This window comes from Nocardia sp. NPDC052254 (assembly GCF_040679495.1).
In the GTDB taxonomy this organism is placed as follows: domain Bacteria; phylum Actinomycetota; class Actinomycetes; order Mycobacteriales; family Mycobacteriaceae; genus Nocardia.
Window position 1 is genome coordinate 57,469 of sequence record NZ_JBFAUW010000008.1, and the last position, 114,837, is coordinate 172,305.

107 protein-coding genes and 1 riboswitch (2 of these 108 cut by a window edge) are annotated in these 114,837 nt (G+C 68.4%); of the genes, 46 read left to right on the forward strand and 61 right to left on the reverse strand.

Annotated features, from left to right (window positions below; all coding sequences use genetic code 11):
• Both AB0L57_RS20655 and AB0L57_RS20660 read left to right on the forward strand, forming a co-directional pair.
• Nucleotides 1–771, forward strand: partial view of a cytochrome P450 gene (locus AB0L57_RS20655; RefSeq protein WP_364964458.1) — the 3' portion only. 519 nt of this gene lie to the left of the window's left edge; 771 of the gene's 1,290 nt are visible here — the last part of the coding sequence; its start codon lies beyond the left edge, outside the window; the stop codon is at nt 769–771.
• A gap of 247 nt (nt 772–1,018) precedes the next feature.
• The gene (locus AB0L57_RS20660; protein ID WP_364964460.1) at nt 1,019–1,336 is read left to right on the forward strand and encodes a DUF222 domain-containing protein; all 318 of its coding nucleotides are present in this window, start codon (nt 1,019–1,021) and stop codon (nt 1,334–1,336) included.
• A 697-nt stretch (nt 1,337–2,033) separates the two neighbouring features.
• Here AB0L57_RS20660 and AB0L57_RS20665 read toward each other — a convergent pair.
• Together AB0L57_RS20665 and AB0L57_RS20670 are read right to left on the reverse strand one after the other, a co-directional pair.
• The gene (locus tag AB0L57_RS20665) at nt 2,034–3,155 is read right to left on the reverse strand and encodes an acyl-CoA dehydrogenase family protein (protein ID WP_364965038.1); all 1,122 of its coding nucleotides are present in this window, start codon (nt 3,153–3,155) and stop codon (nt 2,034–2,036) included.
• A 123-nt stretch (nt 3,156–3,278) separates the two neighbouring features.
• On the reverse strand, nt 3,279–4,286 hold the full coding sequence (locus tag AB0L57_RS20670) for an AraC family transcriptional regulator ligand-binding domain-containing protein (protein ID WP_364964463.1): 1,008 nt from the start codon (nt 4,284–4,286) through the stop codon (nt 3,279–3,281).
• 124 nt (nt 4,287–4,410) lie between these two features.
• On the opposite strand from AB0L57_RS20670, the gene AB0L57_RS20675 reads away from it, so the two are divergent.
• Nucleotides 4,411–5,418 carry a zinc-binding alcohol dehydrogenase family protein gene (locus AB0L57_RS20675; RefSeq protein ID WP_364965041.1) on the forward strand — a complete coding sequence of 336 codons (1,008 nt, stop codon included), beginning with the start codon at nt 4,411–4,413 and terminating at the stop codon, nt 5,416–5,418.
• Nucleotides 5,419–5,531: 113 nt separating this feature from the next.
• Complete coding sequence (locus tag AB0L57_RS20680; RefSeq protein ID WP_364964466.1) at nt 5,532–6,419, forward strand: alpha/beta hydrolase; 888 nt, start codon at nt 5,532–5,534, stop codon at nt 6,417–6,419.
• Nucleotides 6,420–6,423: 4 nt separating this feature from the next.
• Here the strand turns inward: AB0L57_RS20680 and AB0L57_RS20685 are convergent, their stop codons facing one another.
• The 4 genes from AB0L57_RS20685 to AB0L57_RS20700 all read right to left on the reverse strand — a co-directional run bounded on the left by AB0L57_RS20685 (nt 6,424) and on the right by AB0L57_RS20700 (nt 11,709).
• The gene (locus AB0L57_RS20685) at nt 6,424–7,848 is read right to left on the reverse strand and encodes a wax ester/triacylglycerol synthase family O-acyltransferase (RefSeq protein ID WP_364964468.1); all 1,425 of its coding nucleotides are present in this window, start codon (nt 7,846–7,848) and stop codon (nt 6,424–6,426) included.
• 56 nt (nt 7,849–7,904) lie between these two features.
• Entirely contained in the window at nt 7,905–8,621 is a 717-nt protein-coding gene (locus AB0L57_RS20690; protein WP_364964470.1) for a polysaccharide deacetylase family protein, read from the reverse strand.
• Between the two features lie 44 nt (nt 8,622–8,665).
• Nucleotides 8,666–10,690, reverse strand: a complete 2,025-nt coding sequence (locus AB0L57_RS20695) for an SDR family oxidoreductase (protein ID WP_364964473.1) — start codon at nt 10,688–10,690, stop codon at nt 8,666–8,668.
• Between the two features lie 338 nt (nt 10,691–11,028).
• The gene (locus AB0L57_RS20700) at nt 11,029–11,709 is read right to left on the reverse strand and encodes a biliverdin-producing heme oxygenase (protein WP_364964476.1); all 681 of its coding nucleotides are present in this window, start codon (nt 11,707–11,709) and stop codon (nt 11,029–11,031) included.
• Nucleotides 11,710–11,989: 280 nt separating this feature from the next.
• On the opposite strand from AB0L57_RS20700, the gene asnB reads away from it, so the two are divergent.
• From asnB to AB0L57_RS20715, 3 genes are all read left to right on the forward strand, one after another.
• On the forward strand, nt 11,990–13,834 hold the full coding sequence (gene asnB, locus AB0L57_RS20705; RefSeq protein ID WP_364964478.1) for an asparagine synthase (glutamine-hydrolyzing): 1,845 nt from the start codon (nt 11,990–11,992) through the stop codon (nt 13,832–13,834).
• 190 nt (nt 13,835–14,024) lie between these two features.
• Nucleotides 14,025–15,260 carry a cytochrome P450 gene (locus AB0L57_RS20710; protein WP_364964480.1) on the forward strand — a complete coding sequence of 412 codons (1,236 nt, stop codon included), beginning with the start codon at nt 14,025–14,027 and terminating at the stop codon, nt 15,258–15,260.
• A 124-nt stretch (nt 15,261–15,384) separates the two neighbouring features.
• Nucleotides 15,385–16,104 (forward strand): TetR/AcrR family transcriptional regulator, encoded by a 720-nt coding sequence (locus AB0L57_RS20715; protein ID WP_364964484.1) that lies wholly within the window; start codon nt 15,385–15,387, stop codon nt 16,102–16,104.
• 40 nt (nt 16,105–16,144) lie between these two features.
• Here AB0L57_RS20715 and AB0L57_RS20720 read toward each other — a convergent pair whose 3' ends face one another.
• Entirely contained in the window at nt 16,145–17,527 is a 1,383-nt protein-coding gene (locus AB0L57_RS20720) for a threonine/serine exporter family protein (protein WP_364965044.1), read from the reverse strand.
• Between the two features lie 190 nt (nt 17,528–17,717).
• Between AB0L57_RS20720 and AB0L57_RS20725 the strand changes: the two genes are divergently transcribed.
• Both AB0L57_RS20725 and AB0L57_RS20730 read left to right on the forward strand, forming a co-directional pair.
• A complete protein-coding gene (locus AB0L57_RS20725) occupies nt 17,718–19,646 on the forward strand; it encodes an acyl-CoA dehydrogenase (protein WP_364964486.1) in 1,929 nt (642 codons plus the stop codon).
• Nucleotides 19,647–19,738: 92 nt separating this feature from the next.
• A complete protein-coding gene (locus AB0L57_RS20730) occupies nt 19,739–20,398 on the forward strand; it encodes a phosphatase PAP2 family protein (protein ID WP_364964489.1) in 660 nt (219 codons plus the stop codon).
• On the opposite strand, the gene AB0L57_RS20735 is transcribed toward AB0L57_RS20730, so the two are convergent.
• Nucleotides 20,383–21,264: an NERD domain-containing protein gene (locus AB0L57_RS20735; protein WP_364964490.1), complete on the reverse strand. Its 882-nt coding sequence runs from the start codon at nt 21,262–21,264 to the stop codon at nt 20,383–20,385. The genes AB0L57_RS20730 and AB0L57_RS20735 overlap by 16 nt on opposite strands.
• 133 nt (nt 21,265–21,397) lie before the next feature.
• Nucleotides 21,398–23,092 (reverse strand): GMC family oxidoreductase, encoded by a 1,695-nt coding sequence (locus tag AB0L57_RS20740; RefSeq protein ID WP_364964492.1) that lies wholly within the window; start codon nt 23,090–23,092, stop codon nt 21,398–21,400.
• Between the two features lie 236 nt (nt 23,093–23,328).
• Here AB0L57_RS20740 and AB0L57_RS20745 point away from each other — a divergent pair, with 236 nt between their 5' ends.
• The 7 genes from AB0L57_RS20745 to gcvP all read left to right on the forward strand — a co-directional run bounded on the left by AB0L57_RS20745 (nt 23,329) and on the right by gcvP (nt 30,405).
• Nucleotides 23,329–23,919: a CDP-alcohol phosphatidyltransferase family protein gene (locus tag AB0L57_RS20745; RefSeq protein ID WP_364965046.1), complete on the forward strand. Its 591-nt coding sequence runs from the start codon at nt 23,329–23,331 to the stop codon at nt 23,917–23,919.
• 100 nt (nt 23,920–24,019) lie between these two features.
• Nucleotides 24,020–24,418 carry a glycine cleavage system protein GcvH gene (gcvH, locus tag AB0L57_RS20750; protein ID WP_364964494.1) on the forward strand — a complete coding sequence of 133 codons (399 nt, stop codon included), beginning with the start codon at nt 24,020–24,022 and terminating at the stop codon, nt 24,416–24,418.
• Between the two features lie 218 nt (nt 24,419–24,636).
• A complete protein-coding gene (locus AB0L57_RS20755; protein WP_364964496.1) occupies nt 24,637–25,107 on the forward strand; it encodes an FHA domain-containing protein in 471 nt (156 codons plus the stop codon).
• Nucleotides 25,108–25,162: 55 nt separating this feature from the next.
• Nucleotides 25,163–25,927, forward strand: a complete 765-nt coding sequence (locus AB0L57_RS20760) for a MerR family transcriptional regulator (protein ID WP_364964498.1) — start codon at nt 25,163–25,165, stop codon at nt 25,925–25,927.
• 79 nt (nt 25,928–26,006) lie between these two features.
• Entirely contained in the window at nt 26,007–26,480 is a 474-nt protein-coding gene (locus tag AB0L57_RS20765; RefSeq protein ID WP_364964500.1) for a bifunctional nuclease family protein, read from the forward strand.
• Nucleotides 26,481–26,644: 164 nt separating this feature from the next.
• Nucleotides 26,645–27,235 (forward strand): MerR family transcriptional regulator, encoded by a 591-nt coding sequence (locus AB0L57_RS20770; RefSeq protein ID WP_364964503.1) that lies wholly within the window; start codon nt 26,645–26,647, stop codon nt 27,233–27,235.
• A gap of 94 nt (nt 27,236–27,329) precedes the next feature.
• A riboswitch (glycine riboswitch) is annotated at nt 27,330–27,424 on the forward strand.
• A gap of 167 nt (nt 27,425–27,591) precedes the next feature.
• Entirely contained in the window at nt 27,592–30,405 is a 2,814-nt protein-coding gene (gcvP, locus tag AB0L57_RS20775) for an aminomethyl-transferring glycine dehydrogenase (protein WP_364964505.1), read from the forward strand.
• 226 nt (nt 30,406–30,631) lie between these two features.
• On the opposite strand, the gene AB0L57_RS20780 is transcribed toward gcvP, so the two are convergent.
• The 6 genes from AB0L57_RS20780 to AB0L57_RS20805 all read right to left on the reverse strand — a co-directional run bounded on the left by AB0L57_RS20780 (nt 30,632) and on the right by AB0L57_RS20805 (nt 36,776).
• Entirely contained in the window at nt 30,632–32,242 is a 1,611-nt protein-coding gene (locus AB0L57_RS20780) for a substrate-binding domain-containing protein (protein WP_364964507.1), read from the reverse strand.
• Between the two features lie 172 nt (nt 32,243–32,414).
• Complete coding sequence (locus AB0L57_RS20785) at nt 32,415–32,675, reverse strand: WhiB family transcriptional regulator (RefSeq protein WP_364964510.1); 261 nt, start codon at nt 32,673–32,675, stop codon at nt 32,415–32,417.
• A 30-nt stretch (nt 32,676–32,705) separates the two neighbouring features.
• Nucleotides 32,706–33,248, reverse strand: coding sequence for an HNH endonuclease (locus tag AB0L57_RS20790; protein WP_364964513.1), 543 nt, complete (start codon nt 33,246–33,248; stop codon nt 32,706–32,708).
• 55 nt (nt 33,249–33,303) lie between these two features.
• Nucleotides 33,304–33,435, reverse strand: a complete 132-nt coding sequence (locus AB0L57_RS20795; protein WP_364964516.1) for a hypothetical protein — start codon at nt 33,433–33,435, stop codon at nt 33,304–33,306.
• Nucleotides 33,436–33,798: 363 nt separating this feature from the next.
• The gene (locus tag AB0L57_RS20800; RefSeq protein ID WP_364964519.1) at nt 33,799–35,982 is read right to left on the reverse strand and encodes a malate synthase G; all 2,184 of its coding nucleotides are present in this window, start codon (nt 35,980–35,982) and stop codon (nt 33,799–33,801) included.
• A gap of 233 nt (nt 35,983–36,215) precedes the next feature.
• Nucleotides 36,216–36,776, reverse strand: coding sequence for a peptide deformylase (locus AB0L57_RS20805; RefSeq protein WP_364964522.1), 561 nt, complete (start codon nt 36,774–36,776; stop codon nt 36,216–36,218).
• Nucleotides 36,777–36,821: 45 nt separating this feature from the next.
• Between AB0L57_RS20805 and AB0L57_RS20810 the strand changes: the two genes are divergently transcribed.
• Nucleotides 36,822–37,367, forward strand: coding sequence for a PadR family transcriptional regulator (locus AB0L57_RS20810; RefSeq protein WP_364964525.1), 546 nt, complete (start codon nt 36,822–36,824; stop codon nt 37,365–37,367).
• A gap of 10 nt (nt 37,368–37,377) precedes the next feature.
• Here AB0L57_RS20810 and AB0L57_RS20815 read toward each other — a convergent pair whose 3' ends face one another.
• The 3 genes from AB0L57_RS20815 to AB0L57_RS20825 all read right to left on the reverse strand — a co-directional run bounded on the left by AB0L57_RS20815 (nt 37,378) and on the right by AB0L57_RS20825 (nt 40,368).
• A complete protein-coding gene (locus AB0L57_RS20815; RefSeq protein WP_364964526.1) occupies nt 37,378–38,091 on the reverse strand; it encodes a hotdog fold domain-containing protein in 714 nt (237 codons plus the stop codon).
• Nucleotides 38,092–38,181: 90 nt separating this feature from the next.
• Nucleotides 38,182–38,814, reverse strand: coding sequence for a DUF305 domain-containing protein (locus tag AB0L57_RS20820; RefSeq protein ID WP_364964529.1), 633 nt, complete (start codon nt 38,812–38,814; stop codon nt 38,182–38,184).
• Nucleotides 38,815–40,368 (reverse strand): hypothetical protein, encoded by a 1,554-nt coding sequence (locus AB0L57_RS20825; protein ID WP_364964532.1) that lies wholly within the window; start codon nt 40,366–40,368, stop codon nt 38,815–38,817.
• A 207-nt stretch (nt 40,369–40,575) separates the two neighbouring features.
• Here AB0L57_RS20825 and AB0L57_RS20830 point away from each other — a divergent pair, with 207 nt between their 5' ends.
• Complete coding sequence (locus AB0L57_RS20830; protein ID WP_364964534.1) at nt 40,576–41,010, forward strand: hypothetical protein; 435 nt, start codon at nt 40,576–40,578, stop codon at nt 41,008–41,010.
• Between the two features lie 20 nt (nt 41,011–41,030).
• Nucleotides 41,031–41,504: a nuclear transport factor 2 family protein gene (locus AB0L57_RS20835; RefSeq protein ID WP_364964537.1), complete on the forward strand. Its 474-nt coding sequence runs from the start codon at nt 41,031–41,033 to the stop codon at nt 41,502–41,504.
• 36 nt (nt 41,505–41,540) lie between these two features.
• Here the strand turns inward: AB0L57_RS20835 and AB0L57_RS20840 are convergent, their stop codons facing one another.
• The 4 genes from AB0L57_RS20840 to AB0L57_RS20855 all read right to left on the reverse strand — a co-directional run bounded on the left by AB0L57_RS20840 (nt 41,541) and on the right by AB0L57_RS20855 (nt 46,578).
• Nucleotides 41,541–42,437, reverse strand: coding sequence for a 3-methyladenine DNA glycosylase (locus AB0L57_RS20840; protein WP_364964539.1), 897 nt, complete (start codon nt 42,435–42,437; stop codon nt 41,541–41,543).
• Nucleotides 42,434–43,498 (reverse strand): hemolysin family protein, encoded by a 1,065-nt coding sequence (locus AB0L57_RS20845; protein WP_364964541.1) that lies wholly within the window; start codon nt 43,496–43,498, stop codon nt 42,434–42,436. Before AB0L57_RS20845 ends, AB0L57_RS20840 begins: the two co-directional genes overlap by 4 nt.
• Nucleotides 43,491–44,867 carry a hemolysin family protein gene (locus AB0L57_RS20850; protein ID WP_364964544.1) on the reverse strand — a complete coding sequence of 459 codons (1,377 nt, stop codon included), beginning with the start codon at nt 44,865–44,867 and terminating at the stop codon, nt 43,491–43,493. The genes AB0L57_RS20845 and AB0L57_RS20850 overlap by 8 nt, the downstream gene beginning before the upstream one ends.
• Before the next feature lie 271 nt (nt 44,868–45,138).
• Nucleotides 45,139–46,578 (reverse strand): GuaB1 family IMP dehydrogenase-related protein, encoded by a 1,440-nt coding sequence (locus AB0L57_RS20855; RefSeq protein ID WP_364964547.1) that lies wholly within the window; start codon nt 46,576–46,578, stop codon nt 45,139–45,141.
• Nucleotides 46,579–46,649: 71 nt separating this feature from the next.
• Here AB0L57_RS20855 and AB0L57_RS20860 point away from each other — a divergent pair, with 71 nt between their 5' ends.
• Entirely contained in the window at nt 46,650–47,111 is a 462-nt protein-coding gene (locus tag AB0L57_RS20860) for a PPOX class F420-dependent oxidoreductase (protein ID WP_364964550.1), read from the forward strand.
• A gap of 11 nt (nt 47,112–47,122) precedes the next feature.
• Here the strand turns inward: AB0L57_RS20860 and AB0L57_RS20865 are convergent, their stop codons facing one another.
• The 7 genes from AB0L57_RS20865 to AB0L57_RS20895 form a co-directional block, all read right to left on the reverse strand.
• Nucleotides 47,123–47,665 (reverse strand): DUF1992 domain-containing protein, encoded by a 543-nt coding sequence (locus tag AB0L57_RS20865; protein ID WP_364964552.1) that lies wholly within the window; start codon nt 47,663–47,665, stop codon nt 47,123–47,125.
• A 226-nt stretch (nt 47,666–47,891) separates the two neighbouring features.
• Nucleotides 47,892–49,283: a DEAD/DEAH box helicase gene (locus tag AB0L57_RS20870; RefSeq protein WP_364964554.1), complete on the reverse strand. Its 1,392-nt coding sequence runs from the start codon at nt 49,281–49,283 to the stop codon at nt 47,892–47,894.
• Entirely contained in the window at nt 49,276–50,250 is a 975-nt protein-coding gene (locus AB0L57_RS20875) for a M56 family metallopeptidase (RefSeq protein WP_364964557.1), read from the reverse strand. Before AB0L57_RS20875 ends, AB0L57_RS20870 begins: the two co-directional genes overlap by 8 nt.
• A 63-nt stretch (nt 50,251–50,313) precedes the next feature.
• Nucleotides 50,314–50,751, reverse strand: a complete 438-nt coding sequence (locus AB0L57_RS20880) for a BlaI/MecI/CopY family transcriptional regulator (protein ID WP_364964559.1) — start codon at nt 50,749–50,751, stop codon at nt 50,314–50,316.
• A 77-nt stretch (nt 50,752–50,828) separates the two neighbouring features.
• Nucleotides 50,829–51,653: an ABC transporter ATP-binding protein gene (locus AB0L57_RS20885; RefSeq protein ID WP_364965049.1), complete on the reverse strand. Its 825-nt coding sequence runs from the start codon at nt 51,651–51,653 to the stop codon at nt 50,829–50,831.
• An 80-nt stretch (nt 51,654–51,733) separates the two neighbouring features.
• Nucleotides 51,734–52,768: an iron chelate uptake ABC transporter family permease subunit gene (locus AB0L57_RS20890; protein ID WP_364965052.1), complete on the reverse strand. Its 1,035-nt coding sequence runs from the start codon at nt 52,766–52,768 to the stop codon at nt 51,734–51,736.
• 80 nt (nt 52,769–52,848) lie between these two features.
• On the reverse strand, nt 52,849–53,886 hold the full coding sequence (locus tag AB0L57_RS20895) for an iron ABC transporter permease (protein ID WP_364964561.1): 1,038 nt from the start codon (nt 53,884–53,886) through the stop codon (nt 52,849–52,851).
• Nucleotides 53,887–54,004: 118 nt separating this feature from the next.
• On the opposite strand from AB0L57_RS20895, the gene AB0L57_RS20900 reads away from it, so the two are divergent.
• Nucleotides 54,005–54,712: a hypothetical protein gene (locus AB0L57_RS20900; protein WP_364964564.1), complete on the forward strand. Its 708-nt coding sequence runs from the start codon at nt 54,005–54,007 to the stop codon at nt 54,710–54,712.
• A gap of 250 nt (nt 54,713–54,962) precedes the next feature.
• Here the strand turns inward: AB0L57_RS20900 and AB0L57_RS20905 are convergent, their stop codons facing one another.
• The gene (locus AB0L57_RS20905; protein ID WP_364964567.1) at nt 54,963–56,288 is read right to left on the reverse strand and encodes a bifunctional o-acetylhomoserine/o-acetylserine sulfhydrylase; all 1,326 of its coding nucleotides are present in this window, start codon (nt 56,286–56,288) and stop codon (nt 54,963–54,965) included.
• Between the two features lie 94 nt (nt 56,289–56,382).
• Nucleotides 56,383–56,925 carry an OsmC family protein gene (locus tag AB0L57_RS20910; protein ID WP_364964570.1) on the reverse strand — a complete coding sequence of 181 codons (543 nt, stop codon included), beginning with the start codon at nt 56,923–56,925 and terminating at the stop codon, nt 56,383–56,385.
• 306 nt (nt 56,926–57,231) lie between these two features.
• Here AB0L57_RS20910 and AB0L57_RS20915 point away from each other — a divergent pair, with 306 nt between their 5' ends.
• From AB0L57_RS20915 to AB0L57_RS20935, 5 genes are all read left to right on the forward strand, one after another.
• Nucleotides 57,232–57,633: a PaaI family thioesterase gene (locus tag AB0L57_RS20915; RefSeq protein ID WP_364965055.1), complete on the forward strand. Its 402-nt coding sequence runs from the start codon at nt 57,232–57,234 to the stop codon at nt 57,631–57,633.
• Nucleotides 57,634–57,729: 96 nt separating this feature from the next.
• Nucleotides 57,730–58,053, forward strand: a complete 324-nt coding sequence (locus tag AB0L57_RS20920) for an urease subunit gamma (protein ID WP_364964572.1) — start codon at nt 57,730–57,732, stop codon at nt 58,051–58,053.
• A complete protein-coding gene (locus tag AB0L57_RS20925; protein ID WP_364964575.1) occupies nt 58,046–58,432 on the forward strand; it encodes an urease subunit beta in 387 nt (128 codons plus the stop codon). The genes AB0L57_RS20920 and AB0L57_RS20925 overlap by 8 nt, the downstream gene beginning before the upstream one ends.
• The gene (locus AB0L57_RS20930; RefSeq protein WP_364964577.1) at nt 58,429–60,150 is read left to right on the forward strand and encodes an urease subunit alpha; all 1,722 of its coding nucleotides are present in this window, start codon (nt 58,429–58,431) and stop codon (nt 60,148–60,150) included. Before AB0L57_RS20925 ends, AB0L57_RS20930 begins: the two co-directional genes overlap by 4 nt.
• A gap of 91 nt (nt 60,151–60,241) precedes the next feature.
• Nucleotides 60,242–60,904 (forward strand): O-methyltransferase, encoded by a 663-nt coding sequence (locus AB0L57_RS20935; protein WP_364964580.1) that lies wholly within the window; start codon nt 60,242–60,244, stop codon nt 60,902–60,904.
• Nucleotides 60,905–60,948: 44 nt separating this feature from the next.
• On the opposite strand, the gene AB0L57_RS20940 is transcribed toward AB0L57_RS20935, so the two are convergent.
• The 3 genes from AB0L57_RS20940 to AB0L57_RS20950 all read right to left on the reverse strand — a co-directional run bounded on the left by AB0L57_RS20940 (nt 60,949) and on the right by AB0L57_RS20950 (nt 62,795).
• Nucleotides 60,949–61,341, reverse strand: a complete 393-nt coding sequence (locus tag AB0L57_RS20940) for a rhodanese-like domain-containing protein (RefSeq protein ID WP_364964582.1) — start codon at nt 61,339–61,341, stop codon at nt 60,949–60,951.
• Nucleotides 61,342–61,384: 43 nt separating this feature from the next.
• Nucleotides 61,385–61,909 carry a cysteine dioxygenase family protein gene (locus AB0L57_RS20945; RefSeq protein ID WP_364964584.1) on the reverse strand — a complete coding sequence of 175 codons (525 nt, stop codon included), beginning with the start codon at nt 61,907–61,909 and terminating at the stop codon, nt 61,385–61,387.
• 145 nt (nt 61,910–62,054) lie between these two features.
• The gene (locus tag AB0L57_RS20950; RefSeq protein WP_364964586.1) at nt 62,055–62,795 is read right to left on the reverse strand and encodes a TetR/AcrR family transcriptional regulator; all 741 of its coding nucleotides are present in this window, start codon (nt 62,793–62,795) and stop codon (nt 62,055–62,057) included.
• An 86-nt stretch (nt 62,796–62,881) separates the two neighbouring features.
• Between AB0L57_RS20950 and AB0L57_RS20955 the strand changes: the two genes are divergently transcribed.
• On the forward strand, nt 62,882–64,402 hold the full coding sequence (locus AB0L57_RS20955) for an MFS transporter (protein WP_364964589.1): 1,521 nt from the start codon (nt 62,882–62,884) through the stop codon (nt 64,400–64,402).
• 88 nt (nt 64,403–64,490) lie between these two features.
• Nucleotides 64,491–65,366 carry an SDR family NAD(P)-dependent oxidoreductase gene (locus tag AB0L57_RS20960; protein ID WP_364964592.1) on the forward strand — a complete coding sequence of 292 codons (876 nt, stop codon included), beginning with the start codon at nt 64,491–64,493 and terminating at the stop codon, nt 65,364–65,366.
• Between the two features lie 68 nt (nt 65,367–65,434).
• Here the strand turns inward: AB0L57_RS20960 and AB0L57_RS20965 are convergent, their stop codons facing one another.
• The 3 genes from AB0L57_RS20965 to AB0L57_RS20975 form a co-directional block, all read right to left on the reverse strand.
• On the reverse strand, nt 65,435–66,262 hold the full coding sequence (locus AB0L57_RS20965) for an alpha/beta hydrolase (protein ID WP_364964594.1): 828 nt from the start codon (nt 66,260–66,262) through the stop codon (nt 65,435–65,437).
• A gap of 136 nt (nt 66,263–66,398) precedes the next feature.
• Nucleotides 66,399–67,373: a zinc-binding dehydrogenase gene (locus AB0L57_RS20970; RefSeq protein WP_364964597.1), complete on the reverse strand. Its 975-nt coding sequence runs from the start codon at nt 67,371–67,373 to the stop codon at nt 66,399–66,401.
• Between the two features lie 33 nt (nt 67,374–67,406).
• Nucleotides 67,407–67,976 (reverse strand): TetR family transcriptional regulator, encoded by a 570-nt coding sequence (locus tag AB0L57_RS20975; protein WP_364964599.1) that lies wholly within the window; start codon nt 67,974–67,976, stop codon nt 67,407–67,409.
• Nucleotides 67,977–68,125: 149 nt separating this feature from the next.
• Between AB0L57_RS20975 and AB0L57_RS20980 the strand changes: the two genes are divergently transcribed.
• The 4 genes from AB0L57_RS20980 (at nt 68,126) to AB0L57_RS20995 (ending at nt 71,169) form a co-directional block, all read left to right on the forward strand.
• Nucleotides 68,126–68,965 carry an oxidoreductase gene (locus tag AB0L57_RS20980; RefSeq protein WP_364964602.1) on the forward strand — a complete coding sequence of 280 codons (840 nt, stop codon included), beginning with the start codon at nt 68,126–68,128 and terminating at the stop codon, nt 68,963–68,965.
• Nucleotides 68,966–69,013: 48 nt separating this feature from the next.
• Nucleotides 69,014–69,646, forward strand: a complete 633-nt coding sequence (locus tag AB0L57_RS20985) for an urease accessory UreF family protein (protein ID WP_364964605.1) — start codon at nt 69,014–69,016, stop codon at nt 69,644–69,646.
• A gap of 127 nt (nt 69,647–69,773) precedes the next feature.
• Nucleotides 69,774–70,493, forward strand: coding sequence for an urease accessory protein UreG (gene ureG / locus AB0L57_RS20990; RefSeq protein WP_364964608.1), 720 nt, complete (start codon nt 69,774–69,776; stop codon nt 70,491–70,493).
• Nucleotides 70,483–71,169 carry an urease accessory protein UreD gene (locus AB0L57_RS20995; protein ID WP_364964611.1) on the forward strand — a complete coding sequence of 229 codons (687 nt, stop codon included), beginning with the start codon at nt 70,483–70,485 and terminating at the stop codon, nt 71,167–71,169. Before ureG ends, AB0L57_RS20995 begins: the two co-directional genes overlap by 11 nt.
• Nucleotides 71,170–71,348: 179 nt before the next feature.
• On the opposite strand, the gene AB0L57_RS21000 is transcribed toward AB0L57_RS20995, so the two are convergent.
• Entirely contained in the window at nt 71,349–72,869 is a 1,521-nt protein-coding gene (locus tag AB0L57_RS21000) for an NAD(P)/FAD-dependent oxidoreductase (protein WP_364964613.1), read from the reverse strand.
• A gap of 112 nt (nt 72,870–72,981) precedes the next feature.
• A complete protein-coding gene (locus AB0L57_RS21005; RefSeq protein ID WP_364964615.1) occupies nt 72,982–73,662 on the reverse strand; it encodes a TetR/AcrR family transcriptional regulator in 681 nt (226 codons plus the stop codon).
• An 88-nt stretch (nt 73,663–73,750) separates the two neighbouring features.
• On the opposite strand from AB0L57_RS21005, the gene AB0L57_RS21010 reads away from it, so the two are divergent.
• On the forward strand, nt 73,751–75,247 hold the full coding sequence (locus tag AB0L57_RS21010) for a cytochrome P450 (protein WP_364964617.1): 1,497 nt from the start codon (nt 73,751–73,753) through the stop codon (nt 75,245–75,247).
• On the opposite strand, the gene AB0L57_RS21015 is transcribed toward AB0L57_RS21010, so the two are convergent.
• On the reverse strand, nt 75,248–76,135 hold the full coding sequence (locus AB0L57_RS21015) for a tat pathway signal sequence (RefSeq protein ID WP_364964619.1): 888 nt from the start codon (nt 76,133–76,135) through the stop codon (nt 75,248–75,250).
• A 125-nt stretch (nt 76,136–76,260) separates the two neighbouring features.
• Nucleotides 76,261–76,467: a hypothetical protein gene (locus tag AB0L57_RS21020; RefSeq protein ID WP_364964622.1), complete on the reverse strand. Its 207-nt coding sequence runs from the start codon at nt 76,465–76,467 to the stop codon at nt 76,261–76,263.
• A gap of 352 nt (nt 76,468–76,819) precedes the next feature.
• Between AB0L57_RS21020 and recC the strand changes: the two genes are divergently transcribed.
• The 3 genes from recC to recD all read left to right on the forward strand — a co-directional run bounded on the left by recC (nt 76,820) and on the right by recD (nt 85,502).
• Nucleotides 76,820–80,176, forward strand: coding sequence for an exodeoxyribonuclease V subunit gamma (recC, locus tag AB0L57_RS21025; protein ID WP_364964625.1), 3,357 nt, complete (start codon nt 76,820–76,822; stop codon nt 80,174–80,176).
• 113 nt (nt 80,177–80,289) lie between these two features.
• Nucleotides 80,290–83,628: a UvrD-helicase domain-containing protein gene (locus AB0L57_RS21030; RefSeq protein WP_364965057.1), complete on the forward strand. Its 3,339-nt coding sequence runs from the start codon at nt 80,290–80,292 to the stop codon at nt 83,626–83,628.
• Entirely contained in the window at nt 83,625–85,502 is a 1,878-nt protein-coding gene (recD, locus tag AB0L57_RS21035; RefSeq protein WP_364964628.1) for an exodeoxyribonuclease V subunit alpha, read from the forward strand. The genes AB0L57_RS21030 and recD overlap by 4 nt, the downstream gene beginning before the upstream one ends.
• Nucleotides 85,503–85,506: 4 nt before the next feature.
• Here recD and AB0L57_RS21040 read toward each other — a convergent pair whose 3' ends face one another.
• The gene (locus AB0L57_RS21040; RefSeq protein WP_364964630.1) at nt 85,507–86,208 is read right to left on the reverse strand and encodes a TetR/AcrR family transcriptional regulator; all 702 of its coding nucleotides are present in this window, start codon (nt 86,206–86,208) and stop codon (nt 85,507–85,509) included.
• A 131-nt stretch (nt 86,209–86,339) separates the two neighbouring features.
• Here AB0L57_RS21040 and AB0L57_RS21045 point away from each other — a divergent pair, with 131 nt between their 5' ends.
• Nucleotides 86,340–87,905, forward strand: coding sequence for a succinic semialdehyde dehydrogenase (locus AB0L57_RS21045; protein ID WP_364964632.1), 1,566 nt, complete (start codon nt 86,340–86,342; stop codon nt 87,903–87,905).
• Between the two features lie 37 nt (nt 87,906–87,942).
• Nucleotides 87,943–88,770 carry an SDR family NAD(P)-dependent oxidoreductase gene (locus AB0L57_RS21050; protein WP_364964634.1) on the forward strand — a complete coding sequence of 276 codons (828 nt, stop codon included), beginning with the start codon at nt 87,943–87,945 and terminating at the stop codon, nt 88,768–88,770.
• 16 nt (nt 88,771–88,786) lie between these two features.
• On the opposite strand, the gene AB0L57_RS21055 is transcribed toward AB0L57_RS21050, so the two are convergent.
• Nucleotides 88,787–89,281 (reverse strand): NUDIX domain-containing protein, encoded by a 495-nt coding sequence (locus AB0L57_RS21055; protein WP_364964637.1) that lies wholly within the window; start codon nt 89,279–89,281, stop codon nt 88,787–88,789.
• An 86-nt stretch (nt 89,282–89,367) separates the two neighbouring features.
• Between AB0L57_RS21055 and AB0L57_RS21060 the strand changes: the two genes are divergently transcribed.
• The 3 genes from AB0L57_RS21060 to AB0L57_RS21070 all read left to right on the forward strand — a co-directional run bounded on the left by AB0L57_RS21060 (nt 89,368) and on the right by AB0L57_RS21070 (nt 92,689).
• A complete protein-coding gene (locus AB0L57_RS21060; protein WP_364964640.1) occupies nt 89,368–90,588 on the forward strand; it encodes an SPFH domain-containing protein in 1,221 nt (406 codons plus the stop codon).
• Between the two features lie 369 nt (nt 90,589–90,957).
• A complete protein-coding gene (locus tag AB0L57_RS21065) occupies nt 90,958–92,181 on the forward strand; it encodes a hypothetical protein (protein WP_364964643.1) in 1,224 nt (407 codons plus the stop codon).
• 1 nt (nt 92,182) lies between these two features.
• Nucleotides 92,183–92,689 carry a hypothetical protein gene (locus AB0L57_RS21070; RefSeq protein ID WP_364964645.1) on the forward strand — a complete coding sequence of 169 codons (507 nt, stop codon included), beginning with the start codon at nt 92,183–92,185 and terminating at the stop codon, nt 92,687–92,689.
• A gap of 12 nt (nt 92,690–92,701) precedes the next feature.
• On the opposite strand, the gene AB0L57_RS21075 is transcribed toward AB0L57_RS21070, so the two are convergent.
• Together AB0L57_RS21075 and AB0L57_RS21080 are read right to left on the reverse strand one after the other, a co-directional pair.
• Entirely contained in the window at nt 92,702–93,523 is an 822-nt protein-coding gene (locus AB0L57_RS21075; protein ID WP_364964648.1) for a putative protein N(5)-glutamine methyltransferase, read from the reverse strand.
• A gap of 58 nt (nt 93,524–93,581) precedes the next feature.
• Complete coding sequence (locus AB0L57_RS21080) at nt 93,582–94,436, reverse strand: YdcF family protein (protein ID WP_364964650.1); 855 nt, start codon at nt 94,434–94,436, stop codon at nt 93,582–93,584.
• A gap of 206 nt (nt 94,437–94,642) precedes the next feature.
• Here AB0L57_RS21080 and AB0L57_RS21085 point away from each other — a divergent pair, with 206 nt between their 5' ends.
• Nucleotides 94,643–95,482 carry a bifunctional 5,10-methylenetetrahydrofolate dehydrogenase/5,10-methenyltetrahydrofolate cyclohydrolase gene (locus tag AB0L57_RS21085; RefSeq protein ID WP_364965059.1) on the forward strand — a complete coding sequence of 280 codons (840 nt, stop codon included), beginning with the start codon at nt 94,643–94,645 and terminating at the stop codon, nt 95,480–95,482.
• On the opposite strand, the gene AB0L57_RS21090 is transcribed toward AB0L57_RS21085, so the two are convergent.
• A complete protein-coding gene (locus AB0L57_RS21090) occupies nt 95,483–96,223 on the reverse strand; it encodes a L,D-transpeptidase (RefSeq protein WP_364964652.1) in 741 nt (246 codons plus the stop codon).
• Nucleotides 96,224–96,364: 141 nt separating this feature from the next.
• Nucleotides 96,365–97,021, reverse strand: coding sequence for a cyclodeaminase/cyclohydrolase family protein (locus AB0L57_RS21095; protein WP_364964653.1), 657 nt, complete (start codon nt 97,019–97,021; stop codon nt 96,365–96,367).
• Nucleotides 97,022–97,250: 229 nt separating this feature from the next.
• Between AB0L57_RS21095 and AB0L57_RS21100 the strand changes: the two genes are divergently transcribed.
• The gene (locus tag AB0L57_RS21100; protein WP_364964655.1) at nt 97,251–98,288 is read left to right on the forward strand and encodes an LLM class F420-dependent oxidoreductase; all 1,038 of its coding nucleotides are present in this window, start codon (nt 97,251–97,253) and stop codon (nt 98,286–98,288) included.
• Nucleotides 98,289–98,351: 63 nt separating this feature from the next.
• Here the strand turns inward: AB0L57_RS21100 and AB0L57_RS21105 are convergent, their stop codons facing one another.
• A complete protein-coding gene (locus AB0L57_RS21105; RefSeq protein ID WP_364965061.1) occupies nt 98,352–98,690 on the reverse strand; it encodes an STAS domain-containing protein in 339 nt (112 codons plus the stop codon).
• A 520-nt stretch (nt 98,691–99,210) separates the two neighbouring features.
• On the opposite strand from AB0L57_RS21105, the gene AB0L57_RS21110 reads away from it, so the two are divergent.
• Nucleotides 99,211–99,339 (forward strand): hypothetical protein, encoded by a 129-nt coding sequence (locus AB0L57_RS21110; RefSeq protein WP_364964657.1) that lies wholly within the window; start codon nt 99,211–99,213, stop codon nt 99,337–99,339.
• Nucleotides 99,340–99,580: 241 nt separating this feature from the next.
• Here AB0L57_RS21110 and AB0L57_RS21115 read toward each other — a convergent pair whose 3' ends face one another.
• Entirely contained in the window at nt 99,581–101,074 is a 1,494-nt protein-coding gene (locus AB0L57_RS21115) for a CoA-acylating methylmalonate-semialdehyde dehydrogenase (protein ID WP_364965062.1), read from the reverse strand.
• A gap of 166 nt (nt 101,075–101,240) precedes the next feature.
• Here AB0L57_RS21115 and AB0L57_RS21120 point away from each other — a divergent pair, with 166 nt between their 5' ends.
• On the forward strand, nt 101,241–102,137 hold the full coding sequence (locus AB0L57_RS21120; RefSeq protein ID WP_364964660.1) for a LysR family transcriptional regulator: 897 nt from the start codon (nt 101,241–101,243) through the stop codon (nt 102,135–102,137).
• Between the two features lie 66 nt (nt 102,138–102,203).
• On the opposite strand, the gene AB0L57_RS21125 is transcribed toward AB0L57_RS21120, so the two are convergent.
• From AB0L57_RS21125 to AB0L57_RS21155, 7 genes are all read right to left on the reverse strand, one after another.
• The gene (locus tag AB0L57_RS21125; protein ID WP_364964662.1) at nt 102,204–103,619 is read right to left on the reverse strand and encodes an amidase; all 1,416 of its coding nucleotides are present in this window, start codon (nt 103,617–103,619) and stop codon (nt 102,204–102,206) included.
• Nucleotides 103,620–103,654: 35 nt separating this feature from the next.
• Nucleotides 103,655–105,112, reverse strand: coding sequence for a cytosine permease (locus tag AB0L57_RS21130; RefSeq protein WP_364964665.1), 1,458 nt, complete (start codon nt 105,110–105,112; stop codon nt 103,655–103,657).
• Between the two features lie 180 nt (nt 105,113–105,292).
• Nucleotides 105,293–106,456 (reverse strand): iron-containing alcohol dehydrogenase, encoded by a 1,164-nt coding sequence (locus AB0L57_RS21135; protein WP_364964667.1) that lies wholly within the window; start codon nt 106,454–106,456, stop codon nt 105,293–105,295.
• Between the two features lie 153 nt (nt 106,457–106,609).
• Complete coding sequence (locus AB0L57_RS21140) at nt 106,610–107,308, reverse strand: hypothetical protein (RefSeq protein ID WP_364964669.1); 699 nt, start codon at nt 107,306–107,308, stop codon at nt 106,610–106,612.
• Nucleotides 107,309–107,669: 361 nt separating this feature from the next.
• Nucleotides 107,670–108,614, reverse strand: coding sequence for an alpha/beta hydrolase (locus AB0L57_RS21145; RefSeq protein WP_364964671.1), 945 nt, complete (start codon nt 108,612–108,614; stop codon nt 107,670–107,672).
• Between the two features lie 172 nt (nt 108,615–108,786).
• Nucleotides 108,787–109,110 (reverse strand): AzlD domain-containing protein, encoded by a 324-nt coding sequence (locus AB0L57_RS21150; protein WP_364964673.1) that lies wholly within the window; start codon nt 109,108–109,110, stop codon nt 108,787–108,789.
• Nucleotides 109,103–109,834, reverse strand: coding sequence for an AzlC family ABC transporter permease (locus AB0L57_RS21155; RefSeq protein WP_364964675.1), 732 nt, complete (start codon nt 109,832–109,834; stop codon nt 109,103–109,105). Before AB0L57_RS21155 ends, AB0L57_RS21150 begins: the two co-directional genes overlap by 8 nt.
• Before the next feature lie 80 nt (nt 109,835–109,914).
• Here AB0L57_RS21155 and AB0L57_RS21160 point away from each other — a divergent pair, with 80 nt between their 5' ends.
• Entirely contained in the window at nt 109,915–110,355 is a 441-nt protein-coding gene (locus AB0L57_RS21160; protein WP_364965064.1) for an Lrp/AsnC family transcriptional regulator, read from the forward strand.
• Nucleotides 110,356–110,376: 21 nt separating this feature from the next.
• On the opposite strand, the gene AB0L57_RS21165 is transcribed toward AB0L57_RS21160, so the two are convergent.
• The 5 genes from AB0L57_RS21165 to AB0L57_RS21185 form a co-directional block, all read right to left on the reverse strand.
• On the reverse strand, nt 110,377–111,165 hold the full coding sequence (locus AB0L57_RS21165) for an SDR family oxidoreductase (protein WP_364964677.1): 789 nt from the start codon (nt 111,163–111,165) through the stop codon (nt 110,377–110,379).
• 129 nt (nt 111,166–111,294) lie between these two features.
• Nucleotides 111,295–113,592 (reverse strand): SpoIIE family protein phosphatase, encoded by a 2,298-nt coding sequence (locus AB0L57_RS21170; protein WP_364964680.1) that lies wholly within the window; start codon nt 113,590–113,592, stop codon nt 111,295–111,297.
• A gap of 22 nt (nt 113,593–113,614) precedes the next feature.
• Nucleotides 113,615–114,247: a SpoIIE family protein phosphatase gene (locus tag AB0L57_RS21175; protein WP_364964682.1), complete on the reverse strand. Its 633-nt coding sequence runs from the start codon at nt 114,245–114,247 to the stop codon at nt 113,615–113,617.
• Nucleotides 114,240–114,653, reverse strand: a complete 414-nt coding sequence (locus tag AB0L57_RS21180) for an ATP-binding protein (protein WP_364965067.1) — start codon at nt 114,651–114,653, stop codon at nt 114,240–114,242. Before AB0L57_RS21180 ends, AB0L57_RS21175 begins: the two co-directional genes overlap by 8 nt.
• A gap of 2 nt (nt 114,654–114,655) precedes the next feature.
• A protein-coding gene (locus AB0L57_RS21185; RefSeq protein ID WP_364964685.1) for an STAS domain-containing protein crosses the window boundary here: on the reverse strand, nt 114,656–114,837 show its final stretch. 196 nt of this gene lie beyond the right edge of the window; only the last 182 of its 378 coding nucleotides appear in the window; the start codon falls outside the window, past its right edge; it ends in the stop codon at nt 114,656–114,658.

Below are 114,837 nucleotides of genomic sequence, written 5' to 3' on the forward strand. Positions count from 1 at the left end.
ACCTTCCACACCTGGATCCATGACTTCCTCTCGGGCGTGGACCTCGGGCCCGACGCCACCACCGAGGAAGGAAAAGCCCGCACCGAAAAAAGCCGGGCCGCGGGCACCGCCCTACGCAGCTACCTCGCCGAGCTGATCGGGCAGTACTTGCACCAGCCCGCCGACGGCCTGCTGTCGAAACTGGTCAACGACACCGACGGCCCCGACGGGCCGATGTCACCGCGCCAAGCGGTATCCAACGCGCAGTTGCTGCTGGTCGCCGGCCACGACTCCACGGTCAACACCATCGCCAACTGCGTGATGACCTTGCTGCGCAACCCTGGCTCGTTCGAACTGCTGCAACACCACCCGGAGCTGATCCCTCGCGCGATCGAAGAAGTCCAGCGACTGCAATCGGCCGTGCAGTTCTTCCCCAGCCGCAGCGCCACCGACGACATCGAGATCGCAGACACCGTAATCCCGAAAGGCGCGGCCGTGCACCTGATATACAGCGCCGCCAACCGCGACCCCGCCCGCTTCGCCGACCCCGACCACTTCGACCCGCAACGCCCCGACAACGAACACCTCGGCTGGGGCAGCGGCATTCACACCTGCATAGGTGGTCCGCTGGCCCGGCTGGAAGTCAACCTCACACTCGAAACATTCCTGCACCGCGTACGTGCCCCCCGCCTCGCCGAGGATCCGCCACCCTATCGCCGCAGCCACATCTTCCGCGGCCCCCGACATCTGATGATCGACATCGACGGCATCGCCACCCGTGAGGTCCAGTGACGTCGTTGTCAGCGGCACCCCCGGCCAGCGGCACGACACCGACCGAACTGGCCGGTGCGGCTGCATGGAAGATCAACTGGCAGAGGTCATCCGAGCCCGGCGACCACACTCATCGGTGCACGGTAATGCCGCCCGATCGAGCAGCTTTCAGCTGCTCGCCGCGGTGAAGGCCGAGATGGGTGAAGTTCGACGCGCTGGATCAGCCGATAATCGAACATAGGTTCGATCATGCGGTAGATTGCCTCGGGTGAACGTACATTCGACTGCGCTTGCACCCGGTGTTCCGGCCCGGAGTTGGTCGGAACTCGCCGATGTCGACTTGCTGCGCACCCTCGTGGAAACCGAACGCCGCCGGCGTCGACTGGGTGCGGCCATGGTCGCGGCCGTCGCGGAGGCCGAGCGCCGCGGTCTCGCCGCCGACACCGGGTACCGGGACACGGCGGAGCTGTTGAGCGATCTGCTGCGGATCAGTGCCTCCGAGGCGCGTCGGCGAATCGGATGCGCCGCTCCGAGGGCCTTGTCACGTTCCAGAAAGGCGTGGAGGGCGGTGACGGCGGCAGGCTGAGCCGCGTGCCACTGTGCATGTGCGGCGACGGTGTCGCTCGTCGGTACAGTTGCCGGTCATGGGGCTGGTTTCGTGGTGGCGCATTCGGCGGATGAGCGACCCTGTTTCCGGGTCGTTGCGAGTCGAGATCTGTGCCCAGCCGGATACCGCGGTGGAATCGGCGTACTACTCGGCACGTGTCAGCGGAGTGGTGAACATCGATGGGGTGACGTCCCGGCCGGTGACATTCGACTGCACGGTGCCGGCCAAACGGTGTCCACGGTCGGGGCAGACCGTGCCTGTGATCGTGGATCGAACCGATCCGTGCCGGATCGTCATCGTCTGGAAGCGCGTCCCCATCAGACCGGAGCGGCGGAGCTGACTGGTGGTTGAGGCCGGCGCCTGGATTGATCTTTGTGACAGCCCGCGCCATCCGCTACGCCGGACCGACTGTCAGACGGCAAAGGCTCGTAGCGGGGTTGCTGTCGGCCGCGGCGGCCGACGACATGGCGGCTCTCGGTATCTCCATGAGCCGCGGAGTGGTCAATTGTATTACGGCACAGGGAGATACCGCGCTGCACTATGCCTACTTCGGCGGCGGTTTCGAACGTGCGGTGCCGATGTGATGCGCGGTAGGCGTGAACGCGACACGACCGCCACACAGGTCTTTCGAACCAGATCGAGTCGTAGGTGAAGTCTGCGCCCCTCATCAACCGCTCTACAGACTCCGCCCGATGATCAGCTTCATGATCTCGTTGGTGCCGCCGTAGATCTTCTGGATCCGCGCGTCGGTGAACACCCGCGAGATCGGATACTCCGCCATGTACCCGTATCCGCCGAACAGCTGCAGGCATTCGTCGGCGACCTTGCACTGTTGTTCGGTGAGCCACCATTTGGCCTTGGCGGCGGTGGGGATGTCGAGTTCGCCGCGCAGATGTCTGGCGACGCAGTCGTCGAGGAACGCCCAGCCGACCGAGGCGATCGTGTCGCATTCGGCGAGGGTGAACTGGGTGTTCTGGAAATTGAAGACGGGCTTGCCGAAAGCTTGGCGCTCCTTGGTGTAGGTGACGGTCATCTGGACCGTCTTCTCCACGGCCGCGGCGGCGGCCACGGCCAGGATCAGCCGTTCCTGGGGCAGCTGCTGCATGAGCTGAATGAAGCCGGCGCCCTCGGTGGTGCCCAGGAGATTCGTCTTCGGTACCCGCACCCCGTCGAAGAACAGCTCGCAGGTGTCCTGGCCGTGCTGGCCGACCTTCTCCAGGTTGCGCCCGCGCCGGAAGCCGTCCCGGTCGGTCTCCACCGCGATCAGTGAAACCGATTCCGCGCCTTTACCTTCCGATGTCTTGGCGGCGACGATCACCAGATCGGCGAGCAGGCCGTTGGAGATGAAGGTCTTGGCGCCGTCGATGACGTAGTGGTCGCCGTCGGCCACCGCGCGGGTGCGGATGCCCTGCAGGTCCGATCCGGTGCCCGGTTCGGTCATCGCGATGGCGCCGACGATCTCGCCGGAGGCCATCTTCGGCAGCCACGCCTGCTTCTGTTCCTCGGAGCCGTAGGCGTTGATGTAGTGGGCGACGATGGTCGAGTGCACCGGGTTGCCGAGGCTCGGTGCCATGGCGCGGGTCTGCTCGATCGCGATGACCGCCTCGTGGGCGAAGGTGCCGCCACCACCGCCGTACTCCTCGGGGATCGAGATGCACAGCAGGCCCAATTCCCCTGCGCGGTTCCAGATCTCGCGATCGACGTGGTGCTGACGGCACCAGCGATCCTCGTTCGGTGCGCATTCCTTCTCGAAGAAGCGACGCGCCAGATCGGTGAGGGCGTCGAGATCTTCGTCCATCCACGGGGACCGGTGCACCGGCACGGGGAACTCCTCTGTTCGAATACAGTGCTCCCCGCCGACGGTAGGGCTCGCGTGGATCGTCGCCAATGACCGCAGCGCTCGATGTTGTGACCGGATCGCTCAGTGCCCGGGCCCACGGTAGGAGCCGGGTGAGCTACCGGTCCAGCGCCGGAAAGCGCGGGAGAACGCACTCGGTTCGGAGAATCCCAGCCGTCGCGACAGTGCGGAGACGGTCTCGCCGCGGACCAGGGCGGCGACGGCGGTGTCGCGCAGGATCTGCTCGCGGATCAGGCTGGGAGAGGTGTGTTCGTCGCGAAGCTTGCGGCGCAGCGTGGCGGGACTGATGGCGAGTTCGGCGGCGATCCGGTCCACACCGGGCCGGTCCCGCGGACCGCCGCGTTCGAGAATGCGCCGCACCCGGGCCGCGGTCGACACCGAGTCGGGGCCGCGCGCGATCACGGCCTCGGGAGCGTTGCGCAGGAAGCGGAGCAGATCGTCCTCGTCGCGCACCAGCGGCATGGTCAGGGCGGCGGTGTCGAGCACCAGTGCCGGATGCGGAGACGAAAACCGTACCGGCGCACCGAAGATCAGCTCGTAGTCGTCCAGTTCGTTGGCGGGATAGGGGACCTCGACGCGCACCAGCGGCAGCGATCCGCCCACCGCCCAGTTCAGGAAGCGGTAGGCCACCATGAGAAGCGTGTCGATGATCAGGCCGTCCGGATGCCGGATCCCCCTGAGGTCGAACGAGATTCGCGTCTCGTGACCGTGCACCACGGTGGACAGTGGGGGAAATCCCGGTAATGCCTTCTGACACAGCCGGAACCGATGCAGAGCCGCGGCGATGTCGCGAGCACCCAGGAGTGCGAAGCAGACCAGGCGGAACGTGCCGCGTGGCATCGGCCGCCGTCCCAGGCCGAGCAGTTCGTCGTCGGTGCTGCGCCACAGCCGCTGCACCATGTGCACGGCCTGCCCGACCGTGACCCGCGCCCGGCCGTGGGTCAGCAGTTCCGGCGCGATGGCCGCCTCGGTGAGCAGTGCCTCGGTATCCCAGCCGCGTCGGCGGGCCAGCTCGACGATGGCGTGCACGCGCCCGATCGGCAGGGTGAAGTCGGTCGATGTCGCGGGCACGCAGCGACGCTATCAACGCCGGTGCGGCGGCGAATCCGGTGGCCGTGCCATCGACGCGACTACCATCGACATTCCCGCCCGTGGCGCGGTATCCGGTGCCGGAAGGAGCGCGATGAACGCCACCATGACTGCCTGGCAGGTCCGACGACCGGGCCCGATCGACCTCTCACCTCCGGTGCGCACCAGGATGCCGATTCCCGAGCCGGGCCCCGGCGAGGTGCTGGTCCGGGTTCTCGCATGCGGGGTGTGCCGCACCGATCTGCACGTCGCCGAGGGTGATCTGCCGGTACACCGGGCCGGGGTCGTGCCCGGTCACGAGGTCGTCGGTGAGGTGGTGTCGGCCGGGCCCGATGCCGGGGCGGTGGCCGTCGGCGACCGGGTCGGCATCGCCTGGCTGCGGACGACCTGCGGCCGGTGCGCGTACTGCCGCCGCGGTGCGGAGAATCTGTGCCCGGCATCCCGCTACACCGGTTGGGACGCCGACGGCGGATATGCCGAATATGCCACCGCGCCGGTCGATTATGTCTATCGGATGCCCGACGGCTACGCCGATGCCGAGCTGGCCCCGTTGCTGTGCGCGGGCATCATCGGATTCCGGGCGCTGCGGCGGTCGGCGCTCCCGCCCGGCGGACGGCTGGGGATCTACGGATTCGGGGGAAGCGCCCATCTGGCCGCCCAGGTCGCGCTGGCACAGGGCTGTGAGGTGCATGTGATGACGCGCGATCCTGCCGCGCGCGAGCTGGCGTCGGAACTCGGTGCGGCCTCCGCGCAGGGTGCCGCCGATCCGCCGCCGGTGCCGCTGGATTCGGCGATCCTGTTCGCGCCGGTGGGTGATCTGGTCCCACCGGCACTGGCGGCCCTGGACCGGGGTGGGGTATTGGCCGTCGCGGGTATCCATCTCACCGATGTCCCGCCGCTGAACTATCAGCGGCATCTGTTCCAGGAGCGCGAGATTCGCTCGGTCACCGCCAATACCCGTTCCGACGGCCGCGAATTCCTGGACTTCTGCGCGCGGCACCGGATGCAGGTCCGGATCACGCCGTATCCGCTCGAATCGGCCGACCGCGCCCTGTCGGATCTGTCGCACGGCAGGTTCGCCGGTGCGGCGGTGCTGTTGCCCGGCGGCCGGTGACCGCACGGACTCGGTATCATCGGAACTGTAACGCGTTCTAATTCATGACCGTGGTGCGGAACCGGGAGGATGCGGTGCCAGCAGAGAACGGGCGGATTGCGGGCCGTCGGACAGTGAGCGGGCCGGCCGCGTGGGGTGGATCCCGGGTCGCGGCCACAACCTCGGTGCCCGCGGGCCGGATGGTGGAGCTGCCCGGACGCGGCCGGACCTATCTCGTGGACATACCGGGACCCCAGGGCGCGCCCACGGTCGTGTTGTTGCACGGTCTGGTGACCACCGGGATGCTCAACTGGTTCCCGGCGCTGGCGGAACTGTCCGAGCGCTATCGGGTGGTGCTGTTCGACCAGCGCTGGCACGGGCACGGAATCCGCTCTCCCCGTTTCGATCTCGACGATCTCGCCGATGATGTGGCCGCGGTCGCCGAGGTGCTCGGGCTGGACCGTCCCCTGCTCGCCGGATATTCGATGGGCGGGATCGTCGCGCAGGCGACCACCCACCGGCATCCGGATCTGGCCGGTGGGCTGGTGTTGTGCGCCACCACCTATCGATTCCGGGAGAAGTGGCGCGAACGCGTCTTCCACACCGGGATGTCGCTGCTGGCCGGGGCGACGATCGATACGGCCGGGCGGCGAGTGGCCGCGGCGGGGCGGAAGCTGCCGGTTCTGCCCGAAATATCTTGGGAGACAGGCCGGATGGATCGTTGGGCGCTGGGGGAGTTGCGCACCGCCGGTGGCTGGGCGATGGCCCAGGCGATCGCCGAACTCGGGCGATTCGACTCGTCGGGATGGTTGCCGGATCTGAATCTGCCGACGGCGGTGGTGATCACGACCCACGACCGGGCGCTACCGGTGTACCGGCAACTGGAGATGGCGAAAATGATTGCGGGAGCGGAGATCTTCCTCGTACCGGCCGGACATGCGGCCTGTGTACTCGAGGCGGACGCCTTTGTCCCGGTGCTCCTCGAGGCCTGCGCGGACGTTGCCGCTCGGCGGGAGAACTGACAGGTCAGTGCTGGGCCGGTTCACGGCTCTCGGTTCCGGCGTGCGCGGCCTTCAGCAGCGCCGCGATGCTGTCGTGAACGGCGGCGGCCATCCGGTCCAGATCGGGGACCAGTTCTCGGCAGGCGATGAAACCGATATCGAGGTCACCGTTGGCCGACAGCACGGTGACATTGAGCCCGGCGCCGTGGAAGACCGGCCCGAACGGGAACAGGGCATCGATGCGATGGCCGAGGAAGTACAGCGGTTGCTGGGGTCCTGGCACATTGGAGATCACCAGGTTGTGCACCACGGGATGGCGTTCGGCGAGCTTGAACGACGAGTAGGCCCGCATCGCCAGCCGGAAGGTGTTCGGCGGGGCGTACCGGGCCCAGTCCTGCAGGAAGTCCGCCCCCAGTACCTCGTGTTCCTCCTTGGCGCAGCGGTTGGCCTCGGCGATCTGCCCGAGGCGCTGCACCGGATCCTCGATATCGGTGTAGAGCTGGGTGAACAGCGTCGAGACCTTGTTGACGCCGCGGTCGTGGCGGCTGGTCTCGTGCGTGGACACCGGAATCGAGGCGATCAGCGAGGTGTCCGGCAGTTCGTCGCGATCGGCCAGATACTGCCGCAGCGCCCCGGCCACGACGGTGAGCACGACATCGTTGATCTTGACGCCGAAGGCAGCCCGGATGTCCTTGATATCGGAGAGTTCGGCGGTGGTGAAGGCGATACTGCGATGCGGTGTGACAGTGCGGTTGAACGGTGTGCGCGGCGCGGTGAACGGCAGCGCCATACCCCCTTTGTCGGAGCGGCGGCGCTGCACGAGGCTGCCGAGCTTGCCCACCGTCTGCGGCACCATCGCGACCATGCCCAGTTTCGCCGGCATCCGCGCCAGACCTTCCGCGGCCAGCACGAGATCATTGGGATTGTCGGCGCCGGAGGCGATTTCGGCCGGTGGTTCCGGATAGCGCACCCCCGGCTCGGCGTCGCACAGGTAGGCCATCATGTTGGCGCCGGTGATGCCGTCGACGGCGGCGTGGTGGTACTTCGAGACGACGGCCACCTTGCCCCCGGCCAGGCCCTCGATCACCCACATCTCCCACAGTGGCCGGGAGCGGTCCATCGGCTGCCCGGCGATATCGGCCACCAGATCGGCGAGTTCGCGCGACCCGCCGGGGGCCGGTAGTCCGAGGCGCCGCACATGGTGGTCCAGGTCGAATGTGGAATCGGTGACCCACACCGGATGGTCGAGGTCGAACGGCACCCGGTGCACGCGTCGGCGCATCGCGGGTACCAGGTGCAGGCGGCGTCCCAGCTCGTCCTTCAGGGCGCTGAATTCGTAGTCGGTTCCGTCGGCGGCAGGGTCGAGAATCAGCAGTGCGCACACGTGCAACAACTGGGTGTCGGTCTCCAGATACAGGAAGCTGGCGTCCAGCCCGGTCAATCGTTCCATACCTCCAGGCTATGGAACGCGTTCTAGTTCGTGGCCGGAACGGCCGAGGAGATGGGTCACATTCCGGCGGGTTTCGGGCCCGCGATCAGTTGCGAGACGGTCACGAAATCGTAACCGCGGGAACGGAGTTCCGTGATGATCCGGGGAATCGCGGCCACCGCCGCGGGCTGGTACATGGCATGTAACAGAATGATCGATCCGGGCCGGACGCGGTTCACTGTGCCGGAGACGATGGCGTCGGTACCCGCGCCGCCGGTGGAGTCGGATTCGACGTCCCACATCACCGTCGTGCGGTCGTTGCGCGAGAGATACCGGGGCAGGGTGACCAGCTTCTTGCCATACGGCGGGCGGAAGGTTACCGGGCCGCGGTAGCCGGTGCGCGCGATCTCGGCGTCGGTACGTTCGACCTCGGCGGCCACCGTCGCCGGGGTGACGAATACCAGCCGCCGATGGGTGTAGCTGTGATTGCCGATCTCGTGCCCGGCCGCCGCGATCCGCGCCCCCTGCTCGCGATGAGCCGCCAGATCGCGGCCGACGAGATAGAACGTCGCCGGAACATGCTGAGCGGCAAGTGTTTCCAGGATGTCGGGGGTGCGATCGGTCGGTCCGTCGTCGAAGGTCAGTGCCACCACCTTGCGGTCGGTGTCGACGCGGTGCACCAGCCGTCCCGCGATCTGATGGGTGCGCGAATTCATCAGGACGTAGGTCCCGATCGACAGCACGGCCACGACCGTGATCGCGATGGCGGCCGTGCCCAGGATCCGGCGTTTCACCGGCGCAACCTACCACCGGGCGACCGGCCCGGTGGCAGGCCGGATCACCAGTTCAGGCCGGGCACCCGGTTGACGATGCGGGCCGCCGGGCTCGGCATCCCCATCAACGGCTGGACCACCGGAGCCAGTGCCAACAGCGGGCTGCGACGGCCGGATTCACCGCCCGGTGCGGCGTCGGGGGCCGGTGTGGCGGCCGGCCGGGCGGCGGCGGATTCGCCGAACATCCGGAAACCCCGGTGCAGAATCGCCTTCTTCACCGAGGGCATGACCGTGTCGATGACCTGGGCGAAGGTGCCGATCGGCGTATCGATGCGCGCGGGCCGCTCCTCGAGCGCGCGCACGACGATCGCCGCGGCCTGTTCCGGGCTGTGCACCGGCAGCGACCGGTACATCTCCGTCGGCGCGATCATCGGCGTGCGCACCAGCGGCATCCGCACCGAAGTGAAGGTGATGCCGGCGTCGGCATTCTCCACGGCCGCGATCTCGCTGAAGGTGTCCAGTGCCGATTTGCTGGCGACGTAGGCCGCGAACCGGGGCAGTTTGGTCTGCACGGCGATCGAGGAGATGTTGACGACGTGGCCGAATCGCCGCTCGCGCATGGCCGGCAGCAACGCCAGGATCAGCCGCACGGCACCGAAGTAGTTGACCGCCATGGTCCGTTCGAAGTCGTGCATGCGATCGGTGGAGTTGAGTACCGACCGGCGGATCGAACGTCCGGCATTGTTGACCACGTAGTCGACATGGTGATGGTCGGCGAGCACCTGCTTGACCAGCAGCTCGACCGCCTTCTCGTCGGTGATGTCGCACGAATAGCTGTATGCCGCACCGCTTTCCGCGCGCACCGCCGTGGTGGCGGCCTCGAGTTCGTCGATCCCGCGCGCCACCATCAGCACGGTCGCGCCGCGGCGGGCCACCGCATGCGCGGTCGCGAGGCCGATTCCGGAAGAGGCTCCGGTGATCAGCACGATCCGATCCCGCAACCGGTCGCCGCCACCGTGGCGGCGAGCGCGATCAGGATCCAGCCGGGCGCGCCAGTAACTCCACAGCGCCGGGGCGTAGCTGCCGAAGTCCGGGACCCGGAGGTCGGTGCGCCGCAGCAGCGCCCGGGTGGAATCGGACACGAATTCCGAGGAGAACGACACATGCGGTGCCACTTCGGCCGGGATGCCGAGCTGAGTCAGCAGAAAGTCGCGTACCGCGGCGACACCGGGGAGTTTGGTGAGGGTCTGCACGGCGGCGTGGCTACCGGGCACCGGTCCCATCCCGCTCGGCGCCCCGGCCGCCCGCGAGAGTGCGGAGTAGATCTCGGTGAACGGCTGCGGCCGGGGATTGACCAGGTGGAAGGTTCGCCGGTTGAGGCCGGGCCGTCGGATGAGTTCGACCATCGCCGCGGCCACATAGTCGACCGGGACGATATTGGTGGCACCCAGATCCGGCAGCGGGATCGGCAACCCGCCGGGCAGTGCGCCCAGCCGGGCGATCGCGTCGAAGAAGTAGTAGGGGCCGTCGATCTTGTCCATCTCACCGGTGCGCGAATCGCCCACGACGATCGCCGGGCGATACACCCGCCAGCGCAGTCCCGGTGCCTCCCGGACCAGCTTCTCGGCAGCGAATTTTGTTCGGTGATAAGGAGATTCGAGATTCTGGCCGAGATCGAAATCGTCTTCGAAGAACTTGCCGCGATGGTCACCGGCGACGGCCACCGACGACACGTGGTGCAGCATGGCCCCGAGTTCGGTGGCCAGTGCGATCACCGCGCGGGTGCCCTCGACATTGGCCGCGTAGGTGGAATCTTCGGGGGCGGTCATGTCGTAGACCGCGCCCAGATGCACCACATGCTCGGCGGCCGGTGGTTCATCGGCCAGTCCCAGTCCCGATGCGGTGAGGTCTCCGATCAGCGGAAATACCCGATCGGTGGCATTCCACCGGGCGGCCAGTTCGGCGAGTTTGGCCGCCGAAGCCTCCCGGACCAGGACGTGCACCACCGCGTCGGTGTCCTCCGCGAGCAGGTCCTCGACCACGCGGCGTCCCAGAAAACCGGTCCCGCCGGTCACGATATAGGCGACCATAACCCCTCCTGCATGTCGAACATGTTGTCGTACAACGGTGTTCGTCCGACATGCGTCGGTGGATGCGGACGTGACGAACGGCCTTTATCAGAATCGAGACCAGAATTAGGAACCCCTGCGTGCCTAACTGATGGGTAACTTTAACTCGCGGCCGTTTGTGCTCGCAACCAAACAGCGCCCCCGGTGGTGTGTGTCCTGTCACCACATGGAGGCGCTGATCGGTATGTGTAACAACGATTTTGATGTAACTCTGCGACGCAGCTGGCAATCTGCCAGCAACCTTCCGGTCGGTTGTCCAAAATGTTGCCGGGCCGGTGCCGGGCGATCCCGGCGGCGGTTCAGCCTTCCCGTCGAACCGGGAATTCGCTTGCGAGATCGGCGAATACGGCGGTGTTCAGATCGAAGGCCCGCCGGCATTCGCCGAGTACGCGCTGCTTCTCGAGATCGTCGACGGCCAATTCGTCGAGCAGCGTCCGGTACTGCCGTTTGAACGCGGCGGGATTGGAGATCTGCTCGAAGACGTAGAACCGCACACCGTCGCCACGCTTGGGCAACTGCCACAACTTCGCCGCCGTGCCGCGAATGACCTGACCGCCGGACAGGTCGCCGAGGTAGCGGGTGTAGTGGTGGGCCACGTAGCCCGCGGGCCAGTCCCGGGCGCACTCGGCGATGCGTTCGGCATAGGTTGCGGTGGCCGGCAGGGCGGTGAGATCCGCGCGCCAGCCGGACCCGCCCAGATGGGCGAGATCGTCCTCGAGATGGGCCAGCCGGGCCAGTTCCGGCCGGATGAACGGACCGGCCACCGGATCGGTGGCCAGGGTCTCCCACTGCTGTTCGAGGGCGTGGTAGATGTGCCACAGCTGGCTGGTGTAGCGGTAGAACGCCCGCACGTCCAAGGCTCCGCCGAGCATATCGCTCATGAAGGTGGAGTTCTCGGCCTCCGCGTGCTGTTCGGCGGTGGCGGAGCGGATCTGCGCGGAGAACGGCACGGAGTCCTCGAGGGGGGTGGTGTCCGGCATGATCCTGTGTTCCTCGCTTCGTGATCCGACAACTATGGGTAACCTAACTTTCCCCTCGACCATACCGGCCCGCGGCCGAGGTGGAATCAAACTTTCGGACGGTTGGAGTCGTCGGTGGCCTCGTGGGCGACCGGCGTTCGGTCGCGGGCAGATGGGCGGCGCGCCCAGGTTTCGGACAAGTTCGGACAAGTCGGACGGGCGGTGGCGAGCTCGAGTCTCCTTGTGTTACAACGGTTTTACGCATAGTTCACAAAGCTAACTACTTTTGAGAGGTGGCGGAATGTGCGGAATTGCAGGCTGGGTGGCGTTCTCGGAGGACCTCACTCGGCGGCAGGGGGACATCGATGCGATGACCGAGACGATGGCCTGCCGCGGGCCGGACGGGCGGGGCACCTTCGTGCGCGAGCACGCCGCACTGGGCCATCGGCGGCTGGCGATCATCGATCTGCCCGGCGGTACCCAACCGATGAGCGTGTCCACGCCGGCCGGCGATATCGGGCTGGTGTATTCGGGCGAGACCTACAACTTCGGTGAGTTGCGCGCACAGTTGCAGGGGCTCGGCCACCGGTTCGAGACCGACAGCGACACCGAGGTGGTCCTGCACGGATATCTGCAGTGGGGTGAGTCGGTCGTCGATCACCTCAACGGGATGTACGCCTTCGCCATCTGGGACGAGCGCGAGCAGAAGCTGGTGATGATCCGCGACCGGATGGGGATCAAGCCGTTCTATTACTATCCGACCCCCGACGGCGTGTTGTTCGGCTCCGAGCCCAAGGCCATCCTGGCCAATCCGCTCGCGGGCCGGGCGGTCGACCTGGACGGGCTGCGGGAGCTGTTCGCCATGACGAAGGCCCCCGGCTGGTCGCTGTGGAAGGGGATGCACGAGGTCCTGCCCGGCACGCTGGTGACGGTGGACCGAAACGGAATTCGCTCCCGTACCTACTGGCGGCTCAACGCGGTCGAACACACCGACAGCCGCGACGAGACGGTCTCGCATGTGCGCGATCTGCTCACCGATATCGTCGAGCGCCAGCTCATCTCCGATGTGCCGCGCTGTGTGCTGCTGTCCGGCGGCCTGGATTCCAGTGCCATCACCGGCCTGGCCGCGGCCCGGCTGGCGCGCGACGGCGAGCAGTTGCGCACCTTCTCGGTGGATTTCGCCGATCAGGAACAGAACTTCGTGCCCGACGAGATGCGGGACACCCCGGACTCGCCGTATGTGCGCGAGGTGGCGGCGCTGGTGCGCTCCGCTCATCAGGACGTGGTGCTCGATCCGGCGCAGCTGTCGGATCCGGCGGTGCGCCGCGCGGTGATCACCGCCCGTGACATTCCCGCCGGCCTGGGGGATATGGACGCGTCGCTGTATCTGCTGTTCGCCGCGATTCGACGCCAGTCCACGGTGGCGTTGTCGGGGGAGTCGGCCGACGAGGTGTTCGGCGGGTACCGCTGGTTCCACGACGAGGTCGCGTTGAAGGCCGACACCTTCCCCTGGCTGGCGTTCAACAGCGCGATGACCGGGGAGTCCCGCTGGGAGATCCTGAACCCGGCCCTGCGCGAGAAGCTGGCTCTGCCGGATTTCGTCGCCGGCCAGTACGCCACCGCGGTCGCCGAGGTCGAGCACCTCGACGGCGAATCCGAACTCGAGCACCGCATGCGCACGGTCTGCCATCTGCATCTGACCCGGTTCGTGCGCACCCTGCTCGATCGCAAGGACCGCGCGTCGATGGCGGTGGGGCTCGAGGTCCGGGTTCCGTTCTGCGATCACCGGCTGGTGGAGTACGTCTACAACACCCCGTGGTCACTGAAGACCTTCGACGGCCGGGAGAAGAGCCTGCTGCGCCACGCCGCGAAACATGTGCTGCCGGAATCGGTCGCGGCGCGGGTGAAGAGTCCGTATCCGTCGACCCAGGATCCCGGCTACGCGGCGGCACTGCAGCAGCAGGCCAAGGAGATCGCCGCCGCCGGAGATGCGCCGGTCTTCGAATTGATCGACCGGCAGTGGCTGGAACGTGCGGTCGCGATGGACGCCTCGCGCCTGGACACCCACCTGCGGATGGGGCTGGATCGGATCATCGATCTGCACACCTGGCTCGAGATGTACGCCCCGGATCTGCGACTGGACTGATCGGTTGCCAGGGGCCGGCACCGTGTCACCACGGTGCCGGCCCCTCGGTGTGTCCGAGGGCGGTGATGATAGCCGTATCCGCTGGTCGCGACGGGCGGAACCGGACATGTGAACATTATTTACTAATAGGTGTTCACAAATCAGGTGTGGTGTGGTTCACTCCATAGCAACGTGTTCCAAAGGAGGTACCGTGTCCGCGCCGTCTCTGCCGTCCATCAGTCACGAATTCGACTTCACCGACCCCAGCCTGTTGGCCGACCGCCTGCCCGTGGCCGAATGGGCCGAGCTGCGTCGCAGCGCCCCCGTCTGGTGGGTGGATCAGCCCAACGGAGTCAGCGGTTTCGACGACGGCGGCTACTGGGTCGTCAGCCGCCTCGACGACATCAAGGACATCTCGAAGCGATCCGATGTCTTCTCCACCCACGAGAACACCGCGGTCATCCGTTTCAACGGTGAGATCACCCGCGAGGAGATCGACATCCAGCGCGCCATGCTGGTCAACACCGATCCGCCGGAGCACGACAAGCTGCGCCGCATCATCTCCCGTGGTTTCACCCCGCGCGCGGTGGAGAGCCTGCGGGTCGCGCTGCGCGAGCGTGCCGAGCGCATCGTGCACGAGGCCAAGAAGACCGGTGGCGGCGATTTCGTCCAGCAGGTCGCATGCGAGCTGCCGCTGCAGGCTATCGCCGAACTGCTCGGTGTGCCGCAGTCCGATCGCGGCCAGCTCTTCGAGTGGTCGAACCAGATGATGGGCTACGACGACCCCGAATTCGCCGACAGCTACAAGATGGCCAACGCTCAGGTCATGGGTTACGCGTGGAACCTCGCCGAGGAGAAGCGCAAGTGCCCGGCCGACGATATCGTCTCGACGCTGCTCAATGCCGATATCGACGGTGAGGCACTGGGTTCGGAGGAATTCGCCTGGTTCGTGATCCTGCTCGCGGTGGCCGGTAACGAGACCACCCGCAACGCCACCACGCACGGTATGAAGGCCTTCGTCGACAACCCCGAACAGTGGGAGCTCTACCGGGCCGAGCGCCCGCGCACCGCGCCCGACGAGATCGTGCGCTGGGCCACCCCGGTCATCGCCTTCCAGCGAACCGCGTTGTCCGACACCGAGATCGGTGGCCAGGCCATCAAGAAGGGGCAGCGGGTCGGGCTGTTCTACTCTTCGGCCAACTTCGACGAAGAACGCTTCGACAAGCCGTTCGAATTCGACATCATGCGCAACCCGAACCCGCATGTCGGATTCGGCGGCACCGGTACGCACTATTGCGTCGGCGCCAATCTGGCTCGCCTGCAACTGGATCTGATCTTCAACGCGATTGCCGACGTGATGCCCAACCTGCGCGAGATTTCCGAGCCGGTCCGGCTACGCTCGGGCTGGTTGAACGGAATCAAGAGCTGGCAGGTCGCCTACGAGTGAGCGATCGGGCCGCGCGGGAATCCCCGCGGGCCCGGGCGCCATGGCGGCCCAGGACACAGTGTGCGCACCGGCCTCGACGTACCCGTGACGTCGAGGCCGGTGCGTATGCGGCGAAGGACGATGCATGACTGCCGGACGACGGGGCCGGATGCCCGCGGTGACCGACACCGATATCCGGCGGGTGGCCCGCACGCTGCTGGTCGAGCAGGGCCCGGAGGCGGTGACCCTGCGCGCGATCGCGCGTGAATTGGGGATCACCGCGCCGGCGCTGTATCGGTACTACGCCTCGCGCGACGATCTGGTGGGTGCGCTGCGCATCGATATCTGCGCGGACCTGGCCGACGAACTCGCCGGGCAGGTCGCCGCGCTGCCCGAGGACGGCGTCGTGCAACTGTTCGCCATCTGCAAGGGGTTCCGGCAGTGGGCACTGGCCCACGCCCACGAGTTCACCCTGGTGTTCGCCTCACCCGCCGGTGACTCCGCCAGCGCCATGCGGCAATTCGACGAGCCGTTCGGCCGTATCTTCCTCGAGGCCGCCGGTCGGCTGCTGACCACCTACGACATCGTCACTCCGCCCACCGACGAGATTCCGCCGGCGCTGCGCGCCGATCTCGTCGGGTTCCAGACCGAACTGCTGGCGGTGCTCGCCGAATCCGGTCAGAAGTTCCCAGCCGAGAAACTGGATCTCGGCGTCACGTATCTGATGATCCAGTTCTGGGCGCGGCTCTACGGTCATGTGACCCTCGAGGTGTTCGGCAACTATCCGATGCCGGTGCGTGATCCGGACGCCCTGTTCGACGCCACGCTCGCGGATCTGGCACGCTCCATCGGTTTCGCCGCCTGAGCCGTCCCGGTCGCGGCACCGTGCCGCGACCGGGACGGTCTCACATGATGTCGTCGGGCCGGACGCCGGTGACCCGCCGCAGAATCCGCGGCCGCCGCAGCCACCGGGCGAACCATTCGCCGAGTGTGATCCCGCCGCCGAGGGCGCACCCCACCACCAGTGCGGCGAACATCTGATTGAGGCCCACCAGCAGGTCGTCGTTGAGCAGTGCGAACAGGCCCCGGTAGACCTTGAGACCGGGAAGCAGCGGCGTGATACCGGCCACCGCGACGACCAGTGGGGGAGTCACCGCGCGGCGGGCCAGCAGACCACCGGCGAGGCCGATGACGGTGGCCGCCACCGCGGCCGCGATCACCGGGCCGAACCCGGCGTGCTGGACGAACAGGTAACACACGGTGATGCCGGCACCGGTGACGGCCGCGACCGTGAGTGCGCGGCGTTCGGCATAGCAGGCCAGTGCGAAGGCCGTCGCCGCGACGGCACCGGCGACGATCTTCAGCGGCAGATTCGTGATGTCATAGGACGGTGACATGTCGATCGGGGGCACCTCGGCACCGAACGCCTGCCCGCCGCGCAGTGCCAGTGCCACGCCGCCGATGATCGCACCGGTCATCACCAGTACTTCGAGCATGCGGGCCGCGGCGGTGATCGGTGCGCCGGTGATCGCGTCCTCCACCGCACCGACGAGCTGCAACCCACTGAGCAGCACGGTGATTCCCGCCGCGACGATCAGGCTGGGATTGAGGTCGAGACCGTCGGCGAAGGTCTGCAGCAGGATCGCGGGCAGGGTCGCGATGACACCACCCATCATGTTCTGGAAGAAGAACGGAAGACCCCACTTGTTCAACTGGCGATTGCACCGGTCGATCAGCAGTGTCGTGGCGAAACTCACCGCGGCGACCAGCAGGCCACCACCGAGCAGCAGTGAGATCGCCGCCGCCAGCAGCGACCAGCCGAAGGTGGCGATCCACCGGTTGTAGGGATGGGGCGCGCCGGTGATCGCATCCAGGGCGGCATGGGCCTCCGCGGGCGGCACCAGTTCCCGGCGGATCCGCCGCGACAGGCGGTCGACGGCGCTGAGCCGGGTGAAGTCCAGCGACCGGTACTGCACGATCCGCATGGTGCTGGCGGGCGGCAGCGTCGTACCGCGATCGGCCGAGATACGAATCGAGTTGTAGGTGACATCGATATCGCATTGAGCCAAACCGTAAGTGGCGGCGATGAATTCGACCTGCGTACTCGTATCCGTCACCGCGGTGCCCGAGGACAGCACCACCTCGCCCACTCGTTCGGCCAGATCCAGCACCTCGGTCACCGCCGCGTCGTCGCTGAGATCGATCGGCCGCAACGGTGCCGGCGCTTCGACCACGGAATCGACGGTGGCCCGTCGCTGGGCGACCAGCCGATCGGTTACCGTTCCCATCGCCCGATGCCACAACGAACTGGGCCGGGTCTCCGGCCCCGTGCGGACGAGTTCGGGCTCCAACTCATCTGTCACACCGCACACGGTAGTCGGAGCCCGCGCGGTGTCACGGTGGGCTCCCTCACTTCTGTCGAGCGGGCAACCGGCTGGTTATCGCCCGCGCCCGGGTCCGGCCGCTACAGTCGGACCCATGGGCACCGAGACTTCGACAGCTGATCATCTGCGGGCAGCGCTGGACGGACCGTGGCGTGACGTGCGCGAACAGGCGCGACGGCAACTCGCCGACGACCGGCTGTTCGGCGACCCCGCCCTCGACTACCGGCAGGCCCGGGCACGGGTACTCGAGCAGATGCGGTTGGTTGCCGAGTTCGGTTATGCGGAAAAGGGTTTCAGTATCGAGCACGGTGGCACCGGCGATCCGGGTGGTGCGGTGACGGGGCTCGAGATGCTGGCGTACGCCGATCTGTCGCTGTGGGTGAAGTCCGGTGTGCAGTGGGGTCTGTTCGGTGGTGCGGTGGAGAACCTCGGTACCGAGCGGCACGCCGAGATCGTCAAACGCCTGCTGTCACTGGACCTGCTGGGATGTTTCGCGATGACCGAATCCGGTCACGGCAGTGATGTCGCGAATCTGGAGACCACCGCCACCTACGATCCCGAGCACGGGGAATTCGTCGTGCACAGCCCGACCGCGTCGGCGCGCAAGGACTACATCGGCGGCGCGGCCGAGCACGCCCGGATGGCCGCGGTGTTCGCGCAGTTGATCACCGGCGGTGAAAGCCAGGGCGTGCACTGCTTTCTCGTCCCCATCCGTGACGAGCGCGGTGCCGACCTGCCCGGCGTCACCACCTCCGACTGCGGTCTGAAGGGCGGGCTCCCGGGCGTCGACAACGGCCGCATCCACTTCGATCACGTCCGGATTCCGCGCGAGAACCTGCTCAATCGCTATGCCGACGTCGCACCGGACGGCAGCTACGAGTCCGAGATCGACAATCCCAGCCGCCGCTTCTTCACGACCCTGGGCACGCTGGTGCGCGGGCGGGTCAGTGTCGGCGGCGCCGCGGCGGCCGGTGCGCGGGTGGCGTTGAGTATCGCGGTGCGTTACGCGGACAAACGCCGCCAGTTCTCCGACCCCGACAACGGTGGCGAGACCCTGCTGCTCGACTATCGCAGCCATCAGCGCCGGCTGCTGCCGCATGTGGCGCGCGCGTTCGCCCTGTCGTTCGCCCAGAACGATCTGGTCCGGCGCATGCACCTGGTGCAGACCGGCCAGGATCTCGACCCGGGCGCGCAGCGCGCACTGGAGAAGCGGGCCGCGGGGTTCAAGGTCGCCCAGACCCGGCACGCCACCCGGGCCATCCAGGAATGCCGCGAGGCCTGCGGCGGCGCGGGCTATCTCACCGAGAACCGGCTGGTGACGCTCAAGGCCGACACCGATGTGTTCACCACGTTCGAGGGTGACAATGTGGTCCTGACCCAGCTCGTGGCCAAGGAACTGCTGACCGCGTATTCCGACGAGGTGCGCGATCTCGATGCCCTCGGCTGGGTGAAGTTCGCGGCGACCATGGCGCGTGACGTGGTGCGCGAGACCTCCGGCGTGCGCCAGCTCATCCAGCGCCTGCGTGACCGTTCCGGCGAGACCGTCGACGACGCGGACCTGTCACGTCGATCGGTCCAGCTGCAGCTGTTCGCCGACCGCGAGGACTATCTGACCCGGACCGCCGCCCACCGGTTGCGGGCCCGGGCCGAGGAGACCGGCCCATTCGAGGCCTTCAACAACGCGCAGGACCACATCCTCGCGGCGGGCGAGGCGCACATCGATCGGCTCGTGCTGGAGGCGTTCATCGAGGGCATCGCCGATATCGACGATCCGGACGCCCGGGAGCTCGCCGAGAGCGTGTGCGATCTGTTCGTCTACGCCACCATCGAACAGAATCAGGCCTGGTACATCATGCACCGCTTCATGTCGGTGGAGCGCGCCAAATCGGTGCGGCGCGGGGTCAATGAACTCGTCGAGCGGCTGCGGCCGCAGGCGGGTGTCCTCGTCGAGGCGCTCGGCGTGCCGGAGGCCATGTTGCGGGCCGCGATGCTCGACGACGCGAGCGTGCACCAGGGGGCGTGAGGCCGCCTCGGCGACGGCGGAGCGTGGTGGCCGGGTCCGGCTATCGTCGAGAGGTGCACGCTCCACCATCGCCCGTCCGGTACCGGCCGTTCGTGACCGCCGCCGTGGTCCTGATCGGGTTCCTGATCACGGTGACGGTTCCGCTGAGCTTTCCCGCCGGGGGCGGTCCGACCGCCGTCGACCGCGCGGTCGGTGACCGTGTCCACGACAGCCTGGACGCACATCCGGGGATCTATCACGCGCTGGTGATTCCCAGCGACGCCTACATCGTGCTGCCGCTGTTGCTGCTCGGCATGGTGTACTGCGCCCTGCGGCGCGACTGGTGGGGTGCCGGATTTCTGCTGATCGTGCCGGAGCTGGTGGTCGCGATCAACACGTGGGCGCTGAAACCGCTGTGGGACAGGCACTTACAGCATTATCTCGCGTATCCGAGCGGGCACACCGTCCAATTCGTCGCCATCGCAACGGGTCTGCTGCTCGTCGCCGCGACCGCGTGGCTGCGGATCACGGTGGCGGTGCTGGCCGCGATCGCGCTGGCCGCCGTCGCGGTGGGCATGGTGGGCCTGGGCTATCACCATCCCACCGACGTCGTGGGAGGTACCGCGTTCGCGGTCGCCGCCGTCACCGCGAGCTGGGCCGCGGTGACACCGTGGCGTACCCGGGAGCAGCACCGCGAGTCCCGCGACGACCCTGGGGTGGCTGGACCGGCCGCGGCCGAAGCGGCGACGGGCACCGATCAGCCCGGTCCGTAGGTCAGGAACGCCGAGATCGCGAACCAGACCAGCCAGGCGAGGCCGATGAGCATGCCGACGGCGAGCAGGATCCGCAGCGCGGCACTGCCGGGATCGATCCGCTCGGTGTCCTTGGGGTACAGATTCCAGGGGCTGTACCAGGGCATCGTGATCGCCGGCGCGCGCCGGTAGTTCTGGTCCACCTGGGCCTGCTCCTCGAAGAACGCCTCGGCCTGCGCCTGTTGCGGCCCGCCGTACCAGAGTGTGGTGTCCACCGGTCCACCGAATCCCTCACCGACGAGATCCTGCGGTGCCGGCAGATACGGCAGGATGCCGAGCCCGCGGAAGGTCAGCGCGATGTCGTTGGCCGTCCACTGCGCCCGGCCCTGGACCGTCAGCGTGGTCAGACATTCGGACAGCCGGCCCGGCCCGTCGCCCAGTACGACCTGGAGACCGGGATCGTTCCACAGCTGCCGGATGGTCGGCGCGGCGCCGTGTGGTGGAACCACGACGACCACACCCTGCACCACACGCTGGCCGAGGCCGCGCTCGGAGAGCCAGCTCTGCAATGCGTGGGTGTGCTGATGGGACCGGTCCAGCGGGGTGCCCCGATCGCCGCCCTCGAAGCTCACCATCTGGCCGCCGACCCGCCATGGGCCGTTCAGCGGTATCTCGAGGTCACCGCTGACCCGTTCGACCAAGCCCTCGGCCTCGATGACCACGCAGGTGGTCGGGGTCCAGATCATCGCATCGAACTGATGCAGCCGATCGGCATGGAAAAGACTGCAGTTGACCGTCGCCACACCCTGGGGGTCGTCGGGACCCTTCCAGGTGCGCAACCATTCGATGAGGACCCGTTCGGCCGTGGTCCCGGCCGCGTTCTGCACTCGCACGAGCATTGGCGACCGCCCTTTCGTCGACACTCGGTACCGGAAAGCATAAGGGGCGCTGCAGGTCCGGGGGAGTCTTCGACGCGCCGCGGTGACGAATCGGATGAATTTCCCGTTCGCCGGCGGTGGATCAGTACTCGGCCGGTGCGGGGTCGATCGGTGCGATGGGCAGCCGCAGCGCGCCCGGCGCGGCGTCGGGCACGGTCGCGAAATGCGGTGCGACGGGAGCGATCCGGCGGTACCGGGCCCCCAGTTCGGGACGGGGATCGGGCTCACCGTTGTTGGGCCAGAACGCCATCGCCCGCTCGGCCTGCGCGGTGATCGTCAGCGACGGGTTCACCCCGAGATTCGCGGTCACCGCGGATCCGTCGGCGATGTGCAGGCCCGGATGGCCGAAGATCCGCTGATACGGGTCCACCACCCCGGTGTCCGGTCCCGCGCCGATCACGCAGCCGCCGATGTAATGCGCGGTGGCGGGGATGTTGAACACATCCATCACCAGCCCCTGCACATCACCGTCGACCTTCTCGCCGAACCGGCGTCCGATCTCGTGCGCCATCGGGATCCACGTCGGATTCGGTTGCCCGGTGCCCTGCCGGGTCTTGAGGCCACCCCACCGGCGGAACGAGGTGAGCGAGTTGTCCAGTGACTGCATCACCAGCAGGATCACCGACTTCTCCGAGGCGTGGCGGGCGTTGAGGCTGCGCGCGAACACCACCGGATGCAACAGGATCGCCAGCAGGAACCGCAGGAAGCGGAACGCGCCGCCGTCCACGATCGGCACCGACATGGGGAACAACGCGTTCTGCCCCTTGCCGTAGTGGCAGACCTCGATATGGGTATCGGGTTCGGGATGGATGGACGAGGTGATCGCGATGCCCTCGGCGAAATCGCTGCGCCGGCGGCTGACCACGTTGAGGATCGCCTCGGAATTGCTGCGGGTGAGCTCGCCCAGCCGCGGCGAGAGATTCGGCAGCACCTTCTCGTCACGCATCTTGTGCAGCAGCTTCTGGGTGCCCAGCGCCGCCGCGGCGAAGACCACCTGATTGGCGGTGAAGGTCTTGCGGCCCTTGCGAACCCAGCGATCCGAGCGTTGCGTCTCGATGGCGTAGCCGCCGCCGACCATCGGGCGCACCCGGTTCGCGGTGGTCAGTTCGAACACATGCGCCCCGGCCTGCTCGGCGAGGTGGAGGTAGTTCGTGGGGGTGGTGTTCTTGGCATTGTGCGGGCAGCCGGTGAAACAGCGTGCGCAGTGGATGCAGCCGCTGCGGCGCGGACCCGCGCCACCGAAATAGGGATCGTCGACCTCGACGCCGGGCTGTTCCTCGTTGAAGAACACCCCCACGTTGGTGGGGTGATAGGTATCACCCACCCCCATGTCGTCGGCGATCGAACGGATCACCTCGTCGGCCGGTGTCACGCGCGGATTGGGGGCCACCCCCAGCATCCGCTTCGCCTGGTCGTAGTACGGCGCCAGTTCGCTCCGCCAATCGGTGATGTGGGCCCACTGCCGGTCGGCGTAGAAGTTCGGCAGCGGCTCGTAGAGGGTGTTGCCGTAGATCAGCGATCCACCGCCCACGCCGGAGGCCGAGAACACGGCGCACTTGCCGAGGACGCTGATCCGCTGGGGGCCGGTCAGGCCCAGCCGTGGAGCCCAGATCGACTTGCGCACATTCCAATTCGACTTCGGAATGGCCTCGGCGGGCCAGCGGCGCCCGGATTCCAGGACCGCCACCCGGTAGCCCTTCTCGGTCAATCGCAGCGCGCTGACGCTGCCTCCGAAACCGGAGCCGATCACCACCACGTCGTAGTCGAAGTCGGGCATGTCATCCTCTCGTCATCGCAGCACAATGAAGCGATTACCGACGCATCGTGTCGTCATCAGTATTCACCTGCCGGGCGGAACGGGTGAAACCGCGCTGCCGCATCATGCTCCCCGCATCGGGTGCGGCGTGCCCGAATGGCATCGGCGCGGGCATTGGGGTAAGCAGACAGGCTGTGACCAACGCATCCGGCGGCGGGCCGGGCCCCGATCCCCAGGCTTCCGACTCCACCGCGGCCGTGCGTGCGAAGGAGGACCGCATTCTGACGGTCCCGAACGCGCTGAGCGTGGTGCGACTGATCGGTGTCCCGGTACTGCTGTGGCTGCTGCTGGTCGAACATGCCGACGGCTGGGCTTTCGCGTTGCTGATCGCGAGCGGTGTCACCGACTTCCTCGACGGCAAACTCGCTCGCCTGCTCGATCAGTTCTCCAGACTGGGCGCGCTGCTGGATCCGCTGGTGGACCGGTTGTATCTCATCGCCACCGTGTTCGGGTTCCTCGTGCGCGGCATCCTGCCCTGGCCGTTCGTGGTGGTGCTGATCGGCCGGGACCTGATCCTGGGCGCGGTGCTGCCGATCTACCGGCGCCGCGGACTGGAGCCGCCCGAGGTGATCTATCTGGGCAAGGCCGCGACCTTCGCGCTGATGTCGGCACTGCCCTGGCTGCTGGCCGGCCAGATGGACTGGGCGGCGGCAGGTTTCAGCCGGGCCTTCGGGTGGGCGCTGCTGTGGTGGGGGACGGCCGTCTACGTATGGACCGGCCTGTTGTATCTGTGGAAGGCCTTCGCGGTGGCGCGGACCATACCCGTTGTGCCGCGAGCAACTTCGTAGCGGGTGGGGCGGGGCGCGTTGTCGGTCCGGGTCGATACAGTTGTCGCGATACCGGTGAGAGGACGCCTGTGGAAGGACTCCCCGTGAAAGGAATCAACCTGTGACCCTGATACCCGAGGATCTTCGCTATACGGCCGAGCACGAGTGGGTACTCCGGGTCGCGCCGACCCGGGTGCGGGTCGGAATCACCGATTTCGCACAGTCACAACTCGGTGATGTGGTGTTCGTGCAGCTTCCGGCGGTGGACACCGCGGTGTCGGCCGGCGAGGCCATCGCGGAGGTCGAGTCGACCAAGAGCGTGTCGGAGATCTACGCACCGCTGCAGGCGAAAGTCGTTGCGGTGAACGAGGAATTGGATGCCGAGCCGGAGCGGCTCAACACCGACGCCTACGGTGAGGGCTGGCTGTTCGAACTCGAGCTGGTGGACGCCGCGGCACTCGATACCGCGCTGTCCGGACTGCTCGATGCCGCAGGTTACCAAGGAGTTACCGAGGGCTGAGTCAGCCTTCCCAGTTCTACCTGCACGGGTGCGCCCGAGCAGGGTACGGTCAACACCAACAGATGTGCCGGCGGCCGGTGCCGGGAACTCTGCCGGAACTCGCCGGTGCCACTCGAGAGCGCGACAGCCGGTCGCGACGGGTGTGGTGGCGAGGGCGGTGCGGTCGGTATCGGCGCCGGGTACCGGTACAGAAAATCGGTTCGAGGAGGAGAGCAAGGGTGAGCGAGAACAAAGACCCGGGATACGGGGAGAGCGCGGCCGAAACGACTTCGGTGTTCCGCGCTGACTTCCTCAACGAGGTCGACGCGTCGCGCTCCGGTGAGCAGACCGGCGAACAGCCGGTGCAAGGGGTCGAGGGCCTGCCCGCGGGCGCTGCCCTGCTGGTGGTCAAGCGCGGGCCGAACGCAGGATCGCGTTTCCTGTTGGACCAGCCCACCACTTCGGCGGGTCGGCACCCCGACAGCGACATCTTTCTCGACGATGTCACGGTGTCTCGTCGGCACGCGGAATTCCGTCAGGACGACGACACCTTCCAGGTCGTGGATGTGGGCAGCCTCAACGGCACCTACGTCAACCGTGAGCCGGTGGACTCCTCGGAGCTGCAGAACGGTGACGAGGTACAGATCGGCAAGTTCCGGCTGGTCTTCCTGACCGGCCCGCGGCCACAGGCCAACGAGCCGAGCGCATAACGAGCCGAGGCGGATTCCACTGATGACTGGCGCAGCGCAATGGACACGCGGAGGGATGTCGATCGGCTCCGTGCTGGACCTGCTGCGTCCGGATTTTCCGGACATCACCATCTCCAAGATCCGCTTCCTCGAATCGGAGGGACTGATCCGCCCGGAGCGCACGCCTTCGGGATATCGGAGATTCTCCGTCGCCGATGTCGAACGGCTGAAGTTCGTCCTCACGGCGCAGCGCGATCAGTATCTGCCGCTGAAGGTGATCAAGGAACAGCTCGAAGCGATCGACCGCGGCGCGGCGACCCTGGGTGTGCGTGAGGCGCGCGCCCGGGCCGACGGCGCCGGTGCGGACGGTTCGGGGCGTGCGCCCGAGTCCGGCCGCGCGGTGGGAGCGCCCCGGCGCCTGGGCGTGGTACCCGGCGAGGTGTCGCCGGACGAACTACGGCTGGACCACGAAATGCGTGTCACCCGTGCCGATCTGCTCGACCAGGCGGGGATCGATGAGAAATTTCTCACCGAACTCATTCGCGCCGGGCTCATCACGCCCGGCGCCGCGGGTTTTTTCGACGCCGAAGCCGTCACACTGGCGCGCACCGCCCAGTCGATGAGTGAATTCGGTTTGGAGGCACGACATCTGCGGGCATTCAAGCTGGCCGCGGACCGTGAGGCGGCCATGATCGCCCAGATCGCCGCGCCGATCGCGAAGAGTCGCGACGCCGATGCCCGGGCTCGCGCGGAGGAGACCGTACGCGAGTTGGCGGCCCTGTCGCTGACGTTGCACACCAGCTTGGTGAAGACGTCGGTACGGGCTTCCCTCGGCGGCTGAATTCATCGCCTAGACTCGGTCATACGGCCTGCCCGGCTGGGCTCGTACGGGCGGTCGGCGAGTATGGGAGGCCAGTGCGATGAGTGAAATGCGTGTGATCGGCATCCGGGTCGAGCAGCCCCAGAACCAGCCCGTGCTGCTGTTGCGCGAGGAGTCGGGCGACCGGTATCTGCCGATCTGGATCGGTCAGGCCGAGGCGACAGCCATCGTGCTCGAACAGGAGGGGGTCACCCCGATTCGGCCCCTGACCCACGACCTGATCAAGATCATGATCCACGATCTCGGCCACACCCTCAAAGAGGTGCGGATCGTGGATCTGCAGGAGGGGACGTTCTACGCCGACCTCGTGTTCGACAACGAGGTGCGGATCTCCGCGCGCCCCTCGGATTCGGTAGCCATCGCCTTGCGCGTGGGTTGCCCGATCTACGCCGAGGAACCGGTGCTCGAGGAAGCCGGGCTGGTGATGCCCGACGAGCGCGAGGACGAGGTGGAGAAGTTCAAGGAATTCCTGGAATCGGTTTCCCCTGATGATTTCAAGGCCACCGACAGCTGAGAACGGACCGGTTCGTCGCGACCGTGCTCTACACCTCACCTAGAGGGTGAGAAACACGCCGCGCACGGAGTTTGGCTCCATGGCCGTGCTGCCGAGACAATCGACAGAGTAGCCTCGACAGTTAGGCCGTTGTTCTTCTTCGGCGATGCAGTGAGGGAGTAGCAGTGGGAGACCGACCGCAGCAACCAGCACCCGATCCGCGGCCCACCGCGGTGGTGCAGCCGGGGCTGTTCCCCGACGACACGGTGCCCGACGAGTTGGTGGGCTACCGCGTTCCCAGCGCCTGCCAGGTCGCCGGCATCACCTATCGGCAGCTCGACTACTGGGCCCGCACCGGGCTCGTCGTCCCCTCCATTCGCAGCGCCACCGGTTCCGGCAGCCAGCGCCTGTACTCGTTCAAGGACATCCTGGTCCTCAAGATCGTCAAGCGTCTGCTCGACGCCGGGATCTCGTTACAGAACATCCGCATCGCCGTCGATCATCTGCGCAGCCGCGGGGTCGAGGATCTCGCCGGCATCACCCTGTTCTCCGATGGCACCACCGTCTACGAATGTTCGTCGCCGGAAGAGGTCGTCGATTTACTGCAGGGTGGCCAGGGGGTCTTCGGTATCGCGGTGAGCGGTGCCATGCGTGAGCTGACCGGCGCGATCGCCAACTTCCCGGCGGAGCGCGCCGAGGCGAACGCCGCCACCGAGCGGCCCGAGGATGAGCTGGCCTATCGCCGCAAGGCCCGGGAGAACCGCAAGACCGGCTAGTGCCCACCTGCCGGGGGTGTGACCAACGCGACTGCCCGGTGACCTGCCTCGGAATCATGCCGTTCACGACGCACCCCTTAAACTGTGGGTGCGTCGCAACCGTGCGGGAGAGTTCCGGATCCGATCCGGACGCCGAAGGAGCAGCACCTCCCCGTCAATCTCTCAGGCACCAGGGACCGTGCGGAGTCCGACGCCTCTGGAAAGTGGTGGCCGCACACGATGCGGGCCACCCGCCCATGGGGAAAGGGAGCCCGCGCGTTCCCGAATCTCTCAGGCGCCACGACAGAGGGGGAGGCCGAGACTCGTCGACGGCGGCAGCGGATGCGCCGTTCGACCTGCCCGAACCTGGAGCCTCCGTGACCCGTAGTTTCGCCGACCGCCACATCGGACCCGACGCCGCCGAACTCGAACGGATTCTCGGGACGGTGGGGGTCGCGTCGATGGAGGACCTCGCGCGCCGCGCGGTCCCGGCGAGCATTCTCGACCCGGCCACCGCGACCGGGCTCGAGACGCTGCCGCCCGCGATGTCCGAACACGAAGCGCTGAGCGCACTGGCCGCACTGGCCCACTCGAACACCGTCGCCACCTCGATGATCGGGCTCGGCTACTACGACGTGCTGACCCCGCCGGTGCTGGTGCGCAATCTGCTGGAGGATCCGGCCTGGTACACCGCTTACACGCCCTATCAGCCCGAGATCAGCCAGGGCCGGCTCGAGGCGCTGCTGAACTTCCAGACGATGGTCTCCGATCTGACCGGTATGCAGGTGGCCAATGCGTCCATGCTGGACGAGGCCACCGCGGCCGCCGAGGCGATGACGCTGCTGCAGCGCGCCAATCGCAAGAACACCTCTCAGCGACTGGTGATCGATACCGATCTGTTCCCGCAGACTCGCACGGTGCTGGCCACCCGGGCCGAGCCACTCGGGATCACACTGGTGGAGGCGGATCTGAGTTCGGGCCTGCTGCCCGAGGGTGACTTCTTCGGTGTCGTCCTGCAGACCCCCGGGGCCTCGGGGCGGATCGCCGACCCGGCCGCCTTGATCGCCGCCGCGCACGAGCGGGGTGCGCTGGTCGCGGTCGGCGCCGACCTGCTGGCATTGACCCTGATCACGCCGCCCGGTGAGCAGGGCGCCGACGTCTGCTTCGGCACCACTCAGCGTTTCGGCGTGCCGCTCGGCTTCGGCGGGCCGCACGCGGGGTATCTGGCGGTGCACACCGCGCATGCGCGGCAGCTGCCGGGCCGGTTGGTCGGAGTCTCGGTGGACGCCGACGGCGACCGCGCCTACCGGCTGGCGCTGCAGACCCGCGAACAGCACATCCGCCGGGAGAAGGCGACCTCCAACATCTGTACCGCGCAGGTGCTGCTGGCGATCGTGGCCGCGATGTACGCCTGTTACCACGGTGCGGACGGTTTGCGCTCGATCGCGCGCCGGGTGCACGGACATGCCGAGCGGCTCGCCGCCGGCCTCGGTGACGCGGTCGTGCACGACCGCTTCTTCGACACCGTGCTGGTCGCCGTGCCGTCCGGGGCGGAGGCCGTGGTCGGCAAGGCGAAGGGGCACGGCATCAATCTGCGCCTGGTCGACGCCGATCATGTGGCGGTCGCCTGCGACGAGGCGACCACCGACGCGCAGGTGGCGACCGTGCTGGAGTGCTTCGGGGTCGACGGTGCGCCGGAGCCGGCGGGGCTGCCGTCGATCGAGACCCGGACCTCGGAGTTCCTGACCCACCCGGCCTTCACCCGGTATCACACCGAAACGGCCATGCTGCGGTATCTGCGACAGCTGTCGGACAAGGATATTGCCTTGGACCGCAGCATGATTCCGCTCGGCTCGTGCACGATGAAGCTCAACGCCACCGCCGAGATGGAGCCCATCACCTGGCCGGGATTCGCCCGGCTGCACCCCTATGCGCCGGTCGAGGACGTGCCCGGCATGCTGCGGGTGATCGAGGACCTGGAACAGTGGCTCGCGACCGTGACCGGTTACGACCGGGTCAGTCTGCAGCCCAATGCGGGCAGCCAGGGCGAGTACGCGGGCCTGCTCGCGATTCGCCGTTACCACCTCGATCGCGGCGACACCCACCGCGACACCTGCCTGATCCCCTCCAGTGCACACGGCACCAATGCCGCCTCGGCCGCAATGGCCGGGCTGCGGGTCGAGGTCGTGAAGTGCCGTGACAACGGCGACGTCGACCTGGACGATCTGCGTGCCAAGATCGCCGATCACGCCGACCGGCTGGCCTGCATCATGATCACCTACCCGTCCACGCACGGAGTCTACGAACACGAGGTCGCCGAGCTGTGCGCGCTGGTGCACGACGCCGGTGGTCAGGTGTACGTCGACGGTGCGAATCTGAACGCCCTGGTGGGACTGGCCCGTCCGGGGCGTTTCGGTGGCGATGTATCGCATCTGAATCTGCACAAGACCTTCTGCATTCCGCACGGCGGCGGCGGTCCCGGGGTGGGACCGGTCGCGGTGCGCGAGCATCTGGCGGCCTATCTGCCGGGTGATCCGCTGCGGCCGGATTCGCACGCGGTGTCGGCCGCCCGCTACGGTTCGGCATCCATCTTGCCGATCACCTGGGCCTACATCCGGATGATGGGCGCCGACGGGCTGCGCCGCGCCACACTCACCGCGATCGCCTCGGCGAACTACCTCGCGCGGCGCCTGGATTCACACTTCCCGGTGCTCTACACCGGTGACAGTGGCACGGTCGCCCACGAGTGCATCCTGGATCTGCGCGAGATCACCAAGCGGACCGGTGTGACCGTCGACGATGTCGCGAAACGTCTGGCGGACTATGGATTCCACGCGCCGACGATGAGTTTCCCGGTCGCCGGTACCCTGATGGTGGAGCCCACCGAGAGCGAGAACCTCGAAGAGCTGGACGCTTTCGCCGACGCGATGATCGCGATCAAGGCCGAGATCGACGCGGTCGCCGCCGGCACCTGGCCGGTGGAGCACAGCCCGTTGCGTGGTGCCCCGCACACCGCGGCATCGCTGGTGGGCGACTGGGACCATCCCTACAGCCGGGAGACCGCGGTCTATCCGATGGGACTGCACGCGGCGCGGGCCAAGGTATGGCCCGCGGTGCGGCGTATCGACGGCGCGTTCGGTGACCGGAATCTGGTCTGCTCGTGCCCGCCCCTCGAGGCCTACACCGACTGAACCGAATTCGGAGGCCGATCGCCGCTCGGCGGCGATCGGTCCCCGTGTGCGACGGTGGCCGATATCAGGGAAGCCGCGGTGGCGGTCGCGTGGTCCGCGGCTGAACCGGCGGCGCCCGGCGCATATCCGTGGCAGACGCGTTTCGTCCCGCGCGACGGCAGGATCGCCGAGCCCCGCGCCTGGGGGATCGGCGATGCCGGGCGACGAGTTCGGCTGAACCCGTCGATCAGGGAGTGGTCAGCGCGTGGTTGACCGCTGTGCCGAAGCCCATGTCGTCGGAGGTCGTGACCTTGGTGTAGCTGCCGCCGGTCTTCTGGGCCAGGTTCTGCAGCGTCTGGTTGCCCTGGCCGCCGACCACGATGACATCGATGCGGACCTTGTGCGCCGGGTCGCCGCCGGTGATCTCGGAGACGAGCTGATCACCGGTCACCGAGGACTGGTCGTTGGGGCCACCGGTGATCAGCAGGACCGAGTTCGTCTTACCCGCGGCATAGTCCTCGCCGGCGCTGCGGTAGGCGGCCTCGAGAGTCTGATAGGTGCGATCGGTGTCGGACCCGCTGAGTGCGACATGCCCTAGGGCGCTGGACAATTCGGAGCGGTGCGCGGTGCTGAGGGCGGCCGTGGGGGCCACCACCCGATACGGTTTGCCGCCTTCGATGTCGCGCGCGTAGACCCAGGCGCCGGCGCCGAAGTCCGGCGGCATGGTGTCGAGGGTGGACTGCACGGCCGCGAGGGCATTGTTGAGTCGTGACATCGAACCGTCGGTCACCGCCATCGAGGCCGAGGTGTCGATGAGGATGGTCGACTGTACGCCGAGTACCGGGTGGTTCAGAACCGACTGCACACTGTCGAGGACCGATTTGGCCGGTGTCGGTGGGGGATTGGCGGCGGCGGGCTGGAATCCGCTGTCGGTGAACAGCTTCTGCTGCTGCGGTGCGCGCAGGTAGTCGGCGAACATGCCCGCGACCAGATTCTGGGTCTTGTCGACCCAGCTGCCGGTGAGCATGGCGGCGGGGTGATCGGCGACCGGTGCCGCACCGGTGGGCCGGAAGATACCGACACCGGGATGGGTTTTCGCTAGCTGTTCGGTAACTGCCACAGCGTGAATGGTGGCCGAGGGTGCGTGGTCGGAATCGGCGATGGTTGCCAGCGCGGCCCCTGCGTCGGTGGACTCCGGTGCCTCGGAGGCCAATCCGGAGATGGCGGCCACGACCTGACCGGACTTGGCCGACTCGTCGTCGAGTGGATCGGACCCCGAGACGGCCGACCCGACCGCCACGGCGGCGGCGAGCGACGCATCACCCGGAGGCAGGGCCATCTTCAGTCCGCCCCAGCTGCCGAAGCCGACGTCGCCGAGTGATCCGCGCTGCAGCCGCTGCAGATCCGACCAGCTGAGGTCGGCTTTGGTCAGGGCCTGGGCCAGCTGATCGGGCGCGGCCACCACGATCGGGCTCACCGCGACCGAAGCCGGGGCACCCTGCACCAGACCGGGTACTCGCATCTGCTCGATGGCGCGGGTCGAATTCGGGATCCACAAACCGGGCTGCGGGCCCAGTGCGGAATTCCAGTCGGGCGAGGTCAGACCGCCCACCATGGCCGCGGTCGGCCGGTCCGTGACCGAGACCTTCGCGCAGTGGTCGCGCACCTGGGGGGAGGTGGCGTTGTAGCGATCGGCGGCGGCGCGGACCGGTTCGGCGATATCCGGGTCGACGGTGACGGTGAGGGTGACCGGACCCTCGATGCACTGGCCGGCGGCACTGTTGCTCTCCGAGTTCGAGCGGCCGCTCAGCCAGAACCACGTTCCGACGGCCGCGATCAGCAGCAGGACCGCTACCACGGTGATAACCAAACTTTTGCTGACGCCCCGTGATCCGTCCGCGCTGCGATGTGTGCCCACGGTCTGCCAGTGTATGGTCCGCCGAAAAGTGACGCTCGTCCAGGACCGGCCGCACACGCGGACGAGCGGGGTGTGCGAGTGGTCCATGCCACCCGCACACCCCGCTCGGCCATCAGGCGCGGATCAGTTTGCCGCGATCGAACTCGTGGCCGCCCCACACTCCGGACTGGCCGGTAGCCGCGGCGAACTCCGCACACTGCGCGCGGATCGGGCAATCCGCGCAGATGGCGCGTGCGTAGTCGAAGTCCTGCGAGGGGTACGGAAACCACGCGTCGTGGTTGGGGTCACCCTTGCAGGCGGCCTGTTCCCAGCTCGGTGTATCCGAGAGCGGGAGCAGATCCACCAGGTTCGGTGCGGGCATCGTGTTCGTCATATCGGATCCCTCCTTTCGCTCCGATGAATGTCAGTTCTCGCCGGCGAGAGTGCGCCAGATTCGGCGCTGCCGGCGTTGCATGTCGTTGGGGGCCTTGGGTTCCCAGAGCAACCTCATCCCGGCCTCCTCGGGAGTGCGGTCGGCCTTGCGGGTATTGCACCCCGCGCAGGCAGCGATGAGGTTGTTCCAGGTGTTGGGTCCGCCCCGGCTGCGCGGGCGGATGTGGTCGACGGTGCGGGCCCAGCCGGAGCAGTACCCGCACCGGTGGCCGTCGCGACGCAGTACCCCCGCCAGGGTGGCCCGGCCGGCGTCGTCGACGAGCATCCGGTGCTCGAGGTGGATGTAGTGCCGCAGCCGAATCGTCTCGGGCAGTACGATTTCCAGGTGCTTGGACCGGATCGGGAAGTGGGGCTCCCGCTCGGCGACGGTCTCGGCGGCTCCGCTGATCAGCAACACCACCGCGCGCTCGGCGCCGATATCGGTCAGCGCCTCGTAGGAGGCGTTGAGGACCAGCACCTGGCTGTGTATCCAGTTGTCGGGAGTCAATTCGATGTCGGCGTGCGCAGGCAGCATGGGAGTCACCATGTTTCGTGAAGGACTGAACGAAAAGAGAAGGGGCGGAGTGGAATCAGGCCTGCCGGACGAGGTGGTCGAGTTCTCGGCGCGAACGCCGCGGCATCTGCTGAGACTGTGCGGCGACGATGAAACGTCGTTGTCCGACATCGATTTTCGCCAGTACCGCTGTGTTGTTCGGATGCATTCGGCCACCTCCTCCTTCCCGTAATTCGTCGAGCGGTCCCGCGCTGTCGCGAGCCCGATGTGAACGTCGTTCCATGGTGACACAGCGTTACCGCCGTTGTCGGGTCATTTTTTCGCCGCCGCGGTGGACCGGCGCGCGACCTTCCCCCTGGTGCGCCGAATACAGCGCCGGGCGCCGGTCGTTTATTCCTGGTGCGCGCGGGGCGAGGTGTGCGGTCGGCCACCCAGGGCTCCGGTGGACGATCCCGCGCGGTCGTGCTCCGGGCTCGCGCCGAACGGAGCCGGTGCGGACGCGACGCAGCCCCGGCCGGAAGTCGGCCGGGGCTGCGTCGCTGCGCGGGTGCGGTGTCGAGCCGCGGGCGGATCAGCCCTTGGCGGCGAGCGCCTTGGCCTCGCGACGACGGCGGTGCAGGATCGGCTCGGTGTAGCCGTTGGGCTGGCAGGAGCCCTCGAGGATCAGCTCCTTGGCGGCCTGGAAGGCGACGCTGCCCGCGAAATCGGGAGCCATCGGCTTGTAGGAGGCGTCACCGGCGTTCTGCCGGTCCACCACGGGGGCCATCCGCTCCAGGCTCTCGACGATCTGCGCTTCGGTGATGATGCCGTGGCGCAGCCAGTTCGCCATCAGCTGGCTCGAAATGCGCAGGGTCGCACGGTCTTCCATGAGCGCGACATCGTTGATGTCGGGCACCTTGGAGCAGCCGACGCCCTGATCGATCCAGCGGACCACGTAGCCGAGGATGGACTGGGAGTTGTTGTCGAGCTCGTTGCGGATCTCCTCGGCCGACCAGTCGGTCTCGGCGGCCAGCGGAATCTCGATGATCTGATCGACCGTGGCGCGCGGGCCGCCCTTGGCGATCTCGGCCTGCCGCTTGAACACGTCCACCAGGTGGTAGTGGGTGGCGTGCAGGGTGGCGGCGGTCGGGGAGGGGACCCAGGCGGTGGTGGCACCGGCACGCGGGTGGCCGATCTTCTGCTCGAGCATGCCCGCCATCAGGTCCGGCATCGCCCACATGCCCTTACCGATCTGCGCCTTGTGCGGCAGACCGGTCGCCAGGCCGGTGTCGACGTTCCAGTCCTCGTAGGACAGGATCCACTGCTGCTTCTTCATATCGGCCTTGCGGATCATCGCGCCGGCTTCCATGGAGGTGTGGATCTCGTCGCCGGTACGGTCGAGGAAGCCGGTGTTGATGAACACCACGCGGTCCTTGGCGGCCGCGATGCAGGCCTTGAGGTTGACCGTGGTGCGGCGCTCCTCGTCCATGATGCCGACCTTGAGGGTGTTGCGGGTCAGGCCCAGCACATCCTCGATGCGGTCGAACAGCTCGTTGGCGAAGGCGACCTCGTCGGGGCCGTGCATCTTGGGCTTCACGATGTAGACCGAGCCGGTGCGGGAGTTGCTCACCCGCGCCTTGCCGTTGAGCGAGTGCACCGCGACGAGCGAGGTGAGCAGGCCGTCCAGGATGCCCTCGGGAACCTCGTTGCCCTCGGCGTCGAGGATGGCGTCGGAGGTCATGAGGTGGCCCACGTTGCGGACGAACAGCAGCGAACGGCCGTGCAGCGCCACCGGGTTGCCGTCCAGGCCGGTGTAGACCCGGTCCGGGTTCATGGTGCGGGTGAAGGTCTTGCCGCCCTTGCTGACCTCTTCGGCCAGATCGCCCTTCATCAGGCCCAGCCAGTTGTGGTAGCCGGCGACCTTGTCCTCGGCGTCGACCGCGGCGACCGAATCCTCGAAGTCCATGATCGTGGTGACCGCGGACTCGAGCACGACGTCCTTGACGCCGGCGTCGTCGGTCTTGCCGATCGGAGACTCGGCATCGATCTGGATGTCGATGTGCAAACCGTTGTGGCGCAGCAGGATCGAGGTCGGTGCGCCGGGATCGCCCAGGTAACCGACCAGGGCGGAGGCATCGGCCAGGCCGATATCGGTGCCGTCCTCCACAGTGACCTCGAGCTCGCCGTCGACGATCTTGTACGCCTTGGAGCCGACGTGCGAGGCGGTGATCAGCGGCACCGCGTCGTCGAGGAAGTTGCGGGCCCACTCGATGACCTTGTCGCCGCGGACCTTGTTGTAGCCGCTGCCCTTCTCCGCGCCGTTGGCCTCGGAGATCGCGTCGGTGCCGTACAGCGCGTCGTAGAGCGAGCCCCAGCGCGCGTTGGCGGCGTTGATCGCGAAGCGAGCGTTGCTGACCGGGACCACCAGCTGCGGGCCGGCGGTGCCGGCGATCTCGTCGTCGACGTTCTGGGTGGTGATCGAGAAGTCGGCCGGCTCGTCGCGCAGGTAGCCGATCTCGGTCAGGAAGTTCTTGTAGGCGGCCCTGTCGTAGCCGGTGCCCGGGTTCTCAGCGTGCCAGGCGTCCAACTTGCCCTGGATCTCGTCGCGTTCGGCCAGCAGGGCGCGGTTGCGGGGGGCGAGATCGTTGATCACGCTCTCCGCACCGGTCCAGAACGCGGCGGAATCTACGCCGGAGCCGGGGAGCGCCTCGTTCTCCACGAAATCGTGGAGAACCTTGGCCACCTGGAGCCCGCCGACCTGAATCCGCTCTGTCATCTACTGCCTCATTTCGAGAAAGCCGGATGGAAAAAGTACGCCTGTCATGTTACCCGTGGGTAATTGTGCGTCGTCGTCGGCATCGGTAGAGCAGGCCCGATTGTATCGTGGGCCACATTCGCGAGTCCGATCGCGCGCCCGGGAGGTCGGGGCGGTTCCTCGCCGAATCCGGTATGTCGGCGGGCGCGGTCCGCGGCTAGGTGAATCCGAGAGCGACCCTCCCGTCGACGTGGTCATGACCGCCGGGTTCCGTCCGGAAGCCACGAGTGGCCCGGGTGAGACCAGTGGTGGTCGCGGATCATCCGCCGGGCCGCGCGATGATTGCGCCCGATGAGACGGGTCAGATAGAGCCGGCCGGCCAGGTGGTCGGATTCGTGTTGCAGGCAGCGGGCGAGAAAGCCGGTGCCTTCGACGGTGACCGGTTCGCCGGCGCTGTCCACGCCCGTCACCCTCGCCCAGTCACCGCGGCCGGTCGGAAACCATTCTCCCGGGACCGAGAGACATCCCTCGAGGTCGTCCTCCGGATCCGGCATGGTCTCGGGTAGTTCGGACGTCTCCAGGACCGGATTCACGATGTGGCCACGATGGCGTACACCCCGATCGGTGAGGTCGTAGACGAATACCGCGCGCGGATCGCCGACCTGATTGGCGGCCAGCCCGGCGCCGTGGGCGGCGGTATTGGTCTCGAACAGGTCGTCGACGAACCCCGCGAGCTCGGTGTCGAAAACGGTGACGGGGGTGGCCGGAGTCGTCAGGCGGGGATCGCCGGCGATCAGGATCGGTCGGATGGTCATAGCCGGAGAGTACTCAAATACGAGTACTCGTGCGAGACTTGTGCCGTGAACGAAACCCGGCTCTTCGTCCTGGCCGCACTGGCCAAACGCGGTCCCATGCATGGACATCAGCTGCGCCGTGACGCCCGCCTGGATCGGGCCGATCTGTGGTCGCGGGTCAAACCGGGCTCGCTCTACGGGGCGCTGCACCGTATGGAGGACGAAGGTTTGATCCGCCCGTTGCGCACCGAGCAGCCGGGTGGTCTGCCGGCCCGCACGATCTACGAGATCACCGAGGAGGGGCACCGGGAGCTACGGGCACTGCGGGACGAGGCCTTCACCGAGGTCGACATCCGGCCGGATCCGGTGGACCTGGCACTGGCGGTGGGAACCGATCTCGATCGGGAGGTGCTGCGCGGCTATCTGCAGGACCGGCTCGCGGCGTTGAAGGCGCGAGAATCGGCGATGGATCATCAACTCGACCGGCGCTGGCCCGACCAGACCCGGGCCGACGATCTGATCGTCGAGCACGCCCGGCTCCGGCTGGGCGCCGAAATAACCTGGCACGACAAAGTTCTCGCGGATCTCGATAAATTGGACGAACAGGTGTGAGGTGATCCGGTCAGTGCCGGGGTTCGATCCAGAGTGCCTCGGCGAGGACGGCGAGATCGCCGCCGGGTGTGGAGATCGCCACGCCGACAGTGTATTTGCGGCCGGAGGCCGCGATCGGCCAGGACCAGACGAGGTACTTGGCGCCGGCGTGCACCGGGGCGATGTGTCGGGTGGTCAGCGCCGCCGTGACGCCGCCGGGGCGCATCCCGGCCAGATCGATGGCCGCCCAGCCGCCGGGGCAGTCGACGGCCGACCAGATGTTCTCGGTGGTGAGATGGCCACCGGGCCCGGCCAATTCGGGGTCGGGGATCCAGGCGGCGGCGACGAGGTCGTGCGCGCGCACGCGCCAGGGATACAGGCGCAGACCGCGGCCCGGAGGATTGGCGGTGCCGCAGCCGTAACAGTCGGGAATGGGGCGACCCGCCGCGAAGGAGTCACGGGAGGCGACGACGGCCTCATCCCACGACGGCGGCGGTGTCACCGCCAGTTCCACCGCGCCCGGGCTCGCCTCGGCGAGGACCGTGCCGTCCGGATCGACGAGGGCACTGCCGGATTCGGAATCGGTGACCAGCACCGGGGCCTCCACCGGAACTCCGCGGCGGAAATCGACCCGCACCTCCCCGCCGACCCGCTCGGCCAGCATTCCGGCGACATAACCGCCGAAGGCGAGATCGGGATAGCCGTGTACATGGCCGGGGATGGTGATCGCCGTACCGGCAGTCATGCGCGTCCACACCTTTCGAATGCCGTGAGCCGTCGCACGAACGATAACCCGGCCCACCGACACACTGTCCGTGTGAGCGGCCGAGGCGAATTACGGGAGCGGTTGCGCGTCACGTTGATCGAGCATCAGCGCCATCAGCCCGGTTTCCTGACTCTGGGCCACGATCATCGCCCGGGCCTGTTCTTTCACCGGCCCGGATGCGATCTCCTGATCGGCCGCGTGCGCCATCGCCAGGCCGCCCTGATGATGGCGATACATCAACTGCAGGAACAACACTTCCGCGTCCCGCCCGCGGGCGGCGGAGAGCCGGTCCAGTTCTGCCATCGTCGCCATACCGGGCATGGCGGGCGCGCCGGTGCCGGTGTGGTGATGGCCGGCCATGTCACCGGAATGCATCCACGCCATGGGTGTGCTCGAGGTGGGGGCGGCATCGGCCAGTCGCAGCCAGCCCAGCATGGTCCCGATCTCCACCCGCTGGGACTGATCGATCTGGCGGGCCAGCCGCAGCACCTGTGGATCCACTCCGGGATCCAGGCGGGCCACGATCTGGATCGCCTGCTGGTGATGGGCGGTCATGTCCTGCGTGAAGCCGATTTCGGTCATGTCGAGAACCGGTGCGGCGCTGTGCGTCTCGGGCAGGACGAGTGGCCGCAGCGCCGCGCCGATCACCAGCAGGATCAGCGCGGCCGCGGCGTAGGAGGCCCAGCGTGACCAGCGCGACATCTACGAGCCCACGATCGACTGCTGATCCGCGGGCGGTGAATACACGTCGTTGTCCAGCTGCAGCACCATGAAGCCGTTGTCGTTGCAGGTGGTCCACAGCTGGCTGCCGTGCCATTCCGGCGGCGCGAAACACCAGTCGGTGGACACATCGCCGCCGGCGACCATCCCGCTGCGCGGCGACAGTGCCTGTGCCGGATCGAATTTCCCGTCCAGGATGGTGCGAGCCACCGAGAATCCGTCCATGATGGGCGCTCCGATCAGCGAGGCCAGGGCGTGCGGGGAGTTCCACAGTTGCAGGTTCTGCCCCGTCCGGGCGGGCGGATTGAAATAGGCCATCTCACGGACGTGGAACGGATCGCGCACATCGAATACCCGGATGCCCGACGATTCCCAGCCGCAGGCCAGGGCGGTCGGATTGTCGGGTCGGTCGGCCGCGCAGTAGTGCGGATCGTAGGAGAACACCGAACCGCCCATCGACGAGGCGACCATGCTGTCCTGGTTCTCCGGCAGGTTGATCCGGAGCTTGATCTTGTTGACCACCTTCGGATCGTTCTCGTCGGAGATGTCGACCAGCTTCACGCCGCCGGCTCCGCCCTCATCGACGGTGAACAGGTACGGCTTACCGTCGTAGCGGACCGGCACGCTGTGCTGGGTGGCCCAGCCGTCCGTCCAGAACACCCGGCCGATGTGGTCGACCTGGGGATCGGGATCTCGGCGCTGGACCGCGCTGATGTCGAGCGCGGTGAATCCGCCCAGGGCCGACAGATACATGCGGTTGCCGTCGGGACTGATCCCGAACCCGTGTGCCTCGATACCGGTCAATCCCTGCCAGACCACGTGCGGGTTCGCCGGATCGGTGAGGTCGACCGCGCTGACGAATCCGGGGGCGATGCCGGAGGCCCAGTAGGTGCGCCCGTCGGGGGAGAAGCCGCCCTCGTGCGTCGTGATCGGAAGGGGCATGCCCAGATTCGATCCTGGCCCCGGATTGAGCAGGCGGGGATGGGCGCAGTCGGAGATGTCGTAGACCGACAGGTAGCCGGTGCCCTCGAGGAACGGCACGCCGGTGCCCACCAGGAGCTTGCGGGCCGTGTTGACCTTGAGGCTCTCCCAGGTACCGGCGAGCATCGCCGGCTCGGTGAGCGTGGCCGTCAATGCCGGGTGCGCCGGATCGGAGGCGTCGATCACCTGAACGCCCTGTGCCGGGCCCAGCAGGTTTCCGGGGAAGAACGAGCCGGTGTAGGAGCAGTGGTCGAAGGTGGTCGAGGTGATCCCGGCGCCCCGGCCCTGATAGCCGCCCACGAACGACATGTTGCAGGTGTAGCCCTGTGTACTGCGGCCGGAATCGCGATCGGCGGCCGAAACATCGCCCTGTATGCCGGTTTCCGGGCGCGATCCCGGACCGCAGTCGGCCGGTGGCACCGCGACCTTGCCGATATCGAGAAACTCCTGCACCTGGCCGGCGATATCGGACTGCAGATCGGCGGAAGCGCTGCCGAGGGGCAGTACCGCCGCCGCGAGCAGCGCCGCGGCCAGAACGAACAGGGGTCGGGGCATCCTCGACATCCGCACCATTGCGGGTCCCCCACTTTCCACATCGAAACGGGTCCAGCTGCCCGAAGTGACCGGTACCCCCGGTTCCGGACAATGCATCGAAACGGTATCTCAGTCACCTTCTCAGTGGTCCTTTTTCCGCGAAACCGGCATTCGGTACGGGAGCTGTTGCGCCACAGCCACACTTGGGACAAACTCCACGGAATGGGAATGAAACACGTTGCAGTCATATCGGGTGCGGTGGCTGCCGCGTTGAACGCAGGCGTCGCGGTGGCCGCGGCAGCACCGAATCCGGCCGACACCCCGCGCGAGGCCGTGGCCCGCACCTACATCGATGCACTGGTCTCCCACGACGCGAGTGCCGTGCCCTTCGCGCCCGATGCCACCCGCGTGGAAGCCGGGCTGCAGACCGGCTACTCGGGCCCGCAGCTCACCCGGGAGCTGAACGACGGCGTGCAGTACGCGGTGATCCAGGACATCCGCGATGTGCGCATGACCGAATGCGGTGATGTGGTGACCGCGCGATATCTGCTCGACTCCGGAGTCGCCGGTGTGCGGCTGATGACCGTCGACATCACCGAGACCTTCGTCATTCCCGACGGGACCATCCACACCATCAACGCCACCATCGATCCGGTGTTGTAGCGCGAAAGCGAGGAATCGGTATGTCCGACAACGATGATCCGGGGGCGGTGGTCCTGCGGTTGTGGGCGGCGCTGGCACGGCGCGACTGGGACGGGGTCACCTCGCTGCTGAGCGAGGACTGCATCTATCTGGATGTGCCCACCGGCCCCACACTGGCCGCCAAGGGACCGGCTGACACCGTCAAACGGCTGCGGATCGGACTGGCCGGGCTGTCCGAGTACACCAATCACGACGGCCTGCTGGTCGCCGACGGCTCCGATGTGATCTACGAACACTCCGAGACCTGGGTGTGGCCGACCGGTGAGCGTGCCGACCTGCCGTTCGTCTCGGTGCACCGGGTCGATCGCGGCAAGGTTTCGTTGTGGAAGGACTACTGGAACTTCGACACCTTGACCTCCGCCGCGCCGTCGACCTGGCTGGAGGATTTCGCCGCCGCCGACATGTCGTGGATCTACGACGCGACGGCCGAACTCAGCGCCCGCAGCGGCCGCTGACCGTCCGGCGCGGCACAGTCGATTGTGCCGCGCCGGTCAGTCCTCGGCGAGCAGGCCCCGGCAGCGCTGGATCAGCTGGGTACGCAGCCCGGTGGCGCGGGCGGCGAGATCGGACTGGGCGCGTACGTAATCCGCACGGCCGCCGGGAGTTTCGATCGCGATCGGCGAGTATCCGAAATCCGTCAGATCGTACGGGCTGGCGCGCATGTCGATCTCGCGGGCATCGCAGGCCAGGGCGAAACAGTCCAGCAGCAGTTCGGAGTCGATCAGGGGGATCAGTTTGAAGGCCCACTTGTACAGATCCATGCCCGCGTGCAAGCAGCCCGGCTGTTCCCGGCGGATCTGATCGTCGCGGGTCAGCGGCTCGATATTGCGGGGTGCGGCGTCGGGGGTGAAGAAGCGGAACGCGTCGAAATGAGTGCAGCGCAACGACATCGACTCGACCACCGCGTCGGTTCCGGTGCGGCCCAGGCGCAGGGGAACCTGCTGGTGGCGGACCTCGTCACTGTGATAGACCATCGCCCATTCGTGCAGCCCGAAGCAGGACAGCTGGGGCGGGCGGGTAGCCGTGGCCGCCAGCAGTTCCGTCACGAACGTCACGGTGTCGCGGCGGCGATCCAGAAACGCCGGATCCGCGGTGCAGACCGGGCCGGTGGCAGCGTCCACCTCGATCCGGTGATACCCCCGCCGGTCCACGTACTCCTCGGAATCCTGCAGTGCCACACCGAATCCCGGATGCCAGCGCCGCAACTGCGCCGGCTTGTGCCCGTAATAGGTGAACAGGAAGTCGATCACCGGATGCTTACGGCCGTCCGCGCGTCGGCGCAGATACGGACCGGCGAGTTCGTCGACCCGGTCCCGGTGCGCCCGCGCCCGCACCTGCCACTGTCGGCGGGTCAGGATGCGAGTACGGACCGGGGCCGGGGTGCTCATTCGGCCACCCGGTGCGTGGCGTCGCGCACCGTTCCGACGAACTCTTCGACCAGATCCTCGAGTGCCACGATGCCGACGGTGTTTCCACGGCTGTCGATCACGCGGCCCAGATGACTGTTGGTGCGGCGCAGCCGGGCCAGCGCCTCGTAGAGCGCGGTACCCATGCTCAGCGTCGGCAACGGCCGGATATCGGTGCGCGGGATCGGCGTCGCGGGGCCGGCCGCATCGTCGGCCACCTTGTCCAGCACATCCTTGACGTGCAGATAGCCCACCAGTGAGCCGTCCGACGCGCGCACCGGATAGCGGGAGAAGCCGGTCTCGGCCACCGCGGATTCGATGTCCCCGAGAGTGGTGCCGTCTCCGCGCAAGGGCACGCACCGGGTCGTGGACAGCGCCACCATGACATCGGCGACGATCCGGTCGGTGGTGCCCAGCGCCTGGGTGAGCCGGCGGTGCTCCTCCTCGTCGATGAGCCCCTCGGACCGGGATTCGCCGATCATCTCCGCGAGTTCCACCGACGACACCGTGGCATCGATCTCGTCCTTCGGCTCGACCCGCAACGCGCGCAAGGTGAGATTGGCCGCGAGGTTGTAGAGACCGATGAGCGGCCGGGCCAGGCGCAGCCACCACAGCATGATCGGAACCAGCAGCAGCGCCACCCGTTCCGGTCCGGCCAGTGCGATGTTCTTCGGGATCATCTCGCCCATGAGCATGTGCAGGATCACCACCAGACCCAGCGCCAGCGCGAAGCCGACCGGGTGCAGCAGCTCGTCCGGCACGCCCACGATATCGAAGGGACGCTCGAGCAGATGAGCGATCGCGGGCTCGCCGATCCGGCCCAGCAGCAAGGAGCAGATGGTGATGCCCAGCTGGGCGGCGGCCAGCATCATCGACAGGTGCTCGGCCGCCCCGATGACGGTGTTGGCGCCTCGCTTACCCTGCGCGGCAAGAGTTTCCAGGCGGTCCCGGCGTGCGGATATGAGTGCGAACTCGGCGCCCACGAAGAACGCGTTCGCGCCCAGGAGCACGATGGTCAGCAACAGACCGAACAGATCACCCATGGCTGAGCTCCCACGTCGTCACCGCGTCGGCGTCCACCGGCTGCAACAGCACCCGGTCGATCCGCCGTCCGTCCATTCGCTCCACTCGCGCCAGCCAGCCGCCGTGGGTATGGGGCGCCAGGGTGTGCGTGGCGTCGGTGATCGGCAGGACCACCTCGTCGCCCGTCACCGGAATACGGCCGAGGGTGGTCAGCACGAGCCCGCCCAGGGTGTCGTACTCGCCCTCGGGTGCCCAGTAGCCGGTGGCCCGCGACACCTCGTCGATGCGCAGCAGGCCCGAGCAGTTCCAGCCCAGCGCCGTGCGGCGCACGTCGAGTTCCTCCTCGTCGTGTTCGTCGCGAACATCGCCGAGGATCTCCTCGATGATGTCCTCCATGGTCACCAGCCCCGCGGTGCCGCCGTATTCGTCGACCACCAGGGCCAGCTGCATACCGTCGGCGCGTACCCGCTCCAGCACGGTGTCACCGTCGAGGCTGGCCGGCACGATCGGGACCGGCCGCGCGATCGAGGACAGCGCGATGGTGGCACGCTGCCCGGCCGGATACAGGAAGGCCTGTTTGACGTGCACGATGCCGAGTGTGTTGTCCAGATCGCCGTCGATGACGGGGAAGCGGGACACGCCGGTGCGGTTGGCGGCGGCGATCAGATCGGCGATGGTGTCGCCCTGGTCCAGGGTTTCGATCTTCACCCGCGGGGTCATCAGATCCTCGGCGCTGCGCTCACCGAACAGCAGCGAGCGGTCGACGACCAGCGCGGTGCGCTGATCGAGCGAACCGCGCAGCGCGGAGGTGCGGACCAGCGATCCCAGCTCCTGCGGGGAGCGTGCCGACCGCAGTTCCTCGGCCGGTTCGATCCCGAGTCGCCGCACCGCCCAGTTCGCGGCGCCGTTGAGCAGTTTGATCAGCCAGGAGAAGACCGTGGTGAACACGATCATCGGTCCCGCGGTCCAGCGTGCGGTGCCCAGCGGCTCCGCGATCGCGATGTTCTTGGGGACCAGTTCGCCATAGGTCATCGACAGCGAGGTCGCCAGCACCAGCGCGATGACCAGTGAGATGCCCTGTGCGGTACCGGTGCTCGCGCCGAGTGCGGTGCAGATCGGCTCGATCAGCCGGGCCAGCACCGGTTCGGCGATATAGCCGGTGACCAGGGTGGTGATGGTGATGCCGAGCTGGGCGCCCGACAGCTGGAACGACAGCGTGCGGTGTGCGTGGCGGACCTGGCGGGCGCGGCGGTCACCCTCGCGGGCATGTGCCTCGACGGTGCTGCGCTCGAGCGCGGTGAGGGAGAACTCCGCGGCGACGAAGACGGCCGTGCCCGCGGTGAGTGCGATGAATCCGAGCAGGCTGACGACGGTGAGCACGATGGTCATGGCCGGCACCGCCCGCCGGATAACGGAGGATCTGCGGAGATGGAGTCGCCGGGTTGGTCACCCGGCTCGGTAGAGGAGCCCTCCTGTGTGGCGCCCTCGGACGCGGGTGACAACTGGTTCCTTTCGCAGTGGACGAGCCGAAACAATACTCGATGCCGAACGGCGCGGACGTGCCCCGCCGATCGGCAAACCCTATGTTACCGGGCCACGGTGCCCGGTTCATCGTCGCGGCGCGTCGCAGGCTCGGAAGCGCGCGCGGCCCTCCCCGCGATCACCAGCCCGAAGGCAGCGGCCGTCCCTCCGCGAAACCGGCGGCCGACTGCACCCCCAGCACCGCGTTGTCGTGCAGTTCGGTGAGGGTCCGGGCACCGGCGTAGGTGCACGCGCTGCGGACGCCGGAGCAGATGTGATCGATCAGGTCCTCGACACCGGGGCGTTCGGGGTCCAGCCGCATCCGCGAGGTGGAGATCCCCTCCTCGAACAGCGCCTTGCGGGCCCGGTCGAAGCCGCTGTCGGCGGCGGTGCGGGCGGCCACCGCGCGCTTGGAGGCCATGCCGAAGCTCTCCTTGTAGGCGTTGCCGTCGCGGTCGACCCGGAGGTCGCCGGGGGATTCGTAGGTGCCGGCGAACCAGGAGCCGATCATCACGTTCGACGCGCCGGCGGCCAGTGCGAGTGCCACATCGCGCGGATGCCGCACACCGCCGTCCGCCCAGATGTGCACGCCCAGATCCTTTGCCGCGGCGGCACACTCGGCGACCGCGGAGAACTGCGGGCGGCCCACGCCGGTCATCATGCGCGTGGTGCACATGGCGCCGGGACCCACTCCGACCTTGATGATGTCGGCGCCGGCCTCGGCCAGATCACGGGTGCCCGCCGCGGAGACCACATTGCCCGCCACCAGGGGGACCCCGAGCTTCAGATCGGCCACCGCGCGCAGCGCCTCGAGCATCTTCACCTGGTGGCCGTGCGCGGTGTCGATGACCAGCACATCGGCGCCGGCGTCGACGAGTGCCTTCGCCTTGGCCGGAATGTCGCCGTTGACGCCGACGGCGGCGGCGACACGCAACGCTCCGGCGCCGTCGACCGCGGGCGTGTAGATGTCGGCGCGTACCGTGCCGGTGCGGGTCATGACACCCGCGAGCGAACCGTCGGCGTGGACCAGGACCGCGAGCGTGGCGTGGTGAGCGGATTCGAGCAGATCGAAGATCTCGCGCGGGGAGGCGGTGGCCTGGGCGCAGACGAAATCGGCGTCGGCGATCGTGCGCAGCCGCGCGAACCGGTCGACGTCGGCGCAGGCGGCCTCGGTGACGACACCGACCGGCTTGTCGCCCTCGATGACGACCACGGCCCGGTGGGCGCGTTTGTGGATCAGCGCCAGCGCGTCCGACACCGAGTGGTCGGGCCCGAGCGTGACCGGGGTGTCGGCGGTCAGTGACCGGCTCTTGACGAACGCGATGGTGTCCGCGGCGGCGGGGATGGGCAGATCCTGGGGCAGCACCACGATGCCACCGCGGCGCGCGACCGTTTCGGCCATCCGCCGCCCGGCGACGGCGGTCATGTTGGCCACCACGATCGGGATGGTGGTGCCGGTCCCATCGGTGGTGGACAGGTCCACATCGAACCGTGACGACACATCGGTGCGATGGGGTACGAGGAAGAGATCGTCGTAGGTGAGGTCGTACGGCGGCGTGTGTCCTGGAAGAAACTGCACTCCGGCCATTGTAGGGGAATCGATCATGATGGAGGGTGAGCATGAGAAGACCGACGCCGAAAGGATCGTTCATGCCACGTATCGCGACCGCCACCGTGATCGACCGGGCGGCACTGCTCGAGTTCGTCACGCCGCGTCACCGCGGCGTCCTGGTCACCACCCGGGCCGACGGCAGCGCGCAGATGTCGCCGGTGACCTGTGGCGTCGACCAGGAGGGCCGGATCGTGATCTCCACCTATCCCGGCCGGGCCAAGGCACGCAACATCCGGCAGCGGCCGCAGGTGTCGATCTGCGTGCTGTCCGACGAGTGGGACGGCCCCTATGTCCAGATCGATGGGCGCGCAGCGGTTTTCGACATGCCGGAAGCCCTCGACGGGCTCGTGGACTACTACCGCGGCATCGCGGGCGAGCATCCGGATTGGGAGGAGTACCGCGCGGCGATGGCGCGGCAGGACAAGTCGTTGATCCGCATCGATGTCGAGCGCTGGGGTCCGGTCGCGACCGGTGGCTTCCCGCCCGGCCGGACGGACTAGGCCGCTGCCGGTCAGAGGCGGCTGGTGCCGGCGTCCGGTGCCGTCCGATCGCGGTGCCACAGGCGCCGCCACCACCCTCGCCGCGCTCGATGGCCGCCCGGTTGCCGTGTGGTGGAGGTGGTTTCGCCGCGCCGACGGGCGGGTGCGGATGTGCGCCGGATCGCGCGCCAGCTGTCGAGAACCTCGTCGGTGTGCACCGGGGCCACCCGGACCTGGGGTCCGTGCGGCATCCGGATCCATTCCACGATGCGGGCATTGAGATCGGCGACGTAGGCGCGGACCTCGGCCTCGGAGTTCATCGCGGCCACGGTGTCGGGTAGTCGTTCCAGATCGCGTCGCAGCACGAGGGAGGCGGGCAGCAGGCCCTCGCCGCCGACCCCTTCGCGGCGGAGCAGATCTCGCAGCCACCAGTTCTCGTCGTACGGTTCGCCCATGCCGGGCAGCGGTTTGCCGGTACCGGCCAGATCGTCGAATTCGCCACGCTCGCTCGCCTCCCGGATCTGCTTGTCGATCCAGGACTCGAAACCCATGCCGGCCGGTTTGCGTTCGGTCATCCATGCCTCCCGAATCGTCGGCGTCGCTGTCGAGTCTAGTGGTGGGACGAAACGGACATCCCGGTTGGCGGAGCGCATGTGCGGACGTCGAATGCCGGACGCGTTTCCGGCCGATACGGGTAGTGGCTCGAAACCTGTTCGCGCGCGGACATGTTCGGGGATCGGCGAGGAAGTTGCCGCGATGTGCCGAATCCTGCTCCCGGCCGCGGGCGCCGCCCCGGCCCGCTCAGTTTGCTCGACGCTTGCTGCGGCGCGCGGGAGTATGTGGTCTGCGGGACTGTGCCCGCGGATTCCCGGGTGTGTCGGGTGCCGCAGTGGGGGCGGCGATCGGATTCGCCGCCGGGCGGCCGGTGGGCCGACGTGCTCCGGTGATCGCGATGAGCGCCGGGTCGCCGGGGCGCACGCGTGATTCGCGCGCGGGGACGCCGGCGGCGCGCAGGACGGCGGCGGCGTCGTCACCCGCGTCGGTGACGACCGTGACGACCGTGCCGGAGGCGCCCGCTCGGCCGGTGCGCCCGGAGCGGTGCAGGTAATCCTTCGCATCCGCGGCCGGGTCGGCGTGCACCACCAGGGTGATGTCGTCGACGTGGATACCGCGCGCGGCCACATCGGTGGCGACCAGCACCGGTGCGCTGCCGTCGCTGAAGGCGGCGAGGGTGCGGATCCGCTGGTTCTGGGTGAGTCCACCGTGCAGAACCACCGCGGCGACACCGGATTCACGCAGCCGCCGTGCCAGCTTGTCCGCGCCGTACTGGGTACGCGCGAACAGCAGGGTGCGGCCGGGGCGGGCGGCGATCTCGGTGATCACCGCCCGTTTGTCGGCGGCGCGCACGCGCAGCAGGTGGTGGGCGACGCTCTCGGGATGCGCCGGCGCGGGGGTGCGGCCGCCGGTATCGGCCTGTGCGCCATCGCCTTCGGCGGTCGCCGGAGTAACCGCGGCCTCGGCGCCGGCGGGTTCGCCCGGCCCGGTGCCGACATCGTGGCGGACGGGGTCGTCGAGGTAGTCGCGGACGAGCGCGTCGACGGCCTCGTCGAGCGTGGCGGAGAACAGCAGATGCCGGCAGTCGGCGGGCAACAGGTCGAGCACCGCGCGCACCTGATCGATGAAGCCGAGCTGGGCCATGTGGTCGGCCTCGTCGATCGCGACCGTCGCGACCGCGTCCAGCGCGAGCGCGCCCTGGCCGATCAGGTCGGTGAGCCGGCCCGGCGTGGCGACCAGCAGATCCACCCCGCGGCCCAGGCGATCGGCCTGCCGCTTGATCGGTATTCCGCCGACCGCCGCGGCGACCCGCAGGCCGAGGGCCACCGCCGGATCGTCGAGTGTCGCCTCGATCTGCAACGCGAGTTCGCGGGTCGGCGCCAGCACCAGTGCGCGCGGACGGCGCGGGGCCGAGGCGCCGCGCCGCAGCCGCATCAGCATCGGCAGGCCGAAGGCGAGGGTCTTGCCGGAGCCGGTGGCCGCACGGCCCAGGACATCTCGTCCGGCCACGACATCCGGAATCGTCGCCGTCTGGATGGGGAACGCGGTCTCGACACCGGCCCGCCGCAACGCCTGCACGAGTTCGACGGGAAGGCCGAGGGCGGCGAAGCCGGGGCCCTTGCGACCGGCTTCAGGCACGAAGCAGCCGGTTCAATTCGACCAGCCACGGAATCGCGACGGCGAGTGTGGGAACGACGAGAATCGCCGTGGCCGTGACATAGGCCGCGGTCGCGACGCGCAGATCACCGAGGGGTCCGGCCAGGCGCTGGATCCGGATCAGCGTGGTGGGCCCGCCGGCGGCCATGGCGCCTTGCGGCGCGGTGGAGTTCGAGCAGGTGACCAGCGCGCGGGCGAGCGGAGTCGGTCCGGTGACCTTCACCGCGGAGTCGTCGGCGAGCAGTTCGATCAGCAGTTTCACCGAATCCAGTGCGGATTTGCTGCGTACCACGCGCGGGAAGGCCTCGTGTGCGGCGGTGAACGCCTCGAGGACGAGATCGTGACGCGCCCGCAGATGGGAACGTTCGTGGCTGACGATCGCGGTGAGCTCGGTCTTCGACAGATTCGCGAAGGTTCCCTGGCTGAGCACCACCCGCCGGCGCAGACCCGGCAGGCAGTAGGCGATCGGCTCGGCGGCGGCGAGGACCCGGATGTCGGCGGCGCGGGCGACCGCCGGAGGGGATGCCGCGATCAGTTCACCGTGCGCGTCCTCGCCCTGATCGAGCAGGTCGACCAGCATGCGATGACGGGCGCGCCGCCGTCGGGTGTGCACGCCCACGCGGACCACCGCGTACATCAGTCGCGCGCCGACCAGCAGGGTGAGGGCGAAGACCACCACGTAGACCAGCCACACGGCGAGCCCGAGGGCATTGATCTCCTTGGTGGGGGAGGTGGTGGGACGGCCGTCGGGGCCCGGGACCAGCAGCAGGCTCGCGATGGCGAGGCCGGAGCCGAAGGCCGACAGCACGGCCGCCAAGGCGACGGCCTGCCACAGCACCAGTGCCGCGCGCGGTGTCCGATAGGTCCAGGTGGCTCGGCCGAGCAGCGCGGGGACCGGTCCCGCGAGAAGCAAGGCGAGACCGGCGAAGACCGGCGCTGTTGCGTTCATACTCAGCTCACTGCGTTGTGGGGGCCAGGGCCCGAGATCGCGGCGGCGGAGAACGCCGTGCAGCTATTGCGGCGGGGCGACTCCGTTGTCGTCGGACGCGGGGTTCTCGTCATCGGAGGGGTTGCGCGCGGCCTCGGTTGCTTCGAGCTTAGCGAGTGCGTCACGGAGTGCGGCAGCCTCATCCTTTCCGACCTGTTCGACGAAGTGCACCAGGGCCGCACGCCGGGAGCCGACCTCGTCGGCCTGCTGCAGCGCATCGAACATCAGACTGGCCACGAGTTCGTCGCGCGTGTGCACGGGGGCGTACCGATGTGCGCGGTCGTCGCGCTGCTGGACGACCAGATTCTTCTTCGCCAGACGTTGTAGCACCGTCATCACCGTGGTGTAGGCGAGCTCGCGGCGTGCGGCGAGGGCTTCGTGGACCTGCCGGACCGTCTGCGGTTCATCGGTCGACCACAACTGGTCCATGACCGCTTTCTCGAGTTCACCAAGACCTGCCATCCCTCAAGCTTACGGAGGCAACGACACAAATGCGTACTACAGATCGTCGTAACCGGTCGGTAGCTGTGTGGGATTTTTCATAGCCCAGGTCGGGAACTTGTTTCCAAGTCCGCCGGACGGGGTCCGCCCACCGCGCCGATGACATGACGGGCGCCGATGGGCACGATCATCGGCCGCTGTGAGACCGGATCGGTGTGCACTTCGGCCCGCAGGCCGAACACGGTGTCCAGCAACTCGGTGTCGATGACCTCACCGGGGGCTCCGGCGGCGACGATCCGGCCCTCGCGCATGACGATCAAGTGGTCGCTGTAGCGGATGGCGAGATTCAGATCGTGCAGCACCATCACCACCGTGCGGCCCAGATCCTCGTGCAGCCGGTCGACCAGGTCCAGGACCTCGAGCGAATGGGCCAGATCCAGGTAGGTGGTGGGTTCGTCGAGCAGCAGGATGTCGGTGCCCTGGGCCAGTGCCATGGAGATCCAGGCCCGCTGGCGCTGTCCGCCGGACAGTTCGTCGAGGGTGCGGTCGGCCAGATCGGAGACGCCGGTCTGGGCCAGGGCGTGGGCGACCTCGGTTTCGTCGTCGGTCGACCACTGCCGCAGCCACGACTGATGCGGATGCCGTCCGCGGGCGACCAGATCGGCCACCGTGAGCCCCTCGGGGGCGACCGGGGTCTGCGGCAGCATGCCGACGACGCGTGCCACATCGCGGGTCTTCATGGTGGCGATCGCCTTGCCGTCCAGCAGGACCCGGCCCGCGGTCGGGCGCAGCAGCCGGCCCAGTCCGCGCAGCAGCGTGGACTTACCGCAGCCGTTGGGCCCGATGATGGTGGTGACCAGGCCGGGCGCGATATCGACGCTGAGCCCGTCGACGATGACCCGCCCGCCGTAGCCGAGGGTGATGTCGTCGGCGGTGAGCCGGTGTGCGGTGTCGGTGCCGGGCCGATCGCCGGATTCGGTGCTCCGGTGCGGGGTTCGAGTGGTCACAGGGTCGCCTTCCGGTTCACGCGTATCAGCAGCAACAGCAGGAACGGGCCGCCGAAGGCGGCGGTGACCAGACCGACCGGCAGATCGACGGGCACCACGGTGCGGGCCGCGACATCGGCGGCGATGACGATCAGGGCACCGGTCAGTGCCGAGCCGATGACCGGTTCACCCGGCGTGCGCAGGATCCGGCGCGCGATCTGCGGCGCCGCCAGCCCGACGAAGGCCAGCGGCCCGACCGCGGCGGTGGCCAGCGCCGCCGCCGTCACCGCGGCACCGATCAGCAGCATCTGCTGGGTCTGGACTCGTACGCCGAGTGCGCGGGTGGTGTCGGATCCGAAGCGCATCGCCGCCAGGGTGCGGACCGATCCCGCGGCGACGACCACCACGACCGCCAGACCGGCCGCGGCGGCCCAGGTCCGGGTCCAGTCGGCACCGTTGAGCGATCCGGTGAGCCACAATTGGGCACGCGAGGCGTCGGTGAGACTCGCGCGGGTGATCAGCCAGTTGATGCCGGCCAGCAGAAAGGCGTTGACGCCGATACCGATCAGGATGAATCGCATCCCGCCGACGCCGGTGTCGCCCGCGCCGCGCCGGCCCAGTGCCAGGATGGCGATCAGCGCCGCGGTGATCAGCCCGCCGGCCAGCGCGGCGAGCGGAACGCCGAGTGCGGCAACGATTCCGGTGGCGGTCCCGCCCGCACCGACGAATACCGCGACAGCGGCGAAGCTCGCGCCCGAGGTGATTCCCAGGACGTCCGGGCTGGCGAGCGGATTGTGCAGGATGGATTGGGTGATGGCCCCGGCGATACCCAGGGCGGCCCCGGCGATCAGCGCGGTGACCGCGCGGGGCAGCCGCGACTGGGTGACGACGTAACGCTGGGAGCGGGTGCCGCCGCCGGTGAGCACGTCCACCACGCGGCCGATCGGAATGTGGTAATCGCCGACCGAGATGTCGACCGCGAACAGCACCACGATCGCGACGACGATGGCCACGAGGGTGAGCAGAACCGACATTCGCAGCACCGCAGACATACCGGCGATGCGGACGGCCGGGAGCACCCGTGCCGGCGTCGCGGTGGATGTGGTGTCGGTGCCGATATCGCCGCGGGTGTTCACAGTTCGGCCACCTTCCGCCGGCGCACCAGTGCGACGAAGCAGGGTGCCCCGACCGCCGCCAGGACGATTCCGGCCTGCAGTTCACCGGGTGGTGCGATCACCCGGCCGACGATATCGGCGAGCAGCAGCACGATCGCCCCGAGCAGTGCCGAATACGGGATCAGCCAGCGGTGATCGGGGCCGGTGATCATCCGGCCGAGATGCGGAACCATGAGTCCGAGAAAGGAAATCGGCCCGACCGCGGCGGTGGCCGCACCGGTCAGCAACACCACCGCGACGAGCCCCACCGCACGGTTGCGGGCGATGTTCACCCCCAGTCCGCGTGCCACATCCTCGCCGAGCCCGATCGCGTTCAGTCCGGGCGCGGCCACGGTCGCGAGCACGGCCCCGGCCACGATGAACGGTGCGATCTGCCCGGCCACCGAGGTCTCGTGGCCGGCCGGTGTGCCGACCACCCAGAACCGGTAGGTGTCCAGTGCCGCGGGATCGAGCAGGATCACCGCGTTGGTCAGTGCCTGTAGCAGTGCGGTGACCGCCGCGCCCGCCAGGACCAGTGTCAGCGGCGTGGATCGGCCGCTACCGGTCGCCGACGCCGCGAACACCACGACACCGGCCACCAGCGCGCCCGCGAACGCGAGCCAGATGTATTGACTCGGTTGGGTGAGCGCGAACAGGTGGATGCCCAGGGCCGCCAGGAATGCCGCACCGGCGTTGAGTCCGAGCAGGCCGGCGTCGGCGAGCGGATTGCGGGTGTAGCCCTGGATCAGCGCGCCGGCCATACCGAGTGCGGCACCGGTGAGCAGGGCCAGAATCGTTCGGGGCAGGCGCAATTCGCGCACGATCTGCGCGGCCTGGCCGTCGGCGGGGCAGGTGAACGGCAGTCCGCCCGGGCAGGTCACGGCCTGCCACACGGTGGCGGGCGACACCGATTTCGCGCCGACGGCCAGGCCGGCGACAACGGCGATCAGCAATACCCCGGCGAGGAGTGCCAGGCCGCCCGCGCGGCGGCGGGAGGTGGTAACTGGGGCGGACACGACGGCGGGTTACTCCTGGGTGACGCTTCTCATGATGGTCGGACGCTGGCTCATTAAGTCTGGTAAGCCTAACCTATCTTTCATTGTCGACCGTAATGCCGAGCGTTGAGGGGGTTCGATGTCCGAACCAGTGACGATATTCCCGGATCGCCGGGTGGAGCCGGCCTTCGAGCGGATCTGTGTGCGGCTGCGCGCGCTGCAACCAGGACACCCGCGGGTGTATGCGACGGCGGCGATGGCCGAGCAGGGTCGCCGGCGCTGGTGGCGCCTGGCCGACGGCGTCCGGGAAGGGCGCATCGAGTTGATGTACCGGCGCCATGCCGCGGAGATGATCAATCCCGATACCGCGGCCGAGGTGGTGGCCACCGCGCTGATCCATGCCGTGGTCGGCCGGGTCGTGGCGCTGGTGGTCTGTGACAACCGGGCCTGGGATCCGGGTCTCGAGAATCTCTGGGTGCACACCGACAACGACGGTGGCCTGGACTGGGCGGGATTGTCGGACACCACGATTCGCGTCGTCGCGGGTGATCCGCTGGCCGGGCGTCCGGGTGTGGTCACGCTGCCGTGCGACCGGGCGTTGGACGTCTGGCTGGCGCACCGTTGCGATGCGGCGCTGACCCTGGTGTGCGACAGCCTGTTTCGCTGTGCGGGGCTGGGACGGGCGCGCTTCTGGGGTCTGGTGGGCGAGGCGGTCGTCGGTGCCGCCACCTATGTTCCCGAACTCGCCCGGACCGGGTCCGATCGCGGCACCGAACGAGGGCAGGCGGTGCTGGCCGCACTGGCCGATCGTGGATTGCCGGTACGTCGGTCTTGCTTAGTTAGGTAAGCCTGGCCTACACTCTGAATCGGCGTCAGGATCGAGCGTGAGTCCCGAGGGCTGCGGTCGACTCCCCGATCCACTGCCCGCGGCGGGCCCTTTGTCACGGAGGGCCCGCCGCGTTGTTCTTTTCCGGCCGGCGCCGTCGAATCTGTCCGTCTCGCAGCGAGACCCATCATGGACGAGCGAATGCCCGGCCCTTCCCGCCTCCGGGAAGGGCCGGGCATTCGGCCCGCTATCGGCGCAGCGGCCTACCGGATCAGTGCGTGGCGGCGAACCCGGTGCGCAGATCGGCGAGGATGTCCTCGATCCCTTCGATACCGACGGCCAGACGCACCAGGCCAGGCGTCACACCCGCCGCGAGCTGCTCCTCGGGAGTCAGCTGTGAATGTGTGGTCGAGGCGGGGTGAATGACCAGCGAGCGCACATCGCCGATATTGGCGACGTGGCTGTGCAGGGTCAGCGCGTCGACGAACCTCTTGCCCGCGTCCACACCGCCGGCCAGTTCGAAGCCGACGATCGCGCCGGTGCCCCTGGGTGCCAGCTCCCGGCCGCGCTCGTACCACGGCGAGGACGGCAGGCCCGCGTAGAACACCGTGGTGACCTCGGGCTGCTCGGTGAGGAATTCGGCGACGGCCTGCGCGTTGGCGACGTGCCGCTCCACCCGCAGGCTCAGCGTCTCCAGGCCCTGGCCGATCAGGAAGGCGTTGAACGGTGCGACGGCCGCGCCCAGGTCGCGCAGCAACTGCACCCGGGCCTTGAGCGCGTACGCCGGAGCGCCCAGATCGGCGAACACGGCACCGTGGTAGCTGGGGTCGGGAGTGGTGAAACCGGGGAAGCGCGCATTGCCCTGTGCGTCGGTGACCGTCCAGTCGAAGGTGCCACCGTCGACGATCACGCCCGCGATGGCCGCACCGTGCCCGCCCAGGTACTTCGTCGCCGAATGTACGACGATGTCGGCGCCGTGGCGCAGTGGCTGAATCAGGTAGGGCGTCGGGACGGTGTTGTCCACGATCAACGGCACGCCCGCGTCGTGGGCGACCGCCGACAGGCCCGCCAGATCCAGGATGTGGTTCTGCGGGTTGGACACCGTCTCGCCGTAGAGCGCCTTGGTGTTCGGCCGGATCGCGGCGCGCCACTGGTCCAGATCGTCGGGATCCTCGACGAACGACACCTCGATGCCCAGCTTCGGCAGCGTGTAGTGGAACAGGTTGTAGGTGCCGCCGTAGAGCTTCGGGCTCGACACGATGTGATCACCGGCGCCGGCGATATTGAGGATCGCGAAGGTCTCCGCCGCCTGCCCCGAGGCCAGCAGCAGTGCCGCCACACCACCTTCGAGGGCGGCGATGCGCTGCTCGACCGCGTCCTGGGTGGGGTTCATGATCCGGGTGTAGATGTTGCCCGGCTCGGCCAGGCCGAACAGCGCCGCCGCGTGATCGGTGTCGCGGAAGGTGTAGGAGGTGGTCTGGTAGATCGGCAGTGCGCGGGCGTTGGTGGCGCCGTCGGGAACCTGGCCGACATGGACCTGTTTGGTCTCGAAGCTCCAGTTCTGCGCCGGGTCGGTCTGCTCGACGGAGTCGGTCATGGGTTTCAGCTCCAAAGGGTGTTCGTCGGGGATGGAATGGTCGAGCACGAGGCGGCCGGGTGGTCGCCTCGGGATGCCCGGTTCGCGGCTGCGATCAGGCGGATATTACGGAGTCCTGCGGGTCCGATATGACCAGTGTCGTCCGAACCGGGGTCTGTCCGGTGGAAATATCGAGAACCGGGCAGTGGGCATCGACGGCGGCCTGTAGTTCGGCGTAGCGCGCGGCCGACTCCGGGCCCTGGATGCGCACGTTCACGCGCACCTGCTCGAATCCGGCACGCACGGTGTCGTCGAGTCCGAAGAATCCGCGCACGTCGAGATCTCCCTCGGCGTCGATGCGCAGATCCTCGACGGTGATGCCGAGTCGCTGAGCCCAGAACCGGTAGGTCACCACCTGACAGGAGATCAGCGCCGCGAGATAGAACTCGACCGGATTGGGTGCGGTCCCCGCTCCGCCGAGCGCCGCCGGTTCGTCGACCCGGACCGTGTGGGTGCCGGCCGTGACGGCGCTGCCGACCGTGCCCTCGGGGACTCCCGCGGCGGCGAACAGAACCTGTGCCTTCGCCGCGTCGCCCGCGATCGCCCGGGCGGTGGCGTCGACGATGTCGTTGAGCGCAGTGGCCGATTCGGCTGTCATGGCCGCCACCGTAGATCCGTGACCGATCGGCGACGAGGGTTGCGCTCGCTGTGATCGCAACGCTGGACCTTCTCGGGAAATGTGTATGGCGTTCCGGTGCAACATATTTCGTCGCTGGACCGAGATGTGCTGTCCGATCGCCGGTGTGCCGCGGCGCCCGCGCCGCCACCGTGCCGTGGTGCCGCGGGTGCCGATCGGCCGCGGACACCGCCGTACCGGCCGGTACACAGGTGGTGTAAGTGTTCTTCTATGACTGAGCACGACCGGTTCGACGGTGGTTCGCTGGCCGATGTGACGCCCGAGCAGATGACCCGCTACAGCGAGGGGACCTTCTCCGATGTGATCGGGTTGAAGTACACCGAGGTCGGGCCCGATCGCGTCGCGGGTGAATGGGTGGTCTCCCCGCAGCTGCATCAACCGGCGGGCATCGTCAACGGTGGTGTGTACTGCACCGTCATCGAGACGCTGGCCAGTGTCGGCGGCGGCGTCTGGTTCGCCGATCGCGGTCATGTGGTGGGTGTGAACAACAACACCGATTTTCTGCGCGCCGTGCGCGAAGGCGTCCTGCGTGGTGTCGCCACCCCGGTGCATCGCGGCCGGTCCCAGCAGCTGTGGCAGGTCCAGATCACCGATGAGGACGATCGCCTCGTCGCGCGCGGGCAGGTGCGGCTGCAGAATCTCGCCGCGGAGGCACCGGCCAACGGTTAGGTCCGGCGCGCGCGCACAGTACGGCCGTGCCAGAATGTCGACCACGAATTCGTGCCCGGTGACGCTGTGCCGGCCCGATCATCGCGAGGAGTCGAAGTGCGCCTGTCACCGCACGAGCGGGAACGACTCATGCTCAGCTACGCGGCCGAACTGGCGCGGCGGCGGCAGGCGCGCGGGCTGAAGCTCAACCACCCCGAGGCCGTCGCGATCATCACCGACCATGTTCTCGAAGGCGCCCGGGACGGCCGCACCGTCGCGGAGCTGATGTCGTCGGGCCGCACGGTGCTCTCGCGTGACGACGTCATGTCCGGTGTCCCCGAGATGATCAGCGACGTACAGGTGGAGGCCACCTTCCCCGACGGCACGAAACTGGTCACCGTGCACCACCCGATCGGCGCGGACGTGCGCGGCGATGAGTGATACCGGCGGCTCCGGGATCGTGCCCGGGCAATATCTGCTCGCCGCGGATCCGATCGAGATCAATGCCGGCGCGGATCGGGTCGAACTCGAGGTCGTCAACACCGGCGATCGCCCGGTCCAGGTCGGCAGCCACGTGCATTTTCCGCAGGCGAACGCCGCGCTCGAATTCGACCGGGATCGCGCGCACGGCCGGCGTCTCGATATTCCCGCCGGAACCGCGGTGCGTTTCGAACCCGGCCTGCCGCAGCGCATTTCGCTGGTGCCCCTGGGCGGTAGCCGGGAGGTGTACGGCATCGGCCACGCGGCGCCGGGGCCGCTCGGGCCGGTGCGGGCCGGGAATGCTCGTGCCGAGAACGAGGAAGGGCCGGTCGGCCGATGACGGAACTCTCCCGGGCCCGGTACGCGGCGTTGTTCGGACCCACCGTCGGTGATCGGATCCGCCTGGCGGACACCGATCTCGTCGTCGAGATCACCGAGGATCGGTGTGGCGGACCGGGGCGGGCCGGAGACGAGGCCGTCTTCGGGGGCGGCAAGGTGCTGCGAGAATCGATGGGCCAGGCCCGTGCCACCCGCGCCGAAGGCACCCCCGACACCGTGATCACCGGCGCGGTGATCATCGATCACTGGGGAATCATCAAGGCCGACATCGGTATTCGCGACGGCCGGATCGCCGCGATCGGCAAGGCCGGCAATCCCGAGACCATGGACGGCGTGCACCCGGATCTGGTGATCGGCCCGTCGACCGAGATCATCGCCGGTAACGGCCGCATCCTGACCGCTGGTGCGATCGACTGCCACGTGCACTTCATCTGCCCGCAGCTGCTGGACGAGGCGCTCGGCAGCGGTATCACCACCCTGGTCGGCGGCGGCACGGGGCCGGCCGAGGGATCCAAGGCCACCACCGTGACGCCGGGTGCCTGGCATCTGGGACGCATGCTCGAGGCCACCGACGGCTGGCCGGTCAACGTCCTGCTGCTCGGCAAGGGCAACACCGTGCGGCCCGAGGCCATGTGGGAGCAATTGCGCGGCGGCGCGGGCGGTTTCAAGCTGCACGAGGACTGGGGCACCACGCCCGCGGCGATCGATGCCTGCCTCACCGTGGCCGATGCGGCCGGGGTGCAGGTGGCGTTGCATTCGGACACACTCAACGAGGCCGGATTCGTGGAGGACACCCTCGCCGCGATCGCCGGGCGCGCGATCCACTCGTATCACACCGAGGGAGCCGGCGGCGGGCACGCACCCGACATCATCACCGTCGCCGCCCATGCCAACGTGATGCCCAGTTCCACCAATCCGACCCGGCCGCACACGGTCAACACCCTCGACGAACATCTCGACATGCTGATGGTCTGCCACCATCTCAACCCGTCGATCCCGGAGGATCTGGCCTTCGCCGAGAGCCGGATCCGGCCGTCGACGATCGCGGCCGAGGATCTGCTGCACGATCTGGGCGCGATCTCGATGATCGGCTCGGATTCCCAGGCGATGGGGCGCATCGGCGAGGTGGTGATGCGGACCTGGCAGACCGCGCACATGATGAAACGCCGCCGTGGCCCGCTGCCCGGCGATGGTGGCGCCGACAATCACCGGGTGCGGCGCTACATCGCGAAATACACCATCTGCCCGGCGATCACGCACGGGATGGACCACGAGATCGGATCGGTCGAGGTCGGCAAGCTCGCCGATCTGGTGTTGTGGGAGCCCGCCTTCTTCGGGGTGCGCCCGCACGCCGTGCTCAAGGGCGGTGCGATCGCCTGGGCGGCGATGGGTGATGCCAATGCCTCGATTCCGACTCCGCAGCCGGTGCTGCCGCGGCCCATGTTCGGCGCGGCGCCGGTGGTCGCGGCCGGTACGTCGGTGCATTTCGTCTCCCCGCAAGCCGTCGAGGACGGCCTCGCCGAGCGGCTCGCCGTGCGGCGCACGCTGGTGCCGGTGGCCGACGTCCGCCGTCGCACCAAAGCGGATCTGCCTCTCAACGACGCGATGCCCCGGATCGAGGTGGAGCCGGACACCTTCACCGTGCGCATCGACGGTGAGGTGTGGGATCAGCAGCCTGCCACCGAGCTGCCGATGGCGCAGCGGTATTTCCTGTTCTGAGCTGTGCCGTCGCGGTCTCCGCGGAGGCGGCGCGCGGACGCGGGCAACGACGCTGCTGCGGCGTGAGCGCACCGGTGGCACACTGGCGATCATGACGAATGCCGAATGGGGTGCGGTCGATCAGTATCTGGTGGACACTCTGATCGGGGACGGTGATTCCGATGTGGCGCAAGCCAATTCGGACGCCGGTCTGCCCCCGATCGACGTCTCGCCGCCACAGGGGAAGTTCCTGTCGCTGATCGCGCTGTCGGCCGGTGCGCGCCGGGTTCTCGAGATCGGCACGCTCGGTGGATACAGCACCCTGTGGCTGGCTCGGGCGGTCGGTCCGCAGGGCCGGGTGATCACCCTGGAATTCGACCGGCATCACGCCGAGGTCGCCCGCGCCAATCTGGATCGCAAGGGCGTGGGGGAGCGGGTGGAGATCCGGGTCGGTGCCGCACTCGACAGCCTGCCCGCCGTGGCACACGACCATGCCGAGCCGTTCGATCTGGTCTTCATCGATGCCGACAAGAGCAACAACGCCAAGTATGTCGAGTGGGCGCTGCGCCTGACCCGTCCGGGTTCGGTGATCGTGGTCGACAATGTGGTGCGCGGTGGAGCGCTGGTGGACGGCGATGCCGACGATCCGGGCGTGCGTGGCGGGCGCGAGGTGCTGCGCCTGCTGGCCGACGAGCCGCGGGTCGATGCCACCGTGCTGCAGACCGTCGGCAGCAAGGGCTGGGACGGGTTCGCCTACGCGGTGGTGGTCGAATAGCGGAGCCCGCTCGTCGCCGGGCGGGCTCGGCACCGAAGCGTCGCTCAGGGAACCGCGGGTGTGCCGCCCGGTGTCACCGGGAGTCCGGCGGCCTTCCATGCCCGGAAACCGCCGATGAGATCGGTCGCGCGGGTGAGCCCGAGCCGCTGCGCGTCGGCGGCGGCCAGGCTCGAGGCGTAGCCCTCGTTGCAGACGATGATCACGTCGCTGTCCGCGGTCAGGCCGGGCAGCCGATGCGCGCCGGTGGGATCCAGGCGCCACTCCAGGACGATCCGCTCGACGACCACCGAGCCCGGGATCTCACCCTCGGCGAGCCGGTTGGCGTGCGGTCGGATGTCGACGATCAGCGCGCCCGTGGGCAATCGTCGTGCCGCTGCCTCGGGGGTGACCCGGGCCAGCCCGGCGCGTGCGTGCTCGAGCAGATCTTCGGCGCTCATACGTATCGGCTCCTGTCCCGTGCGGCAGCGGTCCCGGGCATCGTCACACACCCCTGAAATCCGACAGCGCCCGGTAGTGGCGAACCGGGCGCAGCGGCGGCGAGTACGCGTGCACCGTGGCGGCCGGGCGGGCACTGCGATTGTGCAACTGGTGGGCGCGCTCGGGTCCGAAGGCGACGGTGTCGCCGGCTCGCCAGCTCGTCGAGCGCACCGGGCCGTTGCCGTGGCTGAAGTCCTCGTCCAGTTCGCCGATCGATACCGTGAACGATCCGGACGCGCCGCCGTGGTCGTGTGGTTCGGTGCCCTGTCCCGGCGTCCACGACAGCAGCCACAGCTCGACACCCATGGTGAGTGCCAGGCGGGTCCACCAGCGCTGGGCGGGATCGAATCGGACGATGTCGAGCAGGGGAGTGGCGAGCTCACTCGCCACCGCGGAGGTCAGCTCGTGCAGCTCCGCGGGGGACCACAGGATGCGGTCCGCGATCACGGCCTCGTGTAGTAACGCCATATCGAGGTCTGGATGAATGTCCTTGGCGTGCTCGATATTCACTGGCGAAGCCGTGGTCACACTACTCCCTCGGTGTCGGTCGATGAGGTGCCGCGCGCCGCGGCCGCACGAATTCTGCGCCACCGCGGCAGGTTTGTGACCCCTCACGCTCAGCGTGAGCAAAACTCCGCCGGAGTCGTTGGGCGGCAGCCGGTTCCGGCCGCACTCACCGCCGGGCGGCGAATCCGTCGCACATCGCGGTCAGGCCCGAGCGCAACTGGCGCACCGGGTCGAGCAGATCGCCGAGGCCGGTGCCCTCGAGGGGTGCCAGGGCCGGTGGGCTCGGCCAGCGTGGTGTGCCCTCCAGCAGTGCGGTCAGGCCGGAGGGCTCGTCCTCGTCGGCGTCGCGTTCGGCGAGCATGGCGGAGCTGACCTGCTGCAGTGCGATTCCCGCGATATAGCTCCAGACCTCGAGCGCCATCCGGGTGGCCTCGCGCCGATCGTCGGTGAGCTCGGTGAACCCTTCGGTCAGCCAGCCCAGGCAGGTCAGGCTGTGCGGGCCGAAGTTGTAGCGCGGCACCGCGAAGGTGAACAGGACCCACGGGTGCAGCCGGTAGAGATCCCAGTCGATGTCGGCGGCCGCGTGCACCCGCTCGCGCCAGGTCCACCCGGGCTCCGGATCCGGATAGGGGTAACGCCGCGCGACCTCGTCGGTCATCTCGGCCAGCAGGGCCTCCTTGCTGGGGACGTGCCGGTACAGCGACATCGCGCCGACGCCCATGCGCTCGGCGATGCGGCGCATGGACAACGCCTCGATGCCGTCGGCGTCGGCGAGCGCGATGGCCGTGTCGACGATCGCCGCCCGGGTGAGCCGTTCCGGGCCGGATCTGCCGCGGCCGGAGCGCGCGTCGTCGCGAGGGTCCGGATGGGAATCGTCCGGCGCGGGCGGGCGGGAATTGTCCGGCATGAAACTCGCTTTCCTTATGGGTATCCGGATGCGTACACTGTACTCCGGCCACGCGTACGGCGTACGCACGAAGTGAAGGATAGGTGATGGTCGGCATTGATACCTCGGCGGCGGTCCGGTCCGCGCCGATCGCGACTCCCCGGCGGGCCTGGCTCGGTCTGGCGGTGCTGATTCTGCCGGTTCTGCTGGTGTCGATGGACATGTCGGTGCTGTATCTGGCGATGCCGACACTGACCGAACATCTGAACCCGTCGGCGGAACAGCAGCTGTGGATTCTCGATATCTACGGATTCATGATCGCGGGTCTGCTGATCACGATGGGCAACCTCGGTGACCGGATCGGCCGCCGCAACATTCTGCTCGCGGGCGCCGCGGTGTTCGGCCTGGCATCACTGCTGGCCGCCTTCGCCACCGGCGCCGGAATGCTGATCGCGGCCCGCGCGCTGATGGGTGTCGGTGGTGCGACCCTGCTGCCGTCGAGCCTGGCGTTGATCTCCAGCCTGTTCGCCGATCCGCGGGCGCGCGGCACGGCGATCGGGGTGTGGACCGCCTTCTTCGCGGGCGGATCCGCGGTCGGGCCGGTCATCGGCGGGCTGCTGCTGCACAAGTTCTGGTGGGGTTCGATCTTCCTGATCAACACGCCGGTGCTGCTGGTGCTGCTGGCGCTGGGACCGCTGGTCCTGCCCGAGCATCGGTCGTCCGGGCGCGGACCGCTGGATCCGCTGAGTGTGGTCATGTCCATCGGCGGCATCCTGCCGCTGGTGTACGCGATCAAGCGCGCGGCCGCCGAGGGGATCGATGTGGTGTCGGTCGTGCTGGGTCTCGTCGGTATCGCGGTGCTCGTGGTCTTCGTGCGGCGGCAGCGGGTGCTGGCCGAGCCGCTGCTGGATCTGAGCCTGTTCCGGGGTGGCCTGTTCCGGGTGGCGATCGGATCGTCCACGGTCGGCATGATGTCGCTGGCCGGGATGAGCTATCTGACCAGCACCTATCTGCAGACCGTGGCCGGGCGCGACGTGCTGGGCGCGGCGCTGCTGGGCATTCCGGCCGCGATCGCGGTGTTCGTCTGCTCGATGGGTGGTGCGCGGGTGGCGCGATGGCTCGGCACTCGTGGATCGTTCGCTGTGGCGCTGAGTTCGGCCGCGGTGGGCAATCTGATGCTGCTCGGCATCGGTGTCGACGGCGGGATCGGCTGGTATCTGGCCGGATCCACCATCGCGGGACTCGGCTACGGCATCGTGTTCACGCTGGTTTCCGAGGTCGCGGTGTCCTCGGTGCCGGCCGAACGGGCGGGATCGGCGGTCGGTATCTCCGAGACCAGCTTCGAACTGGGCAATGCGCTGGGACTGTCGCTGCTGGGATCGCTGGCCGCGCTGGTCTTCCGCTCCGGCGGGAACTTCGCCGACACCCTGGGCGAGACCATCGTGGAGCACCCCGGTGACGGCGCGGTCGTGCACGCGGCGCAGACCTCGTTCGTGCACGGCATGCACACGGCGGTGGCCGTCGGCGCGGCGCTGCTGATCGCGATGGCGGCCGCTGCGGTGGCGACCTCGTCGCGGCGTCGCTCGCGTGCCGTGGATCCGGCGACCGCGCAGGCCGGTCCGGGCTGACCCCGGGTCCGGCGCGGGTGGCGTCGGCTCGATTGCGGTGCGGCGGTTCCGGCCCGCGGGCCCGGGGCCCGCACATAGAGTTCCGGCTGTGACAGACAGTGTCTCGAGCGCCGCACCGGGCCGTCCGCTGGCCGAGCGGATCGCCACCCGGCTGTTGTATCCGACGACGCGGCCACGTGAGAAGGATCTGCGCGCGGCGGTCTCCGGACGGGTGGTGCTGGTGACCGGTGCGTCGCACGGTATCGGCAAGATCGCCGCCGCCAAACTGGCCGCCGCCGGTGCGGTGGTGGTGATGGTCGCCCGGTCGGGTGACGAACTCGAGGAAGCGGCCGACGCCATCACCATCGCGGGCGGTGTCGCGCACACCTACCGCGTCGACCTCACCGATATGGACGCCGTCGACGAATTGGCGCGAACGGTGCTGGCCACACACGGACGGGTCGACGTGGTGATCAACAACGCCGGTCGCTCGATTCGCCGTTCGATCGACGAATCCTACGACCGCTTCCACGATTTCACCCGCACGATCGATGTCAACTATCTGGGCCCGGTGCGGTTGCTGCTGGCCCTGTTGCCCGCGATGCGCGAGCGCCGGCAGGGACATGTCGTCAACATCTCCACCTGGGGGCTGCGGATGCCGCCCGCTCCGCGCTGGGCGGCCTACGGCGCGTCGAAGGCGGCCTTCGATCAGTGGTTACGGACGGTGGCCACCGAGATCGCCACGGACGCGATCACCACCACCTCGATCTACATGCCCCTGGTGCACACGCGCATGAGCGCACCCACCGATTTCGGTTCGATGCCCGGACTCACCGCCACCGAGGCCGCCGACCTCGTGTGTCACGCGGTCACCGCCAAACCGGTGGAGATCTCGCCGTGGTGGAGCGGCCCGCTGCAGGCGTGGACCGATCTGACCCGCGGACCCGCCCAGCGGCTGATGGCGCGCAGCTTCCGCGCGCGGTAGCCGTCGCATCCGCGACGACGAGCGCCGGTTCCCCGTCCGCGCACAACGTGCGCGGACGGGGAACCGGTTCAGTCCTGCAGAAAGGTCAGCAGATCGGCGTTGAAACGCTCCTTGTCGCCGGGGACCAGCGCGATGCCGTGCGAACCGCCCTCGTAGACGGTCAGGGTCGCGTTCGGGATGATCTTGGCCCCCTTGCGGGCGGTGGCGTCGATCGGTACGACCTGGTCGTCGTCGCCGTGCACGAGCAGGGTCGGCACGTCGAATTTCTGGAGGTCGGCGGTGAAATCGGTGTATCCGAAGGCGTCCACGCAGCGCACCCCGGCCTCGATCGACTCGTGCATGGCCATGAGCCAGAACGCATCCCGATTGCCCTGGGTGGCCTTCGTTCCGGGCCGGTTGGCGCTGAAGAAGCCTTCGGAGGTGTCGCGCCAGAACTGGGAGCGCTCGTTCAGGATGCCCTTCTTGATCTGATCGAAGACCTCGTCGGGCACGCCTTCGGGGTTGTCGGCGGTACGGGCCATCAGTGGTGGGATAGCCGACAGCAACACCGCGGAACGGACCCGTTCGGTGCCGTGGCGGCCGATGTAGCGAGCCAGTTCGCCACCGCCCATGGAATGCGCGACCAGTGTCACATCGCGGAGGTCGAGCTGGGTCAGCAGATCGTTCAGGTCGTCGGCGAAGGTGTCGAAATCGTAGCCGCTCCACGGCTGCGCCGATCGGCCGTGACCGCGGCGATCGTGAGCGATTCCGCGAAATCCATTGTCCGCGACATGTTTCAGCTGATCGTCCCAGGCGTCGGCATTGAGCGGCCAGCCGTGGATGAAGACCACCGGCCGGCCGGATCCCCAGTCCTTGTAGTAGATGTCGACCCCGTCGCGCGTTGTACACACAGGCATGGACGAACCTCCTCTGCGTGCGCCCGCCGGCCTCGGTCGCGGCCGTGAGAACGAGACACGACCTCCAGCGTAAGAGTTGGAACCGAGGCGTTGGGCTACGAATCAATTACTTCAGCAACTTGATAGCTATCACCGGTCAGGGCTCGAGAACCACCTTTCCCGCGGTGGCGCGATCTTCGAGCGCCCGGTGTGCGGCGGCGGCATCGGCGAGGGCGAAGCGGTGCACCGCCGGTCGCAATCGTCCGGACGCCGCTTCGTGCAGGGCGCGGGTCTCGAGGGCGGCGATCCCGCCGCCGCGTTCGAGCATCCGCGGCCCCAGAACCGAGCGTGATGTGATGGCGCGGGCGGCGAGGTGGCCCGGATCGAATTCCAGTGCGGTGTCGCTCCAGCCGAACACCAGGTGGGCGCCGCCCGCTGTGAGCAGATCGACCGCCGCGCGACCGGCCGCGCCGCCGACCCCGTCGAAAACCCAGTGCGCGGGGCGGTCACCGAAACGTGCGCGCACCACCGCCGGCCAGCCGGGATCGGTGTAGTCGAGGGCAGGATCCGCTCCGTTGGCCGCGGCCATGGCGACCTTGTCCGGTCCGCCGGCCAGGCCGACGACGGTGAGTCCGGCCGCACGCAGATATTGCACCAGCAGGGTTCCGATACCGCCCGCCGCGGCCGGAACCACCGCGAGCTGTCCCGGCTCGAGTTCGGCGAACCCGAGAATGCCGAGAGTGGTGCGCCCGGTGCCGATCATCGCCACCGCCGCGGCCGGATCCAACTCGCCCGGAATCCGGTGCAGCCGGTGCGCGTCGGCGACGGCCAGTTCGGCGTACCCACCCGGCGCCGTGCCCAGATGGGTCACGACCGCGGCGCCGAGAAGATCCTCGTCGACGCCCGGGCCGACCAGATCGACGGTCCCGGCGACCTCCCGGCCGGGAATGGTCGGCAACTGCGGCAGGGGATAGGGGCCCGGCAGGCCGCGGCGCAGGTGTGTGTCGACCAGATGAATCCCGGCCGCCGCCACGGTGATCCGGACCTGTCCGGCCGCGGGTAGCGGATCGGGGACCGACTCGTAGCGGAGATTGTCGGCCGGTCCGAATTCGTGCAGGCGTATCGCTTTCATGTCCTCACCCTGCAACCTCAGCCAATGTTGAGGTCAAGGGCCGGAAGCGCGGTCCGGTTCCGCAACGCTGCCCACGCCGCGCAGCAAGGTGTCGACCACGACATCGGCGGCGCGGGCGGGGTCGAGCTCCGGCAGGCTCTCGGCGGCGTTGACCATCAGCTGGGCCAGTAGTGCCGAGACCCAGCCCTCGGGCAGGCCGGGGCGCAGCAGCCCCTCGTCGGTGGCTCGCCGCAGGAAGGTGTCGACCTCGGCGATCAGTGGAGTGCGTCGTTCCCGGATGGCGTCGTCGGCGACCAGCCGGGCCGTCTGCACGGGCCAGCGACGATTCACGGCGACGATCGCCTCGACATACCGGTGCAGCGCGACCGTGACCGGGGCCTCGCGCAACCGGGCGTCTGCGATGGCCTCCTCGACCGCGTCGTAGCGGGCCCGGTACACCGCCGCCAGCAGATCGTCGCGGGAGGCGAAGCGGCGGTAGACGGTACGCCGGTCGACATTCGCGGCCGCGGCGATGGCCGACAGGCTCGCCGACGGATCGTCGGCGAGCAGCCGGGCGCCGGTGGTGAGTACCAGTTCGATATTGCGGGCGGCATCAGCTCTCACAGGGTCAAGATAGCCAATGGAGCAGCAGATAATCCAACAATCGCTGCTTTGCAGTAGCGAATTAAACTATAAGTGCTACAGTGATGACGCACTTAGTGAGAGTTCGGATGTTCGCCGAGAACCTCCGGACCGTCGAACGGAGAACTGAAATGGCCCGAACCTGGCTGATCACCGGTGCGTCGCGCGGCCTGGGCCGCCATGTGGCCGAGGCCGCTCTGGCCGCCGGGGACGCGGTCGTCGCCGGTGCACGTCATCCGGGACAACTCGACGAGCTGCGGCAGCGATACGGCGCGCGCCTGCTGCCGGTCCGGCTCGACGTCACCGACCCGGCGGCTGCCGAGGCTGCCGTGGCCGCCGCCACCGAGGCCTTCGGTTCGCTCGATGTCGTGGTCAACAACGCCGGATACGCCGACAGCGCGCCGATCGAGGAGATGGCCGCCGACGACTTCCGGGCGCAGATCGAAACCAACCTGTTCGGCGTCGTGAACGTCACCCGTGCGGCGTTGCCCGTGCTGCGGAGCCGGCGGTCGGGGACCTTCGTCCAGATCTCCTCGATCGGCGGGCGGGTCGGCGGCTCACCCGGATTGGGCGCGTATCAGACCGCGAAATTCGCGGTGGAGGGTTTCTCGGAGGTGCTCGCGGCCGAGGTGGCGCCGTTCGGCGTCCGGGTCGTCATCGTCGAGCCGGGGGCCTTCCGCACCGAGTGGCAGGGCGCGTCGATGACCATCCACCCCGTCGGTCCCGACTATGCGGCCACCGTCGGCGAGATCCATCGCTTCCGCCGCGAGAACAATGGGTCCCAGCCTGGCGATCCCGCGCGCGCCGCGCGCATCATCGTCGACGTGGTCGACGCCGGCGAACCGCCACGACGGCTGCTGCTGGGCAGCGATGCGCTGGCCGCGGCCCGCGCGGCCGGACAGGTGCGCGCGGACGAAACCGAGAAGTGGGCAGCGGTGAGCGCCGCGGCGGACTTCGCCGCGGCCGGCTGAGCGTGCGGTTCTAGGATCGGAGACCGTGACCGGTCGTGGAGGATGCCCATGAGTCTCGCGATGGTGATGTCGCTCGCCGATTCCCGGCTGCCGATCGGTGGGCACGTGCACTCCGGCGGTGTGGAGGAGGCGATCAGCTCCGGGATCGTCCGTGACATCGACACGGTGGCGGCCTACCTGCGGCGGCGGATCCGCACCGCCGGGCTGGTGTCGGCCTCACTGGCTGCGGCCGTGTGCGCGGGAGCGCTGACGCCGGCGGCGGCCGAGGCGCAGGCCGATGCCCGGGCGCTCGCCCCTGCCGCGCGCACCGCCTCGCGGGCGCAGGGGCGCGGGCTGCTGCGATTGGCGAAATTCGCGTGGCCGCACCATGATTGGTCCGATCTCGATGCGCGTCCCCATCTGTCCACCGCCTTCGGCGAGGTGGGCCGGGCGGCGGAACTGGCACCGATCGAGATCGCGGGTGTCGTGGTCTATACGACGATGACCGGGGCGGCGACCGCTGCCCAGCGGTTGCTCGCGCTGGATCCGGCCGCCGTCGCCGCGACGACCCTGGCACTCACGCCGCTGTGCGAGCAGACCGCCCGCGCGGCGACGACCGGCCCGGCCGCACTGTCCGATACCCTCGGCGACGTCCTGGCGCAGCGCCACCTCGAGCGCGAGATGCCGCTGTTCGCGTCGTAGTCCCCGGTATCGCGGGGCGAGTGGTCGACACCCGTGCCGTGACCGGCTCGTCCGCCGTGCCGGTAACACCGGGTTCACATGGATCGGCCACGATGTTGGCCGAAGGCCGATGCCGAGAGGAGAGCCCATGGCGCCCCATCTGATCGATGGTGAACCGCACGATCACGCTCACGACCGACCCAAGCGGGTGCGTACCCCCGGGGAACCGGTCCGTATCGGGATCGGCGGACCGGTCGGATCCGGGAAGACGGCACTGGTGGCCGCACTGTGCCGGCAACTGCGCGAGGAACTCTCGCTGGCGGTGCTGACCAACGACATCTACACCACCGAGGACGCCGACTTCCTGCGCCGGCACGCGGTCCTGCCCGATGAGCGCATCACCGCCGTGCAGACCGGGGGTTGCCCGCACACCGCGATCCGCGACGACATCACCGCCAACCTCGACGCGATCGACGATCTGATCGAGGCCAATCCCGGCCTGGACCTGATCCTGGTGGAATCCGGTGGCGACAACCTCACCGCTACTTTCTCGGCCGGGCTGATCGACGTGCAGATCTTCGTCGTCGATGTGGCCGGCGGGGACAAGGTTCCGCGCAAGGGTGGCCCCGGCGTGACGTTCTCGGATCTGCTGGTGATCAACAAGACCGACCTGGCGCCGATGGTGGGCGCCGATCTCGAGGTGATGGGGCGCGATTCGGCCGCTGTCCGCGACGGCCGCCGGTTCGTCTTCACTTCGCTGACCGAGGATCCGGCCGCCACCCCCGTACTGACCTGGGTGGGCGAACAGCTGCGGGCCGCCGCCGACGCCGATGCCCGGCGAATCGGGGAAGGCGCTGGTGCGCACTGAGATTCGCATCGTCGCACGCGCCGGTGAGCTGCCGCTGATCCACGCCACCGGCGCACTCGCGGCACGCCGCACCGGGCCCGGGACCGTCCACCTGGTCGGTGCGGCCGCGACACCACTCGGCGGGGACGACATCGATATCGGGATCGTGGTCGAGCCCGGCGCGCGGCTGGTGCTGCGCTCGGTCGCGGCCACCATCGCGCTGCCGGGCCACGCGAGCCGGATATCGGCGGCGCGGTGGACGGTCGACGTCGGTGCGGATGGTGAGCTGGACTTCGATCCGGAGCCGACGGTCGTCGCCGGCGGCGCGGATCATCGCAGTACCACCACCGTGCGGATGGCGGCCGATGCCCGGGTGCGGATTCGGGAACGGGTGCAGATCGGGCGCAGTGGTGAAGACGCCGGATTCTGGCGGGGTGATCTGATCGCCGATATCGGTGATCTGCCCCTGGTGCGGCACCGCCTGGAACTCGGCGCCGATGCCGCCACCGACGATCTGATCTCGGCGCCGCGGGCCGTGCACAGCGAGTTGCGATATCCCGACGATCGGCCCGCCACCACGTTCGGCACGGCGGGCGTCGTCCTGCCGTTGGCGCTGGGCGGCTCGCTGTCCACATGGACCGGTGCCGTGCTGCACCCCGCCTCGGCGTTCGAAGCGCGGTCCGCCGCCGTGCGATGAAACATCCGGGGAGCGTGGGGAGCTGGGGCCGTATCGGTCGCAGGCGCCGAGAGGGCGGGTGACATGAGCACGGTTCGAGGCCGTGATCGGTGCTGCGCCGCCGCACGCGGAGTGCGGTGATGCGATCAGCCCCCAGTCGGCGCCGAATCGCCGGATCGGTGCCGTCCGGGATCGGCTGGTCAGCCTGAGGCGGGACGGGTGGTTCCCGGCGTCACGGATTCGCCTGGCTGCGAAGAGGTTTCGCCGTTCCCCGAGTCCGGCTGACCGTCGGGCGCGGGTTCGGCGACCGGCGCGGGGGCGGGTTCGGTGGCCGGTGCGGGACCGGCCCCTCCCTCCGCACGCACTTCTCGCGCGTCCGCCTCGTTTCCGTTCATGGCCTCGAGTGCCAGCCGGGCGAAGACCCACTGCTCGGTGGCCGCCATCTGACCACGGTTGCGGCCGAGGAAGGCCACGAACCACTGGAACACCGTGACGGTGCGACTGCGGTACCCGATCAGGTAGTACAGGTGCAGGACCAGCCAGATCAACCAGGCCAGGAAGCCGCTGAACTCCAGCTTGCCGATCTGGCAGACGGCGTTGAACCGCGACACCGTCGCCATACTTCCCTTGTTGAAGTACTTGAACGGCTTGCGCTGCTCGGATGTCTGCTTGCCGGCGACCTCGGCCTTGATCTGCTTGGCCGCATACGTCGCGCCCTGGATGGCGCCCTGGGCCTGACCGGGCACCCCCGGTACCGCCATGAGATCGCCGACGACGAAGACGTTGGGATGGCCCTTGATGGTGAGATCCTGCTCGACCACCACGCGCCCGGCCCGATCGGTCGCGGTGCCGTCGGAGCGATCGGCGAGCATCTTGCCGAGCTCACTGGCCTGCACACCGGCCGACCACACCTTGCAGGCCGCCTCGATGCGCCGCTCGGTGCCGTCCTTGTCCTTGACCGTGACCCCGCGCGCGTCGACACCGGTGACCATGGCGTTGAGCTGAATCTCCACGCCCATCTTCTCGAGCCGGCGCTGCGCCTTGCTGCCGAGTTTCGGGCCCATCGGCGCGAGTACCGCGCCGGCGCCCTCGACCAGCAGTACGCGGGCGTCGCGGGGATCGATGTTGCGGAAGGTGCCGACCAGCGTCCGATCGGCGAGTTCGGCGATCTGCCCGGCGAGTTCGACACCCGTGGGGCCCGCCCCGACCACGACGAAGGTGAGGAAGCGATCACGTGCCTCCTGGGTGGTGGCCAGCTCCGCCTCCTCGAAAGAACCCAGGATGCGGGCCCGCAGTTCGAGTGCGTCGTCGATGGTCTTCATACCGGGCGCGTAGGTCGCGAACTGGTCGTTACCGAAGTAGGACTGCTGCGCGCCGGTGGCGACGATCAGGCTGTCGAAGGAGGTGACCGTGTCCCGGTTGAGCAGTTCGGAGGTCACGGTGCGGTTCACCAGATCGATGTCGTGCACGTCGCCCATGATCACCTGCGTGTTGTGGTGCTTGCGGAGCACGATGCGGGTGGCGGGTGCGATCTCACCGGTGGACAGGATTCCGGTGGCGACCTGATAGAGCAGGGGCTGGAACAGGTGAGTGGAGGTCTTGGAGATCAGGATGACGTCGACGTTGTCGTGTTCGAGATGTTTGCACGCGAACAAGCCGCCGAAGCCGGATCCGATCACCACCACCCGGTGACGTCGGTTCGCGACAGTTTCGGTTCCCATTTGCGCTCCTCGCCGGACGTTCGGTCTTCGACAGGCTCAACGGTAGTCGGCCCGCCCGAACCAGTCACGACGAGCACCGAATGTCGGCGCGTCCGCACCCCGTCCAGGAGCGTTACCCCGGTGCCGCGCGTTGCGGCACCGGCGGTTGCGCGCCGATGAGGGGACCGGTGAGCCGGTTGCCGCCGATGCTCTCCACCGTCGGCCACAGGAAGGCCGCGAGCTGATCGACGAATTCCGTGCGGGAGCGGGTCGGTTGCTGAATCCACGCCTCGGCCGACATCAGGATCGCGCCGACGGTGGCGGTCGCCCAGATCCGCGCCGACGCGGGATCGGCGTCCAGCCGCCGCAGGATGGTGTCGAAAACCGAGGTGGCCCAATCGGATACGTGTGTGAAGAAGGGCCGGTGTTCGGCGTCGTCGCTTTCCAGGCGCTGCATCAGCACATGATGCAGATTCGGATTGCCGTCCACGAAGTCGCACATCAGCGAGACCACCGAGCGCAGTAGCAGGCGGGCCGGCAGCGGCTCGGCGAGTAACTCGTCGGCCGCGGCGATGATGGCGTTCATGTGCCGCTGCGCCAGCGCGTCGATCAGCGTGGGCAGGTCGGGGAAGACCGCGTACACCGCGGTGCGCGCGTAGCCGGCTTCGGCGGCGACCTGCGCGATGCTCATCCGGGGCCCGGAGGTGGCGATCACGCGTTCGGCGGCGTCGAGGATCTCCGCCCGGCGCAGGCCCGGATCACGGGGTGGCCCGGGTGGGCGCCCCGGTCGCCGAGTCTCTGTGTCCCTTGTCACAGCGTGAGCCTACCTCTAATGTACGAGGTGTACTTTTTTCTGCGGCCGTCCGGCGTGGCGCGGCCGCTGCGTTCGGGAGGCTTCAGTCATGGTCAGTGTCGACCCGCGTCCCTCCGGCACCGAGCGGCGTCGTGCCCGGTCGTATTCCGCCGCGGAACGAGAGAACATCGGGCTGCTGGAGATTCCCGACAGCCATCCGATCGATCGGTTGCTCCGGCGATTGCCGGTCCGCGAACAGGCGCTGGCCACCCCGCCCAGCGGTACCACGGCGGCCGTGGTGCGTGGTGACTCCGGCCTGCCGGTATTGGGCCGCTCGCTGCAATACCTGCGCTGGGGTCCCGCCGAAATGCTCGATCGCTACCGCCGATACGGACCGGTGAGCTACAACAAGTCCTTCGGTGTCGACCGGGTCCTGGTCGCCGGGCCGGACGCGGTCGACGAGGTGCTGGGCAAGCGCCGCAACGATTTCGGGCAGGGCTGGGATTTCCTGATCGGTTCCTTCTTCCGCCGCGGCCTGCTGTTGCTCGAATTCTCCGAGCACATGTTCCACCGCCGCATCATGCAGCAGGCCTTCACCCGCGAACGGCTGGAATCACATCTGGCGCATCTGAGCCCGGTGGTGGAGGCGGCGGTCGGGCGCTGGAGTCCGGCCGGAGCCCGCACCCTGCGGTTGTATCCGACGGTCAAGGACCTCACCCTCGAGATCGCGACCGAGACGTTCATGGGACTGGATGCCGGCCCGCGGCGGCAGCGGCTGGGACAGGCCTTCCTGGACTGCACCCATGCGCCGCTGGCGCTGGTCCGGCATCCGGTGCCCGGCGGCGCCTGGCGGGCCGGCCTGCGCGGCCGGCGGGTCCTCGAGGACTACTTCGCCGCGATGGTGCCGGACAAACGCCGCGGCGGGGGAATGGACTTCTTCTCCGCGTTGTGTGAGGCGCGCACCGAGGAGGGCGACACCTTCTCCGACGCCGACGTGGTCAACCACATGATCTTCCTGATCATGGCCGCGCACGACACCACCACGACCACGGCCACCGCTGTCGCCTACTACCTCGGCCGCCATCCACAGTGGCAGGAACGGGTGCGTGTCGAGGCACAGGCGCTGTTCGACGATCTCGGCGGCGCCGCACCCACCATCGCCGACCTGGACCGGTTGCGTGATCTGGACCTGGTGATCAAGGAGAGTCTGCGCCTGGTGCCACCGGTCCCCGGGCTGGTGCGCCGCGCGGTCCGCGACACCGAGGTGGCCGGGCACTACGTCCCGGCCGGAACCCACGTCGACGTGGCCTACGCCTGCAATCACCTGATCCCCGAATTGTGGTCGCAACCGGCACTGTTCGATCCGGAGCGGTTCGCCGATCACCGGCGCGAGGACAAGTCCCATCGGCTGGCGTGGATGCCGTTCGGCGCCGGGGCGCACAAGTGCATCGGCATGCATTTCGGCACCTTCGAGGTGAAGGTGGTCATCGCGGCCATGGTGCGCGCCTACCGGTGGGACATCCCGGCGGACTATCTGATGCCGTGGGGCTTCAACACCATCCCGTTCCCGCGTGACGGCGCACCGATGCGACTGTCGCGGCTGTGATCAGCGGCCGCCGAACAGCAGCTTCGCGACGTGCGTGGTGGTCTCCTCACCCTCGGTGTAACCGCCCTGGTCGCCGAGGGAGTTCATCACCGCGAGGGTGTAGCGCTCACCGGGACCGGCGAATCCGACGGAGTTGACGACCCAGCCGCCGTTCTCGTCGGACCAGCCGTTCTTCAGGCCGGGCCGCATGTCGTCACCCGCGCCCCACACACCCCAGTGCTGATTGGTGTCGACCTTGCGCATGCGGTCGAGCAGGTAACCGCGGTCGTCGGGGTGCATGTGGTCGAGCACGTTGTTCATCAGCCGGTCCAGGTCGGCCGGGGTGCACTGCTGGAAACCCCAATCGGGGAACGCGTGCCCGGCGGTCGGCGGCTGCGGGACGAGCCCGGTCATCCCGTTGGCGCGGAAGGCGTTGTCGAACGCCAGCCGGTCGGGGCCGGCGTACTTGTTCCAGAGGTAGTCGGCCGCCGAGTCGTTGGAGGTGGCCAGCATCGATTCCAGCTGGGTCCGGTCCTCGGGCGACAGCACGATCGCGCCGACGCGGGCGCGGTTGAGCAGATCCTCGGCGATGGCCAGCTTGATGGTAGACGCCGTCCAGAACATGGTGTCGGCCTGGCCGTTGCTGTAGCTACCGCCGGTGACCCGATCGCGGACCACGTAACCGGTCACACCGGGACGGGAGGCGAGGTAGTTGTCGACCGCCGCGATCCGGCTGCTCAGATCGCAGTCGAATCCGTCCCGGCAGCCCTGCATGCGCAGCGGCATGGCGTCGGCGGGCGCCGGGTCGATCACGGGGGCGCTCGCCAGCAGGGTGGCGGCGACGACGCAGGCGCCGGCGGCGAGGCGAGTGGTTCGAATGCCGCGCGACGCGGTCCGGGGATAACGCACGGAAAGTCACAATAGCCACCGATACGGCGATCGTGCACCTTCCGGGGCGGCCGGTCACCGGGCCGGACGGACAAAGATCGTTGCAGGCCAGCGCATTTCGGCCACCAATGGGGTATCCGCGCTGCTCAGCGGAAGGCTGCGAGCAGTTCCTCGACGCTGCGGCCGTTGAGCCGATAGCAGTGTTCGAACGCCTCGGAGTGCGCGTCGCGCGCCCAGCTGTGCAGTACGACACCGCGGCCGTAGTGCCGGGAGTTGATCAATTCCCACGTCTCGCCCGATCGTCGTACCGTGAACCCGGATCTCGGTACGAGGGGGACCACCGTCGCAGACATGAACCGAACCAGCCTTTCGATACCGCTTCTCCCGACCCTCCCCGTAGAGCACTGTGGCACACGCCGCGCCCGGTGTCCGGGTGACACGCGGTGGCGGACTGCGCCGACCTCCTGTCGCATGACGAGATCATCGGATTCGATTGTGTTGCCAGGAGTTTGGTGACATGCTGCACTCGGCGACAAACGTGTGGTCGTGGGTGGTGTCCGACAGGTAGCGAGCATTGTCGGAATGGGGTCGCGGACGCCGATGTCGTGCGACGGCGGGTCGGGGCGACCGGCATGGGTCACCGGGTTTGTAGGATCGTGCCGCCGGATCACCCCCCAATGATCGAGCGAGGACGGAGAGGCGAAGGTGCTGCACATCCATCGCGCGGAATCGGCGAGCACCCTTGCCGACACCCTCGCGGCGATGCTGTCGGACCCGCTGCCGGATCCGTTCGCGGCCGAGGTCGTCGCCGTCGCGGCGCACGGTGTGCAGCGCTGGCTCAACCAGCGGCTGGCCGTGACGCTGGGGGCGGTGTCCGGTGACGGCGTGTCGGCGAACATCGACTATCCGGCTCCGGCGGCCCTGGTCGCCGGCATCTGCTCGGCCGCGGCCGGCATCGCCTCCGCGGCGGATCCCTGGGCGCCGGACCGATTGGCCTGGCCGGTACTCGCCGCATTGGACGACGCGATCGGTGAGCCCTGGGCCGCGGTGCCGGCCCGCCATCTCGGGGTCGGGCGCGGCCCCGCCGAGGCGTATCGTGCCGGTCGGCGGCTCGCCACCGCCTCGCACATCGCGACCCTGTTCGACAGTTACGGCAACACCCGCCCGTCGTTGATCACCGATTGGGCCGGGGGAGCCGACACCGACGGCTGTGGTTCGGCGCTGCCGGAGGATCTGCGGTGGCAGCCGCAGCTGTGGCGGCGGGTGCGGTCGCGGATCGGAGTGCCCGCCCCCGCCGAGCGCCTGCCCGAGGTCTGCCGCCGGATTCGCGCCGATCCGGCGAGTGTCGATCTGCCGCAGCGGCTTTCGCTGTTCGGCCCGCATCGGATTCCCGATGCCCAGCTCGCCGTGCTGGCCGCGGTGGCCGAACATCGGGACGTCCATGTCTGGCTGATCCATCCGAGCCCGGCACTGTGGCACGCGGGAGCCGGCGAGCCGGTGCGCACCGCCCACGCACCCCGTCGGCGGACGGTCACCGATCCGCTGACCGATCATCCGCTGCTGTCGGCACTGGGCCGCGATCTGCGTGAGCTGCGCGCGCGGCTGACCGTCCCGGACTTCGCCGACATCCACCATGAGGGCGGACTCGAGAATGGTTCGGGCACCGTACTTTCCGATCTCCAGAGCGCGGTCCGCGCGGGATCCCGGCCGCGGCTCTCGACCCGCGGCGCGGACGACGACACCGTGCAGATCCATGCCTGCCACGGCCCCGCGCGCCAGGTCGAGGTGCTGCGTGACGTGCTGCTCGGCCTGTTCCAGCGCGACCCCGCCCTGCAGCCTCGCGATGTGATCGTGCTGTGCCCGGATCCCGAGGGTTTCGCTCCTCTCGTGCGGGCGGCGTTCGGCCACGGCCCGGCGGCATCCGACGACCCCGATCCCGATCCGGCACACGGCCTGCGGGTCCGCCCGGCCGAACGCCGTGCCGGATCGGTGAATTCGGTGCTCGGCGTGCTCGACGACCTGCTCGGCCTGGCGGAGGGCCGGATCGGTGTCACCCAGGTGCTCGATCTGGCCGCGACCGAACCGGTGCGGCATCGCTGCGGATTCGACGATGACGATATCGAGCGGCTGCGCGAGTGGGCGGCCGAAACCGGCGCCCGCTGGGGGATCGGACAGCGGCAGCGGCAGGCATTCGGACTCGCCGACTTCGGCCAGAACACCTTGAATGCGGCCGTGGACCGCATTCTGCTGGGGGTCGCCGCCGGCGAATCCGGCGCGGACTGGCTGGATCTGGCGCTCCCGCTCGAGGATGTGGACTCCGGCGATGTCGCACTGGCCGGGCGATTCGCCGAGTTCGTCGATCGGCTGGCGGTGTGCGTGCGAGATCTCGGCGGGCCCACCACCGCCGAACCGGCCGGTACCCCGCGGCCCGCGCAGCAGTGGTCGCAGATCCTGCATCGCGCGCTGGATCTGCTGACCGAACTGCCCGCCGCCACGGCCTGGCAGGGCGTGCAGGCTCGCCGGGAGGTCGCCGCCGTATTCGAGCACGCCGGGCAGACCGAACTGCGGCTGCCCGATGTCGCCACCGCCTTGCGGGCCCGAACCCGGGCCCGCGCGGCGCGGTCGAACTACCGCACCGGAGAGCTCACGGTGTGCGGGCTGGCACCGATGCGGGCGGTTCCGCATCGGGTGGTGGTGCTGCTGGGCCTCGACGACGAGGTGTTCCCGCGTACCGGCGGAATCGACGGTGACGATGTGACGGCGCGGGAACCGCTTGTCGGAGAACGTGATACCCGCAGCGAGGACCGTGGCCTGTTGCTGGACGCGGTCATGGCCGCGCGTGAGCGCCTGGTGGTGCTCCACACCGGCGCCGACCCGGTGACCGGTGTCGTGCGGCCCCCGGTGACACCGCTGGCCGAGCTGATCGACGTGGTGCGGGCGCATCGAGGTATCGAGGACGTCGTGCGTCGCCATCCCCTGCAGGCCTACGACCGCGCCAACTTCGATGCTGTCGATCCCTTCGGATTCGACACTCTCGCACTGGCCGCGGCGCAGGCGGCCGCCCGGCCCGCGCAACCCGCGCCACCCTGGCTGTCGGCCGCTCTGCCCGCACCGGTGCGCACCGATGTCGAACTGTCGGAACTGGTGTCCTTCGCCGAACATCCGATCCGCGCGTTCCTCTGGCAGCGACTCGGGATCCGGGTGCCGGAAGAGGACGAGGACATCGACGAGCGGCTGCCGATCGAGCTGAGCGGACTGGCGAGCTGGAATATCGGCGAGCGGATGCTGGCCGCGCGGTTGACCGGCGCCGATCCCGCTGTCCTGCGCGCCGCGGAATGGCGGCGTGGCACCCTGCCGCCGTTCGGGCTCGGCGCGGCGGTACTCGCCGAGGTGGAATCGACCGTCGACCGCCTGGTGCAGGCGGCCGGACCGCTACAGCAGGCACCCGCTCGCACCATCGATGTCTCGGTGGATCTGGGGTCGGGACGGCGGCTCACCGGAACGGTCGCCGATGTGCACGACGACGCGCTGATCCGGGCCACCTACTCCCGGCTCGCGCCCAAACATCGTATGGCCGCGTGGGTTCGGCTGCTCGCGCTGGCCGCGACCGAGCGTCATCAGGGCTGGCGGGCGGTCGGCATCGGGCGCGGGAGATTCGGGCGCCCCGCCTGGCGCTCGACGCTGACCGCACCCGCCGCGGCGACCGCGGCCGAACTGCTGGCCGAACTCGCCGATCTGCGGGACGAGGGTCTGGCCGAGCCGCTGCCGTTCGGCCCGGCGTCGTCCGCGCTGTACGCCGAACGACGCTGTCGCGGAGCCGATCTCGATGACTCGATGGCCGCGGCCGAGGAGGAGTTCTTCGGTGGCCCCAAGGGGCCGCGGCCCTTCGGGGACCACACCGACCGCTATCTGACCTACATCTGGGGCCCGGATCCCGCCTTCGGCCGATTGACCGCGCCACTGCCGGAACCCGATCGGTACGGGGAGACCACCACCTTCGGATCGGTCGCCCGCCGGATGTGGAATCCACTGCTGGCCAACGAATCCCAGGGGCAGCCGTGACCGAGGAACTGTTTCCCGCCGCCGATGTGCGCACCGTCGACACCGCCCGCCCGCAGCCGCGGCGACGGCGCGCACATTCGGGACCGCCGGGCGAATCCGGTGGCCCCGCCGAGCTGTTCGCCCCGGCGGCGGGCGCCGGGCATACCGCGGCCGAGTTCGATCTGTGCGGCGAATTGCCCACCGGCACCACCGTCTTGGAAGCCAGCGCCGGAACCGGGAAGACCTACGCGATCGTCGGGCTCGCGGTGCGCTTCGTCGCCGAGGGCGTCGTGGACATCTCGCAACTGTTGCTGGTCACCTTCAGCCGGGCCGCGACCCAGGAATTGCGCGAACGCACCCGCGAGCGGTTCGTCGCGGTCGCGGCGGCACTGGAGGATCCGGCCGCCGCCCGGGCCACCGACGAGCTGACCGCGTACCTGGCCACCGGCGACGAGGCGGAGGTGAGCGCACGGCGGCGCCGGCTCGTGGCGGCGCTGTCGGACTTCGACGCCGGCACCATCTCCACGACGCACGGATTCTGCCAGCGCATGCTCGACGAGCTCGGCATCGCGGGGGAGCACGATCCGCGGGTGCGCCTCGTGGAGGGCATCGAGGATCTGGTGGCCACGGTCGCGGAGGATCTGTATCTGTCCCGTTACGCGCGCGGTGGTGCGCCGATGCCGATCCGGCAGGCGGTGACCCTGGCCGCGGCCGCGGTGGCCGACCGCCGCGCGCGGCTGGTGCCCGGCGACGAACTCGGCGATCACCCCGCGGCGGAGGCGGCGGCCTTCGCCAACGCCGTACGCGCGGAAGTGGAACGACGCAAACGGCTTTCGGGATTGCGCGACTTCGACGACCAGTTGGTGCTGCTGCACGAGATTCTCGCCGACCCGGACCACGGCGAGCGTGCCTGCCGCCGGATCCGGGAGCGTTTCCCGGTGACCCTGGTGGACGAGTTCCAGGACACCGACCCGCTGCAGTGGGACATCCTGCGGCGGGTGTTCCACACCCACACCAGGCTGGTGCTGGTCGGCGATCCCAAACAGGCGATCTACGCGTTCCGGGGTGCGGAGGTCCTGAGCTACCTCGACGCCGTCGCACTGGCCGGTGCGCGCCGTGAACTGGATACCAACCGGCGCAGCGATGCCGGCCTGCTCGCAGCGCTGCACCATGTCTTCGGCGGTGCGGCACTGGGGCACAGCGGTATCACGGTGCCTGCGGTGCGCGCGGTGCGACCGCACACCCGGTTGAGCATCCGCGACGGTGCGCCGATCCCGTTGCGGCTGCGGCTGTTTCCCCGCCAGGGCGCCGGTGCGCTCAACGGCAGCGGATTTCCCGTGGTCGGCCGCCAACGCGACCGCATCGCCGCCGATGTCGCCGCCGATATCGTGCGCACCCTCGAATCCGGCATGCGGGTCGACGGAACGGAGCTGGGACCGGGCGATATCGCGGTACTGGTGCGCACCCGCGCGCAGATCGATCTGGTGCGCGCCGCACTGGACCGTGCCGGCGTGGCCTCGGTGCTCGCCGGTGGCGCGAGCGTCTTCGCCACCCGCAGCGCCACCGACTGGTTGTGGGTGCTGCGGGCGCTGGAGCAGCCGCATCGTGGTGATCGGGTGCGGCTGGCGGCGACCACTCCACTGCTGGGCCACACCGCCGCCGACATCGACTCCGGCGGTGCGGATCTGGTGGGCAGGCTCAGCACGCAGCTGCGCGATGCCGCGCGGCTGTTCGCCCGATCGGGTTTCGCGGCCGTGTTCGATCGGCTCGCGGCGCAGGCCCGCCCGGCACCACGGCTGCTGAGCACCGCGGGCGGTGAGCGTCGGCTGACCGATCTGCGTCATATCGCCCAGCTGCTCGACGAGGTGGCCACCCGGGAGTCGCTGGGGCTCACCGCCTTGACCCGCTGGCTGGCCGATCGGGTGCGTGATCCGGCCTCGGGCACCGTGGCCGGACGCAGTCGCCGCCTCGACCGTGACGCCGCCGCGGTGCAGATCGCCACCGTCCACGCCAGCAAGGGCCTGGAATTCCCGATCGTCTACCTGCCTTTCGCATGGGACGGCGCGAAGAACCCGAACCCGGCGACCCTGCTGTTCCACGACGGCTCCGAGCGGGTGCTCGACGTGGGTGGCCCCGAGGCGCCCGGCTACGCCGAACACAAGCGCCACAGCGAGGCCGAGGAAGCGGGTGAGGAGCTGCGGCTGCTGTACGTGGCATTGACCCGTGCGAAGTGCCAGGTGGTGGCCTGGTGGGCACCGGCCTGGGGCACCGCGGCCGCACCGCTGCACCGGATGATCCTGGGCCGCACGCCCGGTGCCGCCGAGGTACCCGGACGCAGTGAGGTCGCCGCGGATCCGCTGGTGCTGCGGCAGTTGCGGGACTGGGCCGCCGCGGCTGGACCCGGGCTGATCGATGTCGAACCGGTGCGCGCGACCGAGCAGGTGCGGTTGCGCTCCGAGCGCGGCGGAGACGGCGGTGCGGAGCTGGCCGCCGCCCGCTTCGACCGGTCCGTGGATCACGAGTGGCGCCGGACGTCGTATTCGGCGCTCACCGCCTCGGCACACGAGCTGGCACCCGCCGAGGCCGAGGCCGCGGAGCCGGTTCCGGGCGGCACCGACGAACCGCACACTCCCGCACCGGAATTCGACACCGATACCGCTCCCGGTACGGAATTCGCCGAGGCGGCACCGTCGTTGATGAACGGCCTGCCCTACGGCGCCGACTTCGGCACCCTCGTGCACGGCGTTCTCGAGCTGGTCGATACCGACGCTGAGGATCTGGTCGCCGAGGTTCGTGTGCGCTGTGTGGACGCGGTCACCGAGCTGATGGCCGATATCGATCCCGATGAGCTCGCTGGTGCCCTGGTCGAGGTGTTGCGCACCCCGATCGATCCGGTCGCCCTCGCCGACATCGCGTCCCGCGACCGGCTCAACGAGCTGGAATTCGAACTGCCGCTCGCCGGTGGCGACGATCCGGTCGCACAGCGGGTCGGTCTGCGCCGCATCGCCGATCTGTTACGTGCCCACCTGCGCGCCGACGATCCGTTCGCCGCGTACGCCGATGCGGTGGAGCTGCTCGACGACATCGCGCTGAAGGGCTATCTGACCGGCAGTATCGATGCCGTCTTGCGTACGGCCGGACCACGTTTCGTCGTCGTCGACTACAAGACCAACCGGCTCGGGTCCGGTGATCTGACCGTCGCGCACTACACCCGGGAGCGGATGGCGCAAGAGATGGCGCGCTCGCACTATCCGTTGCAGGCGCTGCTGTATTCCGCCGCGCTGCACCGGTATCTGCGCTGGCGACTGCCCGATTACGACCCGGCTCGTCATCTGGGCGGGGTCCGTTACCTGTTCGTGCGCGCGATGATCGGCCCGGCCACACCGGCCGGCCACGGGGTGTTCGACTGGGATCCGCCGGTGGAGCTCGTGGTGGCGCTGTCGGATCTGCTGGCGGGAGGCCGGACACGATGACGGCGATCGAACTCGCGCAGCGCGCGACCGGTCTGTTGCGCACGTTCAACACCGCGGGCGTGCTGTCGGCGGCCGATGTGCACGTGGCATTGCGGCTGGGCCGGCTGGGCGGGGAGGCGGGTGAGCAGGTGCTGCTGGCCGCCGCGCTCGCGGTGCGCGCCGTGCGGTCCGGATCGGTGTGCCTGGAACTACGGAGAATGCACGAAATCGGTGTCGACGGTGAGGGTTTCGACCTCGGTGACACCGAACCGATCGATCCGGCGCTGCTGCCCTGGCCGGAGGTGGAACCCCTGTGCGCGGCGCTGCGCGTCAGCCCGCTGGTGTGCGGTGGCCCGGCCGGTCCGCTGCGCCCGCTGCGGCTGGTCGAGTCGGCGGGTGGCCCGTTGCTCTATCTGGACCGGTACCACCGGCAGGAGCAGACCATCCGGGAGGCGCTCGCCGACCGTGCCGGCGGGCATCCGATGGTCGATCCCGCGACCGTCCGCCGCGAGCTGGACCGACTGTTCCCCGGGACCGGCGGGCCCGGCGCGGCACCGGATCGGCAGCGCATCGCGGCCGCTGTCGCCGCCACCGGCTGGACCACCGTGATCGCAGGCGGCCCGGGAACGGGCAAGACCCACACCATCGCCCGGATCCTGGCGCTGCTGGCCGCCCACCAGCGCGCGATACCCGGCACCGCGCCACTGCGCATGGCGCTGGCCGCGCCGACCGGGAAAGCCGCTGCGCGCCTGCAGGAATCGGTCCGGGAACAGGCCGCCGACCTGGACCTGCCGGAGCTCACGGCCGCGACGCTGCACCGGTTGCTGGGCTGGCAGCGCGGTGGTACCACCCGGTTCCGGCATCACGCCCACAACCGGCTGCCCTACGACGTGATCGTGGTGGACGAGACCTCGATGGTATCGCTGACGATGATGAGCCGGCTGCTGCCGGCGATCCGCCCGGATGCCCGGCTGGTCCTGGTGGGCGATCCGGATCAGCTGGCATCGGTGGACGCCGGAGCGGTCCTCGCCGACCTCGTCGCGGGACCCATACTCGGGCCCCCGAATCCGGTGCTCGCCACGATTCTCGGCGCCGAGCCCGTCGCATCGGGGGCCGAGGACCTCAGCGACCGGGAACGAGATCGCTTGCGAGGCGGCATGATCCGGCTCACCCGCGGCCGTCGTTTCGGTGGGCGGATCGCCGACCTCGCGGTCGCGGTGCGCGCCGGTGACGCCGACACCGCCCTGGCACTGCTCACCGAGGGTGGTCCGGAGTTGTCCCTGCACGATCCCGACGACATCGCCGGGGTGCGCGCCGATGTGGTCGATACCGCCCGGGCGGCCACGGCCGCCGCCGAGACCGGTGCGGCCGCCGCGGCACTGGCCGCGATGGAATCCCACCGGCTGCTGTGCGCGCACCGGCAGGGGCCGTTCGGTGTCGAACGGTGGGACCGGATGGCGGGAGGCTGGGTGGCCGCCGCGGGGATCGGCACCGAATCCTTTGCCGGGCACTGGTTTCCGGGACAGCCGTTGCTGGTCACCGCCAATGATCACGAGGCACGCATCTACAACGGCGACACCGGTGTCATCGTGCGCGGGCCCGACGGTGGTCTGCGCGCGGCCCTGCAGCGTGGCAATGAGCCGTATCTGGTGCACCCCACGCAGTTTCCCGGCGTGACCACCGTGTATGCCATGACGATCCATCGCAGTCAGGGCAGTCAGTACGGCGCGGTGACCATCGTGGTGCCCGGGCCGGAGTCGACGCTGCTGACCCGGGAACTGCTCTACACCGCGATCACCCGCGCCCGGCAGCGGGTGCGGGTGATCGGTACCGAGGAGGCGCTCCGCGCGGGGATCTCCCGGCGGGTGCTGCGGGCGAGCGGTCTGCGCGGCTGATCGCTCAGTGGCGCGCCGCGCCGAAGATGCCCGGAATCGTCAGCGCCAGTTCGACATCCTCGCGCTGACCCAGCGTCACCAGCACATTGCGGATCATGGTCAGCCGTGCCTCGGCCACGGCGGCCGGGTCGGGTTCGGCGCCCGGCGCGGCCTCCAGCGAGATGCGATAGACGACGAATTCGCAAACCTGCAGTGCGGTGTCGAGATCCAGCGCCGTGGGCGCCTCTCGGCCCAGCAGACCGAATTTGGCCCGCACCAGAGCCCGGATGTCGTCGAAGGCCTCTTCGCGATAGGCGGACACCGGTGAGGCCGGATCGTGCAGTTCGGCGAAGACGGGCCGCAGCATGGGGCCGTGCCCGCGCGCCCAGTCCAGATAGGCGTCGATGATCCCGATGCCCAGGGCCACCGGCTCCTCCGAGCGCGTCAGGGCGGTGCGGATACCGCCCACCAGGCCCTCGTTGGACAGGGTCAGCACCACATCCAGCGGTGCGGTGGCATTGGCGAAGTATCGGTAGAAGGTCGGCCGGGAGATCCCCGCGCCGTCGATGATGCGCGCCACGCTCAGGCCGCGTGAGCCGTGCTCGGTGAACACCGCCGCCGTGGCGGCCACGATCCGGGAGCGGACCTCGTCGGCCTGTTCCCGCGTCTGCGGGGGGCGCCCGCGGCGGGTGCCGCTGTGAGGAGTGACCACCGCGTCCTCCGGCATCTGTGGAACCTCCCTGATCGGTCGTGGCGAACTTGACAGCGCCCGGAATCTGCCTATTAATCTAACATTGGTGTTAATCTAACACTGGTGTTCAGTAAATTGCCGGACATCCCGCGATCGAGAGGGCCGACATGACGACCGCCCCGCAACTCACCACGGCTCTGCCCCGCGAGCTGGTGGACCGCCTGCTGGCCCGCGCCGTCGCCGGCGGGGCCGGATCGGTGCCGATCCACGCCCCGGCCACCGGGGAGAAGATCGCCGATCTGCCGCAGTCGTCGACCGCCGATATCGACTCCGCCTTCGCGACCGCCCGCATCGCCCAGCAGAGCTGGGCGCGGGTGCCCGTGCGCGAGCGGGTGGCGGTATTGCGCCGCTTCCACGATCTGGTCCTCGCCGAACAGGGCACCATCCTCGACATCGTGCAGACCGAGGCCGGGAAATCGCGCGCGCACGCCTTCGACGAGGTCGGCGATGTCGCGGTCAACGCGCGGTACTACGCGGCCGCGGCGGCGCGCCTGCTGGCCTCGCGCAGCCCGCGCGGTGTGCTGCCGGTGCTCACTCAGGTCGAGGTCCGCAACCGGCCCAAGGGTGTGGTCGCGGTGATCTCGCCGTGGAACTATCCACTCGCACTGGCCGCCTCCGACGCGCTGCCGGCGCTGATGGCCGGCAATGCCGTGGTCGCGCGGCCGGACAATCAGACCGCGCTCACCGCGCTGTGGGCCATCGATGCCGCCGAGCGTGCCGGGCTGCCGAAGGGGTTGTGGCAGGCGGTACTCGGCCGCGGATCGGTGATCGGCGGCGAGGTCATCGCGCGCGCCGACTATGTCGACTACACCGGCTCCAGCGCCACCGGGCGCACCATCGCCCAGCAGGCGGGGGAGCGGCTGATCGGGTACTCGCTGGAACTGGGCGGCAAGAATCCGCTGCTGGTCCTCGAGGACGCCGATGTGAGCGCGGCCGCCAAGATCGCGGTGCGGGCCTGCTTCGCCTCGGCCGGCCAGCTGTGCGAGTCGATCGAGCGCATCTACGTGCACGACCGGGTGTACGACCGCTTCGTGGCCGAATTCACCAGCGCGACACAGGCTGTGCGGCTGGGATCGGCGCTCGACTACTCCTACGAGATGGGCTCGCTGACCTTCCCGCGCCAGCTCGACACGGTCGCCGCGCATGTGGACGATGCCGTCGCCAAGGGCGCCACGGTCCTCGCCGGCGGCCGTGCCCGGCCCGATCTGGGGCCGTACTTCTACGAACCCACGGTCCTGGCCGACGTGCGCCCGGGGATGACGGTGCACCGCGAGGAGACCTTCGGCCCGGTGGTGTCGGTGTACCGGGTGAACAGCGACGACGAGGCCGTCGAGCAGGCCAACGACACCGCTTACGGCCTCAATGCCAGTGTGTGGAGTCGCGATACGGCCCGCGCCCGCGCCGTCGCCGCGCGCATCCACGCGGGGTCGGTGAACGTCAACGAGGGATTCATCGCGGCCTGGGGCAGTGTGGCGGCGCCCTCGGGTGGACTGGGTATCTCCGGTAGCGGGCGCCGGCACGGTCCGGAGGGATTGCTGAAGTACGTCGACACCCAGACCATCGCCGTCCAGCGCGCACTGCCGATCGCGCCGCTGCCGGGGATGTCGGAGGCGTTGTGGGCGAAGACGATGACGCTGTACTTCGGTGTGATGAAGGCCCTGCGGCAGAAGTGATCTCGCCCGTTCGGGCAACATCTGGAAAGGAACGGATATGGAAACGGTCGCGGGTAAGCGGGTGCTGATCACCGGCGCTGCGATGGGACTGGGTAAATCCTTCGCCCAGCGCGCGATACGCGAACAGGCCGCCGATGTGGTGCTGTGGGACATCAACGAGACCGCGCTGCAGCAGACCGCGGCCGAGCTGTCGGCGGGCGCCGTGAGCCGGGTGCACCACTACGTGGTCGACGTCTCGGACAAGGGGTCGATCGCCACCGCCGCGGCCGCCGTGCGTGGTGAGGTCGGCGATATCGATGTCCTGGTCAACAATGCCGGAATCGTGCGCGGTAACGGGTATTTCTGGGAGACCGACGATCGCGGCGACATCGACAAGACGATGGCGATCAACTCGCTCGCCCCGATGTACATCGCGCTGGAGTTCCTGCCCGCGATGGTGAACCACAAGACCCCCGCGCGCATGCTGAACATCGCCTCCTCCGCGGCGCTGGTCGCCAATCCGCGGATGAGTGTGTACGCGGCCTCCAAGTGGGCGGCACTGGGCTGGTCGGATTCGGTGCGCCTGGAACTCGAGCAGTCCGGCAACGAGCACGTCAAGGTCACCACCGTGTGCCCGACCTACATCAACACCGGGATGTTCGACGGCGCCAAGGGATTCTGGTTCACCCCCATCCTGGACCAGGATGAGGTGGTCGACACCGCCTGGGGCGAGATGAAGAACGGTTCACCGCTGGTGGTGCTGCCGTGGACCTCGCGCCTGAACCGGGCGATCTCGGGCCTGCTGCCGCTGAAGCTGCGCGACTACTACCTGAACAAGGTCGGCGTCTACCACTCCATGGACGAATTCACCGGCCGCAAGCCCTGATTCGAGGCGGGCGTCGCTATCGCCACGGCAGCGTGACCGGTTCGGCCGGTGTCCGCCCCGCCAGCAGTCCGTCGAGCAGCTCGATGAGCCCGAGCGGATACACCGTCTGATCGGTGCCGGCGAGCTCGTCGCGGCGCCACCACCGGTACTCGACGATGGACCGGCTCTCGTACTCCAGCAGGCCGGTCGTGTCGAGTGCGGCGCCGGCGGTGCCGAGGCGATGGAAGAAGTAGTCCTCGCGGAACATCCCCGACAGCCAGCCGGGGATGTCGAGATGGCCCGACGCGGTCGCCACCTGCGCGCCGAGTTCGGCCGCGCTGATCCGCACCCCGGTCTCCTCACCCAGCTCCCGGGCCGCGGCCGCGGCCGGTGACTCGGCGGCATCGATCCCGCCGCCCGGTGTGATCCAGTACAGCGGATCGAGGTTGCCGCGGTAGGCGATGAGCAGAATCCGGTCCTCGGCATCGGCGAGGATCACCCGGCCCGATCGTCGTACATAGTGCTGTTCCACGGGGCTTCATGCTATCGGCAGCCCCTACTGGGGATATGTCATACTCGGCCCGGCGGACGCGCGCCGAGGGAGGACGGAAGTTACGCATGGGCCTGATGGACAAGATCCGCGGCGAATTCGTCGACATCATCGAATGGCTCGATGATACGAATACCACGTTGGCCTGGCGGTTTCCACGCTACGACAACGAGATCAAGAATGGCGCCGAGCTGATCGTGCGCGAGGGGCAGCAGGCCGTGTTCGTCTACCGCGGTCAGCTGGCCGACCACTACGGTCCCGGCCATTACACGCTGACCACCGAGAACATGCCGATCATGTCCACCCTCCAGGGCTGGAAACACGGATTCGACAGCCCGTTCCGCTCCGAGGTGTACTTCATCAACACCCGCCCGGTGACCGAACTGCGCTGGGGCACACCACAACCGGTGACCGTGCGCGATCCGGACTTCCGGATGGTGCAGGTGCGCGCCAACGGTGCCACGACCGTCAGGGTGCTCGATCCGGCCGTATTCCTGCGCCAGGTGATCGGTACCGAGAGTGTGGTCGACATGGAGCAGATCACCGATCTGCTGCGCCGCAATATCGCGTTGGCCTTCTCCGACATGGTGCTCGCCAGCGGTCTCGGCGCCATCGATCTGCAGGGCCGCCAGGTCGAATTGTCCGACAAGCTGCGCGAATTCGTGGCCGAGCGGGTGTCCTCGTTCGGTCTGGGCGTGGACGCGGTCACCATGACCATCTCGCTGCCGGAGGAGATCCAGCAGGCGATGACCCGTGGTGTGGCGCGGGGTGTGGAGGCGAGTGGATTCGCCGACAACGTCCGCGACCCCAACCGTTATCAGCAGGTCCAGGCCGCCGACGCCATGCTCGCCGCCGCGCAGAACCCCGGCAGCGGGGCGGTCGGCGCGGCCATGCAGGCCGGGATCGGTGTGGCGCTGGGTGGTCAGCTCGCGGGGACGGTGCAGGGCGGTTTCGCACCGCAGGGTGCGCCCGCGCAGGGCAGCGGATACCAGCAACAGGGCGGATACCAGCAGCAGGGCTACGGTCAGCACCCGCAGGGTCAGCAGCCGCCGCCGTTGCCCGGCCAGCAGCAGTTCCACGTCGATCTCGATGGACAGGCCGCGGGGCCGTTCCCGCTCGATGAGCTGCGGCAGTTCGTCTCCAGCGGTCGGCTGACCCCGCAGACCAACGTGTGGACCAACGGCATGCAGGCGTGGACCCCGGCCGGGCAGGTACCGGCATTGCAGTCGCTGTTCGGCGGACCGCCGCCGCTGCCGGGCACCCCGCCGCCGCCGCGGCCGGCGGGCTGATCGTCGTCGGTACCGGGGGAGTAGATGAATCACGTTCCGCCACAACCGGATAGGCGCGTGCCCGCGGCGCAGCCGCCGGGCCCACCACCGCCGTATCCGCCACCGGCACAGCGGTACGCGCCGCCGTCCGTGCCGCCGCCGGGACAGCCCGGCGGCCCACCGCCCGGACCGGTATCACCGCAGTACCCGCCGAATGGTTACGGTCCTGCTCCGGGGCAGATACGCCAGGCGCCGCCGCCGATACCCGCCGCGCCGGTGGGTGGCCCGGTGCAACCGTCCGCACCGCACGCCCACCCGGCGGGCCCGCCGCCGATGCCACCGGGCCCGGCCGTGGCGGCGCCGGGGCCACCGCCGTTGCCAGGGGTGCCGATGCCGGTAGCGTCGCCACCGATTCCGGCCGGTGGTGTCCTGGCCGGACCACCGCCCGTCCGGGATCGGGCGATGCTGCACAGCACCGAACTCACCCGCACCTACCCCTGCCCGGCATGCGGCGGCCAGCTCGGATTCGATATCGCCACACAGCAACTGCGCTGCCCGAGTTGTGGCAACTACTCGCCGCTGTCGGTGCCGCGCGCACCGGTCGCCGCGCGCGATCTGCGCCACGCGATGGCCGAACTGCGGGCGGTACAGGCGGTCACGGCCGGTCCGCAGGTCACCGGCGATCGTGAGGTGAAGTGCCAGAACTGCGGTGGTACAACCACGTTCGTCGGCAGCCTGACCGCGACCCGATGCCCGTACTGCGCCACCCCGATTCAACGCGAGGACGTGCACAACGCACCCGCCCGGCTGCCGGTCGACGGGGTGGTCCCGTTCCGCATCGATGAGAAGTCGGCGCGTGAGCGGGTCGAGCGCTGGGTCGCCAGCCGTTGGTTCGCGCCGAACGCGTTCCGGAAATACAAGCGCCTGGGTTCGTTCGCGAGCGTGTACCACGCCTACTTCACCTACGACGCCGATGTGCACACCTGGTACTCCGGCGAACGTGGTGAGGAATATCAGGAACGATACCGGGAGAACGGGGAGACCAAGACCCGCACCAAGGTTCGCTGGTATCGGGCCGAGGGCGAGGTCGGCAATCGGTTCGCCGATATGCCGGTGCTGGCCAACGACACCGACGACCGGGCCAGGGTCGCGGAACTGGAGCCCTGGCCGATCGCCGAGGCCACGACCTATTCCCCCGAATACGTCGCCGGCCATCTGGCCCGCACCTACGACCGCGACGCCGAGCAGATGTTCCCCGAGGCGCGCGGCCGGATGGAGAAGGTCATCGAGCACACGGTGCGCGAGGACATCGGTGGCGACCGCCAGCGCATCCACGATCTGCGCTCGACCTGGAACTCGCTGGCGTACAAGCATGTGCTGCTGCCGATCTGGCTGCTCACGGTGATGTACGCGAACAAGCCGTTCCAGGTGTACATCAACGGATTGACCGGTGAGGTGGTCGGCCGGCGCCCGTGGAGCAAGGTGAAACTGGCCGCGCTGATCACCGTGGTGACCCTGCTGATCATCGGCCTGGTGCTCGCCTACGGCCACTGGCACGGGGGGAGCGACTCGACGACGCACCACCACACCACCATCCACCACGCCGGGAGATGACATGGTTCTGCTGCTGTTCCTGCTCGTGGTGCTGCTCATCGTCGGCGGGGCGGTGGTGCTCGCCGTGGTGACGCTGAACAAGCAGCGGCACAAGCTGACCCTCGCGAATCAGGTGGTCCCGGGCGTGCCGACGCGGGCGCCGCAATCGTGGGCGTTGTCGCACGATCCCGAGGCCCGGCTGCACCGCCGACTGCGCGACGCCATCGCGGCGCTGCACGCGGTCACCGCCTATGACACCGCCGTGACGGTGACCCTGCGGGCGAATCTGGAGCAGGCCGCCCTGGCCATGGACGACCATCTGATCGCGATCTCGGGCCTGCGCGGTGAATACCGCGAACCTCGGCTGGCCAAGGCCGAGGAAGGTGTCGTGGCGATCGAGGCCGCGGTGGCCGAATATGCCGGGGCCACAACACAACCCGATCCGGCCGCACTCGACGCCGGCCTGGCGGGCGTGCAGGACCGGTTGCGGATGGCGGACGATATCGCGCACGGGCTCGGCTCGCTCTGACCGCAGGCCCGGTCAGAGCGCGACGCGGGTACCTTCCACGACGATCGTGCCGTCCTGCGGCGAGTGTGCGATGGACGGCGCCAGCCCGCTGCGTTCGATGATCGCGGCGGCGGTGTCACTCTGGGATTCGCTGGTCTCCACGAACAGCCGTCCGTCCACGGCCAGCCAGCGCCGTGCCTCGGTGGCGACCCGCCGCAGCACGTCGAGCCCGTCCGAACCGCCGTCGAGGGCGCCACGTGGTTCGTGGTCGCGTGCCTCCGGCGGCATCCGCGTGATCATGCCGGTCGGCACATACGGGGTGTTGGCCAGCAGCAGATCGACGCGGCCGATCGGCTCGCCGGGCAGTGGTGTGAACAGATCGCCGCGAAAGACCCTGCCGCCCAAAGGCTCCAGGTTGCGGCGTGCGCAGGCCACCGCGGCGGGGTCGATATCGGCGGCGATCAGATGCACCGCCACACCGGCCGCGCGCAGTGCCCGGGTGGCGGCCAGCCCCAATGCGCCACTGCCGCAGCACAGATCGAGCACCGTCCGCCGATCACCGGGGCGGGCCATGCTGTATTCCACCACCCGGTCGACCAGGAACGCCGTGCGCCGGCGCGGCACGAACACTCCGGGCCCCACCGTCACCCGATGTCCATGGAACTCGACCCAGCCCAGCAGATGCTCCAGCGGTATCCCGTGCACCCGCCGTGCCACCAGATCGGCCAGGTCGCCGGGGGAGGCGGCCGCCTGCCGCAGCAGTGCGGCCTCCTCCTCGGCGAAGACGCATCCCGCGGCACGCAATGTGGCCACGATCGTGGCCTCGTCGGGGATACCGGGTCCGGAATCGATCACGTCCCCATTGTCGGCGGGCGGTCAACCGGAATTCGGCCGGGCCGCCCGCCGCACACCGCTAGCGCGACCCCGGCAGCAGGAAGGTGCGAGTGGCGTCGAGGTAGATCCCGCGCTGTGCGGCCTTGGAGGGCGGCGGCAGCTGCGAGATGATCTGATCGAGCGAGGTCGTCGCGCCCACCACCCGGGTTCCGGCGACGATGAAATCGGCGACCGCCCGGCGAATGTGATTCGGCGAGCTCACCACGATCGCGCTGGTGGCTCCCGCATCGCGCAGCATCTGTGAGCTGAACAGCGCGTTCTGCACCGTGGAGTTGGCGCGGTCCTCGACCAGGACCCGTGCGGCGGGAATGCCGTGGCCGATCAGCCACCCGGCCATGGCGCCGGCTTCGGCCACGCCGTTCTGCGGGTTGCCGCCGGTCACGACGATCGGCGACATCGGTGCGGCGAGGGCCTGCATCCAGGCCGCGGTGAGCCGGCTCACCAGCTCCGGTCGCATACTGCCGTCGGGCAGCAGGCCGTAACCGAGTACCACGATGCCGGTCTGCGGCCCGGCGATGGCCGGTAGCGGGTTGGGCAGGGTGCCCACCGCGGCGCCGATCGCGCCGATCAGGCCGCGGGCGCCCTGAGCCATCTCCGGGTCGATGGCGGCGAGCCGGTTGAACGCGGCCTCGCGGGTCGCCAGATCACCGGTGTAGTCGGACCAGATGCCTTGCAGGGCCAGGGCCTGCGCGTCATCGGGCGTACTGTCCAGCAGCGCGCGCAGGTCGGACAGACCGGCGGCGTCGTTGCCGTTGACGAAATTCGACTGCGCCGAATTGTAGAGCGGCGCCGGTCCGTCGGCCGCCGTGGCGGTCGCGGCCGTCGGCCCTGCAATCAGGGCTGCGGCCGTTGCCGCGACAGCGAGATGCGTCATACGTCTGGCGATTGTCACTGAAGTCGTCACCTTTCCGGGCGAGCGGGATCACATATGTGTTGCCGATCGTTTGGAACACAACCTCGACCACCATACGGCCCGAATCGGTCCCGGGCCCGGATCCACCCCCTCGGCACGGGGCCCGAGTATGTTGGCGCGGCGGCCGGCGCGGCCGCGCGGACCGATAGGGTGACCGGGTGGACACCATTTCGCTGACCGGCAAACAACTCGCCGCCGACCTCAACGCCGAGACGAAACAACGCGCCGCCGCGCTCGCCGAATCCGGGGCCGCGCCGCGGCTGGTCCTGGTCGTCGCGAACGACGATCCGGCCAGCGGATGGTATGTCAACTCGCTGCAGCGTGCCGCGGGCCGTCTCGGAATCGAGTGCGAGACAAACGATCTCGGTGCCGCGGCGAGCGCCGACGAGATCCGGTCCGCGCTCGCGAAGCTGAGTGACGATCCGGCCGTGCACGCGGTGATGCTGCAGACCCCGTTGCCGGCCGGCGTGGAACTCAACGATGTGAGCTCCGCGATCGCGGCGGCCAAGGACGTCGACGGCGTGAGCCCGCTGTCGCTGGGACTGCTGGCCGCCGGACTGCCCGGATTCGCACCGGCCACCTCACAGGCCGTGGTCGAACTCACCAAACAGCACGGCATCACGCTGTCCGGCCGTCACGTCGCGATCGTGGGCCGATCGAATGTCGTCGGCAAACCTCTGGCACAGCTGCTGCTGGCCGAGAACGCGACGGTGACAGTGTGCCATTCGCGTACCACCGACCTCCCCGCCGTCACCTCGGCGGCCGACATCGTGGTGGCGGCCGTGGGCCGGGCCGGGCTGATCGGGGCCGACCATGTGCGCGAGGGTGCCGCGGTCATCGATGTCGGCACCAACGAGGGGCCCGACGGCGGAATCGTCGGCGATGTCGACGCGGCCTCGGTCGACGGCCGGGCGGGGGCGCTGAGCCCGGTGCCCGGTGGCGTCGGCCCTGTCACCACCGCGCTGCTGATGCGCCATGTGGTCGAGGCGGCCGACGCCGCACGCTGATCACCAGTGGGTGGTCACCGGATCACCCACACTCACATTGTCGTAGTACCACTCGGCATCGCCGGGCGCGAGATTGATGCAGCCGTGGCTGACATTCGCGTAGCCCTGATCGCCGACCGACCACGGCGCCGAGTGCACGAACACGCCACCCGAGGTCAGGCGCTCGGCGAACTCACCGGTGAGGTAGTACCCCTCCGGATCGTCGAGCGGAATGCCGATGGTGCGTGAATCGAAGACGATGCTGCGGTCCTTCTCCATCACGGGGAAGGTGCCGACCGGGGTCTCACGCCCCGGCTTGCCCATCGACGCCGGCATCACCCGAGGCGCCTGGCCGGGCACGAACACGGTGAACGTATGTGCCGACATGTCCGCATCGGCGCTGGTGCCGCCGTCGGTGCGGAAATCGGAGCGGGCATCGCCCGCGGTGACGGTGAACCGGGAGGCCGCAGGCAGGAAGCCGGTGGCGGTCCAGACGAGCTCGCGATCGCCGTTCCAGGCGAACGAGCCGGGCAGATTCCCGATGTGCACGGATCCTTCGGCGCGTGCGCGATCGGCGACGGGTGCGGTGAAACGAACGGTGACCGGATGAGCGATTCCGACCGTCGCGCCCGCGGCCGGCGATATCGAGGCCACGGATGCCGTCTGTGGAGTCGCGGTCACCGCAGCGGCGGTACCGGTGGTGAACGCGGCCAGTAGAGCGATACCGAATGCCATAAAGACATGACGCATCATGTTTCGCATGGCTCCACCCCCTCAGGTGGTGAGCGTTATAAGACCCCCGATTCTAGTTCTAAATGATCATGGTCCCCGGAATAGTTCCCGCTTCGTGATCACGGCTACGGCGTGGCAAATCGAAGAGTCGCGAGGAGTGTGGTAGGAGAGTCAGCCCACGACGGCGGCGAGAACGTCGGTGTGCAGCGCGTCGGCGCGAGCGAAGATCTCCTCGACCCGGCGCAGCGCGGGCGCGAATTCGGCCGCGTCCTGCTCGCCGAGCGAGCCGACGTTGATGGCGATGTTGAGCTGTGAGCTCGCGGCCGCGGCGCGGGCGGCATCGGCGGCCGCGCCGATATCGGTGACCACATTCGGATTGCCGATCGGCAGCAGATCCGCGGCCAGCGACAGCACTTCGTCCGCTTCGGCGACCACCGCGGCCGGAACCCGTGCGGCCTGCAGCAGCGCGGTGGCGATCGCGGTCTTGCGGGCCGCGAGCTGCTCGTCGGTGTCCTTGGGGAGCTTGTAGGCCGCGCCCACGGCGGTGAACGCCGCGGCGTCGGCGTCGGCCAGCTCCAGCGACCGGGCCCGCGCGGCATCGGCGGCGGCGATGATCCGGTCGACCACCGGCCGGTTGTCGGCATCCTTGGCCCGCGTGGTGTAGCGAGCGACCATCGCCACCAGGGCCGCGCCCTGGGCGGCGTGCAGCGCGGCTGTCGCGCCACCGCCGGGGGCGGGAATCTTGGCGGCCAGATCGTCCAGGTATCGGCCGATCGTCGAATCTCCGAACGTCGTGGTGTCCGTCGACGATGCGGTGTCCTGAGACATGCTGCGGGGCCTCCCGTTTCGATGAATCGGCATGCGGTACGCCGACAACCGTACCGGGCGGTGCCGGTGGTCGGAGACCGGGCCGTGCTGCCCGCTCGTTCGTGCCCCGTCGCCGGTGTGCAGGATGGAACCGGGCGAACCCGGCTCGGGTCGCGGTATCGCGTTTGGTACGGGTGGTGCGGTGCGATAACCTCACTGCAACTAGTTGCATATGAATGGAGTTGCATAGATGCGGATCGGATTGGGCATCAACTATGCGGGGGGCTTCAAGGAGGTCGCGGCCGAGGTCGCCGATCTCGAGCAGGCCGGGCTGGACATCGTCTTCGTGCCCGAGGCGTACTCCTACGACGCGGTGAGCGGCCTGGGCTATCTCGCCGCCAAGACCGAGCGGGTGCAGCTGGCCTCGGGCATCCTGCAGCTCTACACCCGCACCCCGACCCTCACCGCGATGACGGCCGCGGGCCTGGACTACGTCTCCGACGGCCGCTACATCCTCGGCCTGGGCGCCTCCGGTCCCCAGGTCATCGAGGGGTTCCACGGTGTGCCCTACGATGCGCCGATCGGCCGCACCCGCGAGGTCGTCGAGATCTGCCGCAAGGTGTGGCGGCGCGAGCGGCTGGAATATCAGGGCAAGTACTACACGATCCCGCTGCCCGCCGAACGTGGTACCGGACTGGGTAAACCGCTGAAACTGATCAACCATCCGGTGCGCGACCGGATCCCGGTGCTGCTGGCCGCGCTCGGCCCCAAGAACGTGCAGCTGGCGGCCGAACTGGCCGAGGGCTGGCAGCCGATCTTCTTCCTGCCAGAGAAGGCCGGTGACGTGTGGGGCGAGGCCTTGGCGGCGGGTACCGCCAAGCGTGATCCCGAACTCGGCGCTCTGGACGTGTACGCCGGGCCCGCGCTGGCGATCGGTGACAACGTCGAACCGCTGCGGGAGTTCGTCAAACCGCATCTGGCGCTCTACATCGGCGGTATGGGCGCCAAGGGCAAGAATTTCTACCACACGCTGGCCACCAAGTACGGCTACGGCGCCGAGGCGGACCGCATCCAGGAGCTGTATCTGGCCGGCCGCAAGGAGGAGGCCGCCAAGGTGGTCCCCGACGAGCTGGTCCGCGACATCTCGCTGATCGGCCCGGCCGGATTCGTCGCCGAGCGGGTCGAGGCGTTCCGCGAGGCCGGGGTCACCGTCCTCAATGTCGTTCCGCTGGCCGGCACCGCCGCCGAGCGGGTGAAGTTGATCGAACAACTGCGCGCGCTCGTCTGAGTCGAGCCCCCGCATGCCACGGGCCCGGTCGCGAATCGCGACCGGGCCCGTCGGATATTCGTCTCAGCCCTGCCGCAACGCTTCCAATGCGGCCTCGAGCGTCGTGTGCAACGCGAAGACCTGATCGAGATTGGTGAGCTTGAGCTGTCTGCGTGTGGCCGGTCCCTCGGCGACCAGAACGATACGGGTGCCCGACCCGGCCCGCTGATGAGCGGCCACGAGCGCGGCCATCCCGGCCGAAGCCAGAAAGCTCACCTGCAGCAGATCGATGATCAGTGTCGCCGGCGTCCCGCCGAGGGCCGCTTCGATCGCACTCTCCAGCGCGGGAGCGGTTGCCAGGTCGACTTCGCCGGCCACGGTGAGCACGGTCGCATCGTCGTGCACGCTGACCGAGGTGGTCATCGCGTCGGCGAGGGGATACGCGTCTCCGGAAGTGTTCGTCACGGGCTTCAATGTACCCGGTGAACAATCAACCATCTCTACGACCAGGTATTTCCTTTTGGGGACAAGGGGATAGGCGCCGGCGAGCCGTCACGGTGGTCACTTGCGGCACAGGCGTGGGGGTGCGGCACGTCCGCGTGCCGAGCCGTCCGGTCCCGGTGCGGCGCGACGAGTCGCGTCCAGGTCGGGGCATGTAGCCCTGCGTCTGCTGCGACAGATCGAATGGTGTTGCGTGAACGGCTCGCCGGGGTGGATGGGTCCAATTCGCGGTGCGCAGCGATGAGCGAGACCGGCGCAGGCGTGGCCCACATCGGGGAATCGGGCGGTCGCACGGAAATCGCTGTGGCGCAGGGGATCCGCCCACCGCCATCGATGTCGTCATGATCCGGGCCGGCGTTGCCGAGGTGACCGCGGCCGCGGGGCGGAAAGATCCCCGCGGCCGTCCCGGGACGACCGGTTCCCGGGGCGGTGTGTGCCATCGGTGCCGGGACTTCGGGAGCTGTGCGTCCTCGTCTCCGGGGTCATCGTGGTGATGGTGGTCCGGCCCGACCACCCGCAGGGGAGTGCGCAGGATCCGACGGTCGTCACCGATGTGACGCCGTCGGCGTAGTAGGTGGTCACCAGCGCTGCCTGCTCGGAATACCCGCACTTCGGGCACGTTCCGAAATGGTTCAGAATCTCTCTGGTGAACTGGTGGACGACGACTCGCGACCGCTTGTCGGTGCCGTCCGGCCGCGGCGGTGTGGACATGTGATTCATCAACTCCGTAACCCATGATCGTCGCGCCTTCGACCTCCGAAACCGGTACGGGGGTCACCCCGATGGATCGAAGGCCGGCGGCGGAGGGGCGATCAGGTGTTCCGAGGGAAACCGAGGTTCAGGCCACCGTGGCTGGGATCGAGCCAACGGCTGGTCACCGCCTTGGCCCGGGTGAAGAAATCGACGCCTTCGGTCCCGTGGGCGTGAGTGTCGCCGAACAGCGAGTTCTTCCAGCCGCCGAAGCTGTAGTACGCCATGGGCACGGGAATGGGGACGTTGATCCCGACCATCCCGACCTCGACCTCGTTCTGGAATCGACGCGCGGCGCCGCCGTCGTTGGTGAAGATGGCGGTGCCGTTGCCGTACGGATTGGCATTGATCAGTTCGAGCGCCTCGTCGTAGGAGTCGACTCGCACGACCACGAGCACCGGACCGAAGATCTCGTCGGTGTAGATGCTCATGTCGGTGGTGGCGTTGTCGATGAGGGTCGGCCCGAGCCAGAAGCCGCCCGCGTCACCAGCCGGCCGAACCTCGCGGCCGTCGACCACGATCGTGGCACCCGCGGCCTCTCCGGCATCGACGTAGGCCGACACCCGATCGCGATGTTCCTTCGTGACGAGCGGTCCCATATCGGCGCCGGCGGTTCCGTCGCCGGTGGTGAGGGTGCGCGTCCGTTCGGCGATCTTGTGCACCAGTTCATCGGCGACGCCTCCGACCGCGACCAGCGCGGAGATCGCCATGCAGCGTTCGCCGGCCGAACCGAAGCCGGCGTTGACCATGGCATCGGCGGCGAGGTCCAGATCGGCGTCGGGCAGCACGATGGCGTGATTCTTGGCCCCGCCCAGCGATTGCACGCGCTTGCCGGCGGCCGTACCCGTCGCGTACACGTACTGGGCGATCGGTGTCGACCCGACGAACGAAATGGCCTTGATCGACGGGTTCTCGAGCAGTTCGTCCACGGCGGTCTTGTCGCCCTGGAGCACATTGAACACACCGTCGGGCAGACCGGCGTCCTTCCAGAGCCGTGCCAGCCACAGCGACGCCGACGGATCCTTCTCCGAGGGTTTGAGTACCACGGTGTTGCCGGCCGCGATCGCGATGGGGAAGAACCACATCGGCACCATGGCCGGGAAATTGAACGGTGAGATGATGCCGACGGGGCCGACGGGCTGGCGAATGGAGAACGCGTCCACATTGGTCGAGGCATTCTCGGTGAATCCGCCCTTGAGCAGATGCGGTATACCGCAGGCGAATTCGACGACCTCCTGGCCGCGGCTCACCTCACCCAGCGCGTCGGGGACCACCTTGCCGTGCTCGGAGGTGATGATCTCGGCCAGTTCGCCCTTTCGCTCGTTGAGCAGCTCGCGGAACCGGAACAGGATGGTGGTCCGCTTGGCGAGGCTGGTGTCGCGCCAGGCGGGAAACGCGGCGGCCGCGGCCGCGATGACCGCGCGCGCGTCATCGACGTCGGCCAGCGCCACCCGGCCGGTGATCGCGCCGGTGGCCGGATTCGTGATCGGCGCGAATTCGCCGCCGGATCCTGGGAATTCGGTGTTGTCGATCCAGTGGTGGATGTTCGTGGGCAAGACTGTCATGCGGCACACATTGCTGTGGCGGTAATGCTGTCGTCAACGGCGAATTTCGCAGATTCGAATGCACAAATGCAATGGCGCGGGTTGTGCAGATATGCATATGGAGATGCGCAATTGCCACTTGTTTCCTGCATCTCTGCAGAGTTAACTGTCGAGCACGATGATCAGTGCCGACAATCTCCGCTATTTTCTCGAAGTCTCGCGAACATCACGCCTCGGAGAGGCGGCACGCCGGCTCGGGGTCGATCAGACGACGGTATCGCGTCGCATAGCCAGGCTGGAGAAGGAGATCGGTGAACGACTGTTCGACCGCACCCCGACCAGCTGGCTCGTCACCGAAGCCGGTCGTCGGTTGCTGCCGCACGCCGAGACCATCGAGGCGACCCTGGTCGCCGCCGTCGAGGACACCCATCTGCGGGCGAACGGAGATCTCACCGGATCGCTGCGCGTACTCACTCCGGACGGCTTCGGCACCTTCGTCATGATCCCCGCGCTCGGTCCGTTCGCGAGCGCGCATCCGCACCTGTCGATCGAAGTGGCGACCTCCACCACCCACGATCTGCTGACCGGCAGAGACTTCGATATCGGCGTGACGCTCGAGAAGCCGTCCCCCCGCTCGGTGGTCACCGAGCGCCTGGCCCGATACGAACTCAAGCTCTACGCGACTGCCGAATATCTCGCTCGGCACGGTACGCCGGGCACTCTCGCCGATCTGCACGACCACCGGCTGATCTGGTACATCGACGCCTTCCTCGATGTCCGGCCGCTGCAGATCATGGACGAGCTGGTTCCGGGAGCGCGGATCAAGATGCAGACCAACAACATCACCGGACATCTGCAGGCGGCTCGCAACGGCCTCGGTATCGCGCCGTTGCCCACCTATATCGGCGGGACCGACGACACGTTGGTCGAGGTCCTCGGTGCGGAGTTCGTCGCCCATCGCGGTTACTGGCTCGTGGTGCCCAGGGATCTGGCCCGGCTGGCCCGGGTGCGTGAATTCATCACGGGCCTGCGCCGGATCATCGACGTCAACCCCCATCTTGTCGCGCTGCACTGAGCCCGATGCCGCCACGTACCCCCACGGCGAGAGCGCGGCCGGGACACGTGGCGGGGAAAGGTCAGGTCATATCTCCGGGTGAATCCTGTTCCACTTCGTGGTGCGCTGGAAGGTGTCCACCACATCGATGAGGTTTCGCTCGGCGAAGGCCGGGCCGACCATCTGCAGGGCGACCGGAAACCGCCGTCCGGCCGGTGTCGTCGTGTAGCCGGCGGGGAATGTGATGGTGGGAAGCTGGGACAACGTGAACGGCACGGTGAACCGATGGACTCCGGCGGTGGTCTCGTCATCCATCCGGATCATCTTCTCGACCGGCGGCGCGATGAACGACAGCGCGGGAATCAGGACGGTGTCGACCGGTGCGATCGCGGCTTCCATACGCCCCTTGAAATCCCATCGCCGCTGCAACAGCCGGTCGTATTCGATCGCCGGCATGTCCCGTCCGCGTTCGATGAGTTCCCGCAACGCCGGGCCGTAGCTGTCCCGGTTGGCGAGGAAGGACTCGCCGTGCGCGCGTGCCGTCTGAGCGGCGCAGACCCCGAACCAGTCGTCGATCGCCACCGTGGGGTCCGGGAGAACGACCTCGACGATCTCCGCGCCCAGATCGTCGAGATGCGCGACAGCCTCGCGGTGCGCCTTCTCGACGTCGGTGCTGACACCCTCGTAGGCCCAGCGCGGATCGACGCCGATTCTCTTGCCGTGCAACGACTTCGGCTCCCTCACCGTGAGATCCGGCACCGCCTTCCGGGACGCGGTGGGGTCACGATCGTCGGCGCCCGCGATGATTCCCAGGACGAGGGCGGCGTCCCGGGCCGAGCGGCACATGGGCCCGACGTGATCCAGTGTTGCCGCCAGTTCCACCACGCCCGCCCGGCTGACCCGGCCCCACGTAGGTTTGAGACCGGTGACCCCGTTGGCCGCCGAGGGCATCCGGATGGAGCCGCCCGTATCCGAACCCAGTGCGGCGAAACACAATCCCGCGGCGGTCGAGGCCCCGCTGCCGCTCGATGAGACGCCCACCCACCGGCTGGGGTCCCAGGGGTTCAGCGGCGCGCGAAACGGTGCTGTGTGCTCGGTGTACACCCCCTCGGTCGTGTGCACCTTGCCGAGGACGACCGCACCGGCCGATTCCAGCCGGTCGACCACCGTCGCGTTCGATGTCGCGATCATGCCTGCCCGCGACGCCATCCCGGCCCGGGTGGGCCACCCGCGCTTGTCGTAGATGTCCTTGATGGCGATCGGCACACCGTCCAGCGGGCCGAGTGCGCGGCCCGCGGCTCGTCGTTCGTCCGATCGCCGCGCCGCGGCCAGTGCTTCCTCATGCGCGACGTGGACATACGAACCCACGGTCGAGTCGATGTCGTCGATGCGGTCCAGCATCGCCTGAGTTACCTCGGTCGAACTCGATCCGCCGGATGCGAGCAGCGCGGCGACTTCGTGAATTTCTTTGTAGTGCAGTTGATCTGCCGAATCGCTCGCCATATCTGACTTCCTGTAGATTTCTTGCCGCATCGACGCTACTCCGACACGGGGACACGGGCAGCGGCAGGCCGGTCCGAAATGAGCGCTACCCGCGGCCGATATTGCGATCCCCGGGTGAGGATCGTGAGTGGGATATAGATGGCAGGACCGAGCAGCATGGCGACGAAGGATGCGTAGTAGAGCGGATACACACCTGCCACTCCGGCGGCGCCGACAGCAATACTGACCAGCAGGGCGGCAATTCCGCAGACGTTCCAGTTCTTCACCTCGGTCTCGCGATATTCGATTCGATCCGATGGCGCGAGGCCGAGCAGCTTCCGGCAGACGAAATAGTCACTGAGAAGGATGAATATCCACGTGTTGGTCATCACGCCGGTGACAGCGAGGAATTTATCCGTGTATTGGAGGATGTTGATCGGATACAGCGCGATGCCGACGACGACGAGCAGGACCATCCACCATTGCCGGCCGATCTTCTTCCTGGCCACGGCATCCCAGCTGTTGGCGAAGGCCAGCGAACCGGAATACAGATTCATGACGTTGATCCGGATCTGGGTGACGATCGCGAAGATCACGCCGAGCACACCCATCACCACGGCGAAGATCAGGCCCGGATCGGTGGCGGAGAGTTCCTGCTGCGATCGGCTTCCGTCGAAGTGGTTCACCATGGTGAACCCGATGAGCGCGCCGAGGATCATCACGACCACGATCATGAGCAGTTCGACCAGCATCACCGCGCCGGTTCCGGCATACGAGACCGAGCGTTTGACGAATCGCCCGTAATCGGTGGCGATGAGGGCCTGGAATACGACCTGACCGTTGGCGAGGCTCATGGCCTGCCACATCGCGGCGGCGGTGAGGCCTCCCTCGACCTTCCATTCGCCCGGCCCGACCAGAACATAGCCGCGGGCCAGCATGATCAGGCCGACGATGGACAGCAGCAGGAAGACGGGAACTCCGAAGCGCTGGAGCAGATTCATCGAGTGCATGCCGCGCCAGGAGAAGTACAGAGCGCACGATGCCACCACCGCGAATACGATGGTCGCGGCCGCGGAATTGATGGGAATGCCGACAATTTCGCTCAGCCCGTGCGAGACGATACTGCCTTCGAAGATGAAGTAGAAGATGTAGTTGACCGCGTAGACGAGTGAGGCGATTGCGGATCCTTTGGTGCCGAACCCCAGTCCCCGGGACAGCAGGGGCAGCGACAATCCTTCTTGGCTGGCGATTCGCATGATGACGGCGCCGACCACTGTGGCGCCGACGACCATGTATGCGGTGGGGATGAGGAACATCGGCCAGCCGACGAGGAATCCGATCTGGCTGCCGAGGGCGAACCAGAACATCGCCGTGATATTTCCGCTGAGTACCAGGAGGATTGCCGGGCGGCGCCATCGCGCGGAATCGGGCACTCGCTCGGTCGCATAACTTTCGATCTGGTCGTCCAAGCTGGCCGATGGCCCCTTGAAATACTCACTCAGACTCACGTGCATTCCTCTCGGACCGAGCGAACGGTAATCCGAAACTCGACGCCCGCCGGTAGTAGAACTGTGAACCACATCCCACCCGGCATCACTGCGCGAGTCAACGTGGAAATTTGCATTGTCTGCTGCAAGATTGCAGCTCCGCCACTTTCCGGTGTGATCCTGCGGGCGGGCGGAGCGGCCTCCCCGTCAGCGGCGGTAGATCGAGGTGTAGAGCTGCTCGATCTGAGCCGATGTCGGAACAACCGGATTGTTCGCCGGCGAACCCGAGGCGATCGCCTGTTCGGCCATCAGCGGAATCAGTCCCTCCCAGGCCGTGCTGTCGATGCCGTAGCCTGCCGGGGTCGGGACCTCGACGTCGACGCAGAGCCGATGGATTTCTGCCACGAGTTTCCGCGCTGCCGTGGCGTCGCTGTCCGCGTCACCGGCCGCACCGTAGGCGCGAGCGCACGCGGCGTAACGGTCCTCGGCAGCGGGTACCGAGAACTCGGTGACCGCGGGGAGCAGCATCGCATTGGACAGGCCGTGCGCCACGTGGAAGTGCGCTCCGATCGGCCGGCTCATCCCGTGTACCAGGCAGACGCTGCTGTTGGAGAACGCGATGCCGGCCTGTGTCGCGGCCAGCATCATCGCCTCTCGCGCCTCGGCGTCGCCACCGTCGAAATACGCTCGCCGCAGATACTGCCCGATCGTGCGTACGGCGCCGAGTGCCAGGCTGTCGGAGATCGGATTCGCCTTCCGGCTCACATATGCCTCGATCGCGTGGGTCAACGCGTCGACGCCGGTGTCGGCCGTCAGCCGGGCCGGCATCGAGACGGTGAGCCGGTAATCGATGATCGCCGCGCTGGGCAGAAACGACAAGCCCGGGCAGAGCATCTTCTCGTCGGTTTCCTCATCGGTGATCACGGTGAATTGTGTTGCCTCCGAACCGCTGCCCGCGGTGGTCGGAACAGCGATGATCGGCAGTGCGGTGCCGGCGTACGAATTCGGGGCCTTGTAGTGCCGCATGGGCTCATCGGTCGACGCGAGGACCGCGAGGGCTTTCGCGGTATCCATCGGGCTTCCGCCGCCCAGGCCGATGACGCAGTCCGCCCGATGCTCCCGGACCGCGTTCACGCCGGCCGTCAGTGAGCCGGTGGTCGGGTCCGGAACCGTGTCCGAGAAGGTGACCACCGAGTAGTCGGCGTCGATCAGGAGCTTCTCGAGATCGGCGGCGACGCCGTTGCCCGCCAGGAACTTGTCGGTGACGATGAGGGGACGCCGCAGGCCGAGTTTCGCGAGGGCCGCGGCGGTTTCGTTCATCGCGCCCGCGCCCACGGTGAGAAAGCGCGGAAAAGCCAGATTGATTGTCATGAGTATTCTCCGGAATTGATCGGGCGAATTGCAGGTGCGCGGTGAACGCGGCCGAGCCGCTTGTTTGCCACGGAGCTACCCTGCGTCAGTGGAAATATGAACGTCAATGCCCGAAATCGCAGTGCATACTGCAGATGTGCATGTCGTTCCTGCCTATTTTCCGGGCTGCGGAGCCGGTGCGGCGATCGTTGTGAAGTACTGAATGGCGGCGGCGACGGTGATCGGTGCGGTGACCAGAAGCTGGCCCGCGAGGGTGCCCAGTGCGCCGACCGCGATCACACCGCCGAGGCAGCCGATGGCCGCCGCCGGCAGAAAGGGGCCGAAGAGACCGACGATGGTCGCGGCGGCCACGGTCGCCCCCGCGATACCGCCGAGGACGCAACCGGCGGCACTGCCGCCGATACCTCCGATGAGGGTGCCGAGTGTCGCGCCGGTGAGAATGGTGCTGGACAAGCGGTTCCAGGCGGCGGACTCACGATCGTATTCGTTCTGCCAGGGAGCCTGTTCCGCGTATGGCAGCGCCACCGGTTCGTAGCGGGCGTGCGCACGGTCGATCAGCGGTGTCAGCGTGGCGGTGCGATCGGAGATCCGGGCGGCGATCGGAAATTCGAATTCGTCGATTCGGAACCGCAGCGGCGCCGCCGCCAGCACCGTGCCCGCGGTGTCCTCGATCTTCAGCATCGAATCCTGTATGACCAGCCCGCCCGTGTCGATGCTGATGACGCTGTGCCCGTCGACGGCCTCGGCGGTGAACCCGACGGCGGCGTTGCCCGCGGGTGTGGCATCGGCGGTCGCGGCGACGATGCCACACATGACGGCGGCGCCCGCGGTGATGCCGGCGAACTTCCTCATCTTTCATTCCTTTCTGGCTGCCTTTCCGGATGTGGAAAGGCGTGACCCAGCGGAACCTCGAATTCGCGCTCGGGTGGATTTGTCGAACAGTTCGACGGTCGACGGCGCCGGTGGAAATGTGCGTCGTGGCGGAGCCGAATGGATATCTGCGAAATCCGAATACCATCGGGTTCGTGGTGATCTGGATCACCAGCTGTGACCGCAGCCAAGTATTGGCGTTGTATTTGTCGGCAGTCAACGGCCAAATATGCAGGCCGGCCTGCAATATCGCAGCACGGGATGCCGACGGCTGTGCGGCGCGCGATTTTCCGCTTCGTCCGCCATGGGCCCCGTGGTCGGCGGACTCCGGTCGCGTCGCGGTTCAGAAACCCGTCAACGTCTCGACCTGTGGACTGGGGACGACCTCGCGGGCCAGATCCTCGGAGCTCGTCGTCCCGTTCATGAAGTCGTCGGTCCACGTCGTGGTCAAATGCGTCAGGATCGCCACATTCCCCGGTTGCGGTGCGCCGCAGAGCAATTCGGCCAGTGGGTCGGTGCTGGCGCCTTCCGCGTCCGTATGTTCTCCGGTGGTCAGACGTACGCCCAGGAATGGCCGATGCAGATGCGTCAGCAGCGCTGTGGTGCCGCTGGCCAGGTTGTTGCAGATGCCTGGTGGGCCGGAGATGGTGAGGATCGGGAGTGCGGTGGGGTCGAGGTCGGTGAGAGCGGTGTCGGTGTTGTCGCCGAGGAACGATTTCACCGGGTCGAGCAGGATCAGCCCATGCAGGCGCGACCAGGCTGCGGGGTGGGTGGCGTGCAGGCGGTGGGCCACGTATTCGACGGCTTCGGCGCCGGCGGAGTGGCCGATGAAGACGAGACGGGAAGGGAGTTCGGGTGCGGGATGTCCCGTTGCGGCCGCGGCGGCGGTGAGTGCGGTGGCCAAGCGGCCGGTGGGGTCGTCGGTGGCGAACATATCGGCGATCCGGTCGAGGAATCCGGTGTTGTCGCCGAGGTTCTGCAGTGTGCAACCATTTGGGTCGATGGCCGGCAGGCTGGGAGTGAATACGAGATAACCGTCGCCGGCCAGGGATCGGGCGAGGGCCGCGACATTGTCGGCGGTGCGGGCGAAGCCGTGCTGGAGCCAGATCAGGGCCCGGGGTGTGCCGGTGGGCAGATACCAGTCGGCGGGCTGATGCAGAACCGTTGTCGCACAACCCAGATCGATCGTTCCCGACAGCCGGGACTCAGCCGCGGCGGGCGCGGCGAGGGTCGTCAGGGTCGCGCAGAGTGCGACGAGAACGGTCAGGGGAGAAGCTCCGTGCCTCATCGCGACTCCGAGTGCTCATGTCCTCGACAGCCCGCGGTGCCGTGCCCAAACAGTGCTGCCGAGACAAACGTGGTGCCGAATAAACGGTACGGCGAACGGCGCTGCGGTAGGGTCGATTACGGGGAGATTCGCGGAACCGCCCACTCGGGTGCCCGACGTCGGACGCGAGCGATCACAGCTGCGCCAGTGCCGTGGTGAGGACGACATGCACAGCGGTGCCGGTCAGGACACTGAGCACGGCATTGCGCCGCCACAGGTGCACACCCAGCGTCACCGCCAGGCACACCGCGGTCGGCCACAGCTGTGCCACCGCGATACCGCGCAGTGTGTAGACGGCGAGGATGACCATGACACCCACCGGCATGGATCGGCCGAGGTGGTCGACGACGGCGCTGGTGCGCAACGGTGTCAGTGCGGCGAAGGGCAGTGCGCGCAGCGACCAGGTGACCACGGCGCACACGGCCACCGCGATGATCAGATAGCGGGCGTCAGACACGAGCGGACTCCTTGCCGCGGGCCCGGCGGATCAGCAGGGCGGCGGTGAACAATCCCAGTGCGACCGGCAGCATCTGCCCCGGGACGAGGACCCGGGCGACCAGCGCGCAGATCAAGGCCACGACCGGAACCGGGACGTCGGGCCGGGCTCGGTAGCCGTCGACGGCCAGCACGACGAACAGTGCGGTCAACGCGAAGTCCAGACCGTCCAGTCGGAGGGGGAGTACCGCTGCGGACGCCGCACCGGCAGTCGCCCCGGCGACCCAGTAGAGCTGGCACAGTGCCTGCAACGCGAGAATCCGCTTACCGCTCCATCGCTGGGCATCGGGCCCGGTGGTGAGTGCGTAGGCCTCATCGGTCAACGCGAAGGTGGCGTACGCCTTCGCGGACCGTCCCCGCACCTGGTGCAGGGGAAACGACAACGCATAGAAGACATGCCGGAAATTGACGAGGAACGCGGTCAGTGCGATCTGGGCCAGCGGTGTGGCCGCGGTGACCATTCCGATCAGCAGGAACTCCAGCGACCCGGCGTAGATGAATCCGGCGAAGACCGGTGCCCACCACCAGGCGAGATGAGCGTGCACGACCAGAACGCCGAGCGCCAGGCCGAGCGGGACCAGCGCCGGTCCGACCGAGCTCGAGGCGACCAGTGCGGCCCGGATGTCGGAGCGGGTGGATTCGGCGTTCGGAACAACGGGCGGGGCCGTCGCGGTGGTGCTGTTCACGATGGTAATTTTATGTGTAACTCGACGTAATATGGTGTCCGGAAGTACTCAGAAAAAGCGTCTGTGAGCAATCAATGCAGCTGGATTCGATCGATCGCGACATTATGTTTCACCTGCGCCGTGACGGCCGGCTGACCAATGTCGAGCTGGCCCGGCGAGTAGGTCTGACTCCGCCGCCGTGCCTGCGCCGGGTCAAGCGGCTCGAGGACGCCGGAATCATCAGCGGCTACCGGGCCCGCATCGATGCGACCGCGATGGGACGTGGTTTCGAGGTCGTGGTCGCGGTGGAGATCAGCATCAACGATCTGCAGACCGTCGAGGAGTTCGAGAACGCCGTCGCGTCCTACGACGAAGTGGTGGACTTCCACCGCCTGTTCGGGCGCCCGGATTACTTCATCCGGGTCGCGGTGGCCGATCAGGCGGTGTTCGAGACCTTTCTGACCAGTCGGCTGATGAGTCTGCAGGCCGTCGCCCGGGTCGATTCGCACATGATCATGAAGACGATCAAGACCGAGGACTGACCGGCCCGCCCGGCGATCCGGTCACGGCAGAATCGAATCCACGTAGCCGCCGTCGACGCGCAGCGCGCCGCCGGTGGTCGCGGAGGCGAACGGTGAACTGAGATAGACCACCATGTGGGCGATCTCCTCCGGTTCGATCAGCCGCTGCAGCAGCGACTGCGGCCGGTGCGTGCGCATGAACTCCCGCTGCGCCCGATCCCAGGGCAGCGACCGGTCGACCAGCTGATAGACGAACTCTTCCACCCCGCCGGTATGAGTCGGACCGGCGATGACCGAATTGACCGTCACCCCGGTACCGGCGGCGTCCTTGGCGAAACCGCGCGACAGCGCCAGCATCGCGGTCTTGGACACCCCGTAGTGGATCATCTCCTCGGGGATGACGACCGCGGAATCGCTGGCGATCTGAATGGCGCGACCCCACCGGCGCTCGATCATGCCCGGCAGGTAGGCGCGCAGCAGCCGCGCCGCCGAGAGCACATTGACCTCGAAGATGGTGCGCCACTGCTCATCGGTGATCTCGCGAGCGGGTACCGCACCGAAGATCCCGAGATTGTTGACCAGGATGTCCACGGCGGGAAGTTCGGCCAGCAGTTGCCCGACGCCCTCGGCGGTGGTGACATCGGCGCACACCCCGACGGCGGCACCACCCGCCCCGCGCACCGTCGTGACAGCGGCCTCGACCCGCTCCCGGTTGCGGCCGTTGACCGCGACCGTGGCACCACTGCGTGCCAAGCCGGTGGCGATCGCCAGGCCGATACCCTGCGTCGAGCCGGTGACCAGGGCAGTCCTACCGTTCAGATCGATCTGCATCGACGAGGCTCCTTCACCGGCGTCATCCGACACACCATCCTCGCGAGAGCATGGCGACCCGTCCGCGACGTTACGCGGGATCGAACCGCACGCCGCCGCGGCACGCGGACGCCGCCGGCCGCACCGCGACTACACCGTGCTGGCCGCGGAGAAGGTCACCGAGGGGAGTGCGGCGAGGAGTTCGACGCGGGTTCCGGCCGCGGTTCTGTCGATGTCGACCTCGTCGGCGAGGGCGCGCATCATCGCCAGGCCACGGCCGCGGGTGCCGGGGTCCTCCGGGAGCGGGCGCCAGGCGCCGGTATCGGTCACCGCGATGTGGACCGCGCCGCGGGCACATTCGGCCGTCACCACGACCCGCCCCGCCGCCCCGGTCGCATAGGCGTGCTCGATGCTGTTCGTACAGGCCTCGTTGGTGGCGGAGACCAGATCCGCGGCCTGCTCCTGGCCGACGGCCGCCGAGGACAGCCACGCGGTCAGGGCACGCCGCACACCGGTGAGGCGGCCGGCCTCGGCGGGAATGTCGAGCCGCAGCGGTCGCGGCGGCTGGCGGTAGACCACCATGGCGATGTCGTCGTCGTAGCCGATATCGGGCCGCAGCCGGTCCAGCACCGCATCGGCGACCTCACGCGGGCGAAGCGGTGCGACGCCGGACAATTCGTCGGCCAGCTCCTCGAACCGGATATCGATGTCGACACCGCGCTGTTCGACCAGTCCGTCGGTGAACAGCACCAGCGTCGAACCGGGGGTCAGCGCGGTGGTCGCCTCGGGCCGCTGCGGGGTGTCGAAGGTCGCCAGCGGCACGGCCCGCCCGCCCTCGAGCAGTCGCCCGGTGCGACCGGGATCGGCCAGTACCGGTGGCATGTGCCCCGCGCTCGAGTACCGGATGAGCCCGCGCATCGGATCCAGAATCGCCGCGCACACGGTCGTGCACATCGCCCCGGGGATCCGCGCGGCGACCGCGTCCAATTCCGACAGCAGCTGGGCCGGGCCCGCGCCGCGCAGCAGCAGAGCCTGTGCGGCCGTGCGCAATTGGCCCATCACCACCGCGGCCGACAGTCCGCGACCCACACAGTCGCCGACGACGATGCCGAGGGTGCCGTTGCGCAACTTCACCACGTCGTACCAGTCACCGCCGATCTCGAGCGGTGGCAGTGCGGGTTCGTAGTGGACCGCGAATCCCGGTGGCAGTTCGATCGGCCCGAGCATGGCGCGCTGCAGGGTCAGTGAGGTCGATCGCGCCTGATCGAAGTTGCGGGCGCGCTGTACGGCCAGATTCAGGTGCCCGACCAGCAGGGAGAACAGCGACCAGTCGCCCGGGCTGATCGCGCGCGGTGCGGCGAAACGCACCCACAGTGCGGCGTCACCGGTCTCGCCCAGCCGCGCGACGATACCCTCCGAACTGGCCACGCCCTCCGGGATGGGAAAGACTGCCCGGTCCGGCCGCATCCGGGCCTGGTCGAGCAGGGCCCGCGCCCGGGCATCGATGACTCGCCGGGACACCGCGGTATTGGGTCCGGGAGCACCGGATGTCGCTGCCGCCGCGTCGTTTCCGGGATCGGCGACGGGTCCGGACACATAGAGCTGTGGAGCCGTCTGGGAATTGGGCCGGACCGACACGACGGCGGTCTCCGCACCGATCGCGCGGCGCAGCTCCTCGAGACCGACCTCGAGGACCTCGGCGACGGTGGTGGCCGCGCCCACCGCCGTGGTCAGCCGCGACACCGCGTGATCGCGAGCCCGGGCGTCGTGTTCCGCGGTCACATCGCGCACCGTGCCGACGAAGATGTGCTCGTCGTCCTCCGGGCTGCGCAGCGAGGAGGTGCTGACCGCCAGCCACACCCGCCGGCCGTCGCGGTGGCGCGCGGGCATGACGAATCGCGTCGTCTCGGCGCCCAGCGCCGGATAGGCGGCTTCGGATTCGTCGGTCCATGGATGCGGCGGCCGGAACGGCGCGGCCTCCGGTCCGTATCCGGTCAGTGCGCCGAACGCGGAGTTGACCTCGGTGATGGTGCCGTCGGCGTTCGCGACGAAGAAGCCGTCCTGCAGCGATTCGACGAGTGCGGTCCGGAAGGCGTCGCGACCGGCGAGATCCTCGGCCCGCAGCCGTTGCAGCTCGTAGCTGCGAGTGCTGTCGAGGAATCCGCGGGTGGCGACATCGAGCGCGGCCAGCGTCTGCAACAGGAACTCGAGTGCGGCCCGGGCGCGGGCGGCGGTGCCGGGGGCCGACGCCGTCGGTGACACGAGCAGGCCGAGTTCGTCGAGCAACCGGAAGTGATGTTCGGTCAGATCCAGGATGCTGACACCCTCGACGAGTGCGCGCCTGCCCAGTTCGTAGCCTTCGGCGAGGGTGTTCTGATTGCGCGAATCCAGGTGCAGCCGAAGCGCATTCGCATACGCCTCGCGGAATGCGGCCAGTACCGCACTCATCGCCGCGTCCCGGCTCGGTCGCTCACGGTGTTCCCGTCGACGGGCCCCGGTGCCGCGCGGCCAGGACGAGGGCGTCGTCGGTGTCCTTGCCATGACAGGTCAGGATGTCGTCGGCGATATCGGCGGTCGGCCGCGCCAGATCGAGGGTGTCGACGAAATCGTTGACGATACCGTCGGTCGACATCAGCAGCACATCGCCCGGCCGGATCGCCACAGTCTGCGCCTGCAGATTCGGCGGCAGCAGATACCCGACGATGCCGCCGGTCAGCAGGGCGGTGGCGCGCACCTCGGGTTTACCGGGCCCGATCGCGAGGACCCGGGATTCGACATTGCCGACGCCCAGCCAGTGCACCTGGTCCTCACCGCCGAACAGCACGAGCGAGACCGCCGCGCCGCGGGTGTCCGACATCGCCCGATGACACAGCACCATCAGCACGTCGAGGGGTTCGGCGCGATTGTCCGCGAGTACCTGGGCCGCGCGATCGGCGGCGTCGGCCGCGGCGGCGCCGTGCCCGAGTCCGTCGAGGACCGCGAAGAGGACAGATCCGTCACCGGCATCGAGTACCACCGACCGATCGCCGGAAACCCGTTGCCCGGGCAGCGCCCGTCCGGCGACCGCCCACTCCACCGTTCCGAGGGTTCCGTCCTCACGCACCGGCGGGTACCCACTTCCACATCTCCACCAGCGTTCCCTGCCCCGGCGCCGACTCCACGATCAATCGGTCCATCAACCGGCGTGCACCGGGCAGGCCCAGACCCAGGCCGCGCCCGGTCGAATAGCCGTCCTCGAGCGCCCGCGTGATATCGATGATCCCCGGGCCCTGATCTTGTGCCTGCACGACCAGGGCGCGGCGGCCCTCGCGGTCCTGCACCGACACCCGGATCTCCCCGGTGCCCGCGTAACTGGTGATGTTGCGGGCGATCTCGGAGATGGCCGTGGAGATCATGGTGATGTCGGTGAGGGTGAAGCCGAGCTCGGCGGCCAGCTCCCGCCCGGCTTGACGCGCGGTCACGATGTCACCCGACACCTTCACCGCGATCACCATGTTGTCGGAGGCCACGATCACCGACCGTCTCGTCGGCCGTTGCGGCGTAGCTTGCGGTCGAGCCAGGCCAGCCCTTCTTCCAGGTCGAGCGCAGTATGCATCCCCTCGAAGGTGAGTCCCAGCTGCACCATGGCGAATGCCACTTCGGGCTGCAGACCGACGATGACCGTCTCCGCACCCCGCAGTTTGGTCATGTGCG

Bases quoted from the DNA above. Each gene is read 5' to 3' on its own strand.
- AB0L57_RS20665 (WP_364965038.1), bottom strand. From the start codon at position 3,155: ATGGACGAAGATCTCGACGCCCTCACCGATCTGGCGCGTCGCTTCTTC.
- AB0L57_RS20675 (WP_364965041.1), top strand. From the start codon at position 4,411: ATGACTGCCTGGCAGGTCCGACGACCGGGCCCGATCGACCTCTCACCT.
- AB0L57_RS20685 (WP_364964468.1), bottom strand. From the start codon at position 7,848: ATGGAACGATTGACCGGGCTGGACGCCAGCTTCCTGTATCTGGAGACC.
- AB0L57_RS20695 (WP_364964473.1), bottom strand. From the start codon at position 10,690: ATGGTCGCCTATATCGTGACCGGCGGGACCGGTTTTCTGGGACGCCGC.
- AB0L57_RS20700 (WP_364964476.1), bottom strand. From the start codon at position 11,709: ATGCCGGACACCACCCCCCTCGAGGACTCCGTGCCGTTCTCCGCGCAG.
- asnB (WP_364964478.1), top strand. From the start codon at position 11,990: ATGTGCGGAATTGCAGGCTGGGTGGCGTTCTCGGAGGACCTCACTCGG.
- AB0L57_RS20715 (WP_364964484.1), top strand. From the start codon at position 15,385: ATGACTGCCGGACGACGGGGCCGGATGCCCGCGGTGACCGACACCGAT.
- AB0L57_RS20720 (WP_364965044.1), bottom strand. From the start codon at position 17,527: ATGGGAACGGTAACCGATCGGCTGGTCGCCCAGCGACGGGCCACCGTC.
- AB0L57_RS20725 (WP_364964486.1), top strand. From the start codon at position 17,718: ATGGGCACCGAGACTTCGACAGCTGATCATCTGCGGGCAGCGCTGGAC.
- AB0L57_RS20740 (WP_364964492.1), bottom strand. From the start codon at position 23,092: ATGCCCGACTTCGACTACGACGTGGTGGTGATCGGCTCCGGTTTCGGA.
- AB0L57_RS20760 (WP_364964498.1), top strand. From the start codon at position 25,163: ATGTCGATCGGCTCCGTGCTGGACCTGCTGCGTCCGGATTTTCCGGAC.
- AB0L57_RS20765 (WP_364964500.1), top strand. From the start codon at position 26,007: ATGAGTGAAATGCGTGTGATCGGCATCCGGGTCGAGCAGCCCCAGAAC.
- AB0L57_RS20785 (WP_364964510.1), bottom strand. From the start codon at position 32,675: ATGACGAACACGATGCCCGCACCGAACCTGGTGGATCTGCTCCCGCTC.
- AB0L57_RS20790 (WP_364964513.1), bottom strand. From the start codon at position 33,248: ATGCTGCCTGCGCACGCCGACATCGAATTGACTCCCGACAACTGGATA.
- AB0L57_RS20795 (WP_364964516.1), bottom strand. From the start codon at position 33,435: ATGCATCCGAACAACACAGCGGTACTGGCGAAAATCGATGTCGGACAA.
- AB0L57_RS20800 (WP_364964519.1), bottom strand. From the start codon at position 35,982: ATGACAGAGCGGATTCAGGTCGGCGGGCTCCAGGTGGCCAAGGTTCTC.
- AB0L57_RS20805 (WP_364964522.1), bottom strand. From the start codon at position 36,776: ATGACCATCCGACCGATCCTGATCGCCGGCGATCCCCGCCTGACGACT.
- AB0L57_RS20815 (WP_364964526.1), bottom strand. From the start codon at position 38,091: ATGACTGCCGGTACGGCGATCACCATCCCCGGCCATGTACACGGCTAT.
- AB0L57_RS20820 (WP_364964529.1), bottom strand. From the start codon at position 38,814: ATGTCGCGCTGGTCACGCTGGGCCTCCTACGCCGCGGCCGCGCTGATC.
- AB0L57_RS20825 (WP_364964532.1), bottom strand. From the start codon at position 40,368: ATGCCCCGACCCCTGTTCGTTCTGGCCGCGGCGCTGCTCGCGGCGGCG.
- AB0L57_RS20830 (WP_364964534.1), top strand. From the start codon at position 40,576: ATGAAACACGTTGCAGTCATATCGGGTGCGGTGGCTGCCGCGTTGAAC.
- AB0L57_RS20835 (WP_364964537.1), top strand. From the start codon at position 41,031: ATGTCCGACAACGATGATCCGGGGGCGGTGGTCCTGCGGTTGTGGGCG.
- AB0L57_RS20840 (WP_364964539.1), bottom strand. From the start codon at position 42,437: ATGAGCACCCCGGCCCCGGTCCGTACTCGCATCCTGACCCGCCGACAG.
- AB0L57_RS20845 (WP_364964541.1), bottom strand. From the start codon at position 43,498: ATGGGTGATCTGTTCGGTCTGTTGCTGACCATCGTGCTCCTGGGCGCG.
- AB0L57_RS20850 (WP_364964544.1), bottom strand. From the start codon at position 44,867: ATGACCATCGTGCTCACCGTCGTCAGCCTGCTCGGATTCATCGCACTC.
- AB0L57_RS20860 (WP_364964550.1), top strand. From the start codon at position 46,650: ATGCCACGTATCGCGACCGCCACCGTGATCGACCGGGCGGCACTGCTC.
- AB0L57_RS20865 (WP_364964552.1), bottom strand. From the start codon at position 47,665: ATGACCGAACGCAAACCGGCCGGCATGGGTTTCGAGTCCTGGATCGAC.
- AB0L57_RS20875 (WP_364964557.1), bottom strand. From the start codon at position 50,250: ATGAACGCAACAGCGCCGGTCTTCGCCGGTCTCGCCTTGCTTCTCGCG.
- AB0L57_RS20880 (WP_364964559.1), bottom strand. From the start codon at position 50,751: ATGGCAGGTCTTGGTGAACTCGAGAAAGCGGTCATGGACCAGTTGTGG.
- AB0L57_RS20890 (WP_364965052.1), bottom strand. From the start codon at position 52,768: ATGTCTGCGGTGCTGCGAATGTCGGTTCTGCTCACCCTCGTGGCCATC.
- AB0L57_RS20900 (WP_364964564.1), top strand. From the start codon at position 54,005: ATGTCCGAACCAGTGACGATATTCCCGGATCGCCGGGTGGAGCCGGCC.
- AB0L57_RS20905 (WP_364964567.1), bottom strand. From the start codon at position 56,288: ATGACCGACTCCGTCGAGCAGACCGACCCGGCGCAGAACTGGAGCTTC.
- AB0L57_RS20910 (WP_364964570.1), bottom strand. From the start codon at position 56,925: ATGACAGCCGAATCGGCCACTGCGCTCAACGACATCGTCGACGCCACC.
- AB0L57_RS20915 (WP_364965055.1), top strand. From the start codon at position 57,232: ATGACCCGCTACAGCGAGGGGACCTTCTCCGATGTGATCGGGTTGAAG.
- AB0L57_RS20925 (WP_364964575.1), top strand. From the start codon at position 58,046: ATGAGTGATACCGGCGGCTCCGGGATCGTGCCCGGGCAATATCTGCTC.
- AB0L57_RS20930 (WP_364964577.1), top strand. From the start codon at position 58,429: ATGACGGAACTCTCCCGGGCCCGGTACGCGGCGTTGTTCGGACCCACC.
- AB0L57_RS20935 (WP_364964580.1), top strand. From the start codon at position 60,242: ATGACGAATGCCGAATGGGGTGCGGTCGATCAGTATCTGGTGGACACT.
- AB0L57_RS20940 (WP_364964582.1), bottom strand. From the start codon at position 61,341: ATGAGCGCCGAAGATCTGCTCGAGCACGCACGCGCCGGGCTGGCCCGG.
- AB0L57_RS20950 (WP_364964586.1), bottom strand. From the start codon at position 62,795: ATGCCGGACAATTCCCGCCCGCCCGCGCCGGACGATTCCCATCCGGAC.
- AB0L57_RS20955 (WP_364964589.1), top strand. From the start codon at position 62,882: ATGGTCGGCATTGATACCTCGGCGGCGGTCCGGTCCGCGCCGATCGCG.
- AB0L57_RS20965 (WP_364964594.1), bottom strand. From the start codon at position 66,262: ATGCCTGTGTGTACAACGCGCGACGGGGTCGACATCTACTACAAGGAC.
- AB0L57_RS20970 (WP_364964597.1), bottom strand. From the start codon at position 67,373: ATGAAAGCGATACGCCTGCACGAATTCGGACCGGCCGACAATCTCCGC.
- AB0L57_RS20980 (WP_364964602.1), top strand. From the start codon at position 68,126: ATGGCCCGAACCTGGCTGATCACCGGTGCGTCGCGCGGCCTGGGCCGC.
- AB0L57_RS20985 (WP_364964605.1), top strand. From the start codon at position 69,014: ATGAGTCTCGCGATGGTGATGTCGCTCGCCGATTCCCGGCTGCCGATC.
- ureG (WP_364964608.1), top strand. From the start codon at position 69,774: ATGGCGCCCCATCTGATCGATGGTGAACCGCACGATCACGCTCACGAC.
- AB0L57_RS21000 (WP_364964613.1), bottom strand. From the start codon at position 72,869: ATGGGAACCGAAACTGTCGCGAACCGACGTCACCGGGTGGTGGTGATC.
- AB0L57_RS21010 (WP_364964617.1), top strand. From the start codon at position 73,751: ATGGTCAGTGTCGACCCGCGTCCCTCCGGCACCGAGCGGCGTCGTGCC.
- AB0L57_RS21020 (WP_364964622.1), bottom strand. From the start codon at position 76,467: ATGTCTGCGACGGTGGTCCCCCTCGTACCGAGATCCGGGTTCACGGTA.
- recD (WP_364964628.1), top strand. From the start codon at position 83,625: ATGACGGCGATCGAACTCGCGCAGCGCGCGACCGGTCTGTTGCGCACG.
- AB0L57_RS21040 (WP_364964630.1), bottom strand. From the start codon at position 86,208: ATGCCGGAGGACGCGGTGGTCACTCCTCACAGCGGCACCCGCCGCGGG.
- AB0L57_RS21045 (WP_364964632.1), top strand. From the start codon at position 86,340: ATGACGACCGCCCCGCAACTCACCACGGCTCTGCCCCGCGAGCTGGTG.
- AB0L57_RS21050 (WP_364964634.1), top strand. From the start codon at position 87,943: ATGGAAACGGTCGCGGGTAAGCGGGTGCTGATCACCGGCGCTGCGATG.
- AB0L57_RS21060 (WP_364964640.1), top strand. From the start codon at position 89,368: ATGGGCCTGATGGACAAGATCCGCGGCGAATTCGTCGACATCATCGAA.
- AB0L57_RS21065 (WP_364964643.1), top strand. From the start codon at position 90,958: ATGCCGGTAGCGTCGCCACCGATTCCGGCCGGTGGTGTCCTGGCCGGA.
- AB0L57_RS21070 (WP_364964645.1), top strand. From the start codon at position 92,183: ATGGTTCTGCTGCTGTTCCTGCTCGTGGTGCTGCTCATCGTCGGCGGG.
- AB0L57_RS21080 (WP_364964650.1), bottom strand. From the start codon at position 94,436: ATGACGCATCTCGCTGTCGCGGCAACGGCCGCAGCCCTGATTGCAGGG.
- AB0L57_RS21090 (WP_364964652.1), bottom strand. From the start codon at position 96,223: ATGCGAAACATGATGCGTCATGTCTTTATGGCATTCGGTATCGCTCTA.
- AB0L57_RS21095 (WP_364964653.1), bottom strand. From the start codon at position 97,021: ATGTCTCAGGACACCGCATCGTCGACGGACACCACGACGTTCGGAGAT.
- AB0L57_RS21100 (WP_364964655.1), top strand. From the start codon at position 97,251: ATGCGGATCGGATTGGGCATCAACTATGCGGGGGGCTTCAAGGAGGTC.
- AB0L57_RS21105 (WP_364965061.1), bottom strand. From the start codon at position 98,690: ATGACCACCTCGGTCAGCGTGCACGACGATGCGACCGTGCTCACCGTG.
- AB0L57_RS21120 (WP_364964660.1), top strand. From the start codon at position 101,241: ATGATCAGTGCCGACAATCTCCGCTATTTTCTCGAAGTCTCGCGAACA.
- AB0L57_RS21125 (WP_364964662.1), bottom strand. From the start codon at position 103,619: ATGGCGAGCGATTCGGCAGATCAACTGCACTACAAAGAAATTCACGAA.
- AB0L57_RS21130 (WP_364964665.1), bottom strand. From the start codon at position 105,112: ATGCACGTGAGTCTGAGTGAGTATTTCAAGGGGCCATCGGCCAGCTTG.
- AB0L57_RS21135 (WP_364964667.1), bottom strand. From the start codon at position 106,456: ATGACAATCAATCTGGCTTTTCCGCGCTTTCTCACCGTGGGCGCGGGC.
- AB0L57_RS21140 (WP_364964669.1), bottom strand. From the start codon at position 107,308: ATGAGGAAGTTCGCCGGCATCACCGCGGGCGCCGCCGTCATGTGTGGC.
- AB0L57_RS21145 (WP_364964671.1), bottom strand. From the start codon at position 108,614: ATGAGGCACGGAGCTTCTCCCCTGACCGTTCTCGTCGCACTCTGCGCG.
- AB0L57_RS21165 (WP_364964677.1), bottom strand. From the start codon at position 111,165: ATGCAGATCGATCTGAACGGTAGGACTGCCCTGGTCACCGGCTCGACG.
- AB0L57_RS21170 (WP_364964680.1), bottom strand. From the start codon at position 113,592: ATGAGTGCGGTACTGGCCGCATTCCGCGAGGCGTATGCGAATGCGCTT.